The sequence below is a fragment of the Chryseobacterium jejuense genome, assembly GCF_017877355.1.
Lineage (GTDB): Bacteria > Bacteroidota > Bacteroidia > Flavobacteriales > Weeksellaceae > Chryseobacterium > Chryseobacterium jejuense_A.
Genome location: NZ_JAGIPR010000006.1, coordinates 173,015 through 288,357 on the forward strand (window position 1 = coordinate 173,015; position 115,343 = coordinate 288,357).

Below are 115,343 nucleotides of genomic sequence, written 5' to 3' on the forward strand. Positions count from 1 at the left end.
TTGAAGTATTATAGTTTTTAAAATAAGGATCATCATTGATATATTTCTGCATACCTGAAAGAGCGTGACTGGCTTCTTCGGAAATATTCAGGGATCCCGGAGTATCGAAACCTGTTACACCCAATGAATATATCCTGATTAATTCTATACGCAAAGGCAGTGTTTTATTATTTCCTTTACTCATTCCATTTTTCATAGCACTCAGATAAAAACCGGAATAGCTATTGTATAAAAAATCGGTAATTGTTTTGATCTTTTCTTTTTCATCTTCTGCTTCTTCAGAAAATATCAGTTCATCCAATACCTGCAATCCTTCAGGAGGAAGTGTATATGCTGATGTTCCTGCGGCCTCAATATGAAACAGAGGAGCCGCATTCAGACGGGTTTTGGTGAATTCGGGATAATGATAGGCAATATAGAACTCAATTTCTTTAAATGAATTTCTTGTGTTCTTTAATGATAGCTGTAATTCTTCAAGAGAAATACGGTCTTCAGAGAACTTACGGACATCCGATTTCAATTGCTCAAGTTTTCCTTTAAAATCAGACAACCCTTTATTAACAAATGTATTCTCGCTTTCTTTTCCTTTGTAAACAGGATTAAAGGACATTACTGCAAATCCTATCAAAAGGACGATAACAAGAAGTGGATAGGATCTCATGAATTTTTAGCGACAAAGCTATTAATCTGATGTTATCTCAATTTTAATAACAGATTAAATAATGTTTATATTTTTGATACAATATTTTTCACTAATTTTAAACCCCGAAATCAGATTCATTATTCTTTAAGGAACGGGTTATTCTAAAATACCTGTAAAATAATGGCGAGAGGTTATTGGGAGAGGATTTTTTTAATTAAATTCAACACATCAAAACTAAAATAGGATTATGAAAACAAAACTATTATTTGCTGTTACAGCAAGTTTTCTTTCTCTTACGGCATTTTCACAAAAGAAAAAGCAGGCTGAAAAACCTGCAAAACAACAGGAAATGGCTGTATACGCTGAGAAAAAAGGAAATGACTATTATCTGATCCGCCTGGAACAGGATAAACCAGTGCCAAATGTTTATGTATATTCCAATGGAATAACCAAACCATATAAAAACTATACAGAACTTAAAGACGTTGTTATGGAATTTCCGGGGATGATGTCTTCTAATAATTCTACCAAAGAAGAATTGGTTTCTATTCTTAAAAAAGACAATCATTTCTATGAGATTACCTCACAGAGAAAGGATCCCAAAAATTTTGAAAAAACGGTTGTTACTGTATATGAACTGATGGGCGGACAAAAAAGGATTGTTGAAGAATATGATTCTATTTATCAACTTATGGCTTCACCTTATAAAGAAGCAATTTTCATAGATTAAAAACAAAAAAATATAAATTATGCTAAACAAACTTGCTGCTTCAGAACTTATTCTGAATGAAGACGGAAGTGTATACCACTTGAATCTTTTACCCGAAGATATTGCTGATAAAATCATCCTTGTAGGTGACCCGGACAGAGTAGCAAAGGTTTCAAAATATTTTGACACCGTAGAAATCAAAAAAAATAAAAGAGAATTTTACACCCATACAGGAACACTTCGTGGGGAAAGAATTACAGTAATGTCTACCGGTATCGGTACTGAAAACATTGATATTGTAATGAATGAGCTTGATGCTCTTGTAAACATTGATCTTAAAAACAAGGAATTCAAAACAGAGCACAAAGCCCTTGAATTATTCCGTATGGGAACTTGTGGAAGTGTGAATCCTGATGTAGAGGTAGACAATATGCTGGTTACTCAAAACGTAGTAGGATTAGATGGTTTAATGCACTTCTATCAGGACTACAGTTTCGAAAATGAGTTTTCTAAAAGTTTTCTGGAAAGATTCCCTTACGAAAAAATCAAACCGATGCTTTACTTCTCAGACTGGGCAGAAGAAATGGGTGAATATTATAAGGATGCTAAATACCACGGAAATACAGCTACATTCCCAGGATTTTATGCACCACAGGGAAGACAGCTTCGTTTAAAGGCTGTGGATGATAAATTCCTTGAAACATTAAATGACCTTGGAGTTACCAACTTTGAAATGGAAACTTCTGCTATCTATGCATTTTCAAAATTGTTAGGTCACAAAGCTATCACTGTAAATAACGTAGTGGCCAACAGAAGACGTGGAGAGTTCTCTACAGACCACCACAATTCTGAAAAGAACCTGATCACTTGGGTGCTTGACAGAATTATTAAATAAATGTTTATGGGACAGAACATCACTTGCCTGATTACCGATCAGCATCTTGAATTAGATAAAAATATGATTCACTTTAAGATCAGGGATGTCCTGTTTGTTCCTTTTGATATTATCGGATCTTCTGTTTCCTGGTTTATTGAAGAGGCTCAGAAATATGATATAGCCCAGGATCTGTTTGACTATTTTAAGCAATATAAGCCTGATGATCTGGTTTTATGGGGTGCAGATGAGAAACATACTGCTTTAGATATCATAAAACTTATTGAAGAATATAAGATCAGCAACTTCATCATTGAACACAGTTCAGATTTTGCCAGCATGCCTATGGATAATTACTTCCTGGGAGTATCTGATGGTAAAATCATAAAGGATTCTATTGTTTTTGATGAAAATGATTCTTCTAAAAAGAACTGCGCTAATATTGAAAAATACCGCGAGAAAATTGGACTTAATTTCAATTGGATAGGAATGGATAAATTTCATGCCTATAGCTTTGCGGAAAAGGAATATTTTAGATAAAAATAATTGATATATACCGATTCTATTAAATAAAAGCCTCTGGAATTTCCCCAGAGGCTTTTTGCTGTATGCCTTTACTAACGTTAATAGTTTTTTTTTGATTATTTAACAGGCTAATACCCACTCCTATTGAATTGAATTGAATTGAATTTTATATTGACACACATATCTTTTATCATTCATAGGAGTCTCAACAAACTATTAAGTATCTTCTTAATGGTTTAAATTAATATTCATATGAAACTCTCTTGGATCAGGATATTCAAAAACATATCCCAATTCTGAAATCAACTTTGAAGATAGGATAATTTTTCCCTTTACTTCTGTTTCCTTCTCCTTATCCTCTATATTGTTCTGGGCATTCAATACATGAAGTTTTACTGGATGGAACGGAGCTGTTACATTATACAGACCTTTTTCTGTTTCATTTTCGATCATCTTTAAAAGAATACCTGTAATATCTTTATAATGTATATGGTTAACTGCAAAATCCAGATTACCTACGTTGTAATTTTTCAATAACCTATTGTCCCCCATCAGGCCTCCTAACCTTAAGATATTTACCTGTGGATATTTGTTTTTTACCATTCGTTCTCCTGAAACTTTTTCAACGGGAACATCTTCTTCACTAAACTCTTTCGAAATATCCGGATAAACTCCTGTAGAACTCATCAAAAAGAGCTGTCCTTTAAAATCTCCAATAAAAGATGATAAATTTTGAATTCTATTGTATAAAGAACTTACACAACAGCTTTTCTCTGAGATAGGAATCGTAATGATTAAAACATCAAGGCTTTCCATAACTTCCCATTTGGGATATGATTCACTAAGCTGATAATCCGGAAAACTAGCAGCTATGGCATGTATTCCTTTAGCATTGAGTTCATCTGCTTTATCAACACTTGTAGTAGTTGCATATATTTCATATTGATCCGAAATAGATGCAGCAATTCTGGCTCCCAGCCAGCCATATCCAATGATTCCTAGCTTTTTCATATGTTGGATGGGAATTATGTTGATAATATTTCATCCAGGCCGGACATAAGCTGTTTCTTTTTTTCTTCATCAAAGTGAAAGCAGCCCTGAACCGATTCCGGAATATGCTTAGTCTTTTCTTTTAATGCTTTTCCTTCTTTTGTAAGGCTAATAAGCACTACCCTTTCATCTGCTACGCTTCGGGTTCTGTTGACCAATCTGTTTTTTTCCATACGTTTCAGTAAAGGAGTTAATGTTCCGTTATCCAGATGAAGATGTTCTCCAATCTTTCCGATCTTCATTTCACCATTTTCCCACAATACGAGCATAACCAGATATTGGGGATATGTTAATGAAACTTCATCCAGATAAGGTTTATATAGACCTGTGATATATCTTGAAACTGCATAGGTCTTAAAGCATAAATGTTCTGACAGAGCAATCATAATTCATTTTTAAAAGGCAAAAATACTCATTTTATTTTGTGCACAATATTTTTGTTTACAAATTATTTTCAATTGAAATCATAAATCAAAAGCATCGTATATAAAAATCCCGACTAATCCCTAGAGTATATTTACAAACATTCAATCATTTTTTTATCAGACTCATATACATTATTTCTCTTTTTTATTAATTTAGCAAAAAACTAATAACAAGAAAAACTAACATTGAATATGAAAAACACAAAACAGACAGGTAAGACTAAGCTGTCAGAATTATCCATTGAAGAACTTACAATAGAAAAAAAGAAACGAACAGGGATACTTATTTTTTTCAGTATTCTTTTAGGAATTATGATTGGAACTTGTCTTTATGTAACAATCAAAAAAGGAGTTGGTTCTTTAACCTTTATGCCTATAGCTTTTCTTCCTATTTTTTTGATCATCTGGAAAAGCCAGAAAGAAGTATGTAACGAAATTAAGTCTCGTTAGTCTAACTCAAAAAGTTTCACAAAATGCATAATACCTGTTTAAACTGCAGCGAGCCTGTCACTACAAAATACTGCGGAAATTGCGGTCAAAAAACCAGCACCCACAGATATTCTTTAAAACACTTTATAGAACATGATTTCATCCACGGAGTATGGCATGTGGATAAAGGAATTCTATTTACTTTAAAAGAATTATTTACCAGACCCGGAAACAGTGTCCGTGAGTATATTTTAGGAAAAAGAGTTAATTATTTTAATGTCATAACCCTTTTGTTACTAACAGCAACGATTTCATCATTGTTCTCCCACTATTCAGGTATGGATTACAGTGTTTTAGTTTCTGATAACGTTAAGGAAACAATGAATTCCTTCCAAGAGCTAACCACCTCTTATTTTAAAATTTTTCTGCTTCTTACCATCCCTTTCAACTCTTTTTTCAGTTATTTATGGTTTAGAAAAGCAGGATTTAACTATTCTGAACACATTGTTCTTAATGCTTATAAAACTGGAGGAGATATGATTGCCCTATTAATATTTACTCTTATCACATTCTTATTTAATAACTCAGCTACTCTTATCACGGCTTATTTTTTTGCATTTACTATATTTAGTCTCGTTTATGGATTGTGGTTTTATTCCCAGTTCTTCTCCCAATCCGGATATTCTAAAGTATCTTTATTTTTCAGAAGCCTTATGATTCCTGTGTCATTTATAATCTTTCAGTCTGGTGTTGGATTTATTGGAGGTATTATTGCATCCTTTTTAAAAACATAATAAAAAGGATGCCCATTAGCAGTCTTTTGTAATTCATATATTCTGAAAATAGTATTGATAAAAATAGAATCTATGAGAAACTCAATAAAAAAGACCTCCGAAACCGGAGGCCCTAACACCATATCAACTATAATAAAACTTATTATCAAATTTAAAACTCATTAATCATCACATAAAAATGACCTGAGTACAGACTGTTCACACTTCCTGAGATATTGGTAAGATTAATCACAATACTCGAAGTGGAAGTTATTCTTGGATTGGAGATAGAGAATGTTGAATTCCCTGCAAAATCCCCGGCTGGCGAAACTACAACTACAGCTCTTGTAGAGCCCGGTTGAAATCCTGATGGAACTGCAATTTCCAACGTAGTAGATTTCCCCGGAGGCATATTATTGATGGAAACACCAGGCCATGCTTCAAAACTGATCTGGTTTTTCTGTACACTGCCTTTTTCACCAAGTTTATACTGTCCGCTTACATCTAATCTTGCAGCAGTATTTGGAGCCCCCGTGCCAATGCCTACATTCGCATTATTATTCCCCAACACTATAGCATTGGCCTGTGAGGTAGTTGCTCCATATCCTATTGCAGTAGAAAATTGCCCCAGAGCATTTGCCCCTGAACCTACTGCGGTAGAGTTTTCTTTATTAGTAACAGTATTATATCCTAAAGCCGTTTCACTGTTTGTATTGGTCTTTGCATTATATCCCACTGCAATAGATTGAAAACCTCCTGCTGAAGCATTGTTACCAATTGCTGTGGATTCATTTTTACTGGTTTGAGCATTGTAGCCAATTGCAGTTGACTGAAAAGCACCTGCTGTTGATTTATTTCCTATTGCCAGTCCATCATTTGCAGAAACTGTAGCCGCACTCCCAATGGAAATCCCCTGAAATGCAGAACTTGAACTTCCGATGGCAATTCCGTTCTGGCCAGCATTAGCGCCCAGTCCAAAACTTACAGAATTATCTACTCCTAATCTTCCCGCTGTAGCAGCATTTACTTTGAAGATCAGATCATCCATTGTTTTTGTTCCTAATGACAAAGCTGTATTGGCTCCACTATATGTTCCGGCATTCTCTCCTATTGTATTCCAGCCCGTTCCGTAATCGCCTTTATTCGTAATACTAGAAGAAGTGATGAGCCTGTTCCATTTGGATGCAAACCAATAATAAAATCCAGCCTCTGATAATGCAGCTTTTCCGTTATTCCATACAATCAATCCATCTGCCGGAGAAAGTACCGTAATGGCATCTGTATCTGAATTCAGAGCAATACTCGGAAGAAGTACTCCTTTATCTTTAGCACTTACATGCAGCATAGCAGAAGTATCGGGGCTCGATAATCCAATCCCAACCTGAGCATATGTAAAAAACGTAAACAGAAAAAAGAGAAGACTAAATCTTAATTTATAATTTCTTTGCATCACTTATGTTTTAGAGGGCGCAAATATACAAAATTTTCAATAAATATATATTTTTATTAAAAATACAATAATTTAAAACACACTCATGTGACTAAAATAATAACTACTCACATAAAATTGAAAAATTCATTAACTAGCAATGAGTTAAATACTCTTTATTTATTATCATTCGGTGATTCAAAACACTGTATAATCCAAAACCAACAGATATATTATTATCAATAAACATAACAAAATTTTGAATAAAATACAATTTATCACTTTCTAATGAAACAAGTTTCAATATGATCATTTATCATCCCTGTGGCCTGCATATGAGCATACATAACTGTTGAACCAACGAATTTAAATCCTCTTTTCTTCAGATCTTTGGAAATCTTATCGGAAATTTCTGTGGTGGCCGGTACTTCTGATAAAGCTTTTGGCTTATTATCAATTGGAGTTCCATTTATAAAGCCCCAGATATATTTTGAAAAACTTCCAAATTCTTTCTGAACCTCCATAAATTTCTGAGCATTGGTTATGGTAGCCAATATTTTAAGCTTATTCCTTATAATTCCGGGGTTATTCATAAGCTCTTCTATTTTTTGATCTGAATAAACCGCCACCTTTTTATAATCGAAATCATCAAAAGCTTTTCTGAAGTTTTCTCTTTTAGAAAGAATTGTATACCAGCTCAAACCTGCCTGAAAGCTTTCAAGAATAAGGAATTCAAAGATTGTTTCATCATCATAAACAGGTCTCCCCCATTCTTCATCATGGTATTTTCTGTAGAGATCATCTTTCTCACACCACCCACAGCGTATATTTTCCATAATTATCAATTTTTATAACATAAAGGTAAGATTGATTTAGAAAATCATAACAAAAGATTATGAAAATTTTAACAAAGGCGCCTGATTTTAGGAATGGTTATTGTTTATTCAAAACTACCAAACCAAATTTATAATATTATGAACAATTCTGATTATAACAAAGCGGAAAATGCAGTAAACAATGTAGAAAATTCTTTACAGAATGCCACGGACAAAGCCAAATGGAAAATCAATGAATTGGCAGACAAGGCCAAAGATTATATCAATGAAAAACGAAATAATGACGAAGAGGCCAACCAGCAAGACTGGCTAGACAGGGTAAAAGCTAATGTATCCGATGCATGGGAAGACATTAAAGATAAGGCAGATGAGGCTTGGGAAAAAACTAAAGATGCTGCAGAGGATGTGAAGGCAGAATGGAACAAGAAAACCAATTAAAATTTCAGTCATATAAATATTTTCAAGAAAATGGAGTCTTATAATTGATAAGGCTCCATTTTTATTATGTCATAACCACAATTATTGCTACATTTGTATTTCAATAAACATTAAAAAATTATGTCATACGGTTTACTTAAAGGCAAAAAGGGAATTATATTTGGAGCCCTTAATGAACAATCTATCGCATGGAAAGTTGCTGAGAGATGTCATGAGGAAGGTGCAGAATTCATCTTATCTAACGCTCCTATCGCTTTGAGAATGGGAGAACTTAATGGTTTAGCCGAAAAAACAGGTTCTGAAGTAATTGCTGCAGATGCTACTTCTATCGAAGATCTTGAGAAACTTTTTGATGCTGCTGTTGCAAAATTTGGAAAAATCGACTTTATCCTTCATTCCATTGGAATGTCTATCAATGTAAGAAAAGGAAAACATTATACGGAAATGAACTACGATTGGTTGGAAAAAGGCTGGGATATTTCAGCAGTTTCTTTCCATAAAGTAATGCGTGTGGCTTGGGAGAAAGACTGTATGAATGAGTGGGGAAGCATCCTGGCACTTACTTATATTGCTGCTCAGAGAACATTCCCGGATTACAATGATATGTCAGACAACAAGGCTTACCTGGAAAGCATCGCAAGAACTTTCGGAAACTATTGGGGTGAAAGAAAAGTACGTGTAAATACAGTTTCTCAGTCACCTACCATGACTACTGCAGGTAGTGGTGTGAAAGGTTTCGGAGGATTCCTTGGTTATGCTGAAGATATGTCTCCACTAGGAAATGCTACAGCTCTTGAATGTGCTGACTATTGTGTAACTCTTTTCTCTGATCTTACTAAAAAAGTAACGATGCAAAATCTTTTCCATGATGGAGGTTTCAGCAGTTCAGGGGTTACTCAGAAAGTGATTGGTAAATATGATGCTGAATAACAGTATTTAATATACGATAAAACAAATCGGCGGCCTCTTCGAGGCCGCCGATTCTTTTTAAATAATACTAATATGAAGTTACAAAATTACGGTCTGTATAGAATGGGCAGGCGCATTCAGTTTTGCAGCCATGCCTTCGATCCAAAGGTTAGTTTCAATATCTGTGTCTGAGTCATTCATAATGACGGTTACCAATTGACCGTTTTCATTCATAAAAGCAGAAGAAGTTAAAGCCGCTCTGTTGGAAGATGAACCTATCCTTTGGGCATTCGGTTTGATATACTTTGAAACGTGTCCGATGTAGTAATATTCATAAGTATAAAACACCTCTCCTGTTTTCGTATCGGCGATGATGGGTGCAAAACAAAAATTCCCTTTATGGTTTGGTCCTCCGGTTTCATCCAGTAGAATATTCCAGTCTGTCCATAGAGCATTTCCTTTGTTAAAATCGTTCAGCATATTTTTACTGTATAGCTCCCCAAGGCTTACATCATAAATTCTATCCATGGCAAACTGCTCTTTACAACCTTCCGTGAAGGCAAGAAATTTATCCGGAAAAGCTCTGTGGGTTTCTGTCAGGTTATCAAATAGCTGGGTTTTGTTGTTCCAGGTTTCATACCAGTGATACCCTATTCCGCTTGCATATTTTGAAGTTTCCGGATCGCTGAGTGTGGTAGTTGCTCTTTGGTAGATCAGGTCTCTGTTGTGATCCCAAATCATTACTTTTTTATCTTTATATCCGTTTTTCCATAAAGTTGGACCAAGATTATTTTTCAGGAACTCTCCTTCTTCTTCAGCAGTATAGATACATGATTCCCAGGATTGAGTAGCCATAGGTTCATTCTGAACAGTTAATCCCCAGACATTAATTCCTCTTTTTTCATATTCTTTAATGAATTTAATATAATAATCTGCCCAGGTCTGATAATATTGATTTTCCAGTCTTCCGCCTTTGTATAAACTTTTATTGGACTTCATCCAGGCGGGCGGGCTCCATGGAGAAAAATAGAAGGTAAAATTATTTCCAATTGCTTTTTGGGCTTCCTTAATCATGGGAATCTTATACTTCTCATCGTGGGCAACATTGAATGTTTTTAACGAAGTATCATTATCCTCCACATAGGTATAAGAATCACTGGAGAAGTCACAGGAATTCATATTGGTACGTACCACAGTATATCCCAATCCGTTCTTACCAAAATAAGCATCCAGAATTTCTTTTTGCTTGTTCTTTGGCATTTTGTAAAATGTTTCTGCAGACGCATCTGTAATAGCTCCTCCAATTCCGATCAGTTTTTGATATTTAAAATCAGGAGCTACAAAAATACAGGCTTCCGTTTCTTTTGGCTGTCCAAACTGTTCAAATTTTACAGATCCTTTGTCTGCCATTCTTTCATTCAATTTAGAATTGGTCAGAATTACCTTAGCTGTTTTTCCTTCATGTTTTTTCCAATATTTCTGGGCATTGACATTGATGGCAATACCTACTACAAAACAACTTACGATTACTTTTCTCATGATTTTTTATTTTTGGACTACGATGTCCCCTTTTTCATTATTTATTTTGATAGACTCGTACATAGTCTATATAATACTTTTGTGGGAAAATATGATCATCAACACCTTCTTTTCCACCCCAAAAACCACCTATCGCCAGATTTAAAATGAGAAAATAAGGCTGATCAAATGGCCAAGCTTCCTTGGTCTTTTCTAAATTTTCATAAGTGAAAAAATTCTTATCATCTATGTAAACATCAATTTTTTCCGGGGTCCAATCTGCTTTATACACATGGAATTTTTCGCTTGCATCTTTTACAAACAAAGTATCTGTTTTTTGAGTTCCCTGAATATGATTGTATTTTTTAGTATGAACCGAAGCATGGATATACCCCGGATTAAATCCGACATGTTCCATGATATCCAATTCACCGTCATCGGGCCATTTTTTCATATCTTCACTCATCATCCAGATGGCGGGCCAGGTTCCTCTGCCTTTTGGAAGTTTTGCACGCACTTCTACCGTTCCATATTGGAAAGAAAATTTTCCTTTGGTTAAAAGTCTAGCAGAGGTATATTTATTCTTTTCCCAATTTTCTTTTCTGGCTTCAATAACAAGATTTCCATTTTCCATACGGGCATTTTCCAATCTGTTTTTTGTATAAAACTGAGCCTCTTCATTTCCAAATCCACTTCCCCCCGTATCATAGTTCCACTTTGAAGAATCCGGAAGTCCCTTTCCGTTAAATTCATCACACCAAATCAGCTTTCTGCCAGAATCCGCCTTGGTTGAAATACAACTTACTGCAGATAAAACATACATTGCGGCTGTGCAAAGCTGAATGATATTTTGAAATTTAAAATTCATACTGTGATCATTGAATATTAAGTGACTTTGTTATCTATTCTGATATTTAGTTAAAAATATAGGTAGCTGCAGATTGTCCGGGAATGATTACTGACGCAGTTTTCCCCGCAAATTTAATATTAAAATTTTCAACATCCTTATTATCATTCTGAACAATCAGTACTGTCTTTCCAATTGGAGTCCTGAATGCTACTGTTGATAAATAATTTGTTTGCGTAGAAGCGATACGCTGAGAACCTGCAGGAATGAACTTAGAGGCATGTGCTATAATATAATAAGCTACATTTCTGGTAAAATTTGCGCTATCTGAAATGGTTATTGCGCCTTTACATTCTGTACATCCACCATCTGTGTGTGGTTTATACTCCGTATCATTAGCAAGATTCCATTCCAGAGCTATTTTACTCCAATTTCTCATAGAACCGATGATTACATTTTTAGTATGCCAGTTCAGATCTTCATTGAAAGTCCCTTTTGAACCTGTCCATTGTTCTGTGAAATAAAGATTTTTATCAGGAAAAGCGTTATGAACTGTACTCAAAGCGGAAATATCACCTTCATATAAATGAAAAGCAGATCCATCAATATACTGATAAGCTTCAGGATCTTTCAGAATATCAAGAGCATATTCCGGTTTGTTACAATTGTGATCATATACAACAATCTTTGTTTTAATATTGTTAGTTTTAAAAACAGGACCTAAATATCCTTTAATAAAATCCTTCTGTTTAGCAGACGGCATATACAAACTCGGATTATTTCCCGGATGTAAAGGTTCATTTTGAGGAGTAATGGCATCAACCATAATTCCCTCTTTTTGCATTCCCTGAATATATTTTACAAAATACCGGGCATAGGCTTCATAAAACTCGGGTTTTAAACTTCCACCCTTTGATTGGCCGTTATCTTTCATCCAAACCGGAGGTGACCATGGAGCTGCAATAATTTTGATTTTAGGATTGATGGCTAAAATCTCCTTTAGCATTGCAATCAAATCTTTATCTTTTGCTAAACTGAATTTTGAAAGAGAAGCATCCGTCTGCCCTTCCGGAAGATCATCATAGGAAAAAACCTCATCATCAAGGTCTGAAGCTCCAATGCTTAGTCTCAGATAACTGATGGAAATAGAATTTTCATCACCTCCAAAAAGTTCATTCAGCAAAGCTTTTCTTTTGACTGAAGACAAGCGATTGATCACCTCAACACTTCCTCCCGTTAATGTATATCCGAAGCCGTCAATATATTGAAACTTTTGGGTATCATCAATTTCAATATTCTGATAGTTATTGGATGTATTTACAAATCTGACCGGAGTTTGAGACTGCAATTTGATGCTTTCATCACCTTTGGTAAGCCAATACTGAACTTCATCATCATTCTTCTGAGCAACTGAGGTACATGATAAAGGAAAAAGTACCACACCGCAAAGCAGTGCAGTACCTTTAAAGAAACTATATAAGTTGTGAAACTTCATATTTAATATCCTGGATTTTGGTGCAGCGATGTATTCGGCAATTCATTATACGGAATGGGTAAAATTTCGTTTTTGTTGGCTTTAAACCCTTTAAATGCTAGCTTTGAAGGGGCATCACCCCATCTTACAAGGTCAAACCATCTATGTCCTTCACCCGCAAGTTCTCTCCTTCTTTCATCTTTAATCGCCTGCATAGAAACCGGAACAGAACCTAGCTTCACCCTTGCTCTTACAGCATCCAATAAAGCCTGAGCTCTTGCGCCAGCTCCTCCTAAAGCTTCTGCCTCCATAAGATAGGTATCAGCTAATCTTATGGCCACATAATTTTGTCTGAAGTTAAGTTCCGCCGCTCCTGGAAGTGAACTTTTCAAATCATTGGTAGGTAAATATTTATTTAAAAAATATCCGGTATCCGAAAATGCAGGACTATAAGTAACCTTATCCTCTGCTAATAATGGTTTCATATTAAAAATAGTTGCATTCATTCGCGGGTCATCCTGCATAAAATTATACAAGTCTTCAGTCACTGTATTAAATGCCCACCCCGGATATAAATCAGGAGCATCATTATCTTTAATTTTTTTGTTAATGGAATAAGAACGAGGTCCCAGCATTGCATTGATAGAGTTTCCTTCATCTTTTCCCTGTCCCCAGAAGCCCCAGTCAGAATTCCCTTTGTTGGTATGCATAACTTCCAGAATAGATTCCGTTGAAAACTTATAAGGATCTACCGTTTCTGGCCCTACTTTAAATAAATCTCCATAATTTGCTACCAATTTGTATCCATATTGGCTAGTACCTCCCGGTGTACCATTCACCTGTTCAAATTGTGCTGCTGCTTCCGGCATTTTCTTATCATAAAGATAGATCTTCCCTAATATTGCTCTGGCTGTTCCTTGTGTAATTCTTCCTCTATCATTACCCGTAGCTGTTAACATCAGATCAGGAAGTGCAGCAATGATATCGTTTTCTATCTGCGTATATACTTCGTTCGGCTTTGCCTGTGGAATATTCCAATAATCATCATCAAATTTTACACTCTTAAGAACCAAAGGAATATTTCCAAACATTCTTACCAATTCAAAGTAGTATAAAGACCTTAAAACCTTTGCTTCGGCACTGTATCTTTTCTTGAGACCTTCATCCATATTTGCTCCGGGCACTCTTTCCATTAAAAGATTAGCACGTGCTATACCCTGATAATAATCTCTCCAATAGCTTGCAGGCATTGTGTTAGGGTTTAATGAATAATTATTGATTCCCTGGATACCTGCACCATCATTAGAATTTCCACCTCCGGAATAAAAATCATCAGATCCGGCATTAAAAAAGGTAACTGTATTTTCAAATCCCCCGGAATATTTTCTTAAAATATCATATACAGAAACCAGAGCACTAAATGACTGTCTCTCATTTTGAAAATAAGTCTCCGTTTTAAATGCTCCTGAATTCTGTACCTCATCCAGATACGAACCACTGCAGGCAATATTGCTAAAACTCAGACCTGCTAAAAAAGTTACGGCAAGCCCTTTATATATAAAACTTTTATTTTTCATGTTATTACGTATTAAAATTGAATGTTTGCCCCAAGTAAGAATGTTCTTGCCTGTGGATAGTAAGCTCTGTCAACCCCAATAATATCTTGTTCAGAATTATTTCTTCCGGCAATTTCCGGATCATATCCAGTGTATTTTGTAAAGGTGAAAAGGTTTTCCCCCGTAATATATAATCTCACTTTACTCATTCCAAATCGGTTGGTAACGTCTTGAGGAAGTGTATACCCTAACTGAATAATTTTTACCCGGATATAATCACCTTTCTGAAGGTAATAGTTAGACATCCATGAATAATTATGATTAGGATCATCTCTGGTAACTCTCGGATTTGCATTGGTAGAGCCCTCTCCTGTCCATCGGTCTAAAATCTTTGTCTGGTAATTCGCATCAAGAACATCCAGTCTTCTTAATCCCTGGAAAATTTTGTTTCCAGCTTGTCCTTGAGCGAATATCATAAAATCAAAGTTTTTATAATTCATGTTAACTGTAAGTCCAAAGGTATATTTTGGAATAGAGCTTCCTAAATTCACTTTGTCTTCCTCATCAATTTTACCATCACCATTATTATCCTGCCAGATAAAATCTCCTGGTTTAGCATTAGGCAACAGCTTCCCACCATTGGCATTTACATAAGCATCAATTTGCGCCTGATTCTGAAACACTCCACTGTAAGTCTGTCCGTAAAAAGATCCGTAAGGCTGCCCTACGGCTACTCTTGAGACAGCTCCCATTGTCTGGAAAGAAGCGAGGTTGAAATAATCAATATCATTCTCTAATCGCAAAACTTTGTTTTTGATTGTTGCAAAATTTCCGTTTACAGATATACTGAAGTCTTCCCAGTTCTTTTTATATCCCAACTCAAGTTCCAATCCTGAGTTTTCCATATCCCCTACGTTTGACCAAGGTAAATTAGGAACCCCAACATAGCCTGGAATATTGATTTGTCTTAAAATATCAGTAGTTTTCTTTTTATACCAATCTGCGGTAAGGGTGAAATTATTGAATAGCTTAAGGTCTGCTGCAATGTTCAACTGACTGGTCTGTTCCCATTTTAGGTTCGGGTTTTCCAATGTACTTGGAGCATATCCTATAATGATATTATTCCCTGAATTGGTATAGTTACTTCCTGAAACCATAAAGCTTGCAAATCTGAAATTCTCCATTTCGTCATTTCCTAAAACTCCATATCCTCCTCTTAGTTTCAAACTGTTAATAACCTTATTTTCTGGCCAGAAATCTTCTTTATGAGCATTCCACCCCAAAGACATAGATGGGAAAGTTCCCCAATGTTGATTGGTCGCAAATTTTGAAGACCCATCTCTACGAACGGTTCCTGTAAATAAATATTTATCAGCATAATCATAAATAATTCTACCAAAATAAGAAGCTTTACGGGTTTGAATCCCATCCCATCCTTTGGCTGTAATATCATCCTGAGGAATATCAAAGTTAAAAGAAGCATCCTGCCAGCTATCAATAGGCAGATTACTGTAAGTTAAGCTGGCTCCACCTGATACATTATATCGATATACCCCTTGTCCTATCAAAATGCTTAAGTTGTGATCTCCAAATTTATTCTGATACGTCAATGTATTTTCCATGCTCCATTCAAACTTATTTTCATCCACTTTATTCAAACTATTGAAACCAGTATTTCTGTAGTTGGGACTTAAATAATACTTAGGAGTAAAGGTGCGGCTTCCCCAATACGATTTCTTACCATTTAAACTTGACTTGAAGGTAAAATGATCAAGAAACTTAAGCTCAGCAAAGACATTTCCTACAAAATCATCAGACCAATTGTAATTCCCTTGCTGAATAGTACGAAAAGCTCTTGGATTCGTCATTTCGTTGTTTACATACCGCGAAATCCCATACGGATTGCCATTGGGATCACGAATGATATAAGGATCTGTGTAACCACTTGGATCTACTTTAGACCAATCTGTAACCACTTCCGGAGTAATAGGATCTAGATTAACTGCCGAAGCCAAAGGCCCACCATATTCTTCGTTGGCACTTACTCCCTGAGATTTTGTATGAGTATAGGCAAAAGTCTGCCCTAATGTTAAATAATCTGTAACCTTATGGGTTGAATTGAACCTCGCATTGATTCTTTTATAATAAGAGATATCCGTCATTACAATACCCGTCTGATCGAAATAACCGAACGATGTATAGTAACTGGATTTATCATTACCACCAGTAATACTTACTTCATGGGAAGATTTTTCTCCTGTTCCAAAAATAGTATCCTGCCAGTTTGTTCCTTTTCCAAATGCTTCAGGATTGGCAAAACGTGGTGCCTGCCCATCATTTACAAAACCTTCATTAATAATCTTGGCATACTGAGTGCCATCTAGAAGATCCAGTTTTTTAGACGCATTCGAAAAACCGTAAAATCCATTATAAGAAAGAACCAGTTTCCCTTTCTTTCCTTTTTTTGTGGTGACCAGGATTACTCCTTTTGCAGCAGAAACTCCATAGATTGCAGACGATGCTCCATCTTTCAGCACTTCAATACTTTCTATGTCAGACTGATTAAGCCACCCGATATTATCTACTACAATACCATCTACTACCCATAACGGACTATTACTTCCAGCTCCAAAACTGGTGATTCCACGAACGCGCACCGTTGCGGCGGCACCCGGCTGCCCGGAGTTAGTCACTACAGAAACCCCTGCAGCCCTTCCCTGCAACACCTGTTCCGGCTTACCGGTAGGAATGTTTTCTATATCACTCGCTTTAATACTTGCGATAGCTCCGGTTACATTAGACTTCTTCTGAGTCCCGTATCCGATGACTACAATCTCATCTATTTTGTTTTCTTTAGAAAGCGTGTCCTTTTTCGTCTGGCCACTGAAGTTAGCCGTAAAATAGAGGACGGCAATCACTCCTAAATTTCTCGATATTCTTACATTCATATACAGCTATTTGTTTTAATTCTCAAATTGAGACAATAAAAATATATTTTTTTTCAATTAATTAACATTATATTAATAAATATTTTAAAATTTCGTTTATTATTGAGGGTTAAAAGCCATATCTTCGTATCAATTATTCACAAAAAGTTATAAAAATTCAATAAAGTTAACTCCCGAAATGACTGCTAAGCTTTCCAAAATTTCTCTTCCTCTAAAATTAACCTTTCTAATTTTTTCAATGGTGCTCAACTGTATGGGACTTATTATCCTTCAGCTTGCAGATAATAATATCACCTATGGAGAACTTGGATTTCTGGAATCTTTCAAAGATCTCCCCATCGCGTTTATCTCATTATTTGCAGTGAGCTTTATTAATAAAACAGGATCAAAAAAAGCACTGATCGCAGCATTGGCCATTGTAGGATTCTGCTCCTGCCTTCTTCCGTTTATTGAAGAATTCTGGTTTTATAAAGTATGGTTTGCCATCATTGGAGCCTGCTTTGCCATTGGGAAAATATGTGTGTTTGGAATCATCAGGAATAATATTTCTGATGAAAAATCATTGGCTAAAACAATGAACAGCGTGGAAGCTTCCTTTATGATCGGAATTTTTGTGGTTAATACAGGCTTTGGATGGATCATCTCCAGCCAGTATTCCGAATTCTGGAGATTTGGATTTCTGTTGATTGCCGTGCTATCTGCCATTACCATATTTCTTCTTTCAAAAATAGAAATAACAGAGTCTAAACCATCAGAAAACAAAAGTATACTCACTGAATTATCAGGATTTACAACACCTGTGGTTGCCTTGTTCCTTGCGGTGATCTTCTTTATTGTTTTTGTAGAGCAGGGATTTAATTCGTGGTTGCCGTCTTTTTATAAGAATCACTTGAAAGTCAATTCCTTTTTTGCTCTTCAGGCAACGTCCTTCCTCTCTGTTTTCTCATATATAGGAAGAACTGTTACGGCAAATATCATCCGTAGATTTTCATTATCAAAATATTATATTACATGCATTTCTTTAATCATTGCTCTACTAATGATTATTCTGGGAATTCAGTATTTTGATTCTGAAGATTCAAAAATGATTCTATTTTTGTTCCCGGTTATAGGATTATTTCTTTCACCACTCTATCCTGTTATCAATTCAAAAATGATTGCTGCGGTTGATAAAGAAAAGATAAATCTGTTTACCTCACTTATTGTTATTTTTTCTTCCCTGGGAAGCTCTGTGAGTTCTATTATTATGGCAATACTCTTTGGGAAAAACCTTTTAAATTTTTATCCATTATATATTTTATGCTCTATAATTCTTCTTTTTGTGATTAGTTTATTATATTTTACTGTCTCAAAAAGAAAATATAGAAAATAGTTTTATTTTTACAACCATGAAAATCAAAGACACAAAAAGCAAAGAAACACTTCAGGAACTGATCGACACAAAGGATTTCGTTGCTCATATTTCTGTAGACTGTACGATATTCGGCTTTCACAATAACATTCTGAAAGTCCTATTGTTAAAATATCACGATCTGGATCTATGGTCGCTTCCTGGTGGTTTTGTTTTCAATGATGAAGACCTTAGGGAAGCTGCAGAACGAGTTTTGTATGAACGAACGCACCTTAAAGACTTATTTTTAAAACAATTTCATACGTTTGGAAGAATAGACCGTACAGAAAACAATGTTCATCAGATCCTCCTTAGAAATAAAGGGATTGAAGTACCGGAAGATCACTGGATCTTTCAAAGGTTTATTACAGTAGGATACTGCAGCCTTATCGATTTTTCACTGACCAATACTTTTCCGGATGCTTTTAATGAAAGTTGTGAATGGTTTGAAGTGAACAATCTTCCCAAGATGGCATTTGACCACGATAGAATTATAGAAACCGGACTGGAATATCTAAGAATGAATATCAACACAGAAGTGGCAGCCAGTAATCTTCTTCCTGAAAAATTCACGATGAAGGACCTTCAGGCTCTTTATGAAACTATTTTAGGACAGAAATTCAGAAGAAATAATTTCCAACGAAAAATATTAAGCCTCAATATCCTTGATAGATTGGAAAAGCTATACGACGGTTCTGCTAACAAGGCTCCGTATCTGTATAAATTCAAGACTGAGGTTCATAATGCCCCTAATCAGTATCCTATCTCCAATGATGAGGAGGTTTAAAATATGAATTTTATCTCTTACACAGGAAAAACCCATATTATCTGTTTGAAAACCAGCATTTAGATAAGTTTTCAAAAAAATTTCTTAAACACCACGAAAAATGTTATTTTTAACAAAATCAAAAAATCATGTCATATTATCCTCTTACAAGCATCCCTGATTATTATGGAATTGATGCTTTACTTACTGAAGAACACAAACTGATCCGCCAATCTGTAAGGGATTGGGTTGAAAGTTATGTAATGCCGCAGATTGACCAGGCAGCACAAAATCATACTGACCTTCCTGGCCTTATGAGAGAATTAGGAAAAATTGGGGCATTAGGACCCTATATTCCTGTTGAGTATGGAGGTTCTGGATTAGATCAAATTTCTTACGGCCTTATCATGCAGGAGTTAGAAAGAGGAGATTCTGCAGTACGTTCTGCTGCTTCAGTACAAAGCTCTTTGGTTATGTTTCCCATTAATGAGTTCGGTTCTGAAGAACAGAAAAAGAAATATCTTCCAAAATTAGCTGCTGGAGAAATGATTGGTTCTTTTGGATTAACTGAGCCTAACCACGGTTCTGATCCGAGTTCTATGGAGACTTACTTCAAAGATATGGGAGACCATTATCTTTTGAATGGTGCTAAAATGTGGATCACTAACTCTCCTCTTTGCGATATTGCAGTTGTATGGGCAAAAAATGAGGAAGGAAAAATACAGGGATTAATTGTTGAAAGAGGAATGGAAGGATTCACTACTCCGGAAACACACAATAAATGGAGCTTAAGAGCTTCAAAAACAGGAGAATTAGTATTTAATGATGTAAAAGTTCCGAAAGAAAACTTACTTCCGGGTGTTACAGGATTGAAAGGACCTTTATCTTGTCTAAACTCTGCGAGATATGGGATTTCCTGGGGAGTAATCGGAGCAGCTATTGACTGTCACTGTACAGCAGTTCAGTATTCTAAAGAAAGAAGACAGTTTGGTAAGCCAATCGGTTCTTATCAGCTTCAACAGAAAAAATTGGCTGAATTCTTAACGGAGATTACAAAAGCTCAGTTATTATGTCTTCAGTTAGGGACTCTTAAAAATGCTCATAAAGCAACTCCTGCACAAATCTCAATGGCTAAGCGTAACAACGTAAAAATGGCTATTGACATTGCAAGAGAATCAAGACAGATTCTTGGAGGTATGGGTATCATGGGCGAATTCCCGATGATGAGACACGCTGCCAATCTGGAGTCTGTTATTACTTATGAAGGAACTCACGACGTTCATTTGTTAATCACCGGTTTAGATATTACAGGTATCAACGCTTTCTAAGGAAAGAAAAATATAGAACTAAGAGTCTGATCTTTTGATCAGACTCTTTTATTTTACTCACATTACAGAGAATTTAATATTCAATGAATAACTATTAGTGCCTGAATATTTTTGTGAATTTAATAAAGTTATTACCTTAACGCTAGTAAAAAATCACGATATGAAGAAAATAACAACTTTTTTAATAGGACTCACAGCTCCTTTCTACTTTGCACAACAGGCTGGTGATCTTGTAAGCTCTGAACAGAAACTGGATTTAACACCGCAGGGAGTTGTGAATTTCATTGCCAATAATCTTGGTGAACAAAATGCTCCTGACTTTATAAGTTATCTGAATGGCTTCAATGTAGGTTTAAAAGGATATAAAATAACCTATTACACTAAAAATGAAAAAAACGTTCTTGTAAAAGCAACAGGTCTTCTCATGTATCCTAATGTTAATATGAAGCTTTCCACAGTAGTCTCAGACCATGGAACTACCGATAGCAGGCATAATGTTCCTTCTAATTTTAAAGGAACTCTAACCGCCGGATTTGTAGTTGAGCTTTCTTATGTACTCAACGGTTATATTTTAATGGCTCCCGACTATGTAGGGATGGGAGACGGAGATGGTGTGCATCCTTATGTAGACTATGCTACTGAAGCTGGAGCGACTATTGATTTTGTTACCGCAGCCAATAAAGCATTAGCACAATTAGGGATAAAACGCTATGATGAATATTTCCTGGCAGGTTATTCTCAGGGGGCACATGCAGCCATGTCCACTTTAAAAAGATTAAATGTATCAAACCCCGGGAATCTAAAGTTTAAATATGCTTATATGGGTGATGGTCCTTATGACATGTCGGAAACTACTTTAAAGAAAGGTGTTTTAGAAAAGGATATCTATCCATTTAGCTCATTTTTAGCAAACATTGTAAATTCTTGTAACAATGGAGGATACCCAACCTACAATAACAATATTTCAGAAACTATTTCTGCTGAATACCTGGACAAATACAATTATCATGTAATTCAGGATAATGGAGGGTTATTATGGGGACCTGTAATATGGAGAAAGCTTTTTACAACCAATTTCATTAATGAAGTAACCAATAACCCCAACCATAAATTCAGACAGTGTCTAAAGCCCAAAGATGTCTATGATTGGTACAATAAAACACCTATGACATTAGGACACTCTTCTGTAGACTTAGCTATTCCACCTGAAAACACCTCCAAAACTATTGATGTACAGCGTGGTTATTATGCATGGTGGGATCTGAACAAATACAAGCTGGATTCTTTCTACTGGGGACCTATCGGACACGTGGGCGGTATAGTTCCTTTTGTTCTGGCTTCTAATGCCAAATTCAATACCTTAAGAAGCGGTGGGCTTTTTAACCAATGGGCAGCAGTAGGATCTATTTTTGGAAAACAATCAGCAGAAGCTTCACCAGAAACTCCTATCCTATTTTCATCTCAGATAAAACCTGAACTTGGAAATCTGCAGTTGGTTGAAGTTACTGACTTTAATAAAGAGAAAGTAAGCAGCAGAGCTGCAAATGAACGTAGTTTATCCTCTTTAAATGATGGTGTATATCTATTAAAAGTGTCGGAAAATAATCAGGAAAAGATGCTTCCATACATCAAGAATACTCCTAAAGAGGTGGTGGAAAATGAAATTGTACAATCCGAAAACAATTCAGTTTTAAAATTAAAAATCGATGAAAATGAACTTTCTGCAGTTCATATTTTTGATGAAAATAAAAATCTGGTTACAACCATTTCCAAAGGCCAATATCAGGAAAACGACGGTATCAATCTAAAAAATCTGAATCCTCACAAATATACATTCGAAGTAGTTACCCCATATTATAACCTACAGTTCAATAAGAATCTTGGAAGCAGCAAATTGGAAAACAGTACAGATATTTTTGCACAGAACAAGCAGATCAGAGCCAGAGCTAATAATAACATTAAAACTATCAGTATATACAGTATTTCCGGAGCTTTACTTCATCAGCAGGAAGTGAATTCTCAGCAATTTGAATCGAGAAGTATGGAACCAGGAGTATATGTAGTACAAATGACTCTTGATAGCGGAAAAACAATCAATAAAAAAGTTAAGCTATAACATCTAATCCTTATTTATATATCATTTTCAAGTTAATTTTGGCACTCCAGCAATGGGGTGCTTTTTTGTTCTTTTAAATATATGCCACGTCCTGAAATTCCAAGACAATAATTATTGGGCGGAAGGTTAAAAGCTACTATAACTCCAACAAATCCTGGAAGTTATTGTAATCTATTGATAAAAATTGAGGTACAGATATGACCTTAATCTCAAGAGCTTCCCTCTTCCAGCCCCCATCTTCCTTAAAACTTAAATCCGATGCTGAGATATATCCTTGAAAAATCAAGTTGATTATTTCTGGAAATATTAAGATTGATTGGGCCTATAAGGGATTCATATCCAAGGTTTACCCCATAGCCGAACATTTCAAAGCTGTCATTGAAAGGAGAAAACTCCTCACCTACTTTTCCATAGCTGAAAGAAGGCGTTAAGTATAGTCTTTTCATGATTCTGTACTGAAGCGATATACCTAGTTTAGCCACAGAATTCATAGGCAATTCTTTCTGACGGAGACCATTAAACTCAGGATTTAACAAATCGTAATTGTATTCACTCCCCCCAATATTATACTTCTGATTGAGGAAAAAGTAAGGTACTGTATCTTCTCTGTATGAACCAAAACTTGTTCCAAGAAAAAGATTAATCTTCGCTGTCAGCCTTCTTGTAATAGGATGAGCAAAGTTTTCATTCAGAGTGAATGATACCAGATTCTTTGGTAAAAAATAATCCGGGTTTTTAGGATTTAAAATAGGATATAACTGAGGCTGCACAACCTGAAGATCATACAGCTCATATTGATCTCCGAAATAAAGCCTTGTACTTACCTGAAGGTGATTTCCTTTGGTAGAGAAGTATCTCTTATTCTGATTATTCTGTTCAAACTTCAGAAAAGCATTAAAATTACTATGGTTATAGAGCTTTTTGCTAAAATTATCAACTTTTGACTGATCCACTTTATCCAACAAAGTATACATCCTTTCGGCACTGAATTCTGTTCCCAAAGAAATAAAAGCATTCGGAGTAATATTATAATTCAAAGCCACTTTTCCGGTAATATTCCGGTACATGTGGTTAGGAAACTTTGTCGTAGAGTCTTCATCATCATACCCAAATGTTCTGAAAATTAAATCGTTACTTTTAAGATGAACCATTTTAGCTTCAAGATCTATCCACCAATGGTCGCCACTCCCCAGAAAACGCTGGTAAGCCAATTTTGCTTTAAAACGTTCTGAAATATCGATGGTAGCCAGAAACCTGGATCTATTGGCCAGAATATTTCTGTAAGTATAATTTACAATAATTCCCACAGATTGCTCCGTATCATAGTGAAGAGCCAGCTTAAAAGCTCCTTTCTTAGCTTTTTTAACGAAAATATTCATCACAAGACCATCACCTTCATTGGTATAGGTGTAATATACTTTTTCGTACTGGCGCACTCCAAATACTCTGTCTATCGCCTCATTGATGGTTTTCACATCATAATACTTCCCTTCCGTTAATCCCAGTTCTTTTTTAATAACTGCAATTTCGACTTCATCGGTAAGCGGAGTGCCATTTTCTTCATTGAAGGTAAATTTCGTTGTAGGAAGCTTTACTTCCTCAATCATTTCATGTTCGTACTTAATACCCAGCTTTTTCTGAGCTTCTGCCAGGGCAACAAACTCAGGAAGATGCTTTTTGGCTTCTATTTCCCCTATTTTAATAATCTTTCTGAACCTTGCAAAATCTTTTGTGGTAATATCTCCCAAAGGATCTACAAAATCTACCAGAATGTTAGATAAAGCCTTCTGATGCTTAAAATCTTCCACAGAACGGATGGCATGCGTCTGATAGATCATTTTCATGGGGTTTTCAATCTCTTTTTTTGTAAAAAGCCTGAACCCTGTATAGCCGCCAATAACAAAATCTGCCCCCATCTGTCGAACTTCATTGGCGGGATAATTCCGGTCTAATCCCCCATCTACCAAAAGTTTTCCATCAATATAAACCGGAGCAAAAGCTGCAGGAATTGCCAACGTAGCACGAATCGCCAACGGGAGAGATCCTTTTTTCTGCATAATCAGACCTCCGTTTTCAATATCTGAGGAAGTAAGTTCTACCGGAATTCTTAATTTACTGAAATCATTGATATGCTTAGCGTTAAAGGTAAGTGTATTCAAAACCTCGCCCATATACTGCCCTTCAATATAGGAACTGGGAAGCGTTGGAACTCCTTTTACAACCGGAAACTCCAGAATATATTTATCATACTCATCCTTTTCGCTGATATTGACCTTGCTGTAAGGGATTTTATTACTCAGAATCCTGTTCCAATCTACTTTATAAATGGTTTTCTTCAGCTGGTCAGCATTATACCCCATTGCATACAATCCGCCCAAAATACCGCCCATACTGGTTCCGGTAATATAGTCTACCTTAATTCCAAGGGAGTCTATCATTTTCAGAATTCCGATGTGAGCAAATCCTTTTGCTCCGCCTCCACTCAGTGCCAAGCCAAATTTTGTATCCTTTGTTACATTTTGCAATCTGATATTCAGAGAATCGTTAATCTGTTGGGATTTTAAAAAAAGAGAAAAAATGATAGTTCCCAAAATCAGGAGTTTTTTCATGAGAAAACCTGTTTTTATGTGTATGAAAATTTTACCGTAAATATACAATTATACCACAAAAGCTAACAAAAAACCTCATCTATTTACCTATTCAAGAAGAACTTTAAAAAGTATTTATTATTAACGAAACGTTTAATGACCATCAAAGTTTATTGAAAAAAAATATTACTGCTGTTTAAATTTAACGCAAAGATTTTATAATGCAGTTGCAATATTTCAAGGAAGCAAAGATGGAATCAACTTCATTGATTCTTTCTAAGCGTACGCATAACCGTGTCGCTTCATCGGCGATAAAGTCGCTATTCTTTGCTCCCTAAAATAAAACTTTGCGTTAAATTAGCTTTGATATTTTAAAGAGAAATTATCAAAAAGATAGTATAATTTTAGTAGGACTTTATAGTTTCCACAAAATTGATATCCGGGTTCAGGATTTCAAGAATAAGGCTTTTAACAGACCTCATGGCATCATCAATATCTCCTTTGTCGAAAACAAGAGAAACCATTCCTTTTTTAGCCTCTGCAAAACTCCAGATACCCGTTTCAATTGGATAGCCCCAGAACTCAGGGAGATGTTGTATCACATAATGATAAATGCACAGCTGCAACGCTTGCTTTCTGTCGCTGTTATGAAAATACTGCTCTACATTATCTTCATCAATTTTTACGTGGAGATTTTTAATTTTAGCCGTTTTATAATCAATGATCCTTAAAGTTCCGTTCAGTTTATCAATTCTGTCGATAAATCCCATGAAAGAAATCTTATCCTTTCCATCAAGATAAAACTCTACATTTTCGAATCTTCTTTCGATATCGATAATCTCTAATGTATTTCCTTGTCTGATAAGGTCAAGGTCATGATTCAGAACGTTTTCAATCACCTTTTTCGCAATGGCTTTGTGGATGTAGTTCATTCCTTTTTCATAGAATTCAGGCTGATGTTTCAACTTCTCAATCGCAACATTTATATATTTATCTATTGCTTTAATTGACTTCTCTAAATCACTTTCTTTTAAAACCTTACCCTTCAAGATTTCATATACTTCCTGAAGTGAATAGTGAACTAAATTTCCATAGTTTTTCACCGATAGTTCTTCTTCAATTTCGTCCGATTCCGATGTGTTCAGAATCTTCGATAAGTAAAAATCAATCGGGTTGTAAAGATAGCTTGTAAGATGGGATGCCGATACTCTTTCCTTCCATTTCTGAAGTCGCTCCCTCACAATTTCCGTCTTGGAAATCTCTATAGGTTTTGTGATAATGGGCTCTGAAGAATTCTCAATAATCAGGTGCTCAATTTCATGAGAACTTTCCATTTCAATTTGGGTAATGAAACGGCTTTTTTCACCCGTGTTCACTCCCGAACTTAAAGCATTATACAGCAAATGAACATTCTTCGCATCCTGAATCAGTCTGTAAAAGTGATAGGCATAAATACTGTCATTTTCCAGGAATGTATGAAGATCAAAGAATCTTCTGATATCGAAAGGAATATAAGTATTCTGGGAATTTCCCAATGGAAGTTTCCCTTCATTAACTGAAAGCAGGATGACATTTTCAAAATTCAGAAGACGTGTTTCCAACAATCCCATAATCTGTAATCCTCTTAATGGCTCACCCTGAAAATCGATACTCTCAGAATTGATATGCTGGTTGATGAGAATCTCCAATGTTTCCATTTTGACCTCAATATTGTACGGAGTCAACTGGTTCTTAATAATCCTAAAGGCATTCTCGAAGTGAGAAACATTTTCATATTGTATATCATCAATTTCCAGCCATTTCACCTGGTGACAAAACGAAATAAGAATGTCCAGATAAGCAGTGGTACTTACGGCCTTCTGCAGAAGACTGAAATAAGACAATTCTCCCAGAAGCTCATTCAGAAGCTTATTAGAAATATACACGATATTCCTTTCTTCAATTTTCGTTTTAAAATCATTGATGACCAGCTCATCTTTAGCCGATTTCGGAAGCTCTTCAAGAATAGGAAATACATCTCTGTAGTAATACGAAGTTTTATTTTTTTCCAGCTGTTTCTGCAGATAGAAAAGTCGTTTTACCGCATTGGAGAAAGACAGATTCTTCAATGGGAATCCCATCGTGATATTCAGATTATCTACCCCATGCATCACATCCAGACTTGCAGGAAGAAGGTTTTCATCCAGCAAAACAACCGCTGTATTCGAATAGGTTTTATTATTGATTTCCTTAAAGATTTCCGGCAGCACCTTAGTTTGCGTTACATTTCCGGAAACTTCATATACCTTGATTTTTTTAGGTTGATTAAAGTCATCCTCTATCCACTGGAAAGTTCTGTTATCATCAAATTCTTTCCATGTTTTATGGTTTCTCAGGAATTTACCAGCCTCTTGTCTTTCATCATTAAAATAATAATGGTCTGCCTGAAAAAAGCACTGAGCCTTATTCCATTGCAGAAGGCTTCTTACCAGTTTTTCTTCAACCGGTGTAAAGGCATTAAATCCGCAGAACACGAACTGCTCCGAGGTATTCTTCGCAAAATCAGAGATACTCGCTTTAGCAGCCTCGTGAATCATTCCTGAGGTTGCCCAGTTCTTTTCCTGTAGTCTGCTTTTTAATTCAGGAAGGAAAACATTCATATTCTGCCAGAAATTAAGAAACTTCTTTCTGGGTACATCATCATCTTCACCAAGGTTCTGTGCCCATTCTTTAATCCTTTCCTCATCAAACATGTACTGTAGAACCGCCTGATCACTATCCGAAAACTTCAGAATATCATCCCAATCCTTCTGCAGAGTGGGAAACCACTTCAAAAAGTCAGAAAAATTATCTCTGGGAATGAGATTCAGACTTCGGTATACATCAAATGAAAAAAGCCAGAGTGGAATTCCCTGGATCACCTGTTTATCGGCAATCATGTTAATCAACTCCTCAATGGTAAAAAAGTTGGGAAGAAATCCCGAATAGTTGTTTTCCTCGAGAATCTGCCGGATAAATACAATCGGACGTTTTCCGGGCAGGATGATGTTAAACGCAGATAGATCCGGGTTTTGTGCCAACAATTCGTGAATGATCTTATTGAGGAATTTCAAGGGGCTTGATAGCTTTTAAGGTTTTCTAATTCTTGAGAGATAGCAGCATTATATTCTGCCTGTTTTACTTCATCCATTCCATGACGGGTATGTTTGTCATAGACCATCTGAAAGTTTTTATACTCAATGGATATTGTAGTATAAATCGATTTAAATAACCTATTGTAATCACCGGAATTTCTGATCTTTTCAGCTACAGTTTTCCTGAATTTCCTTACAAAAAGCTCTGCAATATCAAAATGTCTCTGCTCATGCAGCAGAATATAATCATTGATTTTTTTGACGTCTTTCCAGGATTTATCTTCGTTGAATATCGTCTTTATTTCAATCTTCACCGGTGACTTCGGGTTACTGGATTTCACCACAGAATATTCCCAACCGCAATTGGTATACGCTGCAACATCCGGATTATTCCTTCTGTTGACAGGGCTTTTAAAATTATCCCATACCAGCTTTTGTTCTTCCTTCCAGGTAATTTTCTGTCCAAACATAACATTAGCCGCCAACAGACAGAATACAAAAGTCAATTTCATTATTTCACTACAATCGTTTTTGTAATCCAGTTATTTCCTCCGTTCCAGAAAGTAAAAGTATACTTCCCTACTCTCTGTGGATTGAAATTAATCTGGTTAACTGCTGAATAGCTTTTTTGAGTACAAGGACCATTGGAAATGTACTTATAAGCGGTCACAGTTCTTTTAAAATTGCCATCATAAATATAATCATAGGCATAAAACCCCTGACACTGAGATGAATATGTGGAATACGTTTTAATATGCTGTATTGCAAAAATATCCATGGTATCATTGGCAATCTTAACACTGTCAATCTTGACCTTATCAATGGATTCGATCGTCTGATAATCATCGTCATTACACGAAACCAATACAAAGCCAAACAATAATGCTGAAAATCCAATATTTAGAAGCTTTTTCATAATCTTTTAATTTTCTGATTATCAATACATATTTAGCAAAAATATTCCTTATTCAAATAAAATCAGGAATTAAAATTTCCTTTTGATACGTAAACTACTTTTTTAGTATCAAAGAATTCTCCATCAAAATAGTGTTTCAGATTGAAAATTTCACATTTAAGTCCGGCAAGTTCTTCAGCAAGATCTCCACCTTTTAAATATAAAATCCCGTTATGTTTAGGGTTAAACTGTTCTTTTTCAAATTTTCCTTTCAGCCATCTTAAGAATTCAGGCATCTGGGTTACCGCTCTGCTCACTACAAAGTGGAATTTTTCTTTTAGTTTTTCCGCTCTTCCGTGGATGGCTGTTACATTTTTCAGTCCCACTCCTTCTGCTACAGCATTCACCACGCTAATTTTCTTCCCTATGGAGTCAATCAGGGTAAATTCTGTATCAGGAAAAAGGATTGCCAATGGAATTCCTGGAAAACCTCCTCCGGTTCCAATATCCAATACTTTCGTTCCTGGAGCAAATTCCATCACTTTAGCAATTCCTAACGAGTGAAGAACATGCTTTTCATACAACGATTCCATATCTTTTCTGGAAATTACGTTGATCTTTTCATTCCATTCATTGTACAGGGTTTCCAGCTTTGCAAACTGTTCTAGCTGTGTTTCGGTAAGATCCGGAAAATATTTTAATAGTAACGATGTAGACATGTGAATTATTATAATCTGCAAAAATAAGTTTTTATTGGCTTTATTCAAACTTTAGAAACACAAATTACAAAGGCACGGAGCTGTTGAAGCAAAATATTGGAACTGCTTTTTAATAGCCTATACCTCACAATCAGACTTCTGGAGGATTATTTCTTAAGTATCCATTGATGTTACAGCTCCTTTTTACTAACAGTTCCCTATGATTTTTGAACAGTATTTACTCATCGCAATAAAAAGTGATATTCCTTTTCTCGCAGATAGCTTTCACTTCTTTATAATTTTTGAGCTTTAAACCTCTTGCATGAATTGTTTTTAGCTTTGGAGCGTTTAAAATTTCAATTGGAAATTCTTTAAGCTGTGTTCCTGAAACGTTAATCCAATCTAAATATTGTAAAGTGCCTAGGCATTTTGATAAATCCTCAACACTACTATTTTCTACAATTAAAGAATTTAGATTTTTTAATTGACAAATGGAGCTTGGCAATACTGTTATTGGGTTACTACTTAAGGATAGTGATTTTAATGATTTTAGATTTGAAATTTTATTTGAAATAAGTTTAATATTGTTCTCATCTAATTTCAAATATTCTAAGGAAGTAACTTTATATAAGCTTTCTGGAATTATATCAATATCGCTTTGGGATAAGTTTAGTGTTTTAAGTGCTTTTAATGAAGATAAGTCCTCAAAAGATTTGATATGGCTCTTATCAACAGTATTACTAATTATTGAAAGGCTATCGAATTTTGTAATCCATCTGGGAAGATATTTTACTGATTTTAAATAGATGAATTTGACATTTTTTAATCTTAAATAGCTCAATGAGTCTCTTTCTTTCCATAGATCATCTATAACAACACCTTTGGTGTCTTCAATAGAAGACTCACGTAATTTTTTTTCATAGAAATCTAATGGTGCAGAGTTATATTTCTGGCATGAATAAAATAATGGAAGCAATAATATAATTATCAGGCTTTTCATACTTTTAAGTCTTTTATATAAAGAGCGTGAATATAGTGGTTAATTGTTAAACGGTTATACTTGTCATTATCTTCTATACTTTGTACAAGGATTGACGCTTCTTTTGCTCCTTGACTTTTATTGGTTAAATATACCTTAAAGTTTACTGAACTTTTATCATATTCTATTACTTCATTTTGTAGAATACTATTAAGTAGCTTTTCTGATATGTCAATAAGGTCAAAGCCTAGATTATATTCTTTATTTATTCCATTAGTTCGGTTTAAAAATTCTGTTAAACTTCTTTTACCATTTAAGACCTCTTTTTGTAGTTCTTTATTCCATTGTTCAATAATAAATTCATCATTTTCAGCCTTCATTCGATTTACAGTATCCATCACAAATGGTGGAATGATTGATGGTGGTGGAATCTTGTGGTCAGCAGCTCCTCTTAATAAAGCAGCCATATCAGATAATACACCAAAGATCCCCATAACTTCGCCTACAACTTTTATTTTCCCGGCAAGACCTTTTCCGGATTCATGCTCTATTGCGTGAATACTTTATTCATTATCAATGTAATATTCTTTGTACTTGTCATTTTCTTCAATGCTCTATTCATACTGATGCCTCATTTCTTCCAGGCTTATTCATCATAATAGAATGTAATATTTCTTTTTTTACAGATAGCTTTCACTTCTTTGTAGTTGTTGAGTTTTAAACCTTTTGCATTGATTTCATCTAATTTTGGAGCATTTAGAATTTCTATCGGTAAATAAGATATACTCGTACTAGATATGTCAATACTTTCAAGATTTTTCATGTTTTTCAAACATTTAGGTAAATTTGATATACCAGTATTATTAATGGGTAAGCTAACTAAATTCGAAAGGTTACAGATTTCATCAGGAATATTAAGTAAGTCCTGATTATCAGAAAGTAAAATAATTTTTATTTCTTTTAAATTCTCTATTTGAGTGTCAATCTTTTCTATATCGTTATCACTTAAATTTAGCCTCTCCAATTTTTTTAGGTTATATAAAGATTGCGGTATTTTAATGATATTATTATGCGGTAGCTCAATATGAGTTAAGTTAACATTTTTTCCAATGTCTTTAGGAATATTATTTATCTTTATTTTTTCAGAAAAAGATTCTATACTTTTTAAATGTTTGAAATTTGAAATCCAAATTGGAATAGAATCAGTATCTGAAAAATATATGTTACGAACGTTTTCAAGTCTTAAATATGTAAGCGAATCTCTCTTTGTCCACAAGCTATCAAAAATAATTTCAGTTGTTGAAGTAGGAAATGCCCTTAATGTTTTTTCATATTTATCATACGGTTGTTTATTATACTGCTGACATGAAACAAGTAAAGGGAAAATAAAGGTTATATATTGTAGAAATTTCATTGTTAAATTTTTAGATCATTTACAAAGATGGCATGAATATAATGAAAAGTAGTCTCTCTATTATATTTATCTAAACTTTCCATTGATTGAATTAACAATCCTGAGTCTTGACTTCCTTCTCCAATATCAGATAATGATTCTAGCATTTTAGGAGAATTATTATTTGTAGGGTCTTTAATTGCGTCAATTTCTTTATTCAAAATTTTTTCGATTCCTTCTTCGGTCATATCAATTACTTTAAAACCTAATCTTTTTTCTTTATTAATATTATTTGTTTCTAGAAAACGCTTGATGGTTATTTTTCCTTGCCTAATTGCTTTTTGAAGTTCTATATTCCAATGTTCAATAATAAATTCATTATTTTCTGCCATCATTCTATTTACTTCCATCATTACAAAAGGGGGAACAATGGACGGCATCGGAATCTGATGATCTGCAACTCCTCTTAATAAAGCAGCCATATCAGATAAAACCCCAAAAAGACCTGCAATCTCTCCAACAGTTTTTATCACACCAGCCATACCACGTTGAGTTTGAGCTTCCAATTGATTTATTCCACAAGATGTTTCACCTGGGATACCAGTTCCTCTGTTTACTCCTACTTTTATCTTGTCCTTAAATTCTTTATCGATTTCAGAAATATCTAAGTCATAAAAGCGAGAAGTAGTTCCTTTTCTTCCTGTATTAAAAATCAATTCCCCTTTTTCTAAATTTCTAACAGCAATTTTATAAGCTCTTTTTTCAAAAGTAGTTATTTCCTTCTTAGAATCAATACTATAAGGTTTTGATAAAGTATTGATTTTATTTGTATATAAACCATTCTTCATAGCTACAACATACCAAGGACTTCCATCATCATTTGAATAGATTGCCGGCAGCAGATGCTTATCCGAAGCATGAACGAAAATAATAGGTTCTACTATCGGCTTAGGTTTAACTTTCAGGTAATTCCAGTTTTCCCAGGGCAGCTCCGCTACTTCAATAAAGTTATTTTCATCAATATATTTACACCTGAAATAAAGTTCCAGATCCCTGCCTTCATCATTGGCCATCATTTTTATCAATGAGTCTTCGCTCAAAAGTAAAGATATTACAATTTCAGAACTTTTATTTAGTTTCCAATCCGTTAGCACTTCTTTATTTTCTGGATCAGTGCTTACCATATTAATCGTTTCATATTCCTTCGCATTCTTATGTCCAATCAATTCCTTATTGGCAAAGCTTAGAATGTAAAGCAGAAAATCAAATTCATCCCATTCCCGTAATTCAAGGTTTACTTTTTTTCCTTCGGGAGACTTAATATTCTTCATTTTCAGATGAAACTGAACCTTGTCCCCCAATTGAGCTTCCTTTATTTCCTTACCCGCTTCATCTGTCCACCAACCTTTTTCAAAATATGTATATGAGGATGGTGCTTCCTTTGGCTCTCCAAAATTGGTTCCCCCATCTGCAGTGAAGTGGCTTCCTTGTCCGGCGTACACTGAAAACTCATCTGTGTAAACTGTCCAAGTCTCACATTCTATGCTATGAGTACCACCTACTATTCTTGTAATTTTTCCACCTGCCATATTTAGTGCATTTTAGATTTTTCTCCACTGTTATTTTCAAAGTTACCTTTTGTATGAACCTCATTCTTTCCATCAGATACAACCTGTTTTTTCCTGGATTGGTCTGTAACATCCTTTGCCTTGGATTTTCTTTCTCCCTGGGCTATTTCCATAATATTTGCTGCCATCAAAGAATAATCACCTCTGGCATTTTGCAGCATCATTCCAATTGCACTACTTGTATGGTTCGCCCCGGCTGTCTCAGAGATATTCTGTCCGGCGTTAGAAATTAGGTTCTGTCCGGCATTAATGGTTATGTTTTCCCCAGCATTGAAAGTCATATTCTTTGGTGCAGTCACAGTAATATTTCCCTGTCCATCCATAAAGTAAGTATTACCGCTCGGATCTATAATCGTAATACTGCCTTCTGCATCATTCATCAAAATACGGATTCCACTTCTGGTTTGAATAGATTTCAGATAATTGTTGACTCCACCTCCCAATGCAACATTGCCATGAAACATTCCGCCCATGGCAAAAGGGAAATCTGGATTATGATATTCAAAACCTACCATAACCTGGTCGCCAATTTCAGGAATAGCTACAAATCCTCTGTTCTGACTGATAGTATCTGTTCCTCCTGCGTCCGGGCTCATCATTCTGATAAAGCTTGTTGTATCGTTTAATTGCCAATCGAATTGTACTTGTATTCTCCCTTGGTTTAAAGGGTCAACATTCGAGATAACAGTTGCCACTTGTGGCTCGGCTTTAGGCTGTACAAAATCAGGTTTCGGCATAAAACCTGTTCCTTCAGCAATCGCTTCGAAGCTTCCTGTATAATATCCTCTGGCATCAACCTCATGACTTACTTCAGTAATCATTAAAGTAGTAAAATGGGAGGTTTGATTGCTGTCTGGCTTCCTCATTGCTAAATCAGCTACACAACCAATATACAGAAACGGAACTGTTGTTTCTCCCGAAACTGTAAAAACATCCACTGCCTTACTTCCTCTTGCACTTTTTTGAGAATCATCTACATCACGAAACATATTGGCATTAATGGGAGTAGGAGTTAGTGAACGGGTTTTAAAGATAGTATCATTCAGTTCATAAGCTTTGGCTGATAACTCACCTAAGTGTTTAATACGATTATCAACACCCAACATTTTTGTATGGCTGCTGCTGTTATACCCAAAGTATTCAGGTTTTGTATGTACTGCATTTAGTTCTATGGTAACATCACTTACGTTACTGCCATCAATAAGCTTAATGGACTTTTCATTAGGTGGAAGCTTTCCAAAATGTAACATTTCACCATCATAATAAAACTGTTCTCCGTAGGCTTCGGCCATTCGGACGAGATAATTATAATGAGTCTCACAATACTGGGCACTGTAGTTGATATAGCTGTTATTTTGAGTCTCTACTCTAAAGTCAAAATCATTCGTACCCAATGCTTCCTTAATCACCCTGTCTGCAATAATCGAAGTATTTACAGATTGATTTCCACCAAAACTTTGAGTATGAGGGGCAGAATCCATCAGTATGGTTGGACTGTAACCTTTGAGTACAATGTTTCCTAAACTCATTTTTTCTTTGCTGAATGATACATTTGTAATAATTCCTACGAATGTTCTCTCTGGATTTTCATGCTCTGGATCTTTGTATTTGAATGTGACAGTCAATCGTTTTCCCATAAACTGTTGTGCCTGTTCAAGATTGTAGTTTTGGATTTCATTCAAAGAATCATGAGCAAGGATAAGCTCAAAACTATGATGTGTTTTAGCGCTCTGCTGTAAACGGAAATGTTTAAAATGATGAATGAGTTTTCCGCCAGCTATTATATCAAGTTTAATTACCCGATTGACCCCCGAAATATGGTTCTCAGAAATCTTCTCTGAATTTGAGATATTTTTTTTCATTCGTTGATGTGTGTTTTTAATTATATCACCAAATGTAGATAAAAAACAATGCCAGAGTAAAGTATTTTTGATACTATTTCAAAAAGTGTAGTAGAATTACGATTCGCTGGAAAACTTTTTTTGTTTAAAAACGATCACTTCATCTGCCTAAATTTAGATTTTAACCTGATAAAAATCTTTAAACATGCCCTATTTTTATTACCCCTGCAAGACCTTTTTATTATATATTTGTTAAAATTCAAAAAAATACAATGGACAAACTTTCAGATAGAGTAAAAAGACTAGGATACTCACAGACTTTTGTAATGTCTAATAAAGCAAGGGAAATGAAGGCGAATGGAATTGATGTAATCAGTTTAACCCTTGGTGAACCGGATTTTGATGTTCCGGATAATATCAAACAGGCAGCATTCGATGCCATCAACCAGAACTACAGCCACTACTCTCCTGTTCCGGGATTTCTGGAACTGCGTGAAGCTATTGCTTATAAATTAAAAAGAGATAACAATCTTGAGTATAAACCAACACAGATATGTGTTTCAAATGGCGCAAAACAGGCTATTTTAAATGTTTTGGCAGCAATTATCAATGATGGTGATGAAGTTTTACTTCCGGCTCCTTATTGGGTAAGCTATGATGAAATGGTTAAAATGATGGGCGGAGCTTCTGTTATGCTTTCCACTTCTTATGTTACAGATTTCAAAGTAACTGCTGAGCAGCTTGAAGAAGCCATTACGGATAAAACAAAAGCAATCCTTTTCAGTTCACCATGTAACCCATCAGGAGGATATTATACCTATGATGAATTGAAATCCATTGCTAAAGTGGTTGCAAAATACCCTCATGTGACGATTATTTCAGATGAAATCTACGAATTCATCAATTATGAAACAAAAACCACTTCCATTGCTCAGTTTCCTGAAGTGTATGAACAGACGGCAGTAATCAACGGAATGTCAAAAGCTTTCGCCATGACCGGATGGAGAATAGGATATTCTGCATGCCCGGAATGGTTAGCCAAAGCTTGTGAAAAAGTACAGGGACAAATGACCAGCGGTGCTAATACTGTGGCTCAAAGAGCTTCTATTGTCGCTTTAAAAACAGATCCAGCAGAATACAGATACATGATTGATGCTTTCAAAAAGAGAAGAGACCTTGTGTATGAACTTATCCAGCAAATTCCAGGATTCAAGGTATTGCTTCCAAAGGCTGCCTTCTACTTCTTCCCGGATATTTCGCATTATATCGGAAAAACTTTGAATGGAACAGAAATTAAAAATTCTGATGATTTTGCCATGTTCTTATTGGAAAATGCTCATGTAGGATGTGTGGGTGGATTCTCTTTCGGAAGTCCGGAATGTATCAGATTCTCTTATGCAGCTTCTGAAGAGGAACTAAGAGAAGCCATGAAACGAATCAAAGATTTGTTAGAGCAATTCAATTAAGAATTAAAAAAATAAAACACAACCACAACAATGAATCTGTTTAAAAAATTAACCATCGTCACCAGTATTGCAGCGGCAAGTTTTGCAGGCCATGCTTTTGGACAGGATTACCAGTGGAAAGAAGCTACTTCCAATGGATACAAATATAAGTTTGTTACCAATGATCCTACTGCCGCAAGATATTATACTTTAAAAAACGGATTAACGGTTATTCTAAGTCCAACCAACAAGGAGCCTAGAATCCAGACGTATATTGCTACCAAAGCAGGAAGTAAAACCGATCCTGCAGATCACACAGGACTTGCCCATTATCTGGAGCATATGCTTTTTAAAGGAACCAACGAGTTCGGATCTAAAGACTGGGCCAAAGAAAAACCTCTTTTAGACCAGATTGATGCTCTTTATGAGAAATACAATCAGACAAAGGATGAAGCCAAGAGAAAAGAGATCTACAAAGAAATTGACAAAGTTTCCGGAGAGGCTGCAAAATATGCCATTGCCAATGAGTATGACAAAATGATGGCCGGTATGGGTGGTGATGGCACCAATGCCTTCACTTCTTTTGAACAAACAGTGTACACGGAAGATATCCCTTCTAATGTTGTTGATAAATTTCTGGCGTTACAATCAGAAAGATTCAGAGAACCTATTCTTAGATTGTTTCACACAGAGCTTGAAGCCGTATACGAGGAGAAAAACAGATCGCTTGATGATGATGGGGACAAAGTTTACGACATGATGTTTGCCAATCTTTTTCCTAATAACAATTATGGAAAGCAAACTACCATCGGAACCATTGAACACCTAAAGAACCCGTCTCTGCACGCCATCAGAGAATACTACAACAATTATTATGTTCCCAACAACATGGGAATTATTATGTCAGGAGATTTCAATCCGGATGAAGTTATTGCCAAGATAGACAAGGCTTTCTCTTACATGAAATCTAAACAGGTTCCTGAATATAAAGTCGGACAGGAAAAAGCCATTACGTCTCCGGTAATCAAAGAAGTGATAGGTCCTGATTCTGAAAGCGTAATGCTTGGTTTCAGATTTCCCGGCGCTTCAACAAAAGATGCCAGGCTGTTAAATTTCGTAGGAAGCATGCTTACCAATGGACAGGCTGGGTTAATTGACCTTGATCTTGTAAAAAAACAAAAATTACTGGCTGCTTATGCCTTTCCTTATGCTTTAAAAGACTATTCCGTATTACTTCTTCAAGGGAAACCTACTGAAGGACAGTCTTTGGATGAAGTGAAAAACCTTCTTCTTCAGGAAATCGATAAATTAAGAAAAGGGGAATTCTCTGATGACCTTATTCAGTCTATCGTCAACAATGAAAAGAAGAACACTATTCAAAAGGATGAAAAATACGCTTCAAGAGCAAGCATCTTAATGGATGAATTCACTTCTGAAGTAGACCATAAGGCAAATCTGGAGTATATTGAAGAAATCTCTAAGCTTACTAAGAAAGATATCATGGATTTCGTTTCCAAATATCTTCAGAATAACAATTATGTAGCGGTGTACAAGAAGAAGGGGGAAGACAAGAGCATTGTAAAGGTTGATAAACCTACCATCACTCCTGTTTCTGTAAACAGAGAAGATCAATCCTCTTTCCTTAAAAAGATTGACGAGATGCCTGAAAAAGCAATCGCTCCCGTATGGCTAAATTATGACAAAGATATTGCTAAAAATAAACTGGGCGATGTAGATGTACTTTCTGTAAAAAATACAGACAATGCTCTATTCAGAATGTATTATCACTTTGATTCCGGAAAATGGAACAATAAAATGCTTCCGTTGGCAGCAGAATATCTTCAGTACTTAGGAACCAATGACAAGTCATCAGAAACCATCAGCCGAGAGTTCTACAAATTAGCATCAAGCTTCAAAGTAAATGCAGGAAACGAGGAAACTTATGTCTCACTGGAAGGTTTAAACGAAAACTTCGATAAAACAATTGCTTTATTTGAAGATCTGATTAAAAACTGTAAACCAGACCAAGCCGCATTAGACGCTTACAAAACAAGACTTAAGAAAGCCAGAGCTAATGCTAAGCAAAACAAAGCAACCATCATGGCTGGATTGAGAAGCTATGCTCAATACGGAGCACAGAATCCGTTCAATAATGTTTTGAGTGACGCTGAACTTGATGCTTTAAAAGCTGATAATCTTGTGAATATCCTTCATGATTTATTCAACTTCAAGCACAAAGTCTTGTATTATGGACCAAAAACCGGAGCTGAAACTGTAGCTTCTTTAAAACCTATCCATAAACTCCCTGCAGCGCTTAAAGAACTTCCAAAGACGAAAACCTTTACACAAATCCCAACAGATAAGAATAAAGTTTTATTTGCGCATTATGATATGGTACAGGCGGAAATCTTCTGGGCAAGAAACTCAGAACAGTACAATTCTACCATTACTCCTACCGTAAGTTTATTTAATAACTACTTCGGAGGCGGAATGGGATCTATTGTTTTCCAGACGATCAGAGAATCCAAAGCATTAGCGTATTCTACTTATTCTTATTTTGCTCTTCCAAGTAAGAAAGAAGATAAAAACAGTATTATGGCTTATGTGGGAACTCAGGCCGACAAGTTCAATGAAGCTTCTTCTGCAATGAATGAACTTTTGACTACCCTGCCAAAATCAGAGCAATTATTTGAAACTGCCAAAAGCGGATTGAAAAAAACGATCGCTTCTGAAAGAATTTCTCAGGATGGCATTATTTTCTCTTATCTGAAAGCCCAAAGACTTGGAAATAACTCAGATATCAGAAAGAATGTCTATGAACAGGCACCAAAACTGTCTTTTACAGACATCAACACTTTCCATGATAAAGAATTGAAAAACAAGAACTACACCTATTGTATTGTGGCATCTCAAGACAAAGTAAATGACACCGATATGCAGAAATTAGGAGAGATTAAAAAACTCAATCTAACCGAAATATTTGGTTATTAAAATAACAAAAAAGCCCTGGTTTCAGGGCTTTTTCATTTCAAAACACATCAAAAACAATTATAGATTTTATTTATCGAAAATCATTTGTTCGATAGATAAAACTTCTCTATATTTGCATTAGAAATTTAAATATAAAAACAGAAAATTATGTCTTTAGTAGGAAAAAAATTCCCGAATTTAACAATCGACGCAATGTCTGAAATGGGTGACGATTTAAGAATCAACATCCTTGAAGAAGCAACTAACAACCAACAAAAAGTTCTTTTGTTCTGGTACCCTAAAGATTTCACTTTCGTATGCCCTACTGAGCTTCACGCTTTCCAGGAGGCTTTAGGTGAATTCGAAAAAAGAAACACTAAAGTAATTGGTGCATCTTGTGATACAAATGAAGTACACTTCGCTTGGTTAAACACACCAAAAGATAACGGAGGAATTGAAGGAGTAACGTATCCACTTTTAGCTGATACTCACAGACAATTGGCCAACACTTTAGGAATTGTAGATCAGGATTTCGAATACAATGAAGAAGGAGAAGAAATCTTCACAGGTTCTAACGTAACTTACAGAGCTACTTACCTTATCGACGAAACTGGAAAAATCTTCCACGAAGCGGTAAACGATATGCCTCTAGGTAGAAACGTAAAAGAATTCTTAAGATTAATTGACGCTTACACTCACGTTCAAAAACATGGTGAAGTATGTCCTGCAAACTGGGAAGAAGGTAAAGATGCTATGAAAGCAGACAGAACTTCTACAGCAGAATATTTAGCTAAGAACTAATTCAATTTAACAATCTAGTAATTTAACAATGTAACAATGCATCGTTGTAGCAGTAGATATTTTTTATTGATACATTGATACCCTATTAAATTGTTACATTGTTAAATTTTACTTCTTAAAATTTAACCTATGTACACAGAATTAACCGAAGATACATTACAAAATATAGTAAACGACAACGAAAAAGTAGTTGTTCAGTATGGCGCAACATGGTGCGGAAACTGCAGAATCATGAAGCCAAAATTCAAAAAATTAGCATCTGAGAATGACTCTATTCCGTTTTTATATGTAGATGCTGAAAAACTTCCTGAAAGCAGAAAATTAGCAAAAGTAGACAACTTACCTACATTCGCAATCTTTAAAAATGGTGAATTGGTAAACCAGGTTCAATCTAACCAGGCTGAAAGTTTAATTAACCTTTTTAACGAATTAGCATAATGAAATTACCAGTAATCAGACAATTCTATCAGAATCAGACTCCTGAGAACCTAGAAAAAACATTAGAAGTATTAGAAAGCTTTTGCGAATTCAGAGGAACAAGCGAAGAGGATTTAAATGTTGCAGGAGAGCTTATTACCAACATTTGCGGAGCTTTGGAAGTTCACGCTAACGTACAGAATGGAATGAGTGAAAAAGATGCTCTAAACTCTTTTGCACAAAAGGTTTTAGGATCTATTGATAAGTAGTTTTTATCATTTAATATTCTATAAAAACACAAAAAAGAAAAGATCTGAGGTTTTCCTCAACACTATACTTCCCTATTCTTTAATCTTACTCTGATTTAACTGAAACTGAACTTCATAGGCTTATTAAGTCCTACTGAAGCGATATTCAGCATTGAATAATTAAAGAATATCCAATAAAATCCAGATGAAAATGTCATCAGGATTTTTTGGGTTCACAGCTTAATTAAACACGAATTTCACTAATGTTTTTGCACAAATATCAGCTGCACTAATAGTGACATTTGTGAAAGCATTAGTGCTATTTGTGGTTGAAGCACTCTTACAATCTTATTATCATTCCGACGAAGGAGGAATCTCAAACATAGCTTAGATTCTTCATTCCACTTCGTTACTTTCAGAAATCGAAGATTCGACGTAGTCAATGACATTCTACAATAAATTGATATATACAGATCCTTTTAAACGCTAATTTTACCAATGTTCTTTTGCACTAATAGTACGAAGGCTTTGATATTGAGTTTTAACCTATCCTTGACAAGGTTTGAAACCTTGACAAGGATAATAGAATTGTACGTTTAACGCAATCAAAACAAAAATTAAGGATACTTTTTAAATCTGCTTTATCCACAAAATCCGCAAGAGAAATAAAAGCAATCCACATCTCAGAAATAAAAAAATCCTGATGAAAGAATCACCAGGACTATTATTTAAAGCTAAATAGATATTCAAATTAACTTCTTCTGCTCATCAGAATATTCAGAATATACCAGAATAAAAGCATAATAGAAGCAAAAAGCTGTAATGCAGCACCAACATACTGATTGGTAGCATAAGAATCTTTTAGTTTGCTTGTCTGATATAAGATAGTTGCAGAAGCAAGAATCACCATTCCTACCGAGAACCATAATCCAAGATTAAACCCAAAAGCCATTCCGCCAATGATTAATCCGATAGAGATAAATCCTCCGATAATGATGATATTTCTTAAAAAAGAAAAATCCCTCTTGGAAGTAAAAGCCACTGCAGAAATACCGGCAAACATTGCAACCGTTAAAGTAGCTGCCTGGAAAATGATATTACCACCACCAGCAACATTAGTAGCGATATAAAGCAATGGCAAAAAGATAACCGCCTCCAGCACAATATAAAACCCTAAACCAAGGTACTGAGTAGATTGGCTTTGTGAAAGTGACCATTTAGAAGCCAAAATAGAAGCCAGCCAGAAAACCCCGATAATTAATAGCCAGGTAAACCTTCCCTGAAACATCATTGCAATAATTTCTACAGGTACTGTTTTCAACAAAATGGTCTCAACTCCAATAAACGCAAGAATCGATAATGCAACATGCAAATATGTCTTCTTGTAAAAATTCGCTTTCTCTACGTCTGTAGAATGAGCGACTAAAACATCTGTCATCATAGTTAATATTTTTTTGATTAATCGAAATTTATTTATCCTTTTTAGCAGGCAATACACCAAGGAGTTTCCCATCATCTTCAAATACAGCACTTATCACTTCTTTCGATGATGAATCTCCGGCATATTTGTATTTAATATTGGGATGACTGATACCATCCATCGTTACATAATAACCTACTTTTAAAATTTCAAACTTTTTATTGACATCAATACCATCCTTTACTTTTTTAAGGACATCTTCTGTGACAATTTCTTTTACCTTATCAGACAACACTTCGTTCACAGCTTTATAATCAGAAGACTGCAAAGCTTTGATAAATGTCTGAAAATTATCATCGTAAAGATTAACCTTATCCTTACTTATGGTAGCCGGCTGTTCTTTCTTTTGATTATTTTCAACCTTCAGTCCTGTGACTTTCTGAGCAAACATCAATTGTGCGCCCACAATAGCCAGACCTAAAAATATTTTCTTCATAATTATTTGTTTTATTATTTGGTGAAATAGGTCATGGAAGATACGAAAATCAGACCAGTTCCAAAAATTTCATCGTATCCACATTATCTGCATAAGTGTCAAGACCCGGATTTTGTGCTTCACCAAAGGAAATTGAGTTTAACACCAACCCTTCTTTAGCTACTATACATTGAATATTTTCTTCATTCTCAGCAATAAAGTTTGTAACATCATCCAATGATTCATATCTGCTGAAATTAATCACAGAAAGCGGACTGAACAGTTTATCATCTTCTTTAAGCATCACAAAATTGTTATCCCAGAATTTGTCCTGGTTCAAAAGATAAACCGCTCTGTTATAATCATAATTATTAGCGTATTTATTATGATTGATAATATCCTGGAAGTCTAAGAAGCTTTCAAAGAGCCTGTCGATCACAAAATCCTGAGGAATGAAGATTCTTGTTACATTTCTGCATCCCAAACCGAAGTATTGGAAGATATCTTTCGCTAAAAGCTGAAGCTCTGCCTCAGTTTCATCACCTTTTAAAACAGCAACAGAAGTTCTGTTTTTACGGATAATACTTAAGTGATTTTGAAAATAATACTCAAGATATCTTGCCGTGTTATTACTTCCGGTAGCAATAACCGCATCAAAATTCGTTAATTTTTCTACAAATTCAAACTGAACCTGATCGTTAGAGAACTCCTTCCATTTTTTTAATAAGAACGGAATCAGATATCTATCTTTAGAAGACAACTTCAATAAAGGAATATGATTGCTTAGCACAACGGAAATTACGTCGTGAAACCCTACCAAAGGAATATTTCCTGCTAAAATCAATCCTACTCTCTTGGAAATTTTAGAGGTTGAATAATTTTTAAGCCAGTTTTTAATATTTTCCTCAGTAAGAAGATCGGCCCATTGTTGTAAAGCAAATTTCTGATTATCAACGGTAAACCATGGATTTTCTATTTCAGATTTCTTTAACAATAATTCAATATTTGCATCATCTTCATTGTGATCCTCCGTTTTCTTCGCTAAAAACGCTTTTATATAATCACTTAATTTAATAAGTCCTAAAACTTGATTTTCGGTATTCATAATTACTTTAAAATTGGGGAATATTTTGTAATTTTGTGCAAATTTAAAAAAAATTAGCGATGGCTATTAAAATAACTGATGAATGCATTAATTGCGGGGCTTGTGAACCGGAATGTCCAAACAATGCAATATATGAAGGAGCTGTAGATTGGAAGGCTTCTGATGGAACCTCCCTTCAAGGGACTATTACAATGCCTTCAGGACTTACTGTGGATGCTGATGCAGCCCAGGAGCCTGTAAGTGATGATGTTTATTTCATTGTAACTGATAAATGTACAGAATGTAAAGGTTTCCATGAAGAACCACAATGTGCTGCAGTATGTCCGGTAGACTGCTGCGTACCAGACGAGGATCATGTAGAATCTGAAGAGACTCTGCTTAACAAAAAAGCATTCCTACACGGCGAATAAAAAAATTCCGTCTCATCATCTGTGAGGCGGCTTTTTTTAACCAAAAATTCAATAAAACCAAAAAATTAAGCTAAAGGATTTCAATTCTTTATGCAACCAAAAAATAAAAATATGAACAAAAAGCACAACTTCAGCGCAGGGCCATGCATCTTACCACAAGAGGTATTTGAAAAATCAGCACAGGCAATCTTAGACTTTAACGGTATCGGATTATCTCTTCTTGAAATTTCGCACAGAAGTAAAGACTTCGTTGCAGTAATGGACGAAGCACGTGCGATTGTAAAGAGACTGATGAACCTTGGTGATGATTATGAGGTTCTTTATTTAGGAAGCGGAGCAAGCATGCAATTTGCTATGGTACCTTATAACCTGATGAAAGTAGGCGGAAAAGCAGCTTATCTGGATACAGGAACCTGGGCAGCCGGAGCCATCAAAGAAGCAAAAAAATTAGGAACTGTAGACGTAGTAGGTTCTTCAAAAGAAGAAAACTATTCTTTTATTCCTAAAAATTATACAGTAGGTTCAGAATATGACTATTTCCACTGCACCTCTAACAATACTATTTATGGAACTCAGATGAAATCATTCCCTGAAGTGGACACGCTGATGGTATGTGATATGAGTTCTGATATTTTCTCAAGACAACTGGATTTTTCGAAATTTGATTTAATCTATGCCGGAGCTCAGAAGAATATGGGACCTGCAGGGGTTACTTTAGTAGTCATCAAAAAAGAAACCCTTGGAAAAACAGGAAGAGAAAACATGCTGTCTATGCTTGATTATTCTCAGCACATTTCCAAAGAGTCTATGTACAATACTCCACCGGTATTCCCGATCTATGCATCTTTATTGACGTTACAATACCTTGAAAACAATGGGGGAATTGCTGCTGCAGAACAAAGAAATGAGGCCAAAGCTAAGCTTTTATATGATGAAATTGACAGCAACCCATTATTTGAAACATTCTGTGTGAAAGAAGACCGCTCATTAATGAATGTTTCTTTCAAATTAACAGACGAAAGCAAAAAAGAAGAGTTTGACAATGCATGGAAGGCAGCAGGAATCAGTGGACTTAATGGACACAGAAGCCTTGGTGGATACAGAGCCAGCTTATACAATGCCTTACCTATTGAAAGCGTACAGGTATTGGTGGATGTAATGAAGTCAATAAAATAGCTTATATTAGGCGACCGAAAAAATAAAAAGATATCAGACTACGGATACCAGACTACAGACCTAAAAGTCTGAGCTCTGGCATCTTAAATCTAACATCTATAATAAAATAACACATGAAAGTTTTAGCAAACGATGGAATCTCAAAAACAGGAGAACGAGCTTTAAAAGAAGCCGGAATTGAAATTCTGGACAATAGAGTGGCTCAGGATCACGTTATTAATTTTATTAACGATAATAATGTAGACGTTCTTCTTGTAAGAAGTGCAACAAAAGTAAGGCAAGACCTGATTGATGCATGTCCGGGGCTTAAAATCATAGGCCGTGGCGGCATTGGAATGGACAACATTGATGTTGAATATGCAAAAAGCAAAGGGATTAAAATTATCAATACTCCTACAGCATCTTCAAAATCTGTTGCTGAGTTGGTTTTCGGACACTTCATTGCATTAGCCAGATTCCTTCATGAATCAAACAGACTAATGCCTTTGGAGGGTGAAACCCACTTCAATGCCATGAAAAAGTCATTCAGCAATGCTTATGAACTTTCAGGAAAAACGTTAGGAGTAATTGGCTTTGGAAGCATTGGCCAGGAAGTTGTGAAAATAGGAATCGCTTTAGGAATGAAGATTCAGGTTCTGACAAGAAGTCCAAAAACAGAAATTCTTACGCTGGATTTCTTTGATGGGCAGTCGGTGAAATTTGAAATCACTTCTACCAATGATATGGATGCATTCCTTAAAGAATCAGACTTTATCAGCATCAATACTCCGAAAACGAATGAATACATTATAGACACCCCACAATTTGAAAAAATGAAAGACGGAGTCTATATTGTAAATACTGCAAGAGGTGGTGTGATAAATGAAGTGACGCTGATTGATTTTATTGATTCAGGAAAAGTAGCAGGAGCTGCATTGGACGTCTTTGAAAGCGAACCCAATCCGGAACTTCCATTACTAATGAATCCGGCACTATCACTTTCTCCTCATGTAGGCGGAAATACGGTAGATGCGCAAGAGAAAATCGGTACCGAACTTGCAGAACAAATTATTAAGCTACAAAAAGAAACTATAAGATAAATATGCCTGTTTTTAAACCTTTCCGTGGAATAAGACCTCACAGAGATTTTGAGGATACCTTCCCTACCCATCCACTGGATAATTTTACCCAGGAAGAAATTGCAGAAAAAGCGCAAGTTGAAAATACTTACATCAACATGATAAAACCTTATGTTGTAAGTAAATCTAAGGATGTAGACCGGAATCTGAGAAAGATCCGCTCCACATTTGAAGAACTTCTGGACGAAAAGAAACTCGTTCAGGATAATTCTGCCTATTATCTTTACGAACAAATATATCCTAACAAGCAAATTTTCAGAGGACTTTTGGGTCTTGCCAGTATTGAAGATTTCTGGAACGGAAAAATCAAAAGGCACGAAAGTACCATTCCTCAGAAAAAAGAAAAACTGGCTCATTACCTTGAAAAAGTAAACCTTCAGGCTGAACCGGTACTGCTTACCTATCCTGCCAACTCGAAAATTGAGTTGCTGATGAACCATGAGGAAAAGAATGTTCCTATCTTCAATCACGTAGACACCATTGGAATCAGACATAAAATCTGGAGAATAGACAACCGTTTGAAGCTTCAGCAGTTTAAAGAAGTAATCGATCAGATCGATGCATTCTATATTGCAGACGGACACCATAGAATTGGCTCTACCGCATTGAACGCGAAGAAACATAAGGATAAAAACAAAAGACATAACGGTACAGAACAGTATAACTTTGTATACAGTTTTATCGTTTCCAACCAATCCATCAAGATTCACGATTACAACAGAATTTTACATGATCTGAATGGTCTTTCTAGTGAAGACTTCCTGAAGGAGCTTGAAAATTATTTCTTAATTCACGAAAAAGGAGAAACACCATACTTCCCTTCTCAGAAATTTCATATTTCAATGTATCTGGATGGTAAGTTCTACTCTCTTCACGTAAAACATGATCTTCGTTCCAAAGAAATGTCTTTAGAGAACCTGGATCACCATTTATTAGACAAATACATTTTCAAAGGTATTTTAAAAATAGAAGATCCGGATAGCTCTGATCTGATCTCTTACGTAAAAGGAACCTCCAATATTAACGGAATTAATATTTTGAAAGAAAAGATAGACAGCGGAGAAGGAAAAGCAGGCTTCGGAATTTATCCTGTAAGTTTTAATGATATGATTAAAATTTCAGACCTGAAACTGAGCATGCCTCCAAAATGTACATTTATTGAGCCAAAATTGATTACAGCACTATTAATGTACGACATGAAACCTTAATAAATTCCTATTTTTTCCCTACTTTTATCATCGGAAAAAGAAAGGTAAATAAAAAATGAAAAAAATATTCATTATACTTCCACTCTTTTTGAGTGGATTTTTATTTTCTCAAAAAAAAGTCCAGAAAAAACCTGCCGGCAGACCAGCAATTCCTGTAAAATTAAATTATCACGATGAATTCAAAAAGATCTCCGATGAGATCATGACCAATGGCAGGGCTTATGAAAATCTTGGAGAACTCACAAAAGGAATCGGACCTCGTTTCAGCGCCACTCCCGGTTATGCTAAAGCAGTAGAATGGGCAGAAAAAAAATTCAAGGAAATTGGCATTAATATGATCTGGAGACAGGAAGCCAAAGCTCCCGTCTGGATCAGAGGGAAAGAATCTTTACAGATAAAAGCAGAAAATGGAGATTGGAAAAACATCAGAATGCTTTCTTTCGGAAACTCTGAAGGCACAGGCGGAAAAGATCTGACGGGTGAAATTGTTTTAATTAATTCCACTTCAGAGCTGAATGCAATGTCAATAGGACAACTAAAAGACAAAATAGTTTTCGTGAATGTTCCTATGGACCCGAAAATTATTAATACCAGTGACTCCTATTTACAAACAGCAAAATCAAAATTGATTTCCGCTTCCGTCATTGCGAAAACAGGTGCAAAAGCATTAATCATAAGATCGTTAACCACTGCGAATGACGATACTCCGCACGCCAAAATGATCTACTACGAACCGGATGATAAAGTGAAAATCCCTGCTTTATCAATAGGCGTAAGATCAGCAGATGAATTGGAAAAAACGTTGAAAAAACAAAAAGTTACTGCTAAAATCAACATGACTGCCGAATCAAAAGCTGGTACTACAAACCCCAATATCATTGCTGAAGTTCAGGGTAAAAAAGATTCTAAAGTAATTGTTTTAGGCGCTCAGCTTGATTCCTGGGATATTGGGGAAGGAGCCATTGATGATGGAACCGGAGTTGCCCAGTGTATCGAAGTTTTAAGAACATTAAAAGCACTTGGCTATGAAAACAACCACACCATTCGGGTAGTTTTGTATGCCAACAGTGAAAACGGAGGACAAGGCCGTGAAATGTATGCTGCTTACGTGAAAAAGAGAGAAGAAAAACACATATTCGCTTTAGGAACAGATGCAGGTGGTTATTCACCGCGAGGGTTTTCTCTGGACATGTCGCCTCAAAGAAGAAGATTGGTTTCTCCATGGAAAGAATACTTTCTTCCTTATGGTGTTTATGATTTCGATCAGACAGACGCCATTCAGGATATCTCTCCTTTAAAAAAGCTGGATATCCCTTTGGCAGAGCTTGTTGTAGACACCCAAAGATATTTCGACTACCACCATTCCGAACAGGATACTTTTGATAAAGTAAATAAAAGAGAACTTCTTCTCGGAGCGGTCGCCATAACACAAATGATTTTTATGGTTGATAAAAACTGGTAATATGAAAAAGATCGTAACTATATCATTATTGACTTTAGGAATAGCCTTTATATCAGGACAAACTAAGGAAGACTCTATACAGTTCAATAAAATTTCCACCGAAATTTTAAACAACGGAAAAGGATATGAAGAACTTCGGGAACTCACTAAAAATATAGGTCACCGCCTGAGTGGTTCCGAAGCCTATGAAAAATCTGTACAATGGGCAGCACAAAAACTTCGTGATGCCGGAGCGGATAAAGTATGGCTTCAGGAAGTGATGATTCCGGTCTGGGAAAGAGGAAAAGAATCCTTGCATATCAAAACACCCAGCAGAAACTGGAAAAATATTAAAATGCTTTCTTTGGGAAATTCTGAAGGGACAAGCGGAAAAGATGTTTCAGGAGAGATCATCATGGTTAAATCCCTTGAAGAATATGACAGACTTCCTGCTGAAAAGGTAAAAGATAAGATTGTTTTCTTTAATTATCCTTTCAATCAGGGATATGTACAGACTTTTATTTCCTATCGGGAAGCAGGAGCCTATAGACGAACTGCAGCTTCTTTAACAGCTAAAAAAGGCGGTAAATTTGCGATTATCCGATCTCTTTCTTCAGCATTGGACGATGTTCCACATACAGGAAATATGCGATATGAAGAAAGTATTGCCAAAGTACCGGCTATTACCATCGGAAATACGAGTGCAGAAGAACTGGAAGCCTTATTGAAAAATCAGAAAGTCACTGCAAAACTTAATTCCAACTGTGGAATGAAAGGTGAAAAGCTCTCCCACTCGGTAATTGGAGAAATTACAGGCAAAAAAGACCAAAATGTAATTGTAGTGGGCGGGCATCTGGATTCCTGGGATGTAGGAGAAGGTGCTCACGATGACGGTTCAGAAATCGTTCAGAGTATTGAAGTTTTAAGAACATTCAAAAAATTAGGAATACAGAACAACCATACTATCAGAGCAGTTTGTTTCGCCAATGAAGAAAACGGAACCAAAGGCGGAAAGCAATACGGAAAAACAGCAAAGGATAATAATGAAAAACATATTTTTGCCATAGAATCCGATGCAGGAGGCTTTTCTCCCCGCGGAATTTCCTTGGAAATGGATGATGTAAAAAGAAACCAAATCAAAAGATGGGGAAATCTATTTCTTCCTTATGGAGTTTATAACTTTGAAGGAAAATATTCCGGTTCGGATATTGCTCCATTGCATGAGATGGGAGTTCCAACAGCAGAACTCGTTCCGGAGCCACAACGTTATTTTGATATTCACCATACCGCAGAAGATACTTTTGAAAAAGTCAACCGCAGAGAATTACTTCTAGGCTCCACGGTGATGACACAACTTATTTATATGATTGATAAAAATTGGTAACCATGAAAAAGATATTAGGAACCTCACTATTATGCTTGGGAATGGCTGTTTTTGGCCAGACCAAAGAAGATTCAATACAATTCAGCAAGATCTCCCTTGAAGTTTTAAATAACGGAAAAGGATACAGTGATCTTCGTGAACTTACTAAAAATATCGGCCACCGTTTAAGCGGTTCCGAAGCTTATGAAAAATCAGTACAATGGGCTGCACAGAAACTTCGTGATGCCGGAGCAGACAAAGTATGGCTCCAGGATGTGACGATTCCGGTTTGGGTAAGAGGAAAAGAATCTCTACACATTAAAACCTCCAACGGAAGCTGGAAAAGTCTTAAAATGCTTTCTTTGGGAAATTCTGAAGGAACAAGCGGAAAAGATATTTCAGGGGAAATCATCATGGTAAAATCTATGGATGAATACAATAAGCTTTCTCCGGAACAGGTAAAAGATAAAATTCTGTTCTTCAATTATGCTTTCAAACAATCATTCATAGAAACTTTTAAAGGATACGGTGACGCTGCCAAGTACAGAACAACAGCTGCTTCCTTAACCGCTAAAAAAGGCGGAAAATTTGCAATCATCCGCTCTCTTTCTTCAGCCTTTGATGATATTCCTCATACAGGAGCTATGCGTTATGAAGAAAACGTTTCTAAAATTCCTGCTGTAGCGATCGGAAGTACCACTGCCGATGAACTGGAAGCTTTATTAAAGAATCAAAAAATCACGGCAAAACTTAATTCTAACTGCGGGATGAAAGGTGAGAAACTCTCCCACTCCGTGATTGGTGAAATTACAGGGAAGAAAGACCAGAGTGTTATTGTAGTGGGCGGACACCTTGATTCCTGGGATGTTGGCGAAGGTGCTCATGATGACGGCGCCGGAATCGTTCAGAGCATTGAAGTTCTGAGAACATTCAAAAAATTAGGAATACAGAATAACCACACCATCAGAGTCGTTTGTTTTGCCAATGAAGAAAATGGGGTAAAAGGTGGTATTCAATATGGTAAAACAGTAAAAGAAACCAATGAAAAGCACCTTTTTGCTATAGAATCAGATGCCGGAGGTTTTGCGCCTAGAGGTATCGCTTTGGATATGGATGATGCTAAAAGGAAGCAAATTCAAAGCTGGTCAAAATTATTTCTGCCTTATGGAGTGTATAACTTTGAAGAAAAATTCTCAGGAACAGATCTTTATCCACTTCATGACATGGGAGTTCCAGCTGCTGAGCTAATGCCCGATTCTCAACGTTATTTTGACATTCACCACACGGAAGAAGACACTTTTGAAAAAGTTAACCGAAGAGAACTTTTATTAGGCTCTGTGGCCATGGCCCATATTATTTATATGATTGATAAAAACTGGTAGTGAAATACGAAGTTTGATATAAAAGAACCCATTAAGTCCTGATAAGATTTGGTGGGTTTTTCTTTTTTAACACAAATACCACGAATGATTTCACAAATGGCGCAATGTGATGGTATACAATGAATTTTAGAAAATTTCTTATTTAAAAGTTCTAACAATACCTTTATCATTCCGTAGGGATCCAAATAAAGCTATTAAATATTGCCGTTGAGATTCTTACAGAAATCGAAGATTCGTAGTAGTCCATAACAAACTAAGTGTTATTCAAGGGTTAAGCATTTTGCATCAAAAAGTATTTATTCTATACTTAATTTGACTTAGAAAATAATTCCAAGAATGTCTTATCCCACCTAACTCCCAATTTACATCAAACTTCCTACCTTCCAAGAAATAAGATGGAAGTGAAATTTTAGAATGAAACATAGGCTTCTCATCCTTTACAATCTTTAAATAATCAGATTCCAGGTTTGATTTTCTATAATATTGAATTTCTATTATCGTTTCTTTTTTATTTGCTTTGAAAATATACAAAGTAACATCATAAAGATCCGAATACTCCCTATCCAAAATCTCAATAACGGAATCCAGCAAAAGTGGAGTTTTAGATTTATTTACTTTATTTCTGGCTTTCCTTTGCTCAAAAAAATTCGCTCCATCAAACTCATTAAAGTCAGACACTATAAAAACGTAATTAGGAGAGATCTTATTCCAACAATTTATCTTTGTCAACCGTTGAAGATTAACAATACAAGTTTCAATCTTTTCTTTTAAATTTTCTTTACTCACTTCTCCAAAATTAAAGTTTTTTCAATATTTACAGATATTGAATATGATATTGAGATTCTTGCAGAATGACAAACCGCACGCTAAAAATTCAATAAAAAATAAAATGAAACCCTAAAACGGTGTCTTGTCATTCCGTAGGAATCCAAATAAAGCTATTGAATATTACTGCTAAGATTCTTACAGAAATCGAAGATTCGACGTAATCAATGAAATATCTTTATCTATTTTCATAATATTACAAGACAGCTAAAAAAATCTGCTTAATCTGAATAATCTGCGAGAGATTATCTCTAAAAAATATAAAAAAAACTCCATCCTGCTTGTAAAAATCTATTATTTTTCAATTTTAAGAATTTTACAATTAAAAATAATTTTTCTTTGTTTAAGGAAATAACCACCATAAAACACTGAAAAACAACAAAATAAAACAACCTAATCTCACCTGTTAATCGTGAATTTATCACTTTGGCATGAAATTGGCATGTCCATTTGTGAGAAAAAAATTAAAAAAGCACTAAGGATGAGAAAAAAGGTTTTCTGTGGATTTTCAGTTTTCCACTGATTCAAAGTTCATATCTTGTATATGAATCCTTTTTTTTCTACGATGCCGTAAAAGATACGGGAATGCGATTAATTAACCCTGCGGTTGATTTTTCACAGCAGATTTATGCCCCGTATCTAACTGGTATCATCAATAAACCCGTGAGTCATTTATTGATTCAAAAATGATTATTTATCCCGGACTTCAGAGCCCGGTATCATAATATTGAATAAACGGCAAAGTTATCATGAACCTTAGCCCAGTAAAGAAGTATGCTTTCTTTATACCATGATAATTATACCTGCTTTATTCACAATTAATTAAAGTATAACCCTTAAAATGTTAGTAATGATGAGAGCCTTTTTTGAAATGATTTTTAAGAGAAATGAAGACGCTGCAAAAATGCATATCTGGAGCCTGTTATTGGTCCTGAGTTTTGCTGCTTTTTCTGTACTGGTGTACAGTTCAAAACCAAGTTTTAATAGCTTAATCGTATATCTTACCGCCTTTGCCGCTTATATCGGCTTTGGTCTTGTATTCATCAGTTCCCTTGCAGGAACAGGAATGAAGAAAGGATCCGGTAGAAACATATAACTTTTATTTCACTCTTTTACTGAAAAACCGCCCTTTTATTAAGGGCGGTTTTTTTACACTGCTTTTTCTACCATTTCACAGATTATTCTTTGAAAATATCTTTCATCATCTTCTCAAGAAATTGGGTAGTTTCTTCCTCTACCATTTTCTCAGATTTTGCTACTAATTCGGCGTGAAAAGGTTGACAACAGGCTTTAATTCCAAATCCATCATCTGTTTTTACAAATTCCGGATGTAAGTTATGCTCTTTACAAACTTCAGCCTCTATTTCCTGTTTTATTAAATCGTAATTAAGATCAAACATATTTTCTATTTTTATTTCATGGGTGAGGGATAAAGATAGGAATAATTTGTTTTTACACAACATCCGTATTTCTACGGGACTTTTATAGAAAACAAAAAAGCCGCCCCTTCCGGGACGGCTTTCATATCTTAAAGATTCAATTATTTTACTTTTACAAGCTCAACATCGAAAACTAACCAAGAGTTTGGTGGAATAACTCCTCCTGCTCCTCTTTCTCCATAACCCATTGCTGGCGGGATCAATAAAGTAGCAGTTTCTCCTTCTTTCAATAACAGGATTCCTTCATCCCATCCTTTGATTACTCTTCCCATTCCGATTGGAATATCGATTGGCTCATTTCTCTTGAATGAAGAATCGAATTCAGTTCCGTCTACTAATTTTCCTGCATAGTGTACAGAAACGTTATCACCAGCCTTTGGAGCTTTCCCTTCAGCAGTTTTAGTGATTTTATAGTAAAGACCTGATTCAGTTTTTTGCATTCCAGCTTTTAAGCTTTCAACTAATTTTTCCTGGTTTGCTTTGAATTCTTCTTCTTTTTTCTTCTTTTCAGCTTCTTCTTTAGCGATGAAAGCTTTATTGTTTTCTGCGATTTTAGCTTTTCCTTCGTTGAAAGTTTTAGCTGCATCGTAGTTTTTGTACTCGTCTCCTTTACCGAAAATAGAAACTTTTTCTAAAACGATATCTGTCTTAGGCTTATCCTGAGCTCCTTTTTCAACATTAGCGATGGCATCAATAACATCGTTACCTTTTACAACTTTCCCGAAGATCGTGTGTCTTCCGTCTAACCAAGGTGTAGCTACTTCAGTAATAAAGAACTGAGACCCGTTTGTGTTTGGTCCGGAGTTCGCCATAGAAAGAATACCTTTTCCTGTATGCTTAAGGTCGTTTCTTTCATCCTCGAATTTATATCCAGGATCTCCCATTCCTGTTCCTTGAGGATCACCTCCCTGGATCATGAAATCTTTGATTACTCTGTGGAAAATAGTTCCGTCATAGTAAGGAACTCCCTTAGCCTTAGCTTTGTTATCGATTTTTCCTTCTGCAAGACCGATAAAGTTGGCTACAGTTACTGGTGCTTTCTTGTCCTCAAACTTTACAATCAGGTTACCTTTTGTAGTTTGAAGATTGGCATAAAGTCCGTCATTAAGACCTTCGTAAGTTTCTTTGTCTACGTTCATTTTTTTATAAATTGGGGTACAACTCATCAGCGAAACACTTGCCGCTGCCAGAATTATATTCTTGTTAAACAATTTCATGTATTATAAAGCTTTTAATTTTATGATTAATGGTATATCGTTGTCTATTTTCTTTTCGTCTCCAAAAGTTCCATAAGCCAAAGAAGACGGCACCAAAAGCGTCACTTCCTCTCCATCATGTATAAAACGCAAAGCATTTTCCACCGCTTTCAGTTCATCAAAATGCCCAAACTTGGCATCTCTTCTTTCAAAAGGCTTATCATATATTTTAGTCTGGTCAAAATCATACAATTCATAAGAATAAGAAATCAGCGTATTATCTGCTCTTCTTTCTCTACGGTCAAAACCATCCGCTGTAACCCAATAATTAAGCTGCGTTGGATAAAACTTTATGCTTTGTCCATTAATCCAATCCTGAATCTGACCTCTTTCGATGGTATTCAGATTTTTCATTCTGTTTTTAGAAACATCCAAATCTTTTTGGCTTAAAACACCGCCTACAGGTAGATGTACCGTCTGGGTATTTCTGTTGCAGCTCAACAGACTTATAGCTGATATGAAGAGTAATTTTTTCATAAACTTTTGCGAAAATACACATTTCGTGAATCAATTACAAAACTTGATGGAGAAATGTATCAATGTATTATTCGGCAATATAACAATAATGTCTAAAATAATATTTAAACCATTAAGACAGATTTAAGTTTTTAAGAAAATTAAGATAGCTTCGCTTTAAAATAGCTTTAACTATTATATTGACTTCCTTAGCTTTCAGATGAGTAAAAAATTGGTTTAAAATAGAAAAGCCAGGACAATTCCCGGCTTTCTATATGTAGTTAAAATACTATTAAACTGTTTCAAGTGCATGGTCTACAACCACTCTCCATCCGAATGGATCTTCAGAAAGGTTGGTTTGAAGGTCTACTAAATCTTTCTTAAGGATTGCTGCATAGCTTTCTTCGTCTGATAATCTTGGAAGTGCTAATTTCTCTCCTTCATATCCTAAAGCCTGGAACTGAGTGGTTACCACTGCGGTTCCTACTCCCCATACTTCTTTAAGCTCTCCTTTTTTCAAAGCTTCAATGACTGTTTTTACTGCAATTGGTTCAACTTTTACCTCGATTCCTCTTTTCTTAGCTAACTGAAGGAAACTGTCTCTTGTCACTCCGTCAAGGATTTTTTCAGATGTTGGTGGAGTATAGATGGTATCGTTAATTCTTACAAATACATTCATAGTACCACTCTCTTCGAAATACTCGTGAGTTGCATCATCAGTCCAGATAATTTGCTCATATCCTTCTTCAATAGCTAATTGAGTTGGGTAGAAAGAAGCTGCATAGTTACCCGCTGCTTTAGCAGAACCTACTCCACCGTTTGCTGCTCTTGAATAGTGGTCAGAGATTTTTACAGATACAGGCTCTGAATAATAGCTCTTTGCTGGTGTTGCTACAATAGCAAACATATATTTTTCAGAAACTCTTGCTTTTAAAGCTTCTTCTGTTGCGAAAATCAATGGTCTGATATATAAAGACATTCCTTCTCCTTGAGGGATCCAGTCTCTGTCGATATCTACTAATGCTTTTAATCCGTCTAAAAACATTTCCTCAGTCACCTCAGGCATTGCAAGACGCTTCGCTGACTTGTTGATACGTTCAAAATTCTTTTCAGGCCTGAAAAGGAAAACCTGCCCATCTTTGTCTTTATAGGCTTTCATACCTTCAAAACAAGCTTGTCCATAGTTTACTCCCATCATGGCAGGTGTAAATGGTATGGGACCGTAAGGAACTAATTTCACATCCCCCCATTTTCCGTTTTCGTACTCACATATAATCATATGATCTATGAAGGTACCACCAAATGAAAAATTGTTAGGGTCAAATGTAGAAATTCTGGAGTTTTCAGTTTTTTGAATTATCATTTTTTAAAATTTTTACGATGTTCTACAAATTTAACATAATTTTCTAAATATAAAAATTTTAGAGTAAATTTGACAAAAAATTAGCTTGAAACGAGAGATTAAGACCACAAACGACGGAAGTAAAACATTGTTTATCAATGATTTAAATGAAAACTATCATTCTCATCACGGTGCTCTTCAGGAAGCAGAACACGTGTTTATCAAAAACGGACTAAACTTAATTAATAATTGCGAAATTAATATTTTAGAACTAGGTTTTGGAACAGGTTTGAATGTTTTAGTAACAATTAATGAATATTTAAAAACTGACAAAAATCATGTCATCAATTATTTTTCGCTGGAAAAATACCCCATAAATGAATCCGAAGTTAAAGATTTAGCCTACTTTGAACATTTTGATAACCCTGAGTTCAAAAATATTTATCAGAAAATTCATCTGGCAGATTGGGAAAAACCAGTTGAAATTGTTAGTGGATTCAACCTTAAAAAGATAGAATGTGACTTTTTTGACTTGAAGAACATCAATCTGCCTGAAATCAACCTTGTTTATTTCGACTGTTTCGGAGCAAGAGTGCAGCCAGACCTCTGGGAAAAACCACTATTTGAATTGGTAGCTGACAAAATGGCCATTAACGGATTATTAACAACCTACTCTTCTAAAGGAAGTGTGAGACGAATCCTTCAGGAGCTTAACTTTCAGGTAGAGAAAAAACAAGGACCTCCGGGGAAAAGAGAAATGATTAATGCAATTAAGCGATAACAGAGTAAAAACAAACAACCAAATTTGTTTTTTCAGCCTTATATCAATATACGCCTCACAAAAATTTATTACCTTAGCTATACAAAATATTATACATTATATATATGATAGACAAGATCAACATTAGAGTGTATGGCTGTGCAGTAAAAGACAAGAAAGTACTCACGTTATTTGAGGAATATGCCGGCGAACCTTTAATGAAATTTCCAGGTGGTGGATTGGAGTATGGTGAAGGAACATTGGAATGCCTGCATCGTGAATTTGATGAAGAACTGAATGTAAAAGTAGATATCATAGAACACTTCTACACACAGGAAAACTTTCTGGTTTCCCGTTTCAAAGAAAATGAACAACTCCTTACCATATATTATATCGTAAATATTGTTGATGAGAAAGAGTTCCTTATTTTGGATCCCTGTATTGAAAAAACGGAATGGATAGATATTGACAGACCGGATAATCCTTTCCCACTTCCCATAGACAAAATCGTATTCGATAAATTAAAAGAAAAATTCCTGTAAGCGCACTTACAGGAATTTTATTTTATTATTTCTTTACTTTAAAATCACTTGCTCCCGGATAAGGTTTCAAATATCCTGAATTCCAGTTAGACTGTAGTAGTGATTCCACAAATTCGTCTGTTCTGTTTTTATGGGGATCATATCGCTCTTTCAAATCAATATCAGCCATCTTCCCTTTCAGATTCCACCAGAAGGCGCTAAAACCACCTCTCAGCTCTTTAATGATCTCGTATACATTTTTACCGGTTGCTCTGTTCATCAGTTTTGCAAAAACCTGTCCTTCCGTAGTGGTAAGATCTCTCAGTTGCTTTTCATATTGATCGGCAAGCATATTCTGCCTTTCTCTTACAAACTTTCTCTTGGCTTTATTATCCAGGTCATTCATGTCTACCTGAATGTCTCTGTACTGCTGCAACGCAGTTACAAATAACGGATATACTCTGTATAACTTCTTATTTAAGAAATAATAGTAATTTTTATCCAGCTGGTTATTAAACCTAGGTTTATTCACTAAAACCAATTCATCCATTACTACAACAGGTTCTCCGTTAACTTCATAGATCTTAACTTTCTGCTGTTCGTCGTAATAATACTTATTACCAAATTCATCTACCTTCAAAGATTCAGCGGGGTATTGATTCAATGGTTTGGCCACCACAGTATCTTCCTGCCCAAAAACGCTGACTCCAAAAAAGAACATAAAAAGACAGATAATCTTACTAAAATTCATTATTTTTACACTTATAAGAACAAAAATTAAACGCAAAAATCATTCCTTTTTATGAAATTTGAAAAGAAATCTTTAAAATTTTTAGAGAAATATTTAAACACTTCATCTCCAACAGGATACGAACACAAAGGACAAGAGGTTTGGATGGACTATATCAGACCCTATGTAGACAAGATTGAAGTGGATCATTACGGAACATGCTACGGTATCATCAATCCTGAAGCAGAATTTAAAGTAGTGATTGAAGCGCATGCTGATGAAATCTCGTGGTATGTAAACTATATTACAGATGATGGATTGATTTATGTAATCAGAAACGGAGGTTCAGACCAGACTATTGCTCCATCAAAAGTAGTACATATTCATGGAGAAAACGGAATTGTAAAAGGGGTATTCGGATGGCCGGCTATTCATACAAGATCCAACCAGAATGAGCCTACTCCAAAAATTGAAAATATCTTTATCGACTGTGGGGCTACTACTAAACAAGAGGTAGAAGACATGGGAATCTTTGTTGGATGCATGATTACTTACCCTGACGAGTTCTTCGAAATGAATGACAGATATTTTGTATGTAGAGCTCTTGACAACAGAATCGGAGGTTTTATGATTGCTGAAGTAGCAAGGCTTTTAAAGGAAAACAAAAAATCTATTCCGTTTGGTCTTTACATCACCAACTCCGTACAGGAAGAAGTAGGCTTATATGGAGCAGATATGATTGCTGACACCATAAAACCTAATATTGCAATTGTAACTGATGTAACCCATGATACCACTACCCCAATGATCGAAAAGAAAAAAGAAGGAGATCAGAAATGTGGTGCCGGACCGGTAGTATTCTTTGCTCCAAGTGTTCACCATACCATCAGAGAATTGATTATTGACACTGCAAAAACAAAGAAAATTCCTTATCAGAGGGCAGCAGCGAGCAGATCTACAGGAACAGATACAGATGCTTTTGCGCACTCCAACGGTGGTGTACCAAGTGCTTTAATTTCCTTACCTTTGCGCTATATGCATACAACGGTAGAAATGGTGTCTAAAGAAGACGTAGCGAATGTCATTAAATTGATCTACGAAACCGTTCTGAAGATTAAACCGGAAATGAAGCTGAAGTATCATTAAAGACATTAGATAACAGATATCAGACATTAGACTATAACAACAGCACTCTAAATCTGATGTCTGATGTCTGATGTCTGATGTCTGATGTCTGAAATCTAAGTAAAAGTATAAAAAGTAAAAATGAAAACGAAGCTTATTGCTCCATCCCTTTTATCTGCAGACTTTGGGAATCTGCAAAGAGATATTGAAATGCTGAACAGATCTCAGGCAGATTGGTTCCATATTGATGTAATGGACGGGAGATTTGTCCCTAACATTTCATTTGGTTTTCCCGTAATGAAAACCGTTCAGCAGCATGCTAAAAAATTCGTGGATGTTCACTTAATGATTGTGGAGCCTGAAAAATATGTTGATGAATTCATTAACCATGGCGCTGACCTTATTTCTGTACATTATGAAGCATGTACTCACCTTCACAGAACCATTCACCACATTCAGAGTAAAGGAGCAAAAGCAGGTGTTGTTTTGAACCCATCTACTCCTGTTTTAATGCTTGAAGACATTATTGCAGATGTGGATCTTGTATTATTGATGAGTGTAAATCCAGGATTTGGAGGACAGAAATTCATTGAAAACACTTATAAAAAGATTGCTGAAACCAAAGACCTGATCTTAAGTAACAACTCTACTGCTCTTATTGAAATAGACGGAGGAGTAAACCTTGATAACGCTTCTAAGCTTTTCGAAGCTGGAGCAGATGTTTTGGTTGCCGGAAATGCAGTATTCTCTGCAGAAAGCCCGGAAAGAACCATTGAGCTTTTGAAAATCTAAAAAGATATCAGTATAAAAAGACAAAAGGCAGCTCTATTCGAGCTGCCTTTTTCAATTTGAATTTGAGTCGCCTTGGTTATTAATTTTTTTTCAAAATTCTGTAATGTTTAAATTCCTTCTTAGTAACAATACAAAGATCTGTATAAAATTAATTACAGTCAATCCGTAGAAATACGGAATTTTAATCTGAGTATTTCCACCTATAGTAAAAACTTTATCTATAAGTCCTTATGCCAGATGCAGGCACAAACCGTTAACGTTATACTGATTACCGAAAAAACAGTTCTTATATTGTTCAGAAAATTCCATCTGTTTTCAAAATTATCACGCATTTGTTTGATAGCTTCAACTGTAGAGCCTGAGATATCAAATCTATCAAGCTGGTCATTCATTGGAACATTCCCAACCATTGTAACTCCGAAAACACCTATCAGATAAGCCAATGTAGCCAATAAAATAAAAATAAAGACCAGTTGTTCTCCCCTCAGGAAGAAAGTAGATACAGGAAGAAGTATAGCTGTTCCCATAAAGCTCATAAAAAAGACAGGATTCAGAATTTCACGGTTAATATTCTGCATAGCCTTCAAATATTCAACATCAGATAATTTACCTAATCCAAGAACTACAGAGCACGAATAAGCATAGAAAAGCCCAGCTATAAGTGCTGTAAGCACTGCTGTGATGATTAATAATACGGTTGTCATTTTCATATAATTTAGTTTGTGGTTATTAGAAGGATATCATTTAATAAGGATTCCATTTTTTAATGATATTCTGAGCAGCAAGAATCATCTCCGGATCCCAGTTTTTTGTTTTAAAATAATGGAATTCCTGACTTTTGATTGATGCAGGTCCGGCATTATCAAACAACAATTTTGTCAACAATGTTTGTTCTTCATGAAGAATCATATCTTCCAAAGGATTTTCAGAAAATCGGATTTCTTTTTTAGCCCAGAGATCTTTATTTGGAGTTCCGACATCCGATAAATCAATTAGTTTTTTGACTTTTGTAAAATCATCCAGAAAACTCTCCTTTTTTTCTTCTGCATCAATTGTATTACCGAGCCTTTCAATAATAATATATTCCAGGTTTTTACATTGAGATAATACAGAAGGTAGTACAGACAGAATATCTTCAGGAACTGCATCATCATGAGTATCCCTGCGTATAGGCTTTTTCCTGTAGATACTTTCTTGCCAGCTGCCACCTGACAGATGAATTTCCTTCACCTTATCCAAGGGATATAATTTGATGACCTCTTGCATTTCAACTTCGAAATTACAGGACTGACAGTAGATATTGTGAAGATCAAGAATCAGGAATCCATTGGTATCTTCTGTTAGTTTATCAAGAAATATTCCCTGTTCCATCACATCGTCCAATGAGAATGAGAAGGCAAGGTTTTCTATTCCGACAGGAACCTGTACAGCATCCTGTAATCTGTAAAGTCTGTCTTTTCCGATCTCTAGTGTTTTAGAGTGCAGAGAAACCGGTAATGGTACACCCTGATGAAAATTTTCGGTATTCATAAAACCGAAATGCTCCGTAATATGATTATAGTTTCTTTTACGAAATTCTTCTTTTAATTTTTTCAGCCAAATCTCCTGTCTTTTAGTCCATCGGGCATCAAATAAAGAATAATACACCCCATGTCCGATCAAACGATTATTTTCTGAATAAAAATCGAGCAGATCACTCAGCCAATCCGGTTCTTCAGCATCGTAGAATGTATCAAATGACCATTCAAGCACTTCAACAGAATTGCTTTGTAGTAAGGGCAAAATAGCAGAAACAAATTCCGTTTCTGCCATCATAGATAATCCTAGCAGCGGCCTTCCCATATTCTACCCCATTCCACACGCAGGACAAGAAAAATGATTAAGCACAACCGTGTCTTTCTTAACAACAGCTTTAGGTGTAGTTGGTTTAGGTTTTTCGGGACTTTCAGGAGCCGGAGCTACTTTTTTTACTTTCTTCACAGGCTTTTTAGTTTTGGCAGCTGGTTTTGTAGTTTGTGCAGAAACTCCTACCGCTAATAAACTTGCCATTAATAATGCTGGAATTTTCATAATGTTTTTTTAGAAGAGTTTTACAATAAACGTTCCATTTATAAAAATACAATAATAAGAAACGTTTTAATAACAATTATTTAGTAAATAGTAGAAACTATCTTATACTATACTGTTTTCTTTATTTATATTTAATGGTAAAATAAATCTATATATGAAGAACAGTTTGATTAAAGCCTTTTTCCTTGGATTGATATTATCTGCCCACAGCATCGATGCACAGGCTCAAACAGTTGACAACAGCAAAAAAATGGAATGGTTTAAAAATGCAAAACTGGGTATTTTTATTCATTGGGGAATCTACTCTGTCAACGGAATCTCTGAATCCTGGTCATTCTTCAATAATTATATTAATCACGAAAATTATATGAAACAGCTGAATGGTTTTTCAGCTTCAAAATACCAGCCAGAACAATGGGTAAATCTTATTAAGGAATCCGGAGCAAAATATGCTGTCATTACTACAAAACACCATGATGGAGTTTCACTATGGAACTCAAAGGCAGAAAAAGCAACAAGCATTCCTCAAAACTCCCTTGCAAAAAAAGATGTTTTAAGTCCTTTTGTTTCTGCGCTGAAAAAGTCAGGATTAAAAACAGGACTTTATTTCTCATTGCCGGATTGGAGTCATCCGTATTACGATATCAATACCCGGACAAAAAAACGTTACGAAATAAAAAATGAGCCTACACCCTGGCATAATTTCGTCAGCTATTATCAAAATCAGCTTAATGAACTTTCCTCTCAATATTCCCCGGATCTTCTTTGGTTCGATGGAGACTGGGAACATACTTCTGAGGAATGGAAAGCCTCTCAAACATTAGATTTACTCAAAAAATACAATCCTAATATTATCATCAATTCAAGACTCAACAATCATGGAGATTATGATACTCCTGAACAGGGTATTCCGATAATTCCGCCACAAAATCCATATTGGGAACTTTGCTACACCATGAATGATTCCTGGGGATATCAACCCTATGACAAAAGTTATAAGACCTCCAATATGATTGTAAGAACTCTGGTAGATGTGATTAGCATGGGGGGAAATCTTTTACTTGATATTGGTCCAAAATCAGACGGCACCATTCCGGAAGAACAGATTGAGATTCTTAAAAACCTTGGACGCTGGACAGCCAAAAATCAGCATGCTATTTATGAAACAACCCGAGGAATTCCTTTTGATAATTACAAAGGAAAATCATCTTTGTCAACCTCTAAAAAATCTTTATTTCTTTATCTTGATGAAGCCAAAAACTTTACAAAGATTTATGGATTGGCAACCAAGCCCCTTTCAGTAAAAATCATTGGAGATCCATCCGCTGTTGTTAAATTAGATTATAATGATGAAAAAACACTTACCTTGAACTTCTCCAATGTAAAATTTGACAAAGATGTTACTGTAGCAGAAGTTACTTTTGACAATCCGCCTATCTTTCTAAAAGATTTTAAGAAGAATGAACATCCTCTTACTGAAATACTGGAAATCAAAAATACTCAGGAAGCAGTGTATGATATAGCCAATGCTCTAAACTATGATAATAATTTAGTGACACATGATGGCCTTACCGATGATGGCCTTGACATGAAAATCAAGAAAACGCCTAAAACAAACACAGAAACCCTGCAATGGATAAGCAAACATGCAGAAGCATTATTTGAGACAGAGAAAGGATTACCAGAGGGGCATTTCTCAGGAATGAGCGCTTTATCAAAAGACAAACAGACTCTTTATCTCTTTGTAGAAGGAGCTCCTACCGGCCCTATTGCTCTAAAAGGAATAAAAAATGACATAGCAAGGATAAGAATTGTAGGCGATGGCAGCATGCTTACCCATACGATTTACAATAAGCTTTATTGGAGTGACCGTCCGGGAATTATTTACATAGATATCCCAAAAGAAAGACTGGATAAACAGATGACGGTTATAGCTGTTTTGCTTAATAAACCTATTGAGCTGTACAGAGAGAATATGGGATCTATTGAAAACAATCTTTAAGACATTCCGAAATAACAATTCACATAAAAAACAAAATCCGGAGAAAACAATTCTCCGGATCTTTTATTTTGTAAGAAATTCTATTAGAAAATCTCTCTTCCTGAAAAATGGAACTGAGCTTCGATTAATGCATTCTCGTCAGAATCTGAACCGTGAACAGCATTTTCTCCGATGCTTCTAGCAAACATTTTTCTGATTGTACCTTCTGCTGCTTCTGCAGGGTTAGTAGAACCGATTAATGTTCTGAAATCTTCAACTGCATTGTCTTTTTCTAAAACGGCAGCTACGATAGGACCAGAACTCATGAATTCTACTAATTCTCCATAAAATGGTCTTTCAGCGTGTACTTCATAGAATTTTTTTGCATCAGCAACTGTAAGCTGAGTTAATTTTAAAGCTTTGATTTTAAAACCTCCTTCAGCAATCTTACCCAATATTGCACCGATATGTCCGTCAGCAACTGCATCAGGCTTAATCATAGTGAATGTAATGTTAGACATAAATGTATATTTTTTTAATGGTGCAAAATTACAAAAAATATCTTTGATTTTTATTTTAATTTTTTTTAACATAAAAATAACTTTTATTAAGAAATCATGAACCAAGCTTTGGCACAGTAATTGTTAATTCTATTACGATTCTCATGTTTAATTTGAGTTTTCATGGTTATTAGTTTTTACCCAGCTTCGGCTGGGTTTTTTATTTGTAAAAAATCCGCATTTTTTTTATCAATTTGATAAAATCAAAAACCATATAAAAGTATATTAATATAGTATTGCTTCTACTTCAATCAATGCAATAATTGACATTTTCTTAATATTTTTTTATTTCCATAAATTTTAACACATAAAAGTGGAGTTATACAACAAATTAATAGTGACAAAAAGTAGAGTTATTCTAAAATTCAATTATTTTCATCTCAAAAAAATGGAAATAGGTTCCTCAAATTATTATTTTCTTTTTTCCATAAAAATTCACCAGAAATGAAAAATGGGATAAGAATAATTATTTAACCCGAGTTCAGGATAATAAAATTAAGGATAATAGACTGGAAACTGGAAGAGAGAGGCTGGAAGTTACTATCGGAGCTACAATTTCTAACGTTGCCGTAAAATTTGATGAAGCAGTCTTTAAAGGAATAATAAATGACAGGGTTAAGTTTTTTTTTAACCTCAACTCACTTCCCTCTCCCAGCTTCAGGCTTCCTTACGTACTAAAAACAGAAATGTCTTATCCCAACTCAGGTTATTTACTAACAGACAAACCTGTTAGGTTTATTTTCTATCAAAGAATATCTAAAAAAATACCTCCATATTTATGATATGAAGGTTTTTTTATCGATAGAAATTTTTACAGTTATTTTTGAGCAGCTTCTTCCGCTTCATCCATCAGCTTTATATAAGTTGCATAACGGGAATACTGGATTTCCCCTGTTTCAAGGGCATCAATTACAGCGCATTTCGGCTCATTGATGTGGAGACAATTATGAAACTTACATTCTTCTCTCTTTTTGAATATTTCCGGGAAATAATGCTGTACTTCTTCCTTTTCAATATCAATCATCGCAAATTCACGAACCCCGGGAGTGTCAATAACATTTCCACCAAAATGCCAGAAATGCATCTGTGCAAAGGTCGTCGTATGCTTCCCTTTTAAATGGGTATCTGAAATTTCGGAAGTTTTTAAGTTCAATCCGGGCTGTAATGCATTCACCAATGTAGATTTTCCACACCCTGAATGCCCGAAAAATACAGAAGTTTTATCTTTCAGCATTTCCTGAAGCTGGTCCAGATTTAGTTTTGAATACGATGAAATTTCCAAGGTGTCATACCCTATTTCCTGATAAAGGAACTCAATATCTTTTACAATTTCAATTTCCTCTTGATGGAGAACATCAATCTTATTGAAAAGAATTAAGGGTGTAATATTGTAGGCTTCACAACATGCCAGAAATCTGTCCAGAAAACCTAATGAGGTTTCCGGATGCTTCAAAGTAAAAATAAAGCATGCAAGGTCAATATTGGACGCAATAATATGGGCTTCTTTTGAAAGGTTAACAGATTTTCTGATCAGGTAATTCCTGCGTGATTCAATTTTTGTAATCCACGCAATATCATCCTGTTCAAGCTGAAACTCTACAAAATCTCCTACAGCAAGCGGATTGGTAAGTCTTGTTTTAATCAATTTGAATTTCCCCCTGATCCTGGCTTCGAAAATTTTATTTGTTTCCAATTCCAAAACCTGGTACCAACTTCCTGTAGATTTAATGATTTTTCCTTTCATAGATAATATAGTGCAAATATAAGGAATTAGGGCTTAGGGTTTAGAATATAGGTGAAAACAAATGTTTCAATTTCCTAAATTCATTTTCCCAAAGCCCTACTCCTATTATTTTATGTCTGCTATTTAGTTCTTATCAATCATGATACTGTTCTGTACCTCAATAGATTCTTCGTGAATCGCTTTGAATACCTTCTCAATAAAATCCTGAGACATTCCTGTTTCTTTTGCTTTTTGAGTCGCGTATTCTGTAATTACTTTCCAACGTTCTGGCTGGAAGATCGCAATATCATTTTCCTTTTTAAGCTTCCCGATTTTTTCTGAGATTTTCATCCTTTGAGAAAGAAGCTCAATTAACTGGAAATCAAGATCAGAGATCAGGGTTCTGTGTCTTCCCATTTCTCCTTCGAAACCAGCAAGATTTGTACTTCTTACTTTTAGATTTCCGATCAATTCTGACAATACTTCAGGTGTGATCTGCTGTGCAGCATCACTCCAAGCTTCATCAGGATTAGAATGTGTTTCGATAATGGCACCTTGGTAACCAACGTTAAGTGCTTCCTGAGTGATATCTGCCAATCCAGTTCTGTTTCCGCAGATGTGAGATGGGTCAATTAACATTGGAATATCGGGGAACTGGCTTTTGAAATCAAGAGCAATCTGCCAGTTAGGGTTATTTCTGTATTTTGTTTTTTGGTATGTTGAAAATCCTCTGTGAATTACCCCAAGGTTTTTAATATCCTGTCCTAAAAGTCTTTCTAAAGCACCAATCCATAAAGCAAGATCCGGATTTACAGGGTTTTTAACGAATACAGGCTTATCTGTTCCTCTTAAAGCCATTGCAATTTCCTGTACCGTGAAAGGGTTTACTGTAGAACGCGCTCCAATCCAAAGAACATCTACATCAGCCTCCAAAGCCGCAAATACGTGGTGTGCATTAGCAACTTCAGTTGCTGTTTTGAAACCGTATTCCTCTTTTACTTTTTTTAGCCAGTTCAAACCAATCACTCCTACTCCTTCAAACCCGTTAGGTTTAGTACGAGGCTTCCAGATTCCTGCACGGAAAACGGATACCTGAGCATTTGATTCTTTAATTCTTCTGGCTGTTTCAAGCATCTGAGCTTCACTTTCTGCACTACATGGTCCTGCAATCATTAACGGCTGTGTAAGCCCACTAATCCACTCGTTTTTTAAATCTTTTAAATTCATATTCTAAATTTTTATTGTTTTTTATATTTTTTGTTAAGTTCACAGCAATAGCCCTTTGATTATAAAATTTAATTTATAATTCTTTTCAAAAAATGCCGTTCAAAATTGTTTAAAGGAATCAGGAAAATGAAAGGGCTCTACTTCTCCTGTATTTTTTGGAAAGAAATTTTATTAACAGTACCAATAAAATCGGTAATACGTTCCAAAATTTCTAAAATAAGAAGCAGAAAAGCTAAAATAACCGCTAAAATAATTAGCGGGTGCAAAGAAAGACAGATATGTATTAGATAATTTTTCCATTTTATTCTGGAAATGTCTTTGTTTTAGCGTTTCTTACTATAATTTGTTTTTGTCGAAAAGTTATTTCTCGCAGAAAACTTTGACAAATATATAAAAATTATGTCAAATCAAACTTCATTAAATCATCAAGATCTTTCAAAATTGGATTTTTTTCTATGAATTTTTCGTAAATTTTTCTTTTGGTTACCACCTCAATCTTCAGATTTTCAACGTCTCGCACGTATTCTACCTCAATAGAATAATTTTGAACTTTTCTTCTGAAATGATTAAAAAATTCTCCACTTATTTTATCAAATTCCACTTTTGCCGAGTCGGAAGGGTACAAAACTTTGATCTTACTCTCCTCTATTTTCTCCAGCTTAAAGGTTTTCACTGCATTAAAAACAAAATTATTTTTTATCTGCAGCTGTTTAAGCATAATTTTCCATTCTGCCTGAAGGTCTGTATCTGTAAAATGGTTTTTGGGCAGATTATCGGCTCTCACCACGACATCTTCTGCTATCTCAGTTTTCTCTTCTTTATTTAGAAAAGAATTGATACTGAAGCCTGAAGCAACTCCTGGTCTTGATAAAGGTTTTGAGGTTTTGCTAATAACAGCAGCCTGAACATTTTCAGTCTGTGTAGTTTGTTCCGTTTTAACGTGCTCTTTTTTCTCCTGACCTTTTTCAGGGATTTTCACTTCCTGCTTTTCACTGAGAAACGGAGCCAGTATCAGGAATTTTTTTTTTTAGTAACGTCTGAATTAGCAGTCAGCGAAGCCAATTGCATTAATGCAATCTCAACAGTAAGTCTTGGGTTCTTGGAATTTTTGTAATTAATATCTGCATGATTACAGATTTCAATCCCGTCAATAAGTAGCTGCGCACTCCATTTCTGGCCTTGCTCTACAAACTTAGATTTTGTCTTCTCTCCTACTTCAATCAGCTCTATGGTTGAAGCGTTTTGAGCCATCATTAAATCTCTGAAGTGATTTCCTAATCCGGCAACAAAAATATGGGGATCAAATCCTTTTTTAACAATATCATTAAATGCGGAAAGGACTTCAGGAATTTTGTTTTCCTTGGCAAGATCCACAATATTCAGATATTGATCGTAATCCAGAATGTTCAGCACTTCTGCAGCTTTTGCCAGAGTAATATTTCTCTGGGAGAAAGTAGAAAGCCTGTCGAAGATAGAAAGCGCATCCCTTAATGCACCATCGGCCTTTTGTGCAATCAGGTACAGGGCGTCATCTTCGTATTGGATATTTTCTTTTTGAGCTATATCTTTAAGGTGTCCCTGGATATCCTCAATAGTGATTCTTTTAAAATCATAAATCTGACAACGGGATAGAATGGTTGGAATAATTTTATGCTTTTCCGTAGTAGCCAAGATGAAAATGGCATGAGCAGGCGGTTCTTCCAATGTTTTAAGGAAGGCATTGAAAGCGGCAGAAGACAGCATATGAACCTCGTCTATGATATATACTTTGTATTTACCAACCTGAGGAGCAAAGCGTACCTGGTCTATTAATTCTCTGATATCATCTACAGAGTTATTGGATGCTGCATCCAATTCATAGATATTATAAGCAAAGCCATCTTCTGAAACAGAGCCGTCTTTCTCGTTAATTTTTCTTGCTAAAATCCTGGCACAAGTAGTTTTACCCACACCACGAGGACCGCAGAAAAGCAACGCCTGAGCAAGTTGACTCTCTTCAATTGCATGTTCTAAAGTATCCGTAATATGGGATTGTCCTACCACTGTGTCAAACTCTTGAGGACGATATTTTCTTGCAGATACTATAAAATTTTCCATTGGTCAAAAATAAGAAATATAGTTTTAATTTGAAAATTAAAAGTTTCCAAATTATCCACAAAAACTTATTTTTGATCCAATCTGAAAACTTTTAATTATCATTTTTTTGTATTGTAGTAATGATCAATAATCTCAACAATTACTTTTTTTACTTCATCTCTGCCTTCGTCAGTTCTCATATCAATACCACAGAATTCTGTCCCGTTGTATGCAGGGAATAGATTCAGATAGTAAACTCCTGCTGCTATTAAAGCTAACATTGCTCTAACATTTTTAGCATTTTCCCCAAAATAAGGATCTGTTACATTTTCAAATAGATTAGCTGCTACATCTTCTCTTTGTTTGAGGATATTTTTAAGGATTGGTTTACTTTCAGAAAGTTCCCAAAGAATAATCTTCTGGAGCTCTTTATTTTTTTTCAAATTCTCAAATTGAGTAAGAATACCCTGGGTTAAGGCCTCTTTACCTATATGTACTTCTTCTTCAATATCCGGACTGAATTTGCTCCAATAATCCTGAGATTTGATATATTCATCAATAAGCTTATCAGTACTACCAAAGTACTCATAGATAAGTTTTTTATCAAAACCTGCTACTGCTGCAATCTTACTTACTTTCAGACCTGAATAGCCTTTTACTCTCAAAATTTTACCCACTGCTGCAAGCAGCTTCTGTTTGGTTTTTTCTTTGTCCCTAATTGGGCCCTGCACTACTTTTCTAGGCATAATTTATTATTTTTTTGCAATATGCATTTTTTTATTAATATCATCAAAGACATTAAGTGTTTTGTCGAGATGTTCTTTCTCGTGTCTTGCCGTTACGCTCATTCTGATACGCGCATCTTTTCTGGCCACAGCCGGATACATAATAGGATTTGTATATATTCCTTTTTCAAGTAATATCCGCCCTATATCCCACATTTTATTCTGATCTCCAATTTTCACCGGAATAATTGCTGAACAAGTAATCCCGGTATCTAAACCTAAATCATTAAGTCCTTTTTTAAAATAATTGATGTTATCCCAAAGTTTCTGTTGCCAGAATGGTTCTTCATCAATCAAATCAATTGCTTTTAAAATTCCGAAGGAAGACGGTGGAGGTGTTACTGAGAAAATATGCTGACGAGACTGGAACTTAAGAAATGATGCAATTTTTTTATTTGCAATCACATATCCTCCCAGGTTACCGAAAGTCTTGCTGAATGTTCCTGTCATAAAATCTACTTTATCAAATAAGGCATCATCTTCTAGGGCTCCTCTACCGGTTTTTCCTAAAACCCCCACTCCATGTGCATCATCAACCATCAGATAAGCGTTGTATTTTTTAACAAGATCAGAAATTTCCTTAGCGCGCGAAGTATCTCCTTCCTGGGAATATACTCCATCCACGATAACAAGCTTTGTACGGTACGTATTTTCACATACCTTCAAAATGTGTTCCAAAGCTTCCAAATTATTATGAGGAAATGTTTTTTTATTTGTAAAAGCACATCCTTCATGCACACTGGCATGTACCCCCATATCTAAAATTGCAATATCTTCCTTCTGCATTAAAATCTGCAAAGTGGCACTATTAGCTGTATATCCCGAAGTAAAAAGCACTACTTCGTCATCATTTCTTCCGAAAAAATTGGCTATTTTTTTCTCTATTTCATTATGATAGTCAAAGTATCCTCCAATAAGGGGTGATGCTCCTGTACCCGTTCCATATTTTTCGATCCCCTCAATAGCCGCCAATTTTACTTTTGGGTGTTGTGTTAACCCTAAGTAATCGCTTGTCACAAAACTTACATACTGTTTATTCTGGTTAGCAATATCAATGTTTAATATTGCATCGGTGCCTGAAGTATTTTTCAGTCTGTAATTCATGTGCCCTCTAGATTTCATCTCATCTAGAAATTCATAAAAATAATTTGCTCTTTGAGAAATATCATAATCAGGGATATTCTCGAAATCTTTAAATGTTGCTGTTGCAAAATCAATATTCATCCTAAGTTATTTAGTGGTGTTCTGTATAACAAATATATAACTATAAATGGGGTATCATAGGATCAATGCGATTAAAAAAAATTAAAGGCACTTCAGTTTTATACCAATTTAATTATATATCAGTCGTTTTATCATTTTTTTGATTTAATTAATTTTCTAGATTTAAATTTAATAAAAAAAATAAAACCATAAAGAAATATAAATAAAGAAATCACAAAAACTCCCATCATCTAATACAACTATCTCATTTATAAAAGATTATTTTTTCAATAATTTTCAAAATCGAAAACATTAATCTCAGAAACCATACTGACAACTACACTTTTTATATTTAATCACAAAATAAAGAAATAAATTATATAAAACCATACTATCTATCAGGTTTTTTGGAAGAAATTAAACTTATCTTCCTGAGGCCTTTCTGAAATTACCAGGTGTTTCGCCTGTCATTTTTTTGAAGAATTTTGAAAAATTGGAGGGATCATAAGTAAATATACGGGCAATTTCTGCAACAGAATAGTCTGAATCTGTAAGCATTTGTTTAGCTTGCCTGATAATTGCATCATCATAAAAGTAACAGGGATGTTGTCCTGTTTCTTTTTTTATGGTATCGGTAAGGTGCTTGTGAGAGACAGCTAGCTTTCCAGCAATTTCATTTACCTCCATAAATTCAGACACATCTCCTGAAATCACTTGCTGGATATGATTTTCTAAAAAATTAAAATACTGATGGGTAATTTCTTCGCTTCTTTTCATCTTGTTTTTTTACGTATAATTAATTAAAATTATAAAAATAAAAATACGAATTAAAATCCACATGGTGAACTTTTCGGGCAAGTATAAAAAAACAATAACTCTACTTTTTTTAATATTTTAAAAGTTGATAAATTTCTAATATTGCAATTATATTTAATCGAATTCTGATTTCATGAGAAAAAAACAAAAGATCTCCTGAAGAGACCTTTATTTTTTAAAGATAAATCGCTTGTGTTCTTAGAATCTTTATTAGAGTAAACAATCTCTATTCATCACTATAGAAACTGTTTGCAAAAGTAGGTATACTGCCATATCCGGTCAAAAAAAAACTGTAGAATAAACATCATATTTTTGTAAAACTTTTACTACAAAAACCTAACAGATAAAGGCTATTCACAATAAATTACGCCAGATAGAAAAAAAAACATCAATCAACAAACTTTATCTTGTTGTATTTCAGTAACAACAGATAATAATTTACCCTCTTAGCCCTCATTTCTATAATATTAAAAAAATGTTCAGATTATGTAGAAAATGAATTTAAAAAAAACAAAATCAGATTCATTATAACCGATTTCGTAAAATAAATTATCACATGGTGTAGAAATATTACTACAAAAAAGCCGACTAATATCAGCATCTGCATCAACAAATACCGACAAAACTCATATTAAAACAAATCAAAACATGCTAATTTATCTGTATAATTTCATTATTTTTACACCATCAAACGAAACCATTTTAACACTTAAAAACACAGAGGCAAAAAACTAATGACAAAAATTTATTTTCAATCGTTCTTATCTATTAAAAAAACTTCGACTTGTACAAAAACTATTATTAACCGTTTTTTGCTTTAGCAGGAAACACAGATCAGTTTTACATGAGAGTTTGGGCATTGTTTTTTACTTGCTTATATTTCAACATATACGGACAACACTATACTTCTACCTGGTATAATATTGACAATGGACTTCCACAAAGCAGTGCAAAGGCTATTGTTAAGGATAGGTATGGCTTTATCTGGATCTCTACAGAAAACGGTCTTGTACGGTATGACGGGAGTTCCTTTATTACTTTCAACAATTTTAAAATCAACAATCTTCACTTTGGTGAATTTATTGGTGACCCTTCTCAGGACAGCATTACAACGCTTAATGACTTCCAGGAAAGCAAGGTCATTATTAAAAACAGATTTCCTAAGCTGACACAGCTTCACAGCAGTGACAGGATAACTTTCACAACCGGGAATGAATTGGTGCACCGGGTTGCGAATAATATCCTGGCCTGTAATTTTTACAATGACATCCAGTACTTTGTAAGGCTCAAAAATTCAACTTATAATTTTACCGATAACAACCTCATCATTTATAAGGATCATAAAGGGAATGAAACAAAAATATCCATTCCTTTTTCTAATAAGGATCTGAACAACATGTTCGTATTCAATGAAGTTCTTTTTATTAATGACATCCGGAATAGAAAGACTTATTCTATTGATAACGGGAAAGTTTCCATTCATGATGAACCGAATCTTTTTAATGACCCCAATACGAGGATTTATTGGCAACAGATTACCAATCAGACTTTTGTTATCAATCACAATGATATTTACATTGTAGTAGGCAATCCAAAGAAACCTTCTCTTAAATTTCTCGTACAATACAATGAAATAGGGAGCCACTCCTATTGTTCTATGTTTTATGGATGGAAATTCAACAAGCTTTACCTTGGAACGCTGAATAATGGTTTAAATGTTCTGAAACTCTCCGACTTCTATGTAGCCAAGAAAAAAGAGGACTTCTCCAACAATGTTTACTATACTTCCCTACCCTTCAGTAAGAATACAATCATTGCAGAAGACGGGACGGAATTCGGGAGAGATGGAATTGTGAAGAAGTATCCTTTTGGTGATAATAACAACTATCTTATGATGTATGACAAAGCTGGAAATATATTGATCCGGAAAAGAAGCTGCGTTATTAAGTTTTACAAAGATTCCGGTTATAAAAGGAAGGATTCTACTTTTATAAAACAGGGATTTCAGGCTTTCTTACAGAGTGGAAGTCTTTATGGAGCTTCATTTTCAGGTTCATCAAAAAGTCAGCTTCAGATCTTTAAGGAAGATACATTCACAAAACCGGATTATACTTATGAATTTAATAGTTTTGTCAATACTTTCTTTCAGTACAATGAAAACGAGATCCTAGTAGGTAATAATGATGGTTTGTATTCTATAGTATTGGGAAGCAAAACCATTACTCCTGTTCACAAAAATATTCATGTTAAAAGTATTATCAGAACGAAAGATAATCTGATTTGGGTGATGACCAATAAGAGTGGCTTCTATCTTCTCAGAGACAGAAAGCTCATTAAAATGCCGACTGACAGAAGTAACAATCTTATGGCTGCTCATTATATTCTGGAGGATAGAAATGGGTTCTACTGGATATCTTCCAATAACGGACTTTTCAAGGTTCCGAAAAAACAGCTGCTGCAATATGCACAGGATGGGAATAAACCAGTTTATTATTATCGTTTCACTAAAAGAGATGGGTTCCTGACTAATGAATTCAACGGTAGTTCACAGCCTAACGCTTATGCACTGGAAAATGGTGACTTTGTGTTTCCTTCCATGGATGGATTTGTATTCTTTAATCCGGACAGCGTCAAAACTTTCTATCCAGACAAAAATAAAATCTATATAGAAAGAGTAAGGATTGGAAATTCTGAACCTCAATATTTCCATCACACTCTTGATCTTCAAAACAGTTATAAAACCGCGGAAATTTTTATTGATATACCCTATTTTTCCAATCCGGAAAACCTTTATTTAGAGGGTAAAATCTCTGGAAAGGAAAACTCTGAGTGGGAACCCATCTCCACCGGAAAGGAACTGAAATATACCATCAGTAACCTTACTCCGGGAGATTATACGCTGAGTGTAAGAATGCTGGTTTCGCCAGAGGGAAAATTTGTACAAAAGTCTATCCGTTTCAAAATTCAACCCCTTTTTTATCAGACATTACTGTTCCGCGTTACTGCTTCTATCATCATTTTGCTAGTCATTATTATGATTGTTCAGCTGATGACCAATTTTTTAAGAATAAAAAACAGAGTATTAAAGCAGATTGTTCACAATAAGAATTCGGAGTTAAAGGAAACATCACTTAATCTTGAAGTGGTAAAAAGTGATTTGCGAAAGGAGACTGAATACCAGAAAAAATTGGTAGAGACCATCAGTCATGATATCACCACACCTATCAGATTTATTGCAATGCTTTCGCAGAAACTTCATGAATCTGATGATTTAGAACTTCAGAAAAAATATTTTGACAGTATTTATAAGTCTTCTGAACAACTTTATCAGTTTACTCTGAATTTAAAAGAATATACTGAACTTTACAAAGCTGAGAATATTTTTGAAGAAGAAGAATATCCGGTTAACAGGATTTTGGAAATCAAGAAAAAACTTTTCTGCGAAATTGCCAAAGAGAGAGGAACAAAAATCATCAATATAGTGGAAAACAATGTATATTCTCATGTTAACGAAAGTATACTAACTGCTATTATCCATAATATCCTTGATAACGCAGTGAAAAACACCTTTGATGGAGAAATACACCTTAATGCAATCGAAATTAATCAAAAAATCACCATAACCATCTCTGATACGGGAACAGGAATGCCGGATGAACAGATTAACATGTATATGAATTTATTCAGAAATCCTAAACTGGAAACCCCAAGTTTTAAAGGAAAAGGCCTTGGCCTACACATGGTTATTCATTTGGTTAAAAAAATAAATGCTGAAATCAGTTTCAGGCATAACCAACCACAGGGAACAATTGTGGAATTAATGCTCAATAAAAACTAATTTACTATGAATGAAAGAATCTTAATTGCTGATGATCACTATGTAGTCAGAGCAGGCACCGCATTGGTCCTGGAAACCGGATTTCCGGAACTGAAGATAGATTTTGCAGAAAACTACGGACAGGTAAAGAAGATGTTGGAATCCCATGATTACAGCCTTATTATTTTAGATATTGATATGCCCGGAACTCAATATAAAAAGATGATCTCTGAGCTTAAAGCGATACAGAGTGATATTAAAATCCTTGTGTTTTCAGGATATGACAAAGATGTAGCAATACAATATATCCGGGAAGGTGCTGAGGGCTATCTGAACAAGCAAAGCAGTGAGGAAGAAATTAAAAATGCAGTACGAACCGTTATTGAGAAAGGATACTTCTACCCTGCAGAACTGATTGGGCTTATCATTCAAAATAAAAAAAGTAATCCTGCTGAAAAGCTGTCATCCAGAGAATATGAAATCTTTAAGCTGCTAGCAGATGGAAACGGAAACCTTGAAATTGCTAACAGGCTCAACATTCAAATGTCAACGGTAAGTACCTACAAAAAAAGGATATTCCAGAAGCTTGATGTAGCCAATATTGCAGAGCTAATTAAGGTGTATGAAATGATGCACTGATGTTGATAAGATGCCAGGAAGCCTGAAGCTGGTAGAAGGAAGTTATTAAGTCTTTAAGAACAAGAGAAAATCTCGTTGTATGAACTGAAGAGAACTCATTATTAAATTTTCGTGGATATCAAATAATTTTCTCTCTTTCCAGCTTCCCTACTCTATAATCAACTCCTATCGCAGTGATTGAGATAATGATTTTTACATTAAAAAAATAATCAGGAAATTTACAGAATCTTATTTTCTATGAACCCATTGCATTGTAACTGCAAAAAATCATGAATCCACTAGAAAAAGCAGATCAGGGAAGCCAACGTTTCCGATATATAAAACTTTGTATTTTTTTTTCCGGACTGTCGGTATTCGCACAGCTTTATCTTTTTCAGCCAATGCTGCCAATGGCCGCGGAACATTTTAATGTATCTGTTGGAGATACTTCCTTATTGGTCTCATCATCTACTATCGGAATGGCATTGGGATTATTGTTCTTTGCTTTTAAAGCAGACAGTTATTCAAGGAAAGGACTGATGACTTTTTCATTGATTTCATCCGCCTTATTAACCATTATTTCAACATGGATCCCAAGCCTTAGTCTTCTGATTGCTATCGGGATTTTTAAAGGATTTGTGGTTTCCGGGGTTTCTGCGGTTGCTCTTGCCTATCTTACAGAAGAAGTAAGTGCTGCGGTTATAGGTACTGCCATCAGTATGTACCTTAGTGGAAATACTATTGGGGGAATGAGTGGAAGAATTCTGGCTACAATTCTAGCCGGAGAATTTGGCTGGCGTAATGCAGTTCTGGTGATCGGAATAGAAAGCCTTATCCTGGGGGCTATATTCTGGAAGTTTTTTCCTGAATCCAAATTCTTCAGTCCACAGAAAACAGATTATCACCTTAAGGTAAAACAAATGAAGTTTTTCCTTACCCATCCTTATATGTTTCGGTTGTATCTTATAGCAGCCCTTGTGATGGGGGTTTTTGTGAGTGTTTACAATTATCTTACCTTCAGACTGGAGGCTCAGCCATTTTCATTAAGTCATTTTATCATCGCTTTTATATTCCTGATGTATATCTTCGGGGTTTTCGGGACTATGACTGTTGGGAGACTTTCCAAAAGAATTACGGCAAATACTATTCTGAAAGGTTCTATTATCAGTATGCTTATCGGCGCTTTATTATTACTGTCTGAAAACATTTATATTCTCATTTTTGGCCTTGGATTATTTACTTTTTCTTTTTTTGCCGCCCACACCATGGCCAGTCAGATGACTGCATTGTATGCCAAACGAGGCAAATCTTCAGCAACGTCTATTTACTGGCTCTTCTATTACTTTGGATCGAGTATTCTGGGAAGTGGCACCGGATATCTTCTCCACTCCTATTCCTGGAACGTTTTCATTGCCTTTCTGGTTATTTCTGTAGTAACAGCACTTCTTCTCGCAACAGCCAATACTTCTCCCAAAGGCAAAAAAAATTGATACCCTACGCGTACCTCATTTAATTTTATAGGAAAAACAAAATGAAACAGCTATATTATTTCATTTTAACATATTTTTAATTTTTCCTATTAAAATTTAACCTAATCTTCACGAAAACACCATCTTACAATCTAATGCAAGGCATAATATTTGATACTTATAAAGTACCATATCATCCACTAAAATTCAAAATATTATGAACGTAGCAGATCTTAAAATCAAAAACTTAGTCGAGTACAAAAATCAGATTTATACGATCACTGAGATTTTTCAGAATGTAGAACAGGCTTATTTTGTTAAAATTGAAAATGACATTCACGGTATCTCGGTTCCGGCAGATTCTATCAGACCTATTAAAATAACAGAAGAATGGCTTGAGAAACTGGGGTTTTCAAAAACGTACAGTTCAGACCAAAGTATCAGATATGAAAGACCGGAAACTTTTATAAAATACGACATCGACCTGAGTTCCAGAAAAATAATGGAAGGGTTGAAAATTTATGGTAATGCCATCAAATGTAGGTATATCCACGAGTTTCAGAACATTTTCTCTTGCTTATTTGGAAAAGAACCGGCATTGCATTTTGGCTACCTAAAGACAGAATCATAGTTAAATAGTTCTTAGTTATCAAAAACCACAGTTTAGCAATATAAACTGTGGTTTTTTTATGAAGATGAGTAATTTAGAATTAGGGAAATTAAGACCATTATTGAAGAAAGCTTACCTTTCAATGTATTTTAAAAATCCGAAAAATTCACCATACGTAAATCATTCATTTCGTGCATATTTGTATTCATCTAATACTTCAATTAATATAAAAAAACACCTGACATGATTGTAAAAATTATTAATTCTATTCTTATCCTTACTGCTGTTTTTATGGGTTTTAAACAGGGAATTGCCATGTTTTCAGGAAAACCTGAAATGACTGCTCTATTTGGAAAATGGGGATTTGATAAAACCGGACTGATGATTAACGGAGCCATTACCATTCTTGCTTCCATACTGATACTATTTCCCAAAACATTTGTCTGGGGAAACTTTTTGATGGCTGCAGGTATTTTGCTGATTATCTGTTTTCATCTTATGGATAAAGATTTTAAAGGAGTATTGATAGAGCTTCCTTTCCTTTTTCTTAATCTGCTGATTATTTATCTCCAACATCCTCTTAAAAATTAACTTTGATATGAAATATTCCAATTTTGCAATAATATTAGCTATAGGACTTTCATGTACAGCCTGTGGCCAGCAAACAGTCAAAGAAAAAGAAACCTTAACAACAACTTCAAAACAACAACATACAATGGATTTATCAAAAATAACGGACCCTCAGTTAAAACAGGCTATAGAAGCTCTTCAGGCAGGAGATAAAAGCTGGTACAGTTTCTTCACTGAAAATCCTACCATGACAGATGATGGCAATAAGGTGGATTTTAAATCATTTTTTGCCAATGCTCTTGGCAAAGAAATGTTCCTCAGTATAGACCGTGTTGAAAATGACAGTAAGGAGATTCACGGAAATTTTAAAGCGGGACAATGGGGAACGTTTCCTGTATTTTTCAGATTTCATAAGAATACTGAAGGAAAGTTTGACCGGTTGGATATTGGGCAGGATAAATAAAAGAAGAGTTTCCAAAATATAAAGACTGCCTCAAAACGAGACAGCCTTTAAGCACGTATCTAAAAATCAATTGTGCTTTAATACTAATGAAGATTGTTTTTTAGCTTTTAAAAACTACTTTGTTAGCTAGTTTTAAAGTATAAGCATTTTTGTTTTTTGTCAGTAAATACTGTCCTTTTTTATAAGTCACTGCTTTTTTAGAAGCAATTTTATCAAGTATTAAGCTTCCATTAGATGAAGGCAGGAACAATTCTGCTTTTTTTCCATCTTCGCTAAGAATTACTGCAGCATTAGAAGTATAAGATTTTTTATTATCTACTTCTTTCAGTTGTATCTTTTCTTCAAAAAGTCTTACACAGTCATTTTTTATTACAGAGAATGTATATCCTGCAGACCCTTTACAACCGTGCTTATCTTTGTCCGAACCGGCACCTTTTGGAGTAAGTTGAGCTGAAACTCCTGAAGCAAACATTACAACTGCCATTGCGGTAATAAATTGTTTTACATTTTTCATATATGTTTAATTTAATTGAATGAATTTACTTATTTTTTCTCACATTTATTTCAATTGGAAACTAAATCGTCCTTATAATAATTCACCAACATTTTTTCATCTCTATTTTCCCATAATAAAAGAGGGGCTCATCTTTGTGTTTTTAGAATCTTTACTATTTTTTTAGTCTTTAATTTTTTGCCCCTCTTTTGGTTTTTGCAAATTTTAGAAACTTATTAAAAAAAATCACAATTTTATCATACTACATTCATACCACATTTGCTGTTTACTCCATAAATAAAGGCTTTTATCGATAAATATCTATAAAAATAACATCTTAAAACAGGCCAACAAAAATGAAAAGATTTAAATAGTTTTATTTTTGACATCAGGTTAAAGTTATAAAAATGTAGGATTGAGGCTGGAAGTTATTGTGGTCTTATAATCACTGAATGTTATCAGAAAACAGTTTTTAAAATGGGAAACATGCATATAACAGAAGTTAAGATATACCTGCAAAAAAAAAGAGATTACCGGAATTATTTCTGAGTAATCTCTTCAACACTAAGATTTTTAAAACCCTATTCAATCACTATAAAAGAAAACATAGTAAATAAAGGGTAATTTCTAACTACTAAGTAATAAAAAGCAGGAAAAAAACACGAATATTTGCAAATATTCAGCTACCACACACATACGACATCACTTACAGCTACCTGTTGTATAACAATTTTAAAATTATATCAATGATTCTTGTCCTTTCGTTTTCAGGAAAAATGTTTCTTGTTTCGATTTTGGTTTTATAAAGAATCAAAGAAAATAAACAGTTCCTGTTCAGTAGGAACATTAAGTTTTTTTCGTAATCTGTGTTTTTTCTGCTGTACAGATTTGTGTTGAATAAAAGTATATTCGGCAATTTCCTTTGAAGTGAAATTAAGTTTTATCATGGCACAAAATGCCAGTTCTGAAGCACCAAGTTTTGGGTTGATCTCCAGAAGCCTCGGGCAAAACTCAGGATAGATCTCCTGAAATCTTGTCAAAAATGTAGAATCATTTCCTTTTGCCAGTCCTACCAGTTCATCAAAGGAGTCATTAATTCTACTTTTCAGAGAAAGAGCTTCACTTTTGAATTCGTTTTTCTTTTGTCTTAATGCTCTGTTATGTCTATAAAGTAAGATAAAAATGACCAGTGATAAAATAACAATAAAGCCGATATAAAAGTAAATTTTCTTCCGGGCTCCATTAGATTCTTCATCTTTATCACTCAACATATGGTCTATTGAAATATTGATCGCTTCATTCTGAATATTATCCAGCGCTGTTTTTTCTTCTGTATATTTTTTCATGGCCTCTTCTTCCTTCTGTGGCTCATTCAGCATTTTATACGTTTTGGCTATAGATTCATAGACTCCGGGTATGTTATATAATCTGTTGGTTTTATTGTAGTAATCCAGTGCTTTATTGTAATATTCTAACGCCGTTTTATAATCCTCCTGTTCAAAATAATAATCTCCATAAGTAAGATCCACAAATGCACTCTGAACATTCACCTTACCTGTATTGACAATTTTTTCTGAAGCTTTCTGAAGATAGATCAGGGCAGAATCTTTTCTTTTGGTGTAGTTCAAATGATGTTTGGCTAAAAGTGTATTCAACAGAACTCCCTGCCCGTCAATCCTTTTTCCTTTCTGTAAATAAATGTAAGCTGAATCTGCTTTATTCGCTTTATACAGAAAATCAGCCCTGTTGGCATAAAGCCTGTACAGGTAAAATTTTCTTTTTTCCTGATCTGGAATATTTTTAAGATAATATAATCCTTTCGTATTCAGATCCAAGGCACTTTTATAAAGACCTATTACCCCATTCAGCTGGGCTCGTTCCTGATAGAGTCTTGCTTTTAAAACAGGACTATTAACCTTCTTAAGTTCTTTTTCAGCAAGGGAAAGATAAGATAGTCCTCTTTTATAATTTCCGATGGTTGCTGAAATATTGGAAATATTGATATAGCAAAGGATAATCCCTTCCTTGTAGTTTTTTTCTTCTGCCAGATTCAGATAATCTTTGTTAAGGCGGACAAGACTTTCGTAATCTCCCTGAATACGAAACGATTCTGTTTTCTTCAACAGAATATTGTCAAACTCTTGATGCGAAAAGACTCCCTGACTGTAAGCTGATGTAGCAAAACACAACAGGAATAAAAGGAAAAGATTATATGAATAAAATATTCTGTTTAATTGAGGGGGGAACATGTTTTTAATTATTTAAAGATAATAATTGTGAAATTTTAAATCATTTGTACGTTCAACATAAATGATTGATTGCTAATAAATTCTGTTCATTCTAGGTTTTGTTATTGCATTACAAATAGTATTCCAAATTTATTGAAAATTTTCCCTTTGATGTGAAAAATAATTACAAATAGTCTTTTAAAAGAGATAGAAAATACCTTATCTATTCAGCATACAAAAAGAAGCTATTCTCTATTAACATAACTCACTGATAATCTTTAAAATATAATGTTTTTTATCCTTCTAATTCTACAAACCATTCTTCAAATACATCCTGTGCTGTTTTTGCCTTATGACCAGTAAAAGTTTTATCATAGCAGAAATCACTATTAAATTTATCGGTTTTAGGATGATATGATAGCTTCAACATGACCGGAACTTCTTGCCCTTCATTTTTAAATAGTTCTTCTATCCTTTTTAAAATCTGATTGCCCTTATTGAGCATCCCAAAAGCTTTTTCATGGCTGATGTCATACTGCATATCAGACACTTCATTCACTTTATGAGATTTCACCAAATACCCATTGATTTCATAAAATACTTTATAAAAATAACCGGATTCTATTAATCCAATGATATAAACAGCATCTACTTCTTCTGAATTATTATTGACAAATTCAAAACCTGTTTCAACCAGTTCTGCAAGATATTTTTGAAATTCGTTATCAAAATGGCTCATATTTCGATGATTTGCAATTACATCAGTTAAGATAGCAAAATTTAAGCATTAAATCTTTAGTCTCAGTACTTATCATTCTTAACAATTGCCATAATATTTATGTAAATTTGGACATTATCTGCCTGCCAGTATACAAAGCAGACGATTTCACCACTTCATTATGGATACAGATCTTATTATTTCGCAGCTGACAGAACATTTTCAGGAAATTGTCTCTTTAAAAGAGGAGGAAATTGATTTTGTGACTCAAAAACTGGAATTTATTCGGCTTAAAAAGAAAGATTATCTCCTTCGGGAAGGACAAATTTCAAGACATATGCGCTTCATTGCCCAGGGAAGTCTGTATGCATATCATATTGATGAAAAAGGTAAAGAAAATATCACTCAGCTTGGCATTGAAAACTGGTGGATCAATGATCTTTACAGCTATCTGAGTGAGCTTCCTTCAAGAATGTTTATTCAGGCTAATGAAGATGCTACGATCGTTCAGATCAGTAAAACCAACCTTGAACTCTTATACAAAGAAATCCCTGCCATCTCCGAATTCTGGCGTCTGAAAATGCAATCTGCGTATGTTACTTTACAGGAAAGAACGTTTGAACATTCAAGAGTGGATGCCTACACCAAATACAGAAACTTTGTAACAGATTATCGCAATATCGAACAGCGTTTTCCTCAATACATGATTGCTTCTTACCTGGGAATCACAGTAGAATACTTAAGTTATTTAAGAAAAAAACACCTGTCTGGCGTTTCTTAAGATATCTTAAGTTTATTCCGTTCGTGCCTGAATAATTTTGCTCTCAGAAATTTAATGAGTGCAATATGAAGGCAAAAATTATCGCCATAACAGCTCTTGCATCAGCCTCTCTAAGTCTGAATGCACAGAAACTAAACTATACCCCGGATCTTGTGTTAGGACACCGCTCCTATACCTATACGCACAATGTCAATTATTATTTTAATGATCGGCTGAAGCTCAACAATCTCACTTTATTTGATACAGAATATACCAAAGACAAAGAAAACATCTTCTTTATACGAAATACCCTTGCTTATAATCTTACCAAAAGATTCAGCGTCAATGCTGCGCTGGGTATGAAAAACCCCGGGGCATTCTTCAGTGCTTATGCACAGTACAGGATCACAAAACCCACTTATTCTCTTTCCTACTCTATAGGAGCAACCTATCAGAAAGGATTTTCTCTGGAACAGTCTGTATCATTTGAATATACACCTTATCTGAAGGAAAACCTGCAGGGTTATTTCAGTGTATTAGCCATTGGTAATATCGATGATAGTGGCTATCCAAGAGGGCTTCAATTTATCCGTCTGGGAGTAAAACAGGATAAAATAATGTATGGAGTGGCTTCCAACTTCGACCAGTTCAACAACGCAAAAAAGACACTTGAAAACGTTGGGACATTTATAAAATATAACTTTTAAATAATAATATAATGAAAAAGAACATTGATTTAGGACTATTAATCAGCAGAATAGCCATTGGATTTCCCATGTCAGTTTACGGAGTTAACAAATTGATCCATGGAATTGGATTTATTGAGGATATGATGACGATACATGGCCTACCTTCATTCTTCGCTTATGGAGTATTTGCTGGTGAAATTATTGCTCCCATTATGTTGATGCTGGGTTTCAGAACACGTCTGGCAGGTTTGATCTTTGCAGCCAATTGCCTTACAGCAACAGTTATTGCTCAAACAGCCAATATTTTTAAACTGAACAACTTTGGAGGCTGGGCCCTGGAATTATTGGTAATCTATATGTTGGTGGGGATAAGTCTTTTCTTTGCCGGAGCCGGAAAATATGCGGTTTCAACTGCTAATAAGTGGGACTAAATACTATTGATGTAGGAAAACGCAAAGACTCTATTTTTTTCTTTTCAATATGTTTTTAAGGCGCAAGATTATCTGCGATAAAACTGTATACTGCTAAAATATGTTTTTATAATTGCCGCGAATACACGAATAAGATGATTTTATTCGTGTATTCGCGGCAATTTCAATCTTATTCTGAGTCCTTAATTTCATAAAAAAATGATTTATAAGCAGATTGTTATTTTCACACATTAAAATTCATCTTGGAAATACTACACTCCATCTATCCTATTCTACAATACATCTTTTAACATATTGGTTAACAATAAATTGAATAAATATTAAAGTTTCTTTGTGGTGTCAAAAAAAGAAAAAAATGAAAAAAAAATGGATGATCATTGCTGCACTCACACAGGCAGCTTATGCTTTTGCACAAATAGAATTGAGATCAGAATACCTGCCTCAACAGAAGTACATCAATGATAACGGAGATAAAACTGAGGGTAAAAGTTCTTCCCTCACCACTACTTTTACCGCAATGGTTCCTGTAAGTGTAAAACCATCAAACTACCCACAGCCTTCCATATGGGCTGCTACGTTTAATGCTTCCTATACTTCATTCAGTAATGATGGAATCCCAACTGGAGCCCTGCCAAAAGAAATGAGTTCTGCAGACATTGGGGCAATGTATATGACTCCATTAAGCGAAAAACTTATGTTCATTGGCGGAGCTTCTGCAGGTGTCTACTCTACCCATACCGATCTGAAAAAGTTAGAAATGGATCATATTGTGGTAAATCTCTATTCCTCTTTTATATGGCAGCTTCGTCCCAAAATAAAGCTTGGGGTTGCTCTTGTTGGAAATAATGCTTTTGACAAGCCTATGCTTATTCCTTTCCCGTACTTCCAGTACCACAGTGAAAAAGCCCGCGGAATGGAATATCATGCGGAATTGAGTTATACTCCCAAATTTTCTGTAGGTTACAGATTTAATGAGGCATTTGCTCTGCGTATTGTGAACCGTCCCAAGTTTTTCTTTTCTCTTGCTAAGATTGACGGACAACAGAAATATTTCGATCATCATTACGTAAGCTTAGGAGTGGAGCCAGAATATAGAATCAATAACTGGACAATAAGTGGTATGTTTGGGGCTAACTTTGGACGTACAGACCGCTATCGTGACAGGAAACCCTCTAATTTTCTTAAATGGGGAAATGCAACTTTCGATCCTTCATTCTATATTTCTGCCGGGATAAAATATAACTTTGCAAAAAAGCATAAATAAGAAATACTCAATATATTTTATAAACTAAACTTAATATGGATCTTTCTGAAATTTTCCCGAATCAGGAAATGAAAACCAAAAGATATGTGCTTCCTCTCTATTATTTTTTGGTAACCACTCTCTATACCATATACCAAATCATATTCTTCAATACCATTTTGAAGAGCAGCATTCTTTCAAAAAGCAGCTTATGGGACAATTTTCTGCTTCAATTTGCCATCTTCTATCCCATTGTTCTGGTTATGACTTTTCTGGATTATCTTTTGATTAAGTTTATTAATGAGATTACTCCTCTGCACAGCAGTTTATACAGACATGCTTCGGCTCTGTTTGTAAGTAATATTTTGTTATGCATTCTTCTATATGTCATCTTCAACTTCATGGTTACAGAGGTAATGGATGTGGGAATCCGACAGTCACTTTCTTATAAAACAAGTCTTATTCTCAATATTACAGCCAATTTACCCATCCTTCTGGTTATTGATCTGCTGTTTTACTTTCAGGCAGAGCGTAAGGCGATTAAAGCTACCGAAAAAGCTAAACGGGATATGTTAATGTACCAGTATAATGCCCTGAGAGCACAGGTAAATCCACATTTTTTGTTCAATTCGCTTAATGTATTATCTTCTCTCATTTATGAAAATCAGGAGCAGGCGAATAAATATACCAAAGCCTTATCCCAGGTATACAGACAGGTCTTATCTGTAAGTAAAAAACCTCTGAATACACTACAAGAAGAAATGCATTTCTTCCGGCAATATCTGTTTCTGATGGAAATTAGATTTGAAGATGGCTTTAAAATAGAAATTGAGCCTATTGAGCAATGGGAACACCGCAAATTGGTAGCCTTCAGCTTTCAGCTTCTTCTGGAAAATGCTTTTAAGCACAATGTAAGTTCTGTAGCAGATCCTTTATTAATCTATATTTCTGTGGATGAAAACGGAATATCTTTCAGAAATAGAATATTTTTACGCAATGATATCATAAAAGGAGAAGGAATTGGTTTATCTTTTCTGAATACACAATACGACCGTTATCATAAAAAACTGAGAATAATAGAAGAACAAAATGATTTTATTGTCAAAATACCTTTCGTAGAATGAAAAAATATTTAATTGTTGAAGATGAGCGTCTGGCTTTTTCTGAATTGAAACGAATGGTAGACAATCTTCGTCCCCATTATCAGTTATTGGGAAGAACAGAAAGTGTACTGGAATCTGTTGAGTTTCTACAGGAATACAAACCTGATTTTATTTTGATGGACATCAGTTTATCAGATGGCAGCTGTTTTGAGATTTTCAACCCTATCAAAGTAGAGGTTCCTATTATTTTCACAACCGCTTATGACGAATATGCCATACAGGCCTTTAAAGTCAACAGTATAGATTATCTGCTGAAACCTATTTCTGAAGAGGATCTGGAACGTGCCCTCATCAAGCTTGAAGATCTTCATTTTGACAATGAACAAAAAGAAATAGGCATCCGGATGGTAGAATCTTCCCTCATGAAAAAGGTTAAAAACAGATTTCTGGTTCACTCCCGTGATGGATACCTCTATGTTGAATCTAAAAACATTGCCTACTTCTACAGTGAAGAAAAAGTAGTAATGCTGCATACATTTGATAATAAAAGATATATCATTAATTATACACTGGATCAGTTGGAGGGACAGCTTACAGAGGATTTATTTTTCAGGGTTTCCCGAAACTGCATTGCCAATATCAAAGCGATTAAAGGAATTAAAAAGGTTGTCAACAGCAGATTAGCCATTGTGTTTGAGCCGGAGTGTCCCCATGAGATTGTTGTGAGTCGTGTGCGGGTTCAGAACTTCCTTGAATGGCTGAATGATGATTAAATAAATGCCACGAATACCGCAAATGATTTTATTTGTGCATTTGTTGCCATTAAAAAATATTCAAAACCTAATTTAGATACATCTGCGTGAGAATCTCTTTCCACACTCAATTTTATTGCAGATAAAATCTTTGCATTTTTCAACAAAATTCTCTGTATCTAGATTTTATCCGAGCATTAGTACCCAAAAACAGACGAGATCATTTCATTTATACCTATCTTTATCCTGAATTTAATAAATTGTGATGAAGGAAGTAATCGTCTATCAAATTGATTCTTTTACAAAGGAAAAATTCAAAGGAAATCCTGCAGGTGTCGTATTAAATGCGGAAAATCTGACCTCTGATGAGATGCAGCTCATTGCAAGAGAACTTAATAATTCAGAAACAGCATTTGTGCTAAAATCTGATGAGAATAATCATTTTGACTACCACATACGCTACTTCACTCCAACCACAGAGGTTCCAATCTGTGGACATGCCACCATTGGAGCGCTTTATGCCAAAGCTATAGAAGACCGGCTAGATTCCTGTACCATTACAATCAACACTCAGGTTGGTATTTTACCTATCAACATTCTAAAAGTAGATAATGATTATCAAATCACAATGACCCAGGGAAGCTTTAGCCTGGAACCAGCTTTTGAACCATCAATAAAGCAAAGAATTGTGGATGCTTTAGGCTTAAAAAAGGAAGACCTGAATGAGAAATGCCCAATACAGATTGCTTCTACAGGCCATTCTAAAGTTATGATTGGCATTAACAGAAGAACTCTGCTGAATAATCTGACTCCTGATTTTATGGCTTTAGTCCATCTCAGCAAAGAAATCAAATGTAATGGTTATTTCGTATTCACTTTTGACTCTGATGATAAGGATGTTTTAACCTATGGAAGAATGTTTGCTCCTGCTATCGGTATTCAGGAAGATCCTGTGACGGGCAATGCGAATGGACCTTTGGGAGGCTACCTTATTCAGAATAAAATCGTAGAAGTTTCTGACGGAACTTTTGAATTTATCGGAAGACAAGGAGAAACCATCAATAGAGTTGGGCAAATGAAAGTTGAGATCAACGTAAAAAATTACAGCCCAGAAATCATCAGGATTACGGGAAATGCTGTTACGGTATTCCGTACTATGATGTCTGTTTAAAGCTTATTCTGAATCCGGCTTGGCTTCTTCCAGTTTTTTTCTGTAATTTTTTGGAGTAGATCCGGTTTTCACTCTGAATAAATAAGAAAAGTGAGAAAAGTTCTGGAATCCCAGCTCAAAAGCTATCTCTTTAATCGATTTATTGGAACTATGAAGTAAATTTTTGGCTTCAAGTATAATTCTTTCTTTAATAAATTCAAGAGGTGAAATTTTATACTGTTTTCTGCAAATCACCCCCAAATAATTAGGAGTGATGCATAACTCATCAGCATAAAAGGCTACATTCTTTTGCGTTTTATAATATTTATCCACCAGCATATGAAAACGAAAAGGAAGATTGTCTGGAGTGCTGAGTGCTTTATTACCATAAGCATGCTCTACCCATAAGTTGATAATAAGCGCTAAAAGCCTTACTCTTGCATTGATAAGCTCCGGAAATACAACATCAGCAGCAATTTCCTTCCTGATAGCATTAAATTCAAGACTAAATCTGTGATAGGTTTCATCATCAGGTTCTATCATTTCATATTTGCTGTAAGAGGAAAAAGTGAATTTTAGGGTCGGAGAAAAAGTCTTAAGAATTTCATCATTAATGATAAGTCTTCTTCCAACAGTATCAGAAGCCAGTTCCCACTTGTATTCTCTTTTGGGAAGATGGATAAATAATTGCTGAGCTTTTAGACCATACTGATTCAGACCGGTTATGCATTTTCCACCCTCACACTGATCCAGTAAGATAATGGTAAAACAGTTTTCAGGAAAAAAGTTAAGTGAATCACCACTGATTTCATCCTGAAAAACAACGTCAATTCCTTTGTTAAACACTTCCTCTACTGAATTTTTATTAATCAACTCTTTATCTATTATCATACTAATCTTTTCAATACTAATTTATGAAAATACCTCATATATTGTTTTCTGTGACTAAGCAATATATTTTTATTTGCTGTTGTTTTTAGCAGCGTGCAAAGATACATTCTTCTTCTCCGTATGGAAATATCAGAAACCGTGATAATAATATCGTATTTTCATATCATTTACCCTCAATAAGGATATTAAAAAGCAGCAATATTAAAACATAACATACTATATATCTTAATTTTAAGATGAATTATCTCCTTTTTTACTATTTAATTTTCAATAAGTATATTTTTAGTTTATCGTTAAAACAATAAGTATATTTGTGTAAGGTTCTTTTTCTATACTCAAATGTTAACAGACAAATTCGGAAGACATATCAATTATCTAAGGCTGGCCGTTGTGGACAGATGCAATCTGCGGTGTACTTACTGCATGCCGGAAAACGGGCTAGAATGGATTAAACAAAACGACCTGATGACTGATGAGGAAATGCTCAGAATATGTTCTGTTTTTACAGACCTTGGTGTAGATAAGATCAGAATAACAGGTGGTGAACCTTTTGTCAGAAAAAACTGTATCAGCCTCATTAAAAAAATATCGGAACTTAAAGGACTTACAGATTTAAGCTTAACCACAAATGGGCTTCTTACTGAGCAGTATATTCCACAACTGAAAGCATTCGGAATAAAATCGGTTAATCTCAGCCTTGATACGCTGGATGAAGATCGTTTCTTCCAAATCACCCGCCGTAAAAGCTTTGATAAAGCGATGAAAACATTAGATAGTTTATTGAAACATCAGATCAAAGTAAAAATCAATACAGTAGTGATGGAGAATCAAAATATTGAAGATCTTATTCCTTTGGTTGAACTTACAAAAAACCTTCCGGTAGATGTACGTTTTATTGAAGAAATGCCATTCAATGGAAATAATAATACCGATATAGTCCCAAAATGGAGCTATCCGCAAATTCATAACTACGTCAAAGATCATTTTCCTGAGATAGAAAAAATAGAAGATCCTAAAAGTTCCACCTCTTACAATTACAAAATACCCGGTTTTATGGGAAACATCGGCATTATTGCAGCGTATACACGTTCTTTCTGTGGAGACTGCAACAGAATACGAATTACTCCTTCCGGGATATTGAGAACCTGCCTGTATGAAGGCGGCGGGATCAATTTAAAAGATATGATTCGCTCGGGAACCACTGACAGCGAATTAAAAAGTATAATTATCAACACTATACACCATAAACCTAAAGACGGATGGGAAGCAGAGCAACAAAGTCTTACTCCTTCCTCAATTCATCAGTCGATGGCTACAATAGGAGGATAACTATGGAAATGATAACCGTACAACAGGCAGAAGACATTATATTTTCCCAAATGCAAGATTTTGGAGTAGAATATATTGCTTATGACTATGCTTTAGGAAGAGTTTTGGCAGAGAACCTTACTGCAGATAGGGATTTACCTCCTTTTGACCGACCTACTGTAGATGGAATCGCCATCTGCTATGCTGCATATGAAAAAGGAGTCCGTTCTTTTCCTATCAAAGCTGTACAATCCGCAGGAGAAGCGTCTATACCTGTTGATTTGGAAACGGAATGTATAGAAATCATGACCGGTGCTGCTTTAGATGGTTCAGTAGATACCGTTATCCGATATGAGGATATCACAATACATAATGGAATGGCAACCGTTACTATTGATCTTAAAAAAGGGCAGAATATCCATCTGAAAGGCAGAGATAAAAAAGAGGGCGAAATTTTGGTACAAGCCAATCAGATTATCACTCCAGCCATCATTGGAATAGCTTCTTCCATTGGAAAAACCTCTATTGCAGTAAAAAAACTGCCTAGGATCATTATCATTTCTACAGGAGATGAAATGGTAAGTCCGGAATCCATTCCTTCTCCTTATCAATTAAGACGTTCAAATGGGATCACCATACAGTCTGTTTTAAAAAAATACCATATTGAAGCAGATACCCTTCATCTCAACGATGATTATGAAGAGATCAAAAAAGAAATTTACCGATGCATCCATGAATATGACGTTCTCCTTATGAGTGGTGGTGTATCTATGGGAAAATTTGACTATTTACCTCAAGTTTGCGAAGAACTAGGCATAGAAAAGCTTTTTCATAAAATAAAGCAAAGACCGGGAAAACCTTTTTGGTTTGGCAAAAATGATGCGCAGAAACTTGTTTTTGCATTTCCTGGAAATCCCGTTTCTGTATTTATGTGCTTACACAGATACTTTATTCCCTGGTTGAAAAAGTCTCTGGAAATTTCAGGAAACTCACCTCAGTTTGCAGTATTACAAAACGATATTGAAGTTCCTTTTCCGCTCCAATATTTTGTTCAGGTAAAACTGGGAACAAATCAGCTGGGACAGCTCATCGCTGAATCGGTTCATACAAACGGATCAGGAGATTTTTCTCATCTCGCGGACACCAATGCTTTTATGGAACTTCCTTTGGAGCAGAACAGTTTTAAAAAAGGAGAAGTCTATAAAATCTGGAAGTATAATGATTAAAATAAATGCCAAATACACGAATATTATTTATGCATACAATCTATACTACTGTCCCTCCGGTAGGAATATCAAACTTCACGTTGATTTTTAGTTTTACAAAAGAAACTACAGATAATTCATAATATAAAAACATTCGTGGAAAAAAAATCCACATCTGTGGTTAAAAAAGAATATATGTCAGAATTTACTCATCTTAATAAAAAAGGGCAGCCTGCTATTGTAGATGTTGGCGGCAAAAAGATCACTCATCGTAAAGCTATTGCACAAGCCATCATCTCTCTTCCAGAAAATGTATTGGAAGCGCTACAGCAAGACGATTTCAAAACCAAAAAAGGTTCTGTATTCCAGATTGCCGTTATTGCAGGAATTATGGGCGCTAAAAAAACGAGTGAACTCATTCCTCTTTGCCACCCCATCGGACTTGATAACTGTAATTTACAGATAGAACTGAACGAGCAAAATGATATTGTCATCGAATGTACTGCCAGCATAGAAGCTAAAACAGGGGTAGAAATGGAAGCACTTACCGGTGCATCCGTTGCAGCTCTTACTATTTATGATATGTGCAAAGCATTGAGCCATGATATTGTCATCAAAGAAATTAAATTAATAGAAAAATCGGGTGGAAAAAATGATTTCAGAAGAGCTTAATACAATTCCAAAAATCAACGGTCTTATTCTCGCAGGCGGAAAAAGCGTAAGAATGGGAAAAGCTAAAGATCTCCTTCAATGGCATGGAAAAGAACAGCGTTATTTTGCAGCAGATCTTCTCGCTCCGTTTTGTGATGAGGTTTTTATCTCCTGCAGACAGGATCAGCTGGAAAACTTTAATCCTGATTACAAAGCCCTTACCGACACTTTCCTGAATATGGGACCTTTTGGCGGAATTCTTTCAGCACTGCGTGCTCAAAGAGATAAAGCATGGCTCGTAGTGGCCTGTGATCTTCCTCTTTTGGATTCAAAATCTCTGGAATTCTTAATACAGTCAAGAGATCCGGAAAAGACAGCTACCACTTATGAAAGTCCTTTTGATGGCTTACCTGAGCCTTTAATTACGATTTGGGAGCCTAAAAGCTATCCTTTGCTGCTTCAATTTCTGGGAATTGGAAATACCTGTCCACGAAAGGTTTTAATCAATAGTGATACATTGATTTTAAAACCTAATAATCCCGACGCTTTGATGAATGTAAATACACCTGAGGATGCTGAGAAAGCGAAACAAATCCTAAAAAGCTGATTTTAAGACGCAAGATTTTCGATAAAATTGAATGCTGCAGAAATAAGTGTTTATGGAAAATCTGCAATAACATATTACTATTGCTACGAATACACGAATTATTAAAAGAATAAAGGAAAGAAATCAGCAAGAAAATAGTAAAAAATTAGGACGAAAAAATAAAGAAACAATTATGAATACATCATTTGAACGTTATGAGTGCCAGATTGCTTTACCTGGATTTGGTAGGGTATCTCAGGAACTGCTGAAAAATGCCAGAGTCCTTATTGTAGGAATGGGCGGACTTGGCTGTCCTACTGCCCAATATCTTGCTTCTTCGGGTGTTGGAACCATTGGTATTGCAGACGATGATATTGTTTCTTTAAGCAATCTCCATCGCCAAATCTTATACACTCCTGAGGATGTAGGCACTTACAAAGTAAACGTTGCAGCCAAGAGATTACAGCAACAGAATCCTTCTGTATCCATTATTCCTTATAAATTACGCATCACTTCTTCCAATGTGATAGAGCTAATTTCAGAGTTTGATCTCATTATTGAAGGAACAGATAATTTTGAAACGAAATGCTTGTTAAACGATGCCTGTGTTTTAACTGGAAAACCTTTAGTGTACGGAGCTATTTACCAACATGAGGGCCAGGTTAGCATCTGGAATGTTTTACAAAAGGATGGTAGTTATTCTTCTAATTATCGCGATGTTTTTCCCAATGCAGAAGAGTCTCAGGTTCCTAACTGCAGAGAAGGTGGTGTAATTCCTACTTTAGCTGGTATTGTAGGCTGTATGCAAGCCAACGAAGCCATAAAATACCTCATTCGATCTGAAGAAACTTTAGCAGGAAAACTATGGATAATGAACGTAATGAGTGGCAGAACACAAATCATTAAATTAAGAAAAACTTCTGTTCAAATTACAGACCTTCCTCAGACTGTTCAGCTTATGGGGTTTGAAGAGTTTAAGCAGAATAAGAATGATTTTGCAACCATAGATGTCCGTACAAAGGAAGAACACCAGAACTTTAATATGGGTGGAAAAAATATTCCGCTGGATGAATTGGAAGAGCAATACCCTTTTATTTCTTCGATTTCAAATCCTATAATTATTTACTGCCAATCCGGTAAACGGAGTATGGAAGCAGCCAGAAAAATTAAAAAAGAATTTCCTGAGAAAGATGTGTTTTCATTGAAAAACGGTATTAGTGAAACACCTCAATAATTTTTAATCACATTTTTTTTGTTGTAAACACTTAAGTTCACTTTAGAAGTAACTGATTGCTATCCTCAATCATAAACTATGGATCCATGTGGTTTATATTATTACCCATGGGTTTTATCTGCCATGAATGAAAATATATTTTTAACATTTCCTCACAATAGATTCACTTAAAATAACTAAAGTCTTTGTTTTTTAATCAAATAAACTTGCGTCCGAATAGAAAACCTTCCCGTTACTGATTCTTGCAGGGGCTGTGTATGGATGTTCTTCTGTTTTATCAATATTCATAATATGTTCCACCTCCCACCCCTTTGCTTTAAGGTAATCTGAGATCATGGATCTATGACAACTCCACCATACGGCTTCTGAGCACATAAATGCCGTTATTTTTAACCTTGCTATCGCTTCAAGTTTTTCAATGGCTTTGGTAAACTCTTCAGTCTGCATATAATCAGCATATCCACGAAAAGATTCGTTTCTCCAGCGGCTATTGACCGAATTGGGCTGTACTTTCCTTCTACCGCCTAATGCTTCGAAATGGATATATTCAATAGAATTTTCGGGCAATACTTTTTCCAGATTTTCTTTACTGAACCACGGATATCTCTTTGAACCTGCAAACCTCCGAACATCAGCCAAAACTTCAATATTGAATGATTTCAGCATCTCAATAAACTCATCCAAAGGGCGAACAGAATGTCCAATGGTGTAAATAACTGGTTTTTCTAAAGGTTCCATAGGTTTTTACAATCAGTCTATGATGGTGTGTTTAACTTTTTGAGAAACTGAAATCTCCTCTCCTGCCATTTCATGAATCGTTTCTTCAATCATCACACTCATGGTATTCAGAGCCAGATCATTGGCTTCCGTACCAAATGGTTCTTCAATTTCATCTGCAATGGCCTCAAATGCCACAAATGTATAGGCTACAAACACAACAATAAGCGGTGTAAACCATCTCAACGAATCCACTAATCCAAACGGTAAGAGGAAACAGTAAATATATACGGTACGGTGCAATAAAACACGGTAACTGTAAGGAAGCGGAGTGGAAACAATTCTTTCGCATCCACCAACAATATCAGAGAGTTTATCAAAATTTTCGTCGAAACGTGCCTGTTGAATGGTGTCAATACTTCCTTCCTCTTTTGCTTTCTGAACCCATTCTGCCAATAACCTCATAATCACAGCGGGTTTATACTTTGTTGCAGAAACCATTTTTAATTGATCCTCACTCAGTCTTTCTTTTAGATCTTCATGAGCATCTGTACCTCTCAACTGATGTTTCAATGCGAAAATAAAAGCACCTAATAATTTGATAAATTCAGAAACAGAGAGACTGCTGTCTTTTACATTCCTTAGTGTTAAAGCCTGACGGGTTAATGATCTTGCCGTATTCAGTAAGGCTCCCCACAATTTACGCCCTTCCCAGAATCTATCATAACTGGCGTTATTCTTGAATCCTAAAAATAAGGCCAATACAAAGCCGAATAACGTTAATGGTGCCGGATTAAGCGGAATTTTAAAGGAAAAAATTACCCCACGCAGATAGACTATCCCTAACGATAAGATAAAAAGCAAAAAAAGACGTGGCAACAGCCCAGGTAATACTGAACCATGCCAGACAAAAAGCATTTTAAACCAATGTTCTTTCTTCCTTATAATCATACCGTTTTTTGTAAAGTCTTAATTTTAAAATTTATTTTTTGATCTGTCCTGTCATTAAAGATTCCAGCTGATAAGAGCTGCATGCAGATTTTTTCTCTCCTTCTGCAACAATACGAAGCGGACCTTTTGATTCTGCCAAAGGTTTTCCGTCCATAGTATCTGCTACCAATAACATTTTTATCTGCAATGGATGCATCCAGCTCAGCTAGTGAAAATAAGACCTGATAGCCGTCCTTACATTTCGCCAACAGATATTTTGATATATTTTCACCATGAAGCTCCTTTCCGGAAGGAGCCCCGGCCTTTGCAAGAATATCTTGGATGGAAACTCCCGTGTAGACATGAACGCTTCCCTCTTTATCTTTAAGGGATGCTTCTTTTCTCGGCATCTTTGATAAATCAGTCAGACTCAGTTCTAAAGATGTAGGAACTTCCCCATTCACTTTCAGTTTGAATCCGGATTAACAAAAGGCCCAGCCGGAAAGCAATAACAGCGCTACAGGCGGTATTTTTTTCATACAACAATATAAGAATAATTATGGTTTTTGAATGGCTCCCCGATACAGCATTTCATCTACTTTTTTATAGACTTCAGGATCGTGTTTTTTAATCTTGATTTTCACATACTTGGAAGCCGGCATATTACTTTCCTTCACCACATTATTTACTGATACCAAAACATTGGTTTCCGGGAAATAAGTAACCGTATTCTTTTCAGGAATCTGATAGGAAACAATGATAAACAGAGGTGCAATCCTTTCTATTCCATCATCGTAGTTGAAAAGATCCACTTTATCACCTGCTTTAAATCCTGCTTTTTCAATATCCTTTTGATTCATGAATATGACGCGGCGCTCATTTTTAATTCCACGATAACGGTCATCCAATCCATAAATAGTAGTATTAAACTGATCGTGAGTACGGGTTGTTGCCATCATATATTCATCGGGAGCCAGCGTATTATCGGGAATTTCTGTTAATGTGAACGGAGCTCGTCCACCCAAGTCTTTAGCAAACCTCTGTTCGTCTCTTGCTGCATTGGGAAGATAAAACCCGCCTTTTTGTCTGACACGAACGTTGTAATCTGTAAAGCCAGGGATACATTGTTCAATATCATCTCTTACCGCATCATAGCTATCATGAAAGCGCTGCCAGTTCACTACAGAACGGTTTCCTAAAGTAGCCATTGCCATACGGCACACGATCTGGGTTTCATTAATGAGGTTATCTGAAACGGCATCCAGCATTCCTTTTGAACTCTGAACAACTCCCATGGAGTTTTCTGTTGTAATGATTTGCACCTCGCCATTAACAATGTCTTTGTCACTACGGCCATAAGTAGGAAGAATTATAGCTTCTTTCCCATGAACGAGGTGTCCTCGGTTCAGTTTAGTAGAAACACATACCAATAAATTCAGTTTTCTTAGGGCATTGGCTGTAAATGTAGTATCCGGAGTTGCAGAAAGGAAGTTTCCTCCCATACAAAACATTACTTTTATTTTTTCTTCATGAATGGCTTTTATCGCACGCACTACATCGTATCCATGTTTACGGGGAACTTTGAAACCGTAGTAGTTTTCAAGACGGTCAAGCTGTTCATCAGTAGGCTTTTCATCAATCATCATGGTTCTGTTACCCTGAACATTACTGTGGCCTCTTACAGGACAAACTCCAGCTCCTGGTTTACCAATACTTCCTTTCAGTAAAAGAATATTCAGTATTTCACGGATCATATCAACTCCGTTCGGCTGCTGGGTAAGTCCCATTCCCCAGCTAACAATAATCTTCTTTTTGAAAGCTATTATTTCAGCTGCCTGCTGAAGAGCTTCCTTGGATACTCCTGAAAGATCAGCTAATTCATCAAGTTTATACTGGTCAAACTGCTTTATGAAATCCTCGTATCCTACTGTTTTATTTTTAATGAAATCTTCATCAAAAACCTTACCTGGATTTTGTTTCTCAAATTCTATTAAAAGAAGTTCCAAAGCTTTCAATAAAGCCATATCTCCATTAATCTTCACAGGCAGATAAAGATCTGCAAGCTGCACACCACCGGTAAGAATTTCCCTTACACTCTGAGGATTGATGAATCCCATTAGCCCAGCTTCCGGTAAAGGATTAATTGCTATAATTTTAGCTCCATTCTTCTTCCCTTTAGCCAGAGCACTCATCATTCTTGGTGCATTGGTTCCCGGGTTTTGTCCGATAATCACAATCACTTCAGCATCATAGAAATCTTCCAGAGTTACCGTTCCTTTACCAATTCCTATAGTTGGACGGAGTGCAGAACCTGAGGTTTCGTGGCACATATTGGAACAGTCGGGCATATTATTCGTTCCGAATTCTTTAGCAAATAACTGATAGACAAATGATGCCTCATTACTCGTTCGACCGGATGTATAAAAAGCTGCCTGATCCGGAGATTCCAACGCATTGAAATGTTCTGCTATCTTTTTCAAGGCATGATCCCAGCTGATAGGTTCATAATGGGTAGCTCCGGGAGCCAGATACATGGGATCGGTAAGCCTTCCCATTTTCCCGATCTGATAATCATCTAATTTCGCCAGATCATATACGGAATTCTCCCTAAAAAATTCAGGAGTTACTTTTTTGGTAGTTGCTTCTTCAGCAAGAGCTTTTGCTCCGTTTTCACAATATTCTCCAAGAACAGAACGTTCATCATCAGGATCCGGCCAGGCACAACTCGGGCAGTCGAAACCACCCATCTGATTCATTTTGAACAGGGCTCTCATTCCTCGTACAGCTGTTTTTTCTTCAAATAAATCACTAAAAGCAGCCATCACTGCCGGAACTCCTGCAGCTGCCTTTTCTACGTGTGTCAACCTAAGGTCAAGTAAAGTGAATGGATTTTCAGCACTGGTTTCTCTGCTGATTTCTTCTTCTACTTTCTTTTTATTATTGTCTTCCATAACCTTGTATTTTGTAAAGTGATTAGCATTTAAGATTGGGATTCGGATAGTTGTCACTTTGATCTTCCATCGTATTATCTATGCATACAAAATCTTTTTCCACTAAAAGTTTTACCAGACCTGCCTGACCGTCAAAACCTACAATATCTGTAGATACCAGCTCTTTTACCATGGCTTCCGGCATTCTCATTACAATCTTATTTTCAATGAAGACTGCAGATAATGTTGCTTCCTTTGTTTTCTCTATGGCATAGATAAATGGACGATCTACAAATTCTGTAAAGCTTGAGATAATCCCGCTTTTTCCTAATTCTAAAACTTCAGATTGGGTTAAACGGAATCTTATGGAGTTGTCTTTTATTCTTATTTTCATTTGTTTATTTTTAACTATTTATTCACCTTATCTATGTGCTTATGTGGTAGAAATTAAGTTTTTTTTAAACCACATATAGATATTGTCCATTCATAATGGTTATTTTTCAATGATTTTGTGGAAGCTGCTTTCGTTATAAATATTAAACCTGTTATCTCTTAGGAATCCTAACAAAGTCATATCAAACTCTTTTGCTACATCTACTGCAAGGCTGGATGGTGCTCCTATTGCTGCCACCACTACAATTCCTGCCATAGCAGCCTTTTGAATAAGTTCGAAACTAGCCCTGCCACTAAGCACTAAAATTTTATCTTTTAGGGGAAGTTGTCCTGTAAATAATGCATGGCCAATCAGTTTATCTAATGCATTGTGTCGTCCTACGTCTTCCCGTAGAGCCAATAGCTGTCCATTAAAATTGAAAATTCCGGAGGCATGAATTCCTCCTGTAGCACTAAAGTTATTCTGAAAAGACTGCAGATTATCAGATAACTGATACAAAACCTCAAATAATAAGGTATGTTCTTCCCTTTCGATATGCTGAAAAGTGCTTACCGTTTTTATAGATTCTATAGAACCTTTTCCGCACACTCCACAACTGGATGTGGTATAAAAATTTCTGTCAACATTTTTTAGGTGAGGAGCAAAATCTTCAGTTAATTCAACTTCTATGATGTTTTCCCGATTTCTGGAGCATTCGGCCTGTGGATGATCTATATTTTGAACTTGATGATATCCTGAAATAATTCCTTCCGTGAATAGAAAACCGGCAGCCAGTTCTGCATCATTACCGGGAGTTCTCATGGTTACAGATATATTTTTACTGATCCTCTGGTTTTCTGGACCATAAGAAATCCGGATCTCCAGCGGTTCTTCTACAGAAATATCGTCTGTATAAGCAAAACTTCTGTCTTCTTTTACCTTAACAATATCTATCTTCTGTACAGATTTATTTTCTAATGTATTGGTTTTCATATCTGAATAATCTGTTATAGTAAATATACTAGTTTTCGTTCTTTAATTATGGATGAGCAGAAACCCATTCTTCTCCATCTTCAAAAATCTCTTTTTTCCATATGGGAACGGTTTTCTTTATGGTATCAATAACGTAACGACAAGCGTCAAAAACAGCATCCCGATGCCCATCATTCACCACAATAATTACTGCAGCATCACCGGGGTATAAAATTCCGGTACGATGGTGGACAACAATATTTCGTACAGAAAACAGGGCCATGGCCTGATCTGCAATTTTTTTAATTTCTTTAGTCGCCATGGATTGGTAACATTCATATTCCAAACGGACGACAGATTTGTTTTGGGTAACATTCCGAACAGTTCCTATAAATGTTGCTATCCCGCCACTGCTAAGATCCTGAGCAAGGGCAAGACATTCGGTGATGTTTAATGTATCTTCTGTTATTCTGATGTCAATCATTTTTTTTCATTTTTGATTCCACAAGCTATTTTATTCGTTCATTCATAGCGGAAAAAATGCTACAAATGAGCAAATAATTTTTAAGCATATGCTTTTTATCCACCACTCACGGGAGGGATTATCGCTATTTCATCTGTATCAATAATAATTTGATTATCTTCAGCATATTCTTCATTCACTGCGATGAAATAGGATTTCAGTTTTATGAGTTGTGGAAAGTCTTTTTCCAATCTCTCTTTTAATTGACTGACATTCAAATCATCCTGAAATTCCATCTTTTTTTCTGATGCTCCGAAAATATCTTTCGTTATTCCAAAAGCCAATATTTTAAGTTTCATTTTATTTTTAAACTAAGGTTTTACCAATATTTCATGAGAACATTTATTCCTGCCACCAAAACAAGGACTGCAGTCATTCTTTTTATAACCAGAGGATTCCATTTCAGTGACATTCTGGATCCCATCTGTCCGCCAATAAAAACAGCCAGACATAAACTTAAAATCCTGAAATAATCCATACCTACAGAAAGTTTTGATAATTGCCCGAAAATACCTGATATAGAATTCACCAATATAAAAACACTGGATGTGGCTGCTATTTTTCTTGGGGTATCCCATTTCATAAGATTCAACATTGGGGAAAGAAAAATTCCACCACCAATTCCTACTAATCCTGATAAAAAGCCGATTCCGCCTCCTAAAAAACTATTTCCTAAAATTGCAGATTTCGATTCCTGCGATACTTTCTCTTCGGTTTTAGTTTCTGTTTTAATCCATAATAGAATGGCTGCTATGATAAGAGTAATTCCTAAAATCAGAAAAAAAGTCTCCTGGCTTATTTTCAGAACAGCTCCCCAATAAGCCATGGGAACACTTACCAACGTTATGGGGATTACTTTTTTCCAACCGATCTGCTTATTTTTAATATAAATATAAACGCCCCCCACTACAACAATAACATTACAGATCAATGCCGTTAAACGGATTTCCTGATAAGGGAGACTATACATTGCCAACACCGCCAGATAACTGGAACCACCGCCAAATCCTACTGATGAATATACAAATGCAATAATCAAAAAGAATAGAAAAATCTCCCAATGCCCCATATTAATTTGTTGAAGGTTTATTTCATTACAATAATACTCATTTTACCGCTTGATTAATGAGAGAAAATGTAAAAGTCTCTGCGGTAATTTGTGAAAAAAATATCATAAATTGTTTATTCCAAGAATAAAGTAATGGGTTACCATTATCATTTATTAAATTTGATTGATTAGAAACAGTAAAAATGCCCGCAAACGAAACACAAAAAAACATGAATTCTCAGAATGTCACCGATTATCCTAACAACAACACCTATTTTCTGGTCTGGAATTTCAAAAAGGATGCTGATCCTGCTAAAATTAAATCTGTATTTCAAAGAATATGTGCTTTAGTCACCAATTTAAACAATTCTGCTCTGGACCGTTTTCCGAATTCTAAAGCAAGCTGCGTAGTGGGAATTGGATATGAGGCATGGTTACAGCTTGAATTACCCAGTCCGCTGCCTAAAGAATTTAAAAAATTTGAAGCTATAAAAGGTAGTAAGCATACCGCAGTGAGTACAAGAGGAGATATTCATTTTCACATTCGTTCTGATGAAAAAAGTCTGGCGTATGATATGGCTTCTACGATTTCGGATTTCATGACAGAAATTGCTGATTGTGCAGTGGAAGTTCAGGGGTTCCGCTATTGGGACAGCAGATCTATTTTAGGTTTTGTGGATGGTACGGAAAATCCACATGGAAAAGACCGTAATTTTTTTGCGATTATCGGAGATACTGATCCTGAATATGAAGGCGGAAGTTATCTTTTTGTTCAGAAATACATCCATAATATGAATGCATGGAAATCTCTTTCTGTAGAAGATCAGGAAAAAGTGATCGGCAGATCCAAAGAACAGGATATTGAAATGGATGATGATGTAAAACCTAAAAACTCACATATTGCATTGGCCAATGTAGGAGATGATTTTAAGGTGGTGAGAGACAATATGCCTTTCGGAAATGTCTCAACAAATGAAATGGGAACTTATTTCATCTGCTATGCAAGCACATTCAGTACAGTACAAAAAATGCTGACGAATATGTTCATTGGAGATCCTGTAGGAAATTATGACCGAATTCTGGATTTCAGTACTGCCCAGACAGGAACTTTATTTTTTGTCCCTTCAGCGGATATGCTGGATGAGTTTTCTTCATAAATTAACGCATGCAATAACTTAATAATTAAAATAGATGAGGCTGTCTCTAAAATGTCATTCTGAACACGGGTTGAAAGCCTGCGAACGTAGTTCAGAAATGGAATGAAGTATCTCAAACAATTGATCGTTAATGAGATTCTTCCTTCATCAGAAATCGAAGATTATCTCCTTTCAGTTGATGAATATTATTTCGACGTAGTCAATAACAAAGGCCAAATTGAGACAGCCTCATCTTTTACCTATATTTATTCTTTTAAACTCATTTCAACCTGTTCCTCTTCATTGAATAAGAAACTCTTCAAAATATCCTTATGAATCTTCACAACGTCTCCGTTCTGAACTTTATGCTTTTTCTGTAAAGGTCTTTCATGAACGAAAATAGCATCCGCATCAATCAACTGATTCATTTTGCTTGATGAAAGTTGTAAACAGGTTCTGATAACCGTTGATAATCTGAGATTAAATTCGAAAGGACATTTGATTTTAAAACTAAGTATCTCACTGTCTGAAGCCATCATCTGCTCTATCGGAATCTCATCAAACTGAATTTCATATTCCACACTGTCCAAATCTGCTTCTGCATTATTTTTCCGTCTTGTTTCACTGGAGAATGCATATTCCCAAGCCAAATCTCCATCATTCTCAGAAAGTCTATTAAAGATTTCCTTACTGATAGATTCGGTTCTGATCCTGGAGAATAGGGTCATATTGTATCGGGTATTGCATTTTACACATCGGTAAATTAGCCAGATATCGATATTCTTTTTTTGGGCATTCAGCCTGAATTTATCACTACAGTAAAACCTATCGCCATCACAATGGCTGCATTTCTTTTTCAAAAGGGGGGTGTTCTGGGCTTTTACCACCCATGTATACTCTATACTCATTATAATTGGTGCTTAATAATATTCTTTAGTAATTTTTTACCTATTATTCAAGCATTACACAAATCTGTACAGAATATTGAATAGAAATATCCTCTATTATTCCTAATCTGATCGGAAAACCATCAAAAAAAGGAATAACAAACAACTGCCAATATTGGCAATGCAATAAATAATAGGGTTAAATGAAAACCCGTTCGGGTAGAGTTACCCAAACGAAAGAATAATTAGCCTGTGGTTTGTGAAGGCTAATATTAAGCTATAACAGGTTTAAGAGTTGTTCTCAAAACGAATTGTTTACTTGGTTGGGATAAAATTAATTAATTCTGAACAAAAAACAAGTTTTTATTTCATTTTTTATTTAAAAATCAAAATAAGAACCCATATTTCACAATCATAACTTATATCAGTTTTGGAAACAGTGGATTTTTTATAAACGCAAAGTGGATTTTTGGTTATGCTGAATTTTAAGGAAGCTAAGAAGTTAATCGATTTGATGAAGCATGCTGGTAAGGCTGGAAGTATGATGACAATTTTAGAGAAAAGCATGATGATCTTCTCTATCATGCTAATTCTTTTTCGCCGGCAGCTTCTGAATAGTAAAATTCATACAACGTAACAGATCTGAAGTTTCTGGAATTTCATGGGAAAGACAAAAAATTTATACTGATCATTATTTTGAAGTCATCAGTCTTTCATTTGATGAGACAGGTAAGTGTACCGCTGTTTTTATAGGTACATCTCTGGAGGAAAGATTTGAAAAGATACTGGATCTTCCCAGTATTGACTGGTCATACACTTCTTATGAAGATATGGATGAAGACTATGAAACTGAAGCTTAGTCAATCTGATATTGGAACTTTAAAATTAATTTTAACCCTAGAGGCCAGGGAAAGTATTAAGATTATTTGTACTTTGGAGTAAAGTGTTTCAGAGTGTCAATATTTTAGATCAATCATCTAAAACCTTACAGTATGTGGCGGGTATATGCAATTCTTTCAGCATTTTTTGCTTCACTGACTGCCATTTTTGCCAAGATTGGTATCACAGGTATGAACTCAAACCTTGTTACTGCTATCAGAAGTGTAATTATCTTACTGGCAGTATGGGGAATTGTCCTTGCACGAAGCAAATATAAAGGCATCCCTGGTATTGATCTTTGAATAGTGACCGTTATTTAATGGAAATTTAAATGCGAAGTTTGCAAGAGAATGATTGATCAATTTTACTTATCAGTCGCGCACTTCGTTTAGCAAAGAATGTTATGAGTGAGGCTAAGGCTTTATACATCAGTTATCCTCCTGTTATACCATATCAATCCATTTGTAGAGATCTACATCGGCAGAGATCCTGAATGATTTTCTAAGTCGGCTCTTTCTGGTTTGAATAGTACGTACTGCAAGGTGATTATATTCAGCAATATCTTTTGTTGTGAAACCTAGTTTAATTAAGGCACAAAGCTTGAATTCATCTGCACTCATATCAGGATTAAGTTCTATGAGGTTATCATATAAACCAGGAAACATTTGTTTAACTTTAGGAATAAAGGCAATATCATCATTCATGGCCAGCTTTACAATGCCTTCCAGGTCTATCTGATATTTACTGTTGAGTTTTGCTCTCATATCAGCAATAATCTTCTCACTCCTCATAGCCTGCTGATATAATTTTACAATTTTAAACTGTTTTGAGAGTATAAAATATCCGAGGATGCTAACACCTAAAAACACCTGCAAAAAGGTAATCAGTCTTTGATTTTCTGAAAACAAAACGTTATCTGCTCCTTCAACGGTAAATATTTTGAAATCATAATAATGACTGATGCTGAAAAGGATAAGTGTTGTGAGATAAACAATGAGATTATACCAAACTGTCTTTTTAGAATTAAAAATAAACAGGGAAGCCAGCATAATGACAAAATAATATAATGACAACCCGTTTTCAAAGCCTGTAGTGGATGAAAAAAAAAAGATCAGAAGCAGAAAAAGCTCTAAACTAAACAGCGTCATAAAATGATTATAACGCACTTTTCTAAAAAAGAAAAGAAAAAGATAAAAGATCCCCAATGCCGATAAAACAAAAAAGTTGACCTTTAAACCAAACAACAGGTCTCTGCATCCGTTAAAGAGCAAGACAGCTCCAATAGAAAACGCAAATAAATTCATTCTTCGAGCTTCAATAAGCTCAAGCGGACCTGTATCGGGAGCAATATGCCTGTTCAATATCTGATCCCAGATTTTACGAAACATAATTTATAGATATTTAGCAAAAAACTTGAAATTCAACACAAAAATAAATAAAATGCTTTTATATTTTACCAAAAGAGTCGATTATGATTAAAAAATATGTTTACAAAAAAGCAGTTTGATAATTTCAATTTTTTTAAAAATCGTTGACTATTTCTATAGAATTATCTATTTATATCAAAAAGATTTTTCTCCATTTTCCAATGGTATTTCTGCTCAGTTTAAATTGAAGAGCTAACTGGGTGTTGTTGAGTTTATTCTCTTTCTGATAATCCAGGATTTTCATAATATCAGTTCTTTTATAAGATCGGTATTGGCTGTTCCTTTTTTCAGAGGTTCCAAAAATAATGGCATTGAGCTTCAGGATATCTAATGCTAAAAGTTCATTTTTAGACAATAAATATTCACACAGATCGTATTTATGTGGATATTTACGGCTAATAATGTCTGTGTAGATCTGTTTAAAATCAGGTTGTTTATATTCTTCCATATTTTGATTCAATAGATTGACGGATTACTGTTCCGGCAGCATCAAAGTCTATATACAACACTTTTTTTCTGCCATACCAATATCTCTTCAGAATGTAGCTCCGCAGATTATCCGGGTAAAAGCTTGCCCCATTCCCCCAGCCTGAGTACGACTTCCTTCTTGGATAAGCTGATCAATACTTTACCGTTATTCAATACTGTATTTTTCATATCATAATTTTGGGGTTTTGAATGATGTAAGACCAATAATAGATTCGCCTTCGCGATTTTCTGAAAGTCTTTTACAACAGTTTACTGACTGTATTTACCAATCCACTTATGAAGGGTTGTTTTGGGAATTTTGTATCGTATAACAATTTCTGCCCTAGTCATTTCACCATTTTTTATCTGTTCAAGAACAAAATCAATAACTTCCCGGGTATAAATATTTTTACGAAACCGGGGTAATTCTGTTTTTTTCTCTTCAGATGAAGCATTCTTCATTCTAGGTGAAGGTGGAGCATAAAGAATAAGGTGCTGGGAATAGATTCTGAAAAAATCATATTCCAAAAGTTTGCTCCATTTCAATAAAATTTCGGCATCCAGACTGCTGCAGAGATACATTTCACCAACTTCTTTTTCTGTACAGTGAAAAAAATTGCAGATGCGGGACAATTCTATATTGCTTTCGGAAACGGATTTCTCTATCAGGTTTCCTATATGAATATTTCTATAATTCATACTTCTTTTTTCTTTTAAAATACTGTAAGAATCTCAGAAGAGAGACCGTATTTATAATCAGTTTGTATTTTGTTTCAAGGGGCAAATAAGATATATCAAAAGAGATTTCTGATTTACCTTATTATCAATCAAGCGTAAAGAGCTTCTCTGTGAAAATACCTGTATCAATTGATTTTTTTAATTAAAGGTCAGACAGGTGATTTTTAAAAGTTCCGGCGGGGCTCCGCCCCGCCGGAACTAAATATTAAGAAGACATTCTTTGGGCTGTAATATGAACACGTCTGATGTTATTGGCAGGAATTGTATCATTTAAATTATCAACGTAAACAAAAACGGTTAATCTATACCAAACTCCATCGATAGCCAGATCTATGTTTTCTATTTCCTGAGAATCATCAGAGCTGCTTGTAGAATTTATTGGTGTAGAACTGCTGTTCATATTATCCCCCCAGTTAAGGTAAATCCCGTTATCTGTTTCTACATAACCTCCCGGAGCTACTAAGATATTGGCTCTACGGAAACGGTCTACACTGGATAATGCGGAATACCACATTTTAACATTACCAGAAGATACATTCACCAATCTGGGGTTGTATGTCACTCCACCTGAGCCTGTATTGGAACTGGACAAAAAGCTAAGATCCAGCCTAACTTTTCCGCCTAAAATAGGTGGATTCGGAATCATGGTACTTAATAACCCTGTTGTAGTTGCCGGAACTTCATACGTGAAGAACTGGTACTCTCCCGGATTAAGCTTTTTACCTCCACCCACTTCCGCATTACACGTTTGCCCCCCGACAGAAACAGGAAATACCGTTGTATTGGGACTTGATACTGTAGGTGTTCCGGAAATCGTATAGATTAAAGTGCCTGATCCCTGTGCAAAATTCCCTTGTGTAATGGTTGCGATAAGTCCGTTTACTGGTCCTAGTGTCTGTGCAGCGTATATTCCGCCATTTCCTCCAGCATAAGGAATAGTCATTGTTCCCTGAAAAGGAGTTCCGGCAGTATATGTCAGCGGATCAAGATTAGCATCCGTACATCTCAAAGCTCCTATACTTCCCTGCTGTAATAACCGCCCGTCCAGAGGTCTCCATTGGGCACCATCCCAATATACATATCCAGCATAGGTAAATGTAGATTGCGTTCCCAGATTATAAACCAATAGCCCGATAGCAGGGTTAGGAATTGTAGAAGAGTCGTTGTAAGACGTTAAAGCTACTCTTGGTCCCAGAAAACCTTTCTGCTTTCCTGATGCCAACTGGCTGACATTGAGCTCTAACATTGCCGACAGATCAGGTGATGTAGTTCCCACCCCAACACTTCCGTCGGCTGTTACTACAAAATCATTGGCCTGTTGTCCTGCAGTAGGACTTCCTGTGGCATTATTGTCTTTTTTTCCATCAATATTAAAAATTCCCTGCGGATTAGATGTATTGATGCCAACCTGTGAATAGTTGAGTGAATAAGCCATTACAAATAATGGAAGAAGATAATTTTTCATTCTGTGTTTATTGTATTTAAATTGATTGTTAAAATGGTTTTTAGCCAAAGAAAATTTCTTTTACATAATGCTGAGAAATTTGTCTTTTCTATCTGTAAGCAGATGCTATTTATTTTTGATCTTTTCCCAATGCATATTTGGGCAGATCTTCTAATAAAAACAGTACAGTAAAAGAAGCATATGCATACTTTTTTTAAAGTCTAACCGTTTTTTATAAATACATCTTGTAATATTTCAATGCAAGATTAGAGTTATTCCACACTCAGTCCAAGAAAATCAATACGCTACAGATACACTACAAGTTCATAACGACATACGTCACAGATACGTTAGGCATCAAAACAAATAATACAAATAATTAAAAATCAATCATTTAATATAAATGGATTCAATTTTATAAAAATCAACAATATTTTAAATATTGAATTAAAAATAAACCCTACATGAATTAATTTTCATGTAGGGTTTTATTCCATATATTTTGAAAAAAGAAAATTTTACGGAAAAATTACCTTCAGTTTTATAAAATCATCCCGAATGGTTAAAAAGTATTTTTAAGTTTTTAATGAGCAAGAAAATCTCATGTATGATGAAAGGTTATAGCTTGGATATAAACTTCCATCGCAAATGATTATTATACATTTCAAGAACAAGAGCTTTACCATCACTAAATTTATTGGCTTCGGAAAATGCAGGATTGAATACCCAATTCCCCTTTTTATCAATATAACCGGATAAATTTCTTTGAGAACCATTTTGTTCTTTTTCAACCGTAGCTACCGCCAATCCTTCTGAAAAATCCCATGCTTCATAAAACTTAAAATCAATGGTTTGTTTCCCCGTATTATCAATATATCCAATCTGTGATTTATCATTTTCCACGTAGGCTAGTCCCTCATGAAAGTCTCCAGAATTGACATATTTTGGTTGTACAACTACATTTCCATGGGAATCAAGAAATCCCCATTTTTCAGACTTTTCGTCATAAAAACCAATTAATCCTTCAGACATCCGGGAAAGTATTTTATATTTTGGTTCGATCACAAATTTACCGGTCATATCAATCACACCCCATAATCCATCCTTTGTTTTTCGGGCAGCAGCACATCCTTCATGAAAAGGTTCTATTTCATTAAAATCCATTGCAATTGTTAGTATTCCTTTTTTGTTAATGGCTCCATATTTTTTACCATCGGAAACCACAGATAATCCTTTATAAAACGGGAAAGTTACCCTATATCGTTTATCAATGGGTAAAACTTCCTTTCCCTGCAAATCCATAAAGCCATAGAATCCTTTTCTCACAGCAAATGCCAGTGAATCTCCAAATTCACCTATGTTCTGATAAAGGGTATCAATCACCAGTTTTCCTGCTCCGTTAATAAATCCGGATTTTCCTGATCTGGTATACACCTCTGCTCTGTCAAAATTAAATTGTAATGGCAGTCTTGAAGTCCTTTTGAATTTAAAAGGCAACAGGTTTCCTTTATTATCTATATATTGGTAATGATCATTGATACAAACCAAAGCCTTTTGCTCCTGAAAGGGATAGGCAGATTCAAAGTTGAGAGATTCAAAAAGGTTTTTATAGTCCTTATTTTTTTGTGAAAAAAGTACAGCAGGGATAAGTTGCAGCCCTATAAAAAAAACTTTCACTTTTAGATTCATTCGTGGGTATTTATCAGATTGGGAATAAAGCTAAAATACAAAAAACTTCAATTCCCTGAAAAGCTAAAAATCAGAACAGAATGATGACGGCTTTGTTTCTTTTAATTCAATACATTTGTATTCTATTGATATGAAAAAGACACCCTTATTACAAACATTACAGCGTATCACATTAGAGCGTCAGGGATTAACGCATACCACTCCTTTCGGAACCGGAAAAGATGCAGTGCTTACTGCTTTGGAGCATCTTGGATATATACAGATTGATACCTTGTCTGTGGTGGAGAGAGCCCATCATCATACTTTATGGACAAGAATTCCTGATTTTAAGACAGATTATCTGGAAGAGCTCGTGGAAGAGCGTAAAGTGTTTGAATACTGGTTTCATGCTGCATCCTATCTTCCAATGCAGGACTTCAGGTATGTATTGCCTCAAATGCTTAATATAAAACAAAGTGAATCTCATTATTATAATGCGGACAAAAAGGTCATGAAATATGTAGTAGATACTATCCGGGCTGAAGGTCCTAAAATGGCAAGAGATTTTGAGAGTAAAAAGGATAAAGCCGGAAGCTGGTGGAACTGGAAACCCGCAAAACTAGCACTTGAAAGACTTTTTATGCAGGGAGACCTGATGATAAGCGGACGCAGCGGTATGCAGAAAACTTATGATCTTGCAGAAAGAGTATTACCATCATCTATCAATACAACAGAACCTACCCCACTTGAACTTGCTGAATATTTGGTAAAAACAACTCTCCGTGCCTATGGTTTTACAAGTTTAAAACAGATAACCCATCTTAGGAAAGGTGATGCATTGAAAAAAAATGTGAATTTGATTTTACAATCTTTATTTGAGAAGGGTGAAATACAAAAGATTTCTGTTGAAGGGATTCCTTCCGTTTATATTCAGAGTGATGTACTTGAAAAATCTGATGATACAATGGAATCAGATGTCAGATTGCTATCTCCGTTTGACAATTCCATTATTCACCGTGACCGTGTTAAGCAGATTTTTGATTTTGATTTCCGCCTTGAGTGTTATGTTCCCAAGGAAAAAAGACAATATGGTTATTTCTGTCTGCCTATCTTATTTGGAAACACATTTATCGGAAGGGTGGATTGTAAAGCACACAGAAAGGATAAAAAATTGGAGCTGATTCACCTGCATCTTGAAAATACAGACATTACTCCGGAACTTTGGTTACCCTCTTTTGCGGAAGCAGTAAAGCGTTTCGCATTCTTTAATAGCTGTGAGTCACTGCTGCTGACCAAAGTAAGTCCATCAAAACTTAAAAATAGGGTTAATAAAGCTTTGTCTTATTAGTTTATTGATCAGATTTATATAAAAGGATTGCCTCAAAAGTGTCATTGTCAACACTGGCTTAAAAGTCTGCGAATGTAGTTCA

The 115,343-nt window shown here is 35.3% G+C and carries 109 protein-coding genes (1 of these 109 cut by a window edge); 50 read left to right on the plus strand and 59 right to left on the minus strand.

The window, feature by feature from the left end; translation table 11 throughout:
- Positions 1 to 661 carry the start of a cytochrome-c peroxidase gene (locus J2772_RS13905; protein ID WP_209917649.1) on the minus strand. It extends 1,169 nt beyond the left edge of the window, so 661 of the gene's 1,830 nt are visible here — the first part of the coding sequence; its start codon is at positions 659 to 661; its stop codon lies off the left edge, out of view.
- Between the two features lie 229 nt (positions 662 to 890).
- On the opposite strand from J2772_RS13905, the gene J2772_RS13910 reads away from it, so the two are divergent.
- The 3 genes from J2772_RS13910 to J2772_RS13920 are packed head-to-tail and all read left to right on the plus strand — an operon-like array spanning position 891 to position 2,766.
- Entirely contained in the window at positions 891 to 1,373 is a 483-nt protein-coding gene (locus J2772_RS13910; RefSeq protein WP_209917651.1) for a hypothetical protein, read from the plus strand.
- 19 nt (positions 1,374 to 1,392) lie between these two features.
- Positions 1,393 to 2,247 carry a nucleoside phosphorylase gene (locus tag J2772_RS13915; RefSeq protein WP_209917653.1) on the plus strand — a complete coding sequence of 285 codons (855 nt, stop codon included), beginning with the start codon at positions 1,393 to 1,395 and terminating at the stop codon, positions 2,245 to 2,247.
- A 6-nt stretch (positions 2,248 to 2,253) separates the two neighbouring features.
- The gene (locus J2772_RS13920) at positions 2,254 to 2,766 is read left to right on the plus strand and encodes a hypothetical protein (protein WP_209917655.1); all 513 of its coding nucleotides are present in this window, start codon (positions 2,254 to 2,256) and stop codon (positions 2,764 to 2,766) included.
- Positions 2,767 to 2,979: 213 nt separating this feature from the next.
- Here J2772_RS13920 and J2772_RS13925 read toward each other — a convergent pair whose 3' ends face one another.
- Positions 2,980 to 3,762 carry a hypothetical protein gene (locus J2772_RS13925; protein WP_209917657.1) on the minus strand — a complete coding sequence of 261 codons (783 nt, stop codon included), beginning with the start codon at positions 3,760 to 3,762 and terminating at the stop codon, positions 2,980 to 2,982.
- A gap of 14 nt (positions 3,763 to 3,776) precedes the next feature.
- Positions 3,777 to 4,187, minus strand: coding sequence for a MarR family winged helix-turn-helix transcriptional regulator (locus tag J2772_RS13930; RefSeq protein ID WP_209917658.1), 411 nt, complete (start codon positions 4,185 to 4,187; stop codon positions 3,777 to 3,779).
- A 231-nt stretch (positions 4,188 to 4,418) separates the two neighbouring features.
- On the opposite strand from J2772_RS13930, the gene J2772_RS13935 reads away from it, so the two are divergent.
- Positions 4,419 to 4,676 carry a hypothetical protein gene (locus J2772_RS13935; protein WP_209917660.1) on the plus strand — a complete coding sequence of 86 codons (258 nt, stop codon included), beginning with the start codon at positions 4,419 to 4,421 and terminating at the stop codon, positions 4,674 to 4,676.
- 23 nt (positions 4,677 to 4,699) lie between these two features.
- Positions 4,700 to 5,449, plus strand: a complete 750-nt coding sequence (locus J2772_RS13940; protein WP_209917663.1) for a DUF3667 domain-containing protein — start codon at positions 4,700 to 4,702, stop codon at positions 5,447 to 5,449.
- Positions 5,450 to 5,600: 151 nt separating this feature from the next.
- Here the strand turns inward: J2772_RS13940 and J2772_RS13945 are convergent, their stop codons facing one another.
- A complete protein-coding gene (locus J2772_RS13945) occupies positions 5,601 to 6,878 on the minus strand; it encodes a hypothetical protein (protein WP_209917665.1) in 1,278 nt (425 codons plus the stop codon).
- 257 nt (positions 6,879 to 7,135) lie between these two features.
- Positions 7,136 to 7,693: a DNA-3-methyladenine glycosylase I gene (locus J2772_RS13950; protein WP_209917668.1), complete on the minus strand. Its 558-nt coding sequence runs from the start codon at positions 7,691 to 7,693 to the stop codon at positions 7,136 to 7,138.
- Positions 7,694 to 7,831: 138 nt separating this feature from the next.
- Between J2772_RS13950 and J2772_RS13955 the strand changes: the two genes are divergently transcribed.
- A complete protein-coding gene (locus tag J2772_RS13955) occupies positions 7,832 to 8,131 on the plus strand; it encodes a hypothetical protein (protein WP_209917669.1) in 300 nt (99 codons plus the stop codon).
- Between the two features lie 120 nt (positions 8,132 to 8,251).
- A complete protein-coding gene (locus tag J2772_RS13960; protein WP_045496151.1) occupies positions 8,252 to 9,061 on the plus strand; it encodes an enoyl-ACP reductase in 810 nt (269 codons plus the stop codon).
- 78 nt (positions 9,062 to 9,139) lie between these two features.
- Here the strand turns inward: J2772_RS13960 and J2772_RS13965 are convergent, their stop codons facing one another.
- From J2772_RS13965 to J2772_RS13985, 5 genes are read right to left on the minus strand one after another with little or no spacing between them, the layout of a single operon-like run.
- Positions 9,140 to 10,579, minus strand: a complete 1,440-nt coding sequence (locus J2772_RS13965) for a glycoside hydrolase family 30 protein (RefSeq protein WP_209917671.1) — start codon at positions 10,577 to 10,579, stop codon at positions 9,140 to 9,142.
- 37 nt (positions 10,580 to 10,616) lie between these two features.
- Positions 10,617 to 11,426 carry a family 16 glycosylhydrolase gene (locus tag J2772_RS13970; protein WP_209917678.1) on the minus strand — a complete coding sequence of 270 codons (810 nt, stop codon included), beginning with the start codon at positions 11,424 to 11,426 and terminating at the stop codon, positions 10,617 to 10,619.
- Positions 11,427 to 11,472: 46 nt separating this feature from the next.
- The gene (locus tag J2772_RS13975) at positions 11,473 to 12,900 is read right to left on the minus strand and encodes a glycoside hydrolase family 30 protein (protein ID WP_209917680.1); all 1,428 of its coding nucleotides are present in this window, start codon (positions 12,898 to 12,900) and stop codon (positions 11,473 to 11,475) included.
- Between the two features lie 2 nt (positions 12,901 to 12,902).
- Entirely contained in the window at positions 12,903 to 14,456 is a 1,554-nt protein-coding gene (locus tag J2772_RS13980) for a RagB/SusD family nutrient uptake outer membrane protein (RefSeq protein ID WP_209917683.1), read from the minus strand.
- 11 nt (positions 14,457 to 14,467) lie between these two features.
- Positions 14,468 to 17,383, minus strand: a complete 2,916-nt coding sequence (locus J2772_RS13985; protein ID WP_209917684.1) for a SusC/RagA family TonB-linked outer membrane protein — start codon at positions 17,381 to 17,383, stop codon at positions 14,468 to 14,470.
- Between the two features lie 178 nt (positions 17,384 to 17,561).
- Here J2772_RS13985 and J2772_RS13990 point away from each other — a divergent pair, with 178 nt between their 5' ends.
- From J2772_RS13990 to J2772_RS14005, 4 genes are all read left to right on the plus strand, one after another.
- Entirely contained in the window at positions 17,562 to 18,755 is a 1,194-nt protein-coding gene (locus tag J2772_RS13990; protein ID WP_209917685.1) for an MFS transporter, read from the plus strand.
- Between the two features lie 16 nt (positions 18,756 to 18,771).
- Positions 18,772 to 19,560, plus strand: coding sequence for an NUDIX hydrolase (locus tag J2772_RS13995; RefSeq protein WP_209917686.1), 789 nt, complete (start codon positions 18,772 to 18,774; stop codon positions 19,558 to 19,560).
- A gap of 128 nt (positions 19,561 to 19,688) precedes the next feature.
- On the plus strand, positions 19,689 to 20,867 hold the full coding sequence (locus J2772_RS14000; RefSeq protein ID WP_209917687.1) for an acyl-CoA dehydrogenase family protein: 1,179 nt from the start codon (positions 19,689 to 19,691) through the stop codon (positions 20,865 to 20,867).
- Positions 20,868 to 21,027: 160 nt separating this feature from the next.
- On the plus strand, positions 21,028 to 22,983 hold the full coding sequence (locus J2772_RS14005) for a T9SS type A sorting domain-containing protein (protein ID WP_209917688.1): 1,956 nt from the start codon (positions 21,028 to 21,030) through the stop codon (positions 22,981 to 22,983).
- Between the two features lie 242 nt (positions 22,984 to 23,225).
- Here J2772_RS14005 and J2772_RS14010 read toward each other — a convergent pair whose 3' ends face one another.
- The 10 genes from J2772_RS14010 to J2772_RS14055 form a co-directional block, all read right to left on the minus strand.
- Positions 23,226 to 25,592 carry a patatin-like phospholipase family protein gene (locus J2772_RS14010; protein ID WP_209917689.1) on the minus strand — a complete coding sequence of 789 codons (2,367 nt, stop codon included), beginning with the start codon at positions 25,590 to 25,592 and terminating at the stop codon, positions 23,226 to 23,228.
- Between the two features lie 383 nt (positions 25,593 to 25,975).
- Positions 25,976 to 28,663 carry a PD-(D/E)XK nuclease family protein gene (locus J2772_RS14015; protein WP_209917690.1) on the minus strand — a complete coding sequence of 896 codons (2,688 nt, stop codon included), beginning with the start codon at positions 28,661 to 28,663 and terminating at the stop codon, positions 25,976 to 25,978.
- Positions 28,660 to 29,196, minus strand: coding sequence for a DUF922 domain-containing protein (locus J2772_RS14020; protein WP_209917693.1), 537 nt, complete (start codon positions 29,194 to 29,196; stop codon positions 28,660 to 28,662). The genes J2772_RS14015 and J2772_RS14020 overlap by 4 nt, the downstream gene beginning before the upstream one ends.
- Positions 29,196 to 29,600 (minus strand): hypothetical protein, encoded by a 405-nt coding sequence (locus tag J2772_RS14025; protein WP_209917694.1) that lies wholly within the window; start codon positions 29,598 to 29,600, stop codon positions 29,196 to 29,198. The genes J2772_RS14020 and J2772_RS14025 overlap by 1 nt, the downstream gene beginning before the upstream one ends.
- A 62-nt stretch (positions 29,601 to 29,662) precedes the next feature.
- The gene (rsmG, locus tag J2772_RS14030; RefSeq protein WP_089733955.1) at positions 29,663 to 30,298 is read right to left on the minus strand and encodes a 16S rRNA (guanine(527)-N(7))-methyltransferase RsmG; all 636 of its coding nucleotides are present in this window, start codon (positions 30,296 to 30,298) and stop codon (positions 29,663 to 29,665) included.
- 217 nt (positions 30,299 to 30,515) lie between these two features.
- Positions 30,516 to 31,277: a leucine-rich repeat domain-containing protein gene (locus tag J2772_RS14035; RefSeq protein ID WP_209917696.1), complete on the minus strand. Its 762-nt coding sequence runs from the start codon at positions 31,275 to 31,277 to the stop codon at positions 30,516 to 30,518.
- Positions 31,274 to 31,750 (minus strand): hypothetical protein, encoded by a 477-nt coding sequence (locus J2772_RS14040; protein ID WP_209917698.1) that lies wholly within the window; start codon positions 31,748 to 31,750, stop codon positions 31,274 to 31,276. Before J2772_RS14040 ends, J2772_RS14035 begins: the two co-directional genes overlap by 4 nt.
- A 152-nt stretch (positions 31,751 to 31,902) precedes the next feature.
- Positions 31,903 to 32,670, minus strand: a complete 768-nt coding sequence (locus tag J2772_RS14045) for a leucine-rich repeat domain-containing protein (protein WP_209917700.1) — start codon at positions 32,668 to 32,670, stop codon at positions 31,903 to 31,905.
- A gap of 2 nt (positions 32,671 to 32,672) precedes the next feature.
- Positions 32,673 to 34,238, minus strand: a complete 1,566-nt coding sequence (locus tag J2772_RS14050) for a hypothetical protein (RefSeq protein ID WP_209917701.1) — start codon at positions 34,236 to 34,238, stop codon at positions 32,673 to 32,675.
- Between the two features lie 2 nt (positions 34,239 to 34,240).
- On the minus strand, positions 34,241 to 36,139 hold the full coding sequence (locus tag J2772_RS14055) for a type VI secretion system Vgr family protein (protein ID WP_209917703.1): 1,899 nt from the start codon (positions 36,137 to 36,139) through the stop codon (positions 34,241 to 34,243).
- Positions 36,140 to 36,390: 251 nt separating this feature from the next.
- Between J2772_RS14055 and J2772_RS14060 the strand changes: the two genes are divergently transcribed.
- The 5 genes from J2772_RS14060 (at position 36,391) to J2772_RS14080 (ending at position 42,020) form a co-directional block, all read left to right on the plus strand.
- Positions 36,391 to 37,584 carry a pyridoxal phosphate-dependent aminotransferase gene (locus tag J2772_RS14060; protein ID WP_209917705.1) on the plus strand — a complete coding sequence of 398 codons (1,194 nt, stop codon included), beginning with the start codon at positions 36,391 to 36,393 and terminating at the stop codon, positions 37,582 to 37,584.
- A gap of 30 nt (positions 37,585 to 37,614) precedes the next feature.
- Positions 37,615 to 40,554, plus strand: a complete 2,940-nt coding sequence (locus J2772_RS14065; RefSeq protein WP_209917708.1) for a M16 family metallopeptidase — start codon at positions 37,615 to 37,617, stop codon at positions 40,552 to 40,554.
- Positions 40,555 to 40,701: 147 nt separating this feature from the next.
- Positions 40,702 to 41,334 (plus strand): peroxiredoxin, encoded by a 633-nt coding sequence (locus J2772_RS14070; RefSeq protein WP_066692332.1) that lies wholly within the window; start codon positions 40,702 to 40,704, stop codon positions 41,332 to 41,334.
- Between the two features lie 129 nt (positions 41,335 to 41,463).
- Positions 41,464 to 41,772, plus strand: coding sequence for a thioredoxin family protein (locus tag J2772_RS14075; RefSeq protein WP_034698499.1), 309 nt, complete (start codon positions 41,464 to 41,466; stop codon positions 41,770 to 41,772).
- The gene (locus J2772_RS14080) at positions 41,772 to 42,020 is read left to right on the plus strand and encodes a DUF6952 family protein (protein ID WP_002980002.1); all 249 of its coding nucleotides are present in this window, start codon (positions 41,772 to 41,774) and stop codon (positions 42,018 to 42,020) included. Before J2772_RS14075 ends, J2772_RS14080 begins: the two co-directional genes overlap by 1 nt.
- Positions 42,021 to 42,750: 730 nt before the next feature.
- Here the strand turns inward: J2772_RS14080 and J2772_RS14085 are convergent.
- Genes J2772_RS14085 through J2772_RS14095 form a run of 3 tightly spaced genes read right to left on the minus strand, consistent with a single transcriptional unit; the run spans position 42,751 to position 44,999 of the window.
- A complete protein-coding gene (locus J2772_RS14085) occupies positions 42,751 to 43,440 on the minus strand; it encodes a Bax inhibitor-1 family protein (protein WP_209917710.1) in 690 nt (229 codons plus the stop codon).
- 28 nt (positions 43,441 to 43,468) lie between these two features.
- The gene (locus J2772_RS14090) at positions 43,469 to 43,915 is read right to left on the minus strand and encodes a peptidylprolyl isomerase (RefSeq protein WP_209917712.1); all 447 of its coding nucleotides are present in this window, start codon (positions 43,913 to 43,915) and stop codon (positions 43,469 to 43,471) included.
- 49 nt (positions 43,916 to 43,964) lie between these two features.
- The gene (locus tag J2772_RS14095; RefSeq protein WP_209917714.1) at positions 43,965 to 44,999 is read right to left on the minus strand and encodes an acyl-CoA reductase; all 1,035 of its coding nucleotides are present in this window, start codon (positions 44,997 to 44,999) and stop codon (positions 43,965 to 43,967) included.
- Positions 45,000 to 45,058: 59 nt separating this feature from the next.
- Between J2772_RS14095 and J2772_RS14100 the strand changes: the two genes are divergently transcribed.
- The 7 genes from J2772_RS14100 (at position 45,059) to J2772_RS14130 (ending at position 53,097) form a co-directional block, all read left to right on the plus strand.
- Positions 45,059 to 45,409 carry a 4Fe-4S binding protein gene (locus J2772_RS14100; protein ID WP_045496097.1) on the plus strand — a complete coding sequence of 117 codons (351 nt, stop codon included), beginning with the start codon at positions 45,059 to 45,061 and terminating at the stop codon, positions 45,407 to 45,409.
- Between the two features lie 111 nt (positions 45,410 to 45,520).
- Entirely contained in the window at positions 45,521 to 46,585 is a 1,065-nt protein-coding gene (serC, locus tag J2772_RS14105) for a 3-phosphoserine/phosphohydroxythreonine transaminase (protein WP_209917716.1), read from the plus strand.
- 113 nt (positions 46,586 to 46,698) lie between these two features.
- Complete coding sequence (locus J2772_RS14110; protein WP_209917718.1) at positions 46,699 to 47,664, plus strand: D-2-hydroxyacid dehydrogenase; 966 nt, start codon at positions 46,699 to 46,701, stop codon at positions 47,662 to 47,664.
- 2 nt (positions 47,665 to 47,666) lie between these two features.
- Positions 47,667 to 48,911 (plus strand): DUF1015 domain-containing protein, encoded by a 1,245-nt coding sequence (locus J2772_RS14115; RefSeq protein WP_209917720.1) that lies wholly within the window; start codon positions 47,667 to 47,669, stop codon positions 48,909 to 48,911.
- A 55-nt stretch (positions 48,912 to 48,966) separates the two neighbouring features.
- Complete coding sequence (locus J2772_RS14120) at positions 48,967 to 50,373, plus strand: M28 family peptidase (protein ID WP_209917722.1); 1,407 nt, start codon at positions 48,967 to 48,969, stop codon at positions 50,371 to 50,373.
- Between the two features lies 1 nt (position 50,374).
- Positions 50,375 to 51,736: a M28 family peptidase gene (locus tag J2772_RS14125; protein ID WP_209917723.1), complete on the plus strand. Its 1,362-nt coding sequence runs from the start codon at positions 50,375 to 50,377 to the stop codon at positions 51,734 to 51,736.
- Between the two features lie 2 nt (positions 51,737 to 51,738).
- The gene (locus J2772_RS14130; protein ID WP_209917725.1) at positions 51,739 to 53,097 is read left to right on the plus strand and encodes a M20/M25/M40 family metallo-hydrolase; all 1,359 of its coding nucleotides are present in this window, start codon (positions 51,739 to 51,741) and stop codon (positions 53,095 to 53,097) included.
- 285 nt (positions 53,098 to 53,382) lie between these two features.
- Here the strand turns inward: J2772_RS14130 and J2772_RS14135 are convergent, their stop codons facing one another.
- Positions 53,383 to 53,883 (minus strand): hypothetical protein, encoded by a 501-nt coding sequence (locus J2772_RS14135; RefSeq protein ID WP_209917727.1) that lies wholly within the window; start codon positions 53,881 to 53,883, stop codon positions 53,383 to 53,385.
- Positions 53,884 to 54,772: 889 nt separating this feature from the next.
- Here J2772_RS14135 and J2772_RS14140 point away from each other — a divergent pair.
- Complete coding sequence (locus J2772_RS14140; RefSeq protein WP_139166077.1) at positions 54,773 to 55,018, plus strand: hypothetical protein; 246 nt, start codon at positions 54,773 to 54,775, stop codon at positions 55,016 to 55,018.
- An 82-nt stretch (positions 55,019 to 55,100) separates the two neighbouring features.
- Here the strand turns inward: J2772_RS14140 and J2772_RS14145 are convergent, their stop codons facing one another.
- The 4 genes from J2772_RS14145 to J2772_RS14160 all read right to left on the minus strand — a co-directional run bounded on the left by J2772_RS14145 (position 55,101) and on the right by J2772_RS14160 (position 58,436).
- Positions 55,101 to 55,322, minus strand: a complete 222-nt coding sequence (locus tag J2772_RS14145; protein ID WP_045496073.1) for a hypothetical protein — start codon at positions 55,320 to 55,322, stop codon at positions 55,101 to 55,103.
- A gap of 140 nt (positions 55,323 to 55,462) precedes the next feature.
- A complete protein-coding gene (locus J2772_RS14150; protein ID WP_245365236.1) occupies positions 55,463 to 56,500 on the minus strand; it encodes a peptidylprolyl isomerase in 1,038 nt (345 codons plus the stop codon).
- 81 nt (positions 56,501 to 56,581) lie between these two features.
- Positions 56,582 to 57,094 (minus strand): FKBP-type peptidyl-prolyl cis-trans isomerase, encoded by a 513-nt coding sequence (locus J2772_RS14155; RefSeq protein ID WP_209917730.1) that lies wholly within the window; start codon positions 57,092 to 57,094, stop codon positions 56,582 to 56,584.
- A gap of 271 nt (positions 57,095 to 57,365) precedes the next feature.
- Positions 57,366 to 58,436 carry a branched-chain amino acid aminotransferase gene (locus tag J2772_RS14160; protein ID WP_209917732.1) on the minus strand — a complete coding sequence of 357 codons (1,071 nt, stop codon included), beginning with the start codon at positions 58,434 to 58,436 and terminating at the stop codon, positions 57,366 to 57,368.
- Between the two features lie 85 nt (positions 58,437 to 58,521).
- Here J2772_RS14160 and mnmD point away from each other — a divergent pair, with 85 nt between their 5' ends.
- Together mnmD and J2772_RS14170 are read left to right on the plus strand one after the other, a co-directional pair.
- A complete protein-coding gene (gene mnmD / locus J2772_RS14165) occupies positions 58,522 to 59,196 on the plus strand; it encodes a tRNA (5-methylaminomethyl-2-thiouridine)(34)-methyltransferase MnmD (protein WP_209917734.1) in 675 nt (224 codons plus the stop codon).
- A gap of 104 nt (positions 59,197 to 59,300) precedes the next feature.
- The gene (locus J2772_RS14170) at positions 59,301 to 59,717 is read left to right on the plus strand and encodes an NUDIX domain-containing protein (RefSeq protein WP_209917736.1); all 417 of its coding nucleotides are present in this window, start codon (positions 59,301 to 59,303) and stop codon (positions 59,715 to 59,717) included.
- Between the two features lie 25 nt (positions 59,718 to 59,742).
- Here the strand turns inward: J2772_RS14170 and J2772_RS14175 are convergent, their stop codons facing one another.
- Positions 59,743 to 60,447, minus strand: a complete 705-nt coding sequence (locus J2772_RS14175) for a DUF4294 domain-containing protein (protein WP_209917738.1) — start codon at positions 60,445 to 60,447, stop codon at positions 59,743 to 59,745.
- 51 nt (positions 60,448 to 60,498) lie between these two features.
- On the opposite strand from J2772_RS14175, the gene J2772_RS14180 reads away from it, so the two are divergent.
- Together J2772_RS14180 and rpe are read left to right on the plus strand one after the other, a co-directional pair.
- Positions 60,499 to 61,572, plus strand: coding sequence for a M28 family peptidase (locus J2772_RS14180; RefSeq protein ID WP_209917739.1), 1,074 nt, complete (start codon positions 60,499 to 60,501; stop codon positions 61,570 to 61,572).
- A gap of 120 nt (positions 61,573 to 61,692) precedes the next feature.
- Positions 61,693 to 62,343 carry a ribulose-phosphate 3-epimerase gene (gene rpe / locus J2772_RS14185; RefSeq protein ID WP_045496054.1) on the plus strand — a complete coding sequence of 217 codons (651 nt, stop codon included), beginning with the start codon at positions 61,693 to 61,695 and terminating at the stop codon, positions 62,341 to 62,343.
- A gap of 218 nt (positions 62,344 to 62,561) precedes the next feature.
- Here rpe and J2772_RS14190 read toward each other — a convergent pair whose 3' ends face one another.
- Genes J2772_RS14190 through J2772_RS14200 form a run of 3 tightly spaced genes read right to left on the minus strand, consistent with a single transcriptional unit; the run spans position 62,562 to position 64,413 of the window.
- Positions 62,562 to 63,047, minus strand: a complete 486-nt coding sequence (locus tag J2772_RS14190; RefSeq protein ID WP_245365228.1) for a DUF1772 domain-containing protein — start codon at positions 63,045 to 63,047, stop codon at positions 62,562 to 62,564.
- Between the two features lie 40 nt (positions 63,048 to 63,087).
- Entirely contained in the window at positions 63,088 to 64,185 is a 1,098-nt protein-coding gene (locus tag J2772_RS14195; protein WP_209917743.1) for a DUF692 family multinuclear iron-containing protein, read from the minus strand.
- Between the two features lie 3 nt (positions 64,186 to 64,188).
- Complete coding sequence (locus J2772_RS14200) at positions 64,189 to 64,413, minus strand: hypothetical protein (protein ID WP_209917744.1); 225 nt, start codon at positions 64,411 to 64,413, stop codon at positions 64,189 to 64,191.
- 154 nt (positions 64,414 to 64,567) lie between these two features.
- Here J2772_RS14200 and J2772_RS14205 point away from each other — a divergent pair, with 154 nt between their 5' ends.
- The gene (locus J2772_RS14205) at positions 64,568 to 66,415 is read left to right on the plus strand and encodes an alpha-L-fucosidase (protein ID WP_209917746.1); all 1,848 of its coding nucleotides are present in this window, start codon (positions 64,568 to 64,570) and stop codon (positions 66,413 to 66,415) included.
- An 83-nt stretch (positions 66,416 to 66,498) separates the two neighbouring features.
- Here the strand turns inward: J2772_RS14205 and J2772_RS14210 are convergent, their stop codons facing one another.
- From J2772_RS14210 to J2772_RS14245, 8 genes are all read right to left on the minus strand, one after another.
- Positions 66,499 to 66,915 carry a nucleoside-diphosphate kinase gene (locus tag J2772_RS14210; protein ID WP_034722935.1) on the minus strand — a complete coding sequence of 139 codons (417 nt, stop codon included), beginning with the start codon at positions 66,913 to 66,915 and terminating at the stop codon, positions 66,499 to 66,501.
- Positions 66,916 to 67,771: 856 nt separating this feature from the next.
- Positions 67,772 to 68,698: a ribosome small subunit-dependent GTPase A gene (gene rsgA, locus J2772_RS14215; RefSeq protein ID WP_209917748.1), complete on the minus strand. Its 927-nt coding sequence runs from the start codon at positions 68,696 to 68,698 to the stop codon at positions 67,772 to 67,774.
- Positions 68,699 to 68,821: 123 nt separating this feature from the next.
- On the minus strand, positions 68,822 to 69,904 hold the full coding sequence (locus J2772_RS14220) for a chorismate mutase (protein WP_209917750.1): 1,083 nt from the start codon (positions 69,902 to 69,904) through the stop codon (positions 68,822 to 68,824).
- A 397-nt stretch (positions 69,905 to 70,301) separates the two neighbouring features.
- On the minus strand, positions 70,302 to 70,883 hold the full coding sequence (locus tag J2772_RS24195; protein WP_245365229.1) for a hypothetical protein: 582 nt from the start codon (positions 70,881 to 70,883) through the stop codon (positions 70,302 to 70,304).
- Between the two features lie 32 nt (positions 70,884 to 70,915).
- Positions 70,916 to 72,001, minus strand: coding sequence for a DNA polymerase III subunit gamma/tau (gene dnaX, locus J2772_RS14230; protein ID WP_209917752.1), 1,086 nt, complete (start codon positions 71,999 to 72,001; stop codon positions 70,916 to 70,918).
- A gap of 98 nt (positions 72,002 to 72,099) precedes the next feature.
- On the minus strand, positions 72,100 to 72,726 hold the full coding sequence (locus J2772_RS14235; protein ID WP_209917754.1) for a TetR/AcrR family transcriptional regulator: 627 nt from the start codon (positions 72,724 to 72,726) through the stop codon (positions 72,100 to 72,102).
- Positions 72,727 to 72,732: 6 nt separating this feature from the next.
- Entirely contained in the window at positions 72,733 to 73,989 is a 1,257-nt protein-coding gene (locus J2772_RS14240) for an aminotransferase class I/II-fold pyridoxal phosphate-dependent enzyme (RefSeq protein ID WP_209917757.1), read from the minus strand.
- Positions 73,990 to 74,391: 402 nt separating this feature from the next.
- A complete protein-coding gene (locus tag J2772_RS14245; RefSeq protein ID WP_209917758.1) occupies positions 74,392 to 74,745 on the minus strand; it encodes a helix-turn-helix domain-containing protein in 354 nt (117 codons plus the stop codon).
- A gap of 883 nt (positions 74,746 to 75,628) precedes the next feature.
- Here J2772_RS14245 and J2772_RS14250 point away from each other — a divergent pair.
- From J2772_RS14250 to J2772_RS14275, 6 genes are all read left to right on the plus strand, one after another.
- Positions 75,629 to 78,622: a sensor histidine kinase gene (locus J2772_RS14250; protein ID WP_209917760.1), complete on the plus strand. Its 2,994-nt coding sequence runs from the start codon at positions 75,629 to 75,631 to the stop codon at positions 78,620 to 78,622.
- A gap of 6 nt (positions 78,623 to 78,628) precedes the next feature.
- Positions 78,629 to 79,240 (plus strand): response regulator transcription factor, encoded by a 612-nt coding sequence (locus J2772_RS14255; RefSeq protein WP_209917762.1) that lies wholly within the window; start codon positions 78,629 to 78,631, stop codon positions 79,238 to 79,240.
- Between the two features lie 269 nt (positions 79,241 to 79,509).
- Entirely contained in the window at positions 79,510 to 80,709 is a 1,200-nt protein-coding gene (locus J2772_RS14260; RefSeq protein WP_209917764.1) for an MFS transporter, read from the plus strand.
- A 196-nt stretch (positions 80,710 to 80,905) separates the two neighbouring features.
- The gene (locus tag J2772_RS14265) at positions 80,906 to 81,319 is read left to right on the plus strand and encodes a hypothetical protein (protein WP_209917766.1); all 414 of its coding nucleotides are present in this window, start codon (positions 80,906 to 80,908) and stop codon (positions 81,317 to 81,319) included.
- A gap of 222 nt (positions 81,320 to 81,541) precedes the next feature.
- Positions 81,542 to 81,889, plus strand: a complete 348-nt coding sequence (locus J2772_RS14270; RefSeq protein ID WP_209917768.1) for a DoxX family protein — start codon at positions 81,542 to 81,544, stop codon at positions 81,887 to 81,889.
- A gap of 7 nt (positions 81,890 to 81,896) precedes the next feature.
- On the plus strand, positions 81,897 to 82,331 hold the full coding sequence (locus J2772_RS14275) for a hypothetical protein (RefSeq protein WP_209917769.1): 435 nt from the start codon (positions 81,897 to 81,899) through the stop codon (positions 82,329 to 82,331).
- A 100-nt stretch (positions 82,332 to 82,431) separates the two neighbouring features.
- On the opposite strand, the gene J2772_RS14280 is transcribed toward J2772_RS14275, so the two are convergent.
- From J2772_RS14280 to J2772_RS14290, 3 genes are all read right to left on the minus strand, one after another.
- Positions 82,432 to 82,845: a hypothetical protein gene (locus J2772_RS14280; protein ID WP_245365230.1), complete on the minus strand. Its 414-nt coding sequence runs from the start codon at positions 82,843 to 82,845 to the stop codon at positions 82,432 to 82,434.
- A gap of 779 nt (positions 82,846 to 83,624) precedes the next feature.
- The gene (locus J2772_RS14285; RefSeq protein ID WP_209917771.1) at positions 83,625 to 85,073 is read right to left on the minus strand and encodes a tetratricopeptide repeat protein; all 1,449 of its coding nucleotides are present in this window, start codon (positions 85,071 to 85,073) and stop codon (positions 83,625 to 83,627) included.
- Positions 85,074 to 85,347: 274 nt separating this feature from the next.
- On the minus strand, positions 85,348 to 85,791 hold the full coding sequence (locus J2772_RS14290; RefSeq protein ID WP_209917773.1) for a hypothetical protein: 444 nt from the start codon (positions 85,789 to 85,791) through the stop codon (positions 85,348 to 85,350).
- 160 nt (positions 85,792 to 85,951) lie between these two features.
- On the opposite strand from J2772_RS14290, the gene J2772_RS14295 reads away from it, so the two are divergent.
- From J2772_RS14295 to J2772_RS14325, 7 genes are all read left to right on the plus strand, one after another.
- Positions 85,952 to 86,551, plus strand: a complete 600-nt coding sequence (locus J2772_RS14295) for a Crp/Fnr family transcriptional regulator (RefSeq protein WP_209917775.1) — start codon at positions 85,952 to 85,954, stop codon at positions 86,549 to 86,551.
- Between the two features lie 65 nt (positions 86,552 to 86,616).
- On the plus strand, positions 86,617 to 87,237 hold the full coding sequence (locus J2772_RS14300) for a hypothetical protein (RefSeq protein ID WP_209917777.1): 621 nt from the start codon (positions 86,617 to 86,619) through the stop codon (positions 87,235 to 87,237).
- An 11-nt stretch (positions 87,238 to 87,248) separates the two neighbouring features.
- The gene (locus tag J2772_RS14305; protein WP_209917780.1) at positions 87,249 to 87,650 is read left to right on the plus strand and encodes a DoxX family protein; all 402 of its coding nucleotides are present in this window, start codon (positions 87,249 to 87,251) and stop codon (positions 87,648 to 87,650) included.
- 355 nt (positions 87,651 to 88,005) lie between these two features.
- Entirely contained in the window at positions 88,006 to 88,914 is a 909-nt protein-coding gene (locus J2772_RS14310) for a DUF6268 family outer membrane beta-barrel protein (RefSeq protein WP_209917782.1), read from the plus strand.
- A gap of 35 nt (positions 88,915 to 88,949) precedes the next feature.
- Complete coding sequence (locus J2772_RS14315; protein ID WP_209917784.1) at positions 88,950 to 90,017, plus strand: sensor histidine kinase; 1,068 nt, start codon at positions 88,950 to 88,952, stop codon at positions 90,015 to 90,017.
- Positions 90,014 to 90,769 (plus strand): LytR/AlgR family response regulator transcription factor, encoded by a 756-nt coding sequence (locus J2772_RS14320; protein WP_209917786.1) that lies wholly within the window; start codon positions 90,014 to 90,016, stop codon positions 90,767 to 90,769. The genes J2772_RS14315 and J2772_RS14320 overlap by 4 nt, the downstream gene beginning before the upstream one ends.
- A gap of 244 nt (positions 90,770 to 91,013) precedes the next feature.
- Positions 91,014 to 91,919 (plus strand): PhzF family isomerase, encoded by a 906-nt coding sequence (locus J2772_RS14325; RefSeq protein WP_209917788.1) that lies wholly within the window; start codon positions 91,014 to 91,016, stop codon positions 91,917 to 91,919.
- Between the two features lie 3 nt (positions 91,920 to 91,922).
- On the opposite strand, the gene J2772_RS14330 is transcribed toward J2772_RS14325, so the two are convergent.
- A complete protein-coding gene (locus J2772_RS14330; RefSeq protein WP_209917791.1) occupies positions 91,923 to 92,789 on the minus strand; it encodes a helix-turn-helix domain-containing protein in 867 nt (288 codons plus the stop codon).
- A 339-nt stretch (positions 92,790 to 93,128) separates the two neighbouring features.
- Here J2772_RS14330 and moaA point away from each other — a divergent pair, with 339 nt between their 5' ends.
- The 5 genes from moaA to J2772_RS14355 all read left to right on the plus strand — a co-directional run bounded on the left by moaA (position 93,129) and on the right by J2772_RS14355 (position 97,773).
- Positions 93,129 to 94,118 (plus strand): GTP 3',8-cyclase MoaA, encoded by a 990-nt coding sequence (moaA, locus tag J2772_RS14335; RefSeq protein WP_209917793.1) that lies wholly within the window; start codon positions 93,129 to 93,131, stop codon positions 94,116 to 94,118.
- Between the two features lie 8 nt (positions 94,119 to 94,126).
- On the plus strand, positions 94,127 to 95,323 hold the full coding sequence (locus J2772_RS14340) for a molybdopterin molybdotransferase MoeA (RefSeq protein WP_245365231.1): 1,197 nt from the start codon (positions 94,127 to 94,129) through the stop codon (positions 95,321 to 95,323).
- Between the two features lie 174 nt (positions 95,324 to 95,497).
- Complete coding sequence (gene moaC, locus J2772_RS14345; RefSeq protein WP_209917797.1) at positions 95,498 to 95,974, plus strand: cyclic pyranopterin monophosphate synthase MoaC; 477 nt, start codon at positions 95,498 to 95,500, stop codon at positions 95,972 to 95,974.
- Positions 95,955 to 96,560 (plus strand): NTP transferase domain-containing protein, encoded by a 606-nt coding sequence (locus tag J2772_RS14350; protein WP_209917799.1) that lies wholly within the window; start codon positions 95,955 to 95,957, stop codon positions 96,558 to 96,560. Before moaC ends, J2772_RS14350 begins: the two co-directional genes overlap by 20 nt.
- A 172-nt stretch (positions 96,561 to 96,732) precedes the next feature.
- On the plus strand, positions 96,733 to 97,773 hold the full coding sequence (locus J2772_RS14355) for a HesA/MoeB/ThiF family protein (RefSeq protein ID WP_209917801.1): 1,041 nt from the start codon (positions 96,733 to 96,735) through the stop codon (positions 97,771 to 97,773).
- A gap of 192 nt (positions 97,774 to 97,965) precedes the next feature.
- Here the strand turns inward: J2772_RS14355 and J2772_RS14360 are convergent, their stop codons facing one another.
- From J2772_RS14360 to J2772_RS14400, 9 genes are all read right to left on the minus strand, one after another.
- A complete protein-coding gene (locus J2772_RS14360; protein ID WP_209917803.1) occupies positions 97,966 to 98,511 on the minus strand; it encodes a DUF488 family protein in 546 nt (181 codons plus the stop codon).
- A 12-nt stretch (positions 98,512 to 98,523) separates the two neighbouring features.
- Positions 98,524 to 99,441, minus strand: a complete 918-nt coding sequence (locus tag J2772_RS14365; RefSeq protein WP_209917805.1) for a bestrophin family protein — start codon at positions 99,439 to 99,441, stop codon at positions 98,524 to 98,526.
- Entirely contained in the window at positions 99,438 to 99,830 is a 393-nt protein-coding gene (locus J2772_RS14370; protein ID WP_245365232.1) for a hypothetical protein, read from the minus strand. The genes J2772_RS14365 and J2772_RS14370 overlap by 4 nt, the downstream gene beginning before the upstream one ends.
- 147 nt (positions 99,831 to 99,977) lie before the next feature.
- The gene (locus J2772_RS14375) at positions 99,978 to 102,371 is read right to left on the minus strand and encodes an FdhF/YdeP family oxidoreductase (RefSeq protein WP_209917807.1); all 2,394 of its coding nucleotides are present in this window, start codon (positions 102,369 to 102,371) and stop codon (positions 99,978 to 99,980) included.
- A 22-nt stretch (positions 102,372 to 102,393) separates the two neighbouring features.
- Positions 102,394 to 102,744, minus strand: coding sequence for a DUF7009 family protein (locus J2772_RS14380; RefSeq protein WP_209917809.1), 351 nt, complete (start codon positions 102,742 to 102,744; stop codon positions 102,394 to 102,396).
- A gap of 99 nt (positions 102,745 to 102,843) precedes the next feature.
- Positions 102,844 to 103,716 (minus strand): formate dehydrogenase accessory sulfurtransferase FdhD, encoded by an 873-nt coding sequence (gene fdhD, locus J2772_RS14385; RefSeq protein ID WP_209917811.1) that lies wholly within the window; start codon positions 103,714 to 103,716, stop codon positions 102,844 to 102,846.
- A 46-nt stretch (positions 103,717 to 103,762) separates the two neighbouring features.
- A complete protein-coding gene (locus J2772_RS14390; protein ID WP_209917813.1) occupies positions 103,763 to 104,179 on the minus strand; it encodes a molybdenum cofactor biosynthesis protein MoaE in 417 nt (138 codons plus the stop codon).
- A 95-nt stretch (positions 104,180 to 104,274) separates the two neighbouring features.
- Positions 104,275 to 104,517, minus strand: a complete 243-nt coding sequence (locus J2772_RS14395) for a MoaD/ThiS family protein (RefSeq protein ID WP_209917815.1) — start codon at positions 104,515 to 104,517, stop codon at positions 104,275 to 104,277.
- Positions 104,518 to 104,537: 20 nt separating this feature from the next.
- A complete protein-coding gene (locus tag J2772_RS14400; RefSeq protein WP_209917817.1) occupies positions 104,538 to 105,287 on the minus strand; it encodes a sulfite exporter TauE/SafE family protein in 750 nt (249 codons plus the stop codon).
- Positions 105,288 to 105,496: 209 nt separating this feature from the next.
- Between J2772_RS14400 and J2772_RS14405 the strand changes: the two genes are divergently transcribed.
- Complete coding sequence (locus J2772_RS14405) at positions 105,497 to 106,423, plus strand: Dyp-type peroxidase (protein WP_209917819.1); 927 nt, start codon at positions 105,497 to 105,499, stop codon at positions 106,421 to 106,423.
- A gap of 245 nt (positions 106,424 to 106,668) precedes the next feature.
- Here J2772_RS14405 and J2772_RS14410 read toward each other — a convergent pair whose 3' ends face one another.
- A complete protein-coding gene (locus J2772_RS14410) occupies positions 106,669 to 107,310 on the minus strand; it encodes a DUF1062 domain-containing protein (RefSeq protein ID WP_209917821.1) in 642 nt (213 codons plus the stop codon).
- A 971-nt stretch (positions 107,311 to 108,281) separates the two neighbouring features.
- On the opposite strand from J2772_RS14410, the gene J2772_RS14415 reads away from it, so the two are divergent.
- The gene (locus J2772_RS14415) at positions 108,282 to 108,470 is read left to right on the plus strand and encodes an EamA family transporter (protein WP_209917823.1); all 189 of its coding nucleotides are present in this window, start codon (positions 108,282 to 108,284) and stop codon (positions 108,468 to 108,470) included.
- Positions 108,471 to 108,611: 141 nt separating this feature from the next.
- On the opposite strand, the gene J2772_RS14420 is transcribed toward J2772_RS14415, so the two are convergent.
- The 5 genes from J2772_RS14420 to J2772_RS14440 form a co-directional block, all read right to left on the minus strand.
- Entirely contained in the window at positions 108,612 to 109,556 is a 945-nt protein-coding gene (locus tag J2772_RS14420; RefSeq protein WP_245365233.1) for a helix-turn-helix transcriptional regulator, read from the minus strand.
- A gap of 169 nt (positions 109,557 to 109,725) precedes the next feature.
- A complete protein-coding gene (locus tag J2772_RS14425; protein WP_209917825.1) occupies positions 109,726 to 110,043 on the minus strand; it encodes a helix-turn-helix domain-containing protein in 318 nt (105 codons plus the stop codon).
- A 290-nt stretch (positions 110,044 to 110,333) separates the two neighbouring features.
- On the minus strand, positions 110,334 to 110,762 hold the full coding sequence (locus J2772_RS14430) for a transposase (RefSeq protein WP_209917828.1): 429 nt from the start codon (positions 110,760 to 110,762) through the stop codon (positions 110,334 to 110,336).
- Positions 110,763 to 111,006: 244 nt separating this feature from the next.
- Positions 111,007 to 112,266: a hypothetical protein gene (locus J2772_RS14435; RefSeq protein ID WP_209917830.1), complete on the minus strand. Its 1,260-nt coding sequence runs from the start codon at positions 112,264 to 112,266 to the stop codon at positions 111,007 to 111,009.
- A gap of 597 nt (positions 112,267 to 112,863) precedes the next feature.
- On the minus strand, positions 112,864 to 113,934 hold the full coding sequence (locus J2772_RS14440) for a WG repeat-containing protein (protein WP_209917832.1): 1,071 nt from the start codon (positions 113,932 to 113,934) through the stop codon (positions 112,864 to 112,866).
- Positions 113,935 to 114,064: 130 nt separating this feature from the next.
- Here J2772_RS14440 and J2772_RS14445 point away from each other — a divergent pair, with 130 nt between their 5' ends.
- The gene (locus tag J2772_RS14445; RefSeq protein ID WP_209917833.1) at positions 114,065 to 115,261 is read left to right on the plus strand and encodes a winged helix-turn-helix domain-containing protein; all 1,197 of its coding nucleotides are present in this window, start codon (positions 114,065 to 114,067) and stop codon (positions 115,259 to 115,261) included.
- The last annotated feature ends 82 nt before the right edge of the window (positions 115,262 to 115,343 follow it).

Coding starts and splice junctions, on each gene's coding strand:
- J2772_RS13910 (WP_209917651.1), top strand. CDS start 891: ATGAAAACAAAACTATTATTTGCTGTTACAGCAAGTTTTCTTTCTCTT.
- J2772_RS13915 (WP_209917653.1), top strand. CDS start 1,393: ATGCTAAACAAACTTGCTGCTTCAGAACTTATTCTGAATGAAGACGGA.
- J2772_RS13920 (WP_209917655.1), top strand. CDS start 2,254: ATGGGACAGAACATCACTTGCCTGATTACCGATCAGCATCTTGAATTA.
- J2772_RS13925 (WP_209917657.1), bottom strand. CDS start 3,762: ATGAAAAAGCTAGGAATCATTGGATATGGCTGGCTGGGAGCCAGAATT.
- J2772_RS13930 (WP_209917658.1), bottom strand. CDS start 4,187: ATGATTGCTCTGTCAGAACATTTATGCTTTAAGACCTATGCAGTTTCA.
- J2772_RS13935 (WP_209917660.1), top strand. CDS start 4,419: ATGAAAAACACAAAACAGACAGGTAAGACTAAGCTGTCAGAATTATCC.
- J2772_RS13940 (WP_209917663.1), top strand. CDS start 4,700: ATGCATAATACCTGTTTAAACTGCAGCGAGCCTGTCACTACAAAATAC.
- J2772_RS13945 (WP_209917665.1), bottom strand. CDS start 6,878: ATGCAAAGAAATTATAAATTAAGATTTAGTCTTCTCTTTTTTCTGTTT.
- J2772_RS13950 (WP_209917668.1), bottom strand. CDS start 7,693: ATGGAAAATATACGCTGTGGGTGGTGTGAGAAAGATGATCTCTACAGA.
- J2772_RS13955 (WP_209917669.1), top strand. CDS start 7,832: ATGAACAATTCTGATTATAACAAAGCGGAAAATGCAGTAAACAATGTA.
- J2772_RS13960 (WP_045496151.1), top strand. CDS start 8,252: ATGTCATACGGTTTACTTAAAGGCAAAAAGGGAATTATATTTGGAGCC.
- J2772_RS13965 (WP_209917671.1), bottom strand. CDS start 10,579: ATGAGAAAAGTAATCGTAAGTTGTTTTGTAGTAGGTATTGCCATCAAT.
- J2772_RS13970 (WP_209917678.1), bottom strand. CDS start 11,426: ATGAATTTTAAATTTCAAAATATCATTCAGCTTTGCACAGCCGCAATG.
- J2772_RS13975 (WP_209917680.1), bottom strand. CDS start 12,900: ATGAAGTTTCACAACTTATATAGTTTCTTTAAAGGTACTGCACTGCTT.
- J2772_RS13980 (WP_209917683.1), bottom strand. CDS start 14,456: ATGAAAAATAAAAGTTTTATATATAAAGGGCTTGCCGTAACTTTTTTA.
- J2772_RS13985 (WP_209917684.1), bottom strand. CDS start 17,383: ATGAATGTAAGAATATCGAGAAATTTAGGAGTGATTGCCGTCCTCTAT.
- J2772_RS13990 (WP_209917685.1), top strand. CDS start 17,562: ATGACTGCTAAGCTTTCCAAAATTTCTCTTCCTCTAAAATTAACCTTT.
- J2772_RS13995 (WP_209917686.1), top strand. CDS start 18,772: ATGAAAATCAAAGACACAAAAAGCAAAGAAACACTTCAGGAACTGATC.
- J2772_RS14000 (WP_209917687.1), top strand. CDS start 19,689: ATGTCATATTATCCTCTTACAAGCATCCCTGATTATTATGGAATTGAT.
- J2772_RS14005 (WP_209917688.1), top strand. CDS start 21,028: ATGAAGAAAATAACAACTTTTTTAATAGGACTCACAGCTCCTTTCTAC.
- J2772_RS14010 (WP_209917689.1), bottom strand. CDS start 25,592: ATGAAAAAACTCCTGATTTTGGGAACTATCATTTTTTCTCTTTTTTTA.
- J2772_RS14020 (WP_209917693.1), bottom strand. CDS start 29,196: ATGAAATTGACTTTTGTATTCTGTCTGTTGGCGGCTAATGTTATGTTT.
- J2772_RS14025 (WP_209917694.1), bottom strand. CDS start 29,600: ATGAAAAAGCTTCTAAATATTGGATTTTCAGCATTATTGTTTGGCTTT.
- rsmG (WP_089733955.1), bottom strand. CDS start 30,298: ATGTCTACATCGTTACTATTAAAATATTTTCCGGATCTTACCGAAACA.
- J2772_RS14035 (WP_209917696.1), bottom strand. CDS start 31,277: ATGAAAAGCCTGATAATTATATTATTGCTTCCATTATTTTATTCATGC.
- J2772_RS14040 (WP_209917698.1), bottom strand. CDS start 31,750: ATGGGGATCTTTGGTGTATTATCTGATATGGCTGCTTTATTAAGAGGA.
- J2772_RS14045 (WP_209917700.1), bottom strand. CDS start 32,670: ATGAAATTTCTACAATATATAACCTTTATTTTCCCTTTACTTGTTTCA.
- J2772_RS14050 (WP_209917701.1), bottom strand. CDS start 34,238: ATGGCAGGTGGAAAAATTACAAGAATAGTAGGTGGTACTCATAGCATA.
- J2772_RS14055 (WP_209917703.1), bottom strand. CDS start 36,139: ATGAAAAAAAATATCTCAAATTCAGAGAAGATTTCTGAGAACCATATT.
- J2772_RS14060 (WP_209917705.1), top strand. CDS start 36,391: ATGGACAAACTTTCAGATAGAGTAAAAAGACTAGGATACTCACAGACT.
- J2772_RS14065 (WP_209917708.1), top strand. CDS start 37,615: ATGAATCTGTTTAAAAAATTAACCATCGTCACCAGTATTGCAGCGGCA.
- J2772_RS14070 (WP_066692332.1), top strand. CDS start 40,702: ATGTCTTTAGTAGGAAAAAAATTCCCGAATTTAACAATCGACGCAATG.
- J2772_RS14075 (WP_034698499.1), top strand. CDS start 41,464: ATGTACACAGAATTAACCGAAGATACATTACAAAATATAGTAAACGAC.
- J2772_RS14080 (WP_002980002.1), top strand. CDS start 41,772: ATGAAATTACCAGTAATCAGACAATTCTATCAGAATCAGACTCCTGAG.
- J2772_RS14085 (WP_209917710.1), bottom strand. CDS start 43,440: ATGATGACAGATGTTTTAGTCGCTCATTCTACAGACGTAGAGAAAGCG.
- J2772_RS14090 (WP_209917712.1), bottom strand. CDS start 43,915: ATGAAGAAAATATTTTTAGGTCTGGCTATTGTGGGCGCACAATTGATG.
- J2772_RS14095 (WP_209917714.1), bottom strand. CDS start 44,999: ATGAATACCGAAAATCAAGTTTTAGGACTTATTAAATTAAGTGATTAT.
- J2772_RS14100 (WP_045496097.1), top strand. CDS start 45,059: ATGGCTATTAAAATAACTGATGAATGCATTAATTGCGGGGCTTGTGAA.
- serC (WP_209917716.1), top strand. CDS start 45,521: ATGAACAAAAAGCACAACTTCAGCGCAGGGCCATGCATCTTACCACAA.
- J2772_RS14110 (WP_209917718.1), top strand. CDS start 46,699: ATGAAAGTTTTAGCAAACGATGGAATCTCAAAAACAGGAGAACGAGCT.
- J2772_RS14115 (WP_209917720.1), top strand. CDS start 47,667: ATGCCTGTTTTTAAACCTTTCCGTGGAATAAGACCTCACAGAGATTTT.
- J2772_RS14120 (WP_209917722.1), top strand. CDS start 48,967: ATGAAAAAAATATTCATTATACTTCCACTCTTTTTGAGTGGATTTTTA.
- J2772_RS14125 (WP_209917723.1), top strand. CDS start 50,375: ATGAAAAAGATCGTAACTATATCATTATTGACTTTAGGAATAGCCTTT.
- J2772_RS14130 (WP_209917725.1), top strand. CDS start 51,739: ATGAAAAAGATATTAGGAACCTCACTATTATGCTTGGGAATGGCTGTT.
- J2772_RS14140 (WP_139166077.1), top strand. CDS start 54,773: ATGATGAGAGCCTTTTTTGAAATGATTTTTAAGAGAAATGAAGACGCT.
- J2772_RS14145 (WP_045496073.1), bottom strand. CDS start 55,322: ATGTTTGATCTTAATTACGATTTAATAAAACAGGAAATAGAGGCTGAA.
- J2772_RS14150 (WP_245365236.1), bottom strand. CDS start 56,500: ATGAACGTAGACAAAGAAACTTACGAAGGTCTTAATGACGGACTTTAT.
- J2772_RS14155 (WP_209917730.1), bottom strand. CDS start 57,094: ATGAAAAAATTACTCTTCATATCAGCTATAAGTCTGTTGAGCTGCAAC.
- J2772_RS14160 (WP_209917732.1), bottom strand. CDS start 58,436: ATGATAATTCAAAAAACTGAAAACTCCAGAATTTCTACATTTGACCCT.
- J2772_RS14170 (WP_209917736.1), top strand. CDS start 59,301: ATGATAGACAAGATCAACATTAGAGTGTATGGCTGTGCAGTAAAAGAC.
- J2772_RS14175 (WP_209917738.1), bottom strand. CDS start 60,447: ATGAATTTTAGTAAGATTATCTGTCTTTTTATGTTCTTTTTTGGAGTC.
- J2772_RS14180 (WP_209917739.1), top strand. CDS start 60,499: ATGAAATTTGAAAAGAAATCTTTAAAATTTTTAGAGAAATATTTAAAC.
- rpe (WP_045496054.1), top strand. CDS start 61,693: ATGAAAACGAAGCTTATTGCTCCATCCCTTTTATCTGCAGACTTTGGG.
- J2772_RS14190 (WP_245365228.1), bottom strand. CDS start 63,047: ATGACAACCGTATTATTAATCATCACAGCAGTGCTTACAGCACTTATA.
- J2772_RS14195 (WP_209917743.1), bottom strand. CDS start 64,185: ATGGGAAGGCCGCTGCTAGGATTATCTATGATGGCAGAAACGGAATTT.
- J2772_RS14200 (WP_209917744.1), bottom strand. CDS start 64,413: ATGAAAATTCCAGCATTATTAATGGCAAGTTTATTAGCGGTAGGAGTT.
- J2772_RS14205 (WP_209917746.1), top strand. CDS start 64,568: ATGAAGAACAGTTTGATTAAAGCCTTTTTCCTTGGATTGATATTATCT.
- J2772_RS14210 (WP_034722935.1), bottom strand. CDS start 66,915: ATGTCTAACATTACATTCACTATGATTAAGCCTGATGCAGTTGCTGAC.
- rsgA (WP_209917748.1), bottom strand. CDS start 68,698: ATGAAAGGAAAAATCATTAAATCTACAGGAAGTTGGTACCAGGTTTTG.
- J2772_RS14220 (WP_209917750.1), bottom strand. CDS start 69,904: ATGAATTTAAAAGATTTAAAAAACGAGTGGATTAGTGGGCTTACACAG.
- dnaX (WP_209917752.1), bottom strand. CDS start 72,001: ATGGAAAATTTTATAGTATCTGCAAGAAAATATCGTCCTCAAGAGTTT.
- J2772_RS14235 (WP_209917754.1), bottom strand. CDS start 72,726: ATGCCTAGAAAAGTAGTGCAGGGCCCAATTAGGGACAAAGAAAAAACC.
- J2772_RS14240 (WP_209917757.1), bottom strand. CDS start 73,989: ATGAATATTGATTTTGCAACAGCAACATTTAAAGATTTCGAGAATATC.
- J2772_RS14245 (WP_209917758.1), bottom strand. CDS start 74,745: ATGAAAAGAAGCGAAGAAATTACCCATCAGTATTTTAATTTTTTAGAA.
- J2772_RS14250 (WP_209917760.1), top strand. CDS start 75,629: ATGAGAGTTTGGGCATTGTTTTTTACTTGCTTATATTTCAACATATAC.
- J2772_RS14255 (WP_209917762.1), top strand. CDS start 78,629: ATGAATGAAAGAATCTTAATTGCTGATGATCACTATGTAGTCAGAGCA.
- J2772_RS14260 (WP_209917764.1), top strand. CDS start 79,510: ATGAATCCACTAGAAAAAGCAGATCAGGGAAGCCAACGTTTCCGATAT.
- J2772_RS14265 (WP_209917766.1), top strand. CDS start 80,906: ATGAACGTAGCAGATCTTAAAATCAAAAACTTAGTCGAGTACAAAAAT.
- J2772_RS14270 (WP_209917768.1), top strand. CDS start 81,542: ATGATTGTAAAAATTATTAATTCTATTCTTATCCTTACTGCTGTTTTT.
- J2772_RS14275 (WP_209917769.1), top strand. CDS start 81,897: ATGAAATATTCCAATTTTGCAATAATATTAGCTATAGGACTTTCATGT.
- J2772_RS14280 (WP_245365230.1), bottom strand. CDS start 82,845: ATGAAAAATGTAAAACAATTTATTACCGCAATGGCAGTTGTAATGTTT.
- J2772_RS14285 (WP_209917771.1), bottom strand. CDS start 85,073: ATGTTCCCCCCTCAATTAAACAGAATATTTTATTCATATAATCTTTTC.
- J2772_RS14290 (WP_209917773.1), bottom strand. CDS start 85,791: ATGAGCCATTTTGATAACGAATTTCAAAAATATCTTGCAGAACTGGTT.
- J2772_RS14295 (WP_209917775.1), top strand. CDS start 85,952: ATGGATACAGATCTTATTATTTCGCAGCTGACAGAACATTTTCAGGAA.
- J2772_RS14300 (WP_209917777.1), top strand. CDS start 86,617: ATGAAGGCAAAAATTATCGCCATAACAGCTCTTGCATCAGCCTCTCTA.
- J2772_RS14305 (WP_209917780.1), top strand. CDS start 87,249: ATGAAAAAGAACATTGATTTAGGACTATTAATCAGCAGAATAGCCATT.
- J2772_RS14310 (WP_209917782.1), top strand. CDS start 88,006: ATGAAAAAAAAATGGATGATCATTGCTGCACTCACACAGGCAGCTTAT.
- J2772_RS14315 (WP_209917784.1), top strand. CDS start 88,950: ATGGATCTTTCTGAAATTTTCCCGAATCAGGAAATGAAAACCAAAAGA.
- J2772_RS14320 (WP_209917786.1), top strand. CDS start 90,014: ATGAAAAAATATTTAATTGTTGAAGATGAGCGTCTGGCTTTTTCTGAA.
- J2772_RS14325 (WP_209917788.1), top strand. CDS start 91,014: ATGAAGGAAGTAATCGTCTATCAAATTGATTCTTTTACAAAGGAAAAA.
- J2772_RS14330 (WP_209917791.1), bottom strand. CDS start 92,789: ATGATAATAGATAAAGAGTTGATTAATAAAAATTCAGTAGAGGAAGTG.
- moaA (WP_209917793.1), top strand. CDS start 93,129: ATGTTAACAGACAAATTCGGAAGACATATCAATTATCTAAGGCTGGCC.
- J2772_RS14340 (WP_245365231.1), top strand. CDS start 94,127: ATGATAACCGTACAACAGGCAGAAGACATTATATTTTCCCAAATGCAA.
- moaC (WP_209917797.1), top strand. CDS start 95,498: ATGTCAGAATTTACTCATCTTAATAAAAAAGGGCAGCCTGCTATTGTA.
- J2772_RS14350 (WP_209917799.1), top strand. CDS start 95,955: ATGATTTCAGAAGAGCTTAATACAATTCCAAAAATCAACGGTCTTATT.
- J2772_RS14355 (WP_209917801.1), top strand. CDS start 96,733: ATGAATACATCATTTGAACGTTATGAGTGCCAGATTGCTTTACCTGGA.
- J2772_RS14360 (WP_209917803.1), bottom strand. CDS start 98,511: ATGGAACCTTTAGAAAAACCAGTTATTTACACCATTGGACATTCTGTT.
- J2772_RS14365 (WP_209917805.1), bottom strand. CDS start 99,441: ATGATTATAAGGAAGAAAGAACATTGGTTTAAAATGCTTTTTGTCTGG.
- J2772_RS14370 (WP_245365232.1), bottom strand. CDS start 99,830: ATGCCGAGAAAAGAAGCATCCCTTAAAGATAAAGAGGGAAGCGTTCAT.
- J2772_RS14375 (WP_209917807.1), bottom strand. CDS start 102,371: ATGGAAGACAATAATAAAAAGAAAGTAGAAGAAGAAATCAGCAGAGAA.
- J2772_RS14380 (WP_209917809.1), bottom strand. CDS start 102,744: ATGAAAATAAGAATAAAAGACAACTCCATAAGATTCCGTTTAACCCAA.
- fdhD (WP_209917811.1), bottom strand. CDS start 103,716: ATGAAAACCAATACATTAGAAAATAAATCTGTACAGAAGATAGATATT.
- J2772_RS14390 (WP_209917813.1), bottom strand. CDS start 104,179: ATGATTGACATCAGAATAACAGAAGATACATTAAACATCACCGAATGT.
- J2772_RS14395 (WP_209917815.1), bottom strand. CDS start 104,517: ATGAAACTTAAAATATTGGCTTTTGGAATAACGAAAGATATTTTCGGA.
- J2772_RS14400 (WP_209917817.1), bottom strand. CDS start 105,287: ATGGGGCATTGGGAGATTTTTCTATTCTTTTTGATTATTGCATTTGTA.
- J2772_RS14405 (WP_209917819.1), top strand. CDS start 105,497: ATGAATTCTCAGAATGTCACCGATTATCCTAACAACAACACCTATTTT.
- J2772_RS14410 (WP_209917821.1), bottom strand. CDS start 107,310: ATGAGTATAGAGTATACATGGGTGGTAAAAGCCCAGAACACCCCCCTT.
- J2772_RS14415 (WP_209917823.1), top strand. CDS start 108,282: ATGTGGCGGGTATATGCAATTCTTTCAGCATTTTTTGCTTCACTGACT.
- J2772_RS14420 (WP_245365233.1), bottom strand. CDS start 109,556: ATGTTTCGTAAAATCTGGGATCAGATATTGAACAGGCATATTGCTCCC.
- J2772_RS14425 (WP_209917825.1), bottom strand. CDS start 110,043: ATGGAAGAATATAAACAACCTGATTTTAAACAGATCTACACAGACATT.
- J2772_RS14430 (WP_209917828.1), bottom strand. CDS start 110,762: ATGAATTATAGAAATATTCATATAGGAAACCTGATAGAGAAATCCGTT.
- J2772_RS14435 (WP_209917830.1), bottom strand. CDS start 112,266: ATGAAAAATTATCTTCTTCCATTATTTGTAATGGCTTATTCACTCAAC.
- J2772_RS14440 (WP_209917832.1), bottom strand. CDS start 113,934: ATGAATCTAAAAGTGAAAGTTTTTTTTATAGGGCTGCAACTTATCCCT.
- J2772_RS14445 (WP_209917833.1), top strand. CDS start 114,065: ATGAAAAAGACACCCTTATTACAAACATTACAGCGTATCACATTAGAG.